Here is a 115,343-nt window from a genome sequence, read left to right on the forward strand (position 1 = left end):
CTACTGGCATATTCGATAAATTCACTGCTCAAGCTGTTCAAGTATTTAATACACGTTATAATACTGGTTTACCAAATGAAGAACCGCCTATAAGCTATACTGAAGCAACTCAGCATGAGTTAGAATTATTAGGTGTCTAATACAGATAGCCAATTTTTCAAATAAAACGAGTCTATCCACCGAACTGTTCTTTAATAATACGATCTTCTAAAGTATGATTCTTATTAAAGAGCAATTTGATAGATTTATCGTTAGTCGATTTAATAGTAACTGATTTTATATTACTAAATTCTTGAAAATCAGCAGTGGCGTTTACTGGTCTTTTATTTGTATTAAGTATTTCAAATTTAATGGAAGCTGAAGACGGCAATAATGCCCCATACCATCTACGCGGTCTAAATGAACATATAGGGGTTAGGCATAGCATATTCGACTCTAGAGGGAGAATATGACCACCAGCAGATAAATTATAGGCACTACTACCTGCCGGTGTTGCAACTAAAGCTCCATCTGCTACTAGCTCACTCATTCGCTCTACGCCGTTTACTTCAATTTTAAATTTAGCTGCTTGATTAGTTTTACGAAATATTGATACTTCATTAATCGCAAGAGCTTTATGTATTTGACCATCTACTTCTTCAGCCTGCATTAAAAGAGGATTAAGAGTAGAAGCAGTACTTTCTTGAATATTTTTTAGTATATTTTTAATATCCAAAGGATTCATCAGAAAGCCGAGACTGCCTAAATTAACACCATAAAAAGGTATGTTTAAATGCATATAACGATGTATATTATGCAATAACTCCCCGTCCCCTCCAGCTACCATGATTACGTCCGCATCTTCTACGTCACAATAAGTATAAAGTTTTTTTATTTCCTCTATATTATCTGAAGATTTAGAATTTTGGTTATAAACTAATGCTATTTTATTCATATTCATTGTGAATTTCTTTTTTAAAGATAGACGCTTAAGCAATAATAAGTTATAAGGATAAATATATAAGTATAATAATTATAGAAATTAATATGTCGTCATTCAATATCAAAAATCATAAAAATGATTTACTATTTATACCTCTTGGTGGTTCTAACGAAATAGGTATGAATTTTAATCTGTATCATTATAAAGGTAAATGGCTAATTATTGATTGTGGTAGCGGTTTTGCTGATGATTATTTACCAGGCGTTGATATGATGATTGCAGATAGCAGTTTCATTGAAAAACATAAAAAAGATATAGTCGGAATGATCATAACTCATGCTCATGAAGATCATTTGGGCGGAGTACAATATCTATGGAATAGCCTCAAATGTCCTATTTATACTACTACTTTCACAGCAAATTTTTTAAAAATTCGTTTAAGCGAATATGATTTTGCTAAAAATATTAAAATTCATGAAGTAAAAGCAGGAGGTAAAATAGATTTATCTCCTTTTTCGCTGGAAATGGTACCATTAACTCACTCAGCACCTGAGATGCAAGCAATTATGATCCGCACGGAAGCCGGTAATATTTTACATACAGGAGATTGGAAATTTGATAACGATCCGGTGCTAGGCAAAAAAGCCGATGAAGAGCTTTTAAAATCTTACGGGGACGAGGGAGTACTTGCGTTAGTTTGTGATTCTACCAACGTCTTTAATAAAGGAAGCTCCGGTTCTGAGGGGGATGTTAGAAAAAGTTTAATAGATATTATAGCTGGCTGCCCGCAAATGGTAGTAGTTTCAACTTTTGCTTCTAATCTAGCCCGCCTTGATACCATAATTCATGCTGCTCAACTTGCAGGTAGAAAAGTAGCCCTAACTGGTAGAAGCTTGCACCGCATTAAGCTTGTAGCCGAAGAAAGCGGTTATTTTAAAGATATTGCACCTTTAATTAGTGAACGTGATGTTAGTAGATTCAGAAGAGAAGAGCTATTAATAATTGCTACTGGTTGTCAAGGTGAGCCGCTAGCTGCTACTGCAAAACTAGCCTCTAACTCTCACCAGTCAATAAAGCTTGCTCCTAAAGATACTATGATTTTTTCTTCAAAAATTATTCCTGGTAATGAAAAGAAAATATTTAGGCTATTTAATATATTTGTTAAAAGTGGTGTGGAAGTTATTACCGAACGTGATCATTTCGTGCATGTATCAGGTCACCCTTCTGTTGATGAGCTACAAAAAATGTATTCTTTAATTAGACCAAATATTTGTATACCTGTACATGGTGAGCCAGTACATATTCATGAGCATGTTAAACTTGCTAAGAAAAACGGCATACCTAATGCAGTGGAAGTTGAGAATGGTAGCGTGGTGCTACTTGAACCTAATAATGCTAAAGTGATTGCAAAAGTTGAAAGCGGTTATTTAGCTGTTGATGGTAACTATTTGCTCCCTGTAGAATCACCTATTTTTAAAGCTAGAAGACGTATGCGTGAGTCTGGTATAGTAATAGCCTCGATTGTAATTGATCAAAAAGGCTTGCTTGCCGCAAAACCCATATTATCTATGCCAGGTTTACTTGACGCAAATGAAGATATGCAATTGATTAATATAATTAAAAATGACATCGCAGAGCTTATTAAAACTCAGCAGAGCCAAGCTAAAAAAGCTTTATCTAAGGAACAGATAGAAGAAAAAATAAAATCTACGATACGAAAAACTCTTAAACAAGAAATTAATAAATCCCCTGCAATAATAGTTAATATCGAAAAAGCTATAGAGTAGTTCTTTCTTATTCCATGTGAGCCAAAAAACGTTATTGCGAGGAACGAAACGATGTGGCAATCTCATCAAACATCCTGAGATTGCACACGTACAAAACTTACAGTTTATCCTCGCAATGACAATTCTTAATCCACGCCACCATGGAGTGGCAACTAACCCACTATCTTATTGCTACCCATAACATTATAGCCGCAATCTACATAATGAATTTCGCCTGTAACACCGGATGCAAGTTGGCTAAATAAATATACCGCCGCTCCTGCCACGTCTCGCTGAAGAGTATTGCGTCTTAGCGGAGCAGTTGCCGCATGAGATTTAAGCATAGTATTAAAGTCACCAATAACGCTACCTGAAAGAGTTTTAATAGGACCTGCTGAAATAGCATTTACACGGATATTATTTTCACCCATATCATTTGCTAAATATCTAACACTCGCCTCTAATGCCGCTTTAGCTACGCCCATAACGTTATAATTTGGTATAACTTTCTCAGCACCGTAATAGCTTAATGTTACTATACTACCGCCATCATTCATCAACTTTTCAGCTTCTCTTGCAAGCTCAACTAAAGAGTAGCATGATATATGCAAACTATTATTGAAATTGCCAAGGCTAGTATCTATATAACGTCCTTTAAGTTCATTTCTATCGGAAAAAGCCATGCCGTGCAGTAAGAAGTCAAAACTTCCCCATTTTTCTTTTACTTCAGCGAATAAATCAGTAATTGACTTTGGATTTGTAACATCAAGCTCGCTAACAAAATTGCAACCAACTTCTTCAGCAAGAGGTTTAACTCTTTTTTCTAAGATTTCTGATTGATAAGTAAAGCAAAGTTCAGCACCATGTTTGCGTGCGAGCTGTGCTATCGCCCATGATATAGACATATTATTTGCAATACCGGTAATTATACCCCTTTTCCCCTGTAATAATCCTGTAGTCATTAAACACGCTCCTAAATAAATATAAAATGAGATGGCATTGCTTGCGTAGATTGAAAATCCCACACCGTCATTCCGTGGCTTGAGAACTAGATCCAGAAAAACAATAAAAAATACTAATATTATTAGTATTTTTTAGCTGGACCCCGTGGTCAAGCCACGGGGTGACAGGGGGAAATGATCCATACCAGCAATGCTAAATATAACTTGCCTGGATGATAGCATGATGTATTATTTTGTAAATAAAATAATTTTGATAAAAAAATGTATAAACCGAAGATTAGCTGTTTATTATTAGGTCTATTAAGCGGCTTGGTTTTTGCTCCGACTTTTCTATTACCTGCATTATTAACCTTATCTTATCTGTGTTATTTAGTACAAAAATCTAAAGACTGGCAAGAGGCAGCAAAGCTTGGATATATATTCGGTTTTGGGCATTTTTTAAGTGGCATATATTGGATTAGCATCGGTGTTAGCGTTTATATATCAGATTTCTGGTGGGCTATTCCTTTCGCATTATTTGGCTTACCTATAATTTTAGCTTTTTTCGTATCTGCAAGTTGTGTGTTTAGTTTTTTTGTTAGAAATAACAAATATTATCATTTTATATTTTGCTTATATTGGGTGTTATTTGAGTGGGTAAGATCGTGGATATTTACCGGTCTTCCTTGGAATTTAATAGGTTATGCTTTTTCATTCTCAGATATTTTAATCCAACCTTTAAATATAATTGGAATATATGGGCTTAGTTTTATAGTAATCTATATTTCCACTTCTTGTTATCCGTTTTTTACTAAACAATTTGATCAGCTAAAAGTTTTATTACTGACTTCAAGCATAACCCTAGCCGTGATAATTACTTATGGCAGTGTAAGGCTATATAATTATCCTACAAATTTTACTGATATAAAAGTCCGTTTAGTGCAACCATCAATCCCTCAAACCGATAAATGGAATGAGGAAGAATTTTGGCATAATTTAATATTGCATATTAATTTATCGAAAAATTCAGAATCTATAGTCAATTCAGTTGGGCTTGGATACAAGGAGCAAGGAGCGAAGCCTATAGGTAATAGGAGAGCGACGAGTGACATCGTCAGCGAGCCTAAATCAATTGACTTAGTTATTTGGTCGGAGGCAGCTTTAGTAGTACCTTATGATATACCTGTGGTTAAATCAGAGTTGTTAGGGCTACTAAATTCGGTAGATGCTACTTTAATTACAGGTGGGATATCAGATAATAAAAAACGGGGAGAGGATTTTGAACTTTATACTGCTATGTATGCTCTTGAAAAGAACGGCAATAAATTATTTGAATATCATAAATCTCATCTAGTGCCTTTTGGTGAATATATGCCATTTAAAAAAATACTACCTTTTAAAAAGCTAACTCATGGTTTTATTGATTATACTGAAGGAAATGGCGGGCTTGTCTATCTTGATAAATATGACCTAAAAATAAAACCTTTGATTTGCTACGAATCTATTTTCCCTGATTTTGTCCGAACAAATAATGAAACAGCTGGTGTAATAATTAACGTTACAAATGATGCATGGTATGGAAAATCTAGCGGACCATATCAACATTTTCATATTAGCAAAAGTAGAGCTGTAGAAAATGGTTTACCGATGGTTAGAGTAGCAAATAATGGTATTTCTGCAATAATAGATCCTCTTGGTAGGGTAATAAAAAAATTAGATTTAAATGAAACAAATTATATTGATGGTTTAATTCCTAAAAAACTAGATTCTCCCACAATTTTTTCGAAATTCGGAAATATTACTATTCTGCTAATCGTATTTTTTATATTTTTAGTTAACTATTTATTAGATAAAAAGCTTATTAACTCAAGGGATTAGTTTAATTGTATTAAATTTTAATAAAGTTGCTTGATTAAATACGTGCTATGTGTATAATGTATATTTAAAGTTGAATATACTTTGCAATAACCAATTTTTAATATTAAGCCTATTATTAATTATGAATACAATAAAACACATAGATAAAATCGCAAGTGAACGCTTAAAGCAACGTCGTATTGCAATAGGTCTTAGTCAAAAAGAACTCGGCGAAACTTTAGACATTAGTGCTATTCAAATAAAAAAATATGAAGAGGGAATAAGTACTATACCAGTAAGTAGATTATATGTTTTAGCAAAAATTTTAAATACGCCGTTAAAGCATTTTTTCAACGCTTCTATTTCTGAAGAAGAAAGGTTAAATACTGACGATAATATTTTTGATAATGAAATTGAATATTTATCTAACGAAATAGATGAGCATCTTTTAAATAATGTGGCTGAAGAAGACGAAGATTATGAATATAACATTCCTTTTAGTAGAGAAGACTTAACTAGAACTTTAGAGAGAGAAATTTTATCATTAACTAGAGCGTTTACTAAAATACAGAATCCAGATGTTAGAAAAATAATAATTGAGCTTGTTAGATCACTCGCTATTTGCGTATAAGTATTTTCCTGTTACTCTGCATTGCTTATTGCGAGGAAGCGTTGTGGCATGAATCGATTCTATCCAGTGATGGCGTTGTTGCGTGAATGCCAAGCTGTCATTGCGAATGAGCGAAGCGAATGTGGCAATCCAGGAAAAATAATAAAAAATGCTATAAGTTAGCATTTTTTAGCTGGATTGTGTACGTACAATTACTTTGTAATTTCCTTAGCTCAGACGGAAAAAATGATCCACTAGGGCAATGCCGTCATGGCATGACAAGGGTTGAACTGGACCATACAACAACATTAATTTTTCCTTGTAATAAGGGAAAAACAAGCCACGCAGGCAATAAATCTTTATCTGTAATCTATATTATGCTAAAATGCTGTCTTTAATACTTTAAATAAAAAGGCAGTTATTAGTGTCAAAATTTTCCTTTAATATCAATCATCAACATAAAAAAGCAAGAAGCGGGATTATTACTACTGCTCACGGCAATATTCGTACTCCTGCTTTTATGCCGGTCGGAACAAGAGGAACTGTTAAAGCAATGCTGCCTGAATCGGTAGGCGAAACAGGGGCTGATATTCTGCTCGGTAACACCTACCACTTAATGCTACAACCAAGTGCTGAGCGTATCGCACGCCTTGGTGGTTTGCATAAATTCATAAATTGGGATAAGCCAATACTAACCGATTCCGGTGGTTATCAAGTAATGTCTCTATCGAAGTTGCGTAAGATAACGGAAGAGGGAGTAAGTTTTAACTCGCATATTAATGGTGATAAATATTTGCTGACACCTGAACGTTCTACCGAAATACAGCATTTACTCGGCAGTACTATTACTATGGCTTTTGATGAATGTACTCCTTACCCTGCAACGTTTGAAGAAGCAAAAACCTCTATGCAGCTCACAACTAGATGGGCATATAGATCAAGAGAAGCATTTGTTAAACGAGATGGTTATGCACAGTTTGGTATTATTCAAGGTAGCACTTACGAAGAGTTACGCAAGCAATCGGCTAAAGATTTAATAGAGCTTAATTTTGAAGGGTATGCTATAGGCGGTCTTGCAGTTGGAGAGGGACAAGAGCTTATGTTTAAAGTTCTGGATTATGCCCCTGATTTCCTACCGCAAAATAAACCTAGATATTTGATGGGGGTAGGAAAGCCTGCTGATATTATTGGAGCAGTCAGCAGAGGGGTAGATATGTTTGACTGCGTAATCCCGACTAGGTCAGGTCGTAATGGTCAGGCTTTCACAAAATATGGCACGGTAAATATCCGCAATAGTAAATATGCTGAAGATAACGAGCCTTTGGAAACTGATTGCCTTTGCCCTGCTTGTCAAAATTATAGCAAAGCCTACTTGCATCATTTGGTTAGAATAGGCGAAATACTCGGAGCGATGCTAATGACTTGGCATAATCTTACATATTTTCAGAACCTAATGAGCCGTATTAGAGAGTATATTGCCTTAGGTAAAGATTTTGATTTTATTGCGTAGTTTTATACTGTGAAGATTGTAAAAAATCTTGATGTCATCCCGTGGCTTGTCCACGGGATGACAAGAGTGAAGCCAAGATGAAAAAAATTTTAGGAATTGAATCAAGTTGTGATGATACTAGTGTTTCTATAATAACTGAAGATAGGGAAATCTTATCGAATATAGTCATATCACAAAATACAGAACATGCGGACTATAAAGGAGTAGTGCCGGAAATAGCCGCACGTTCTCATTTAGCTAATCTCGAAAAAGCTATGAAGCAGGCTTTACTTGAGAACAATACTAGCTTAGATGAAATTACGGCAATAGCAGCAACTTCAGGACCTGGTTTAATTGGCGGCGTTATAGTCGGCTCAATGTTTGCAAAGTCTCTTTCTAGCGTTTTAAATAAGCCCTTTATTGCAGTAAATCATTTAGAAGGACACGCATTAACTGCAAGATTAACCGATAATATCCCATATCCATATTTGCTTTTATTAGCTTCCGGTGGGCATTGTCAATTTGTCGCAGTACTTGGGCTTGGAAAATACAAAATTCTTGGTAGTACTATAGACGATGCAGTAGGTGAGGCTTTTGATAAAGTGGCTAAGATGCTTGACTTGCCTTTCCCAGGTGGTCCTAAAATCGAAAAAAGGGCAAAGCTGGGCGATCCTTATAAATATAAACTCCCAAAACCGATTATTAATAGCGGTAATTGTAATATGTCTTTCTCAGGGCTTAAAACGGCAGTGCGTACTCTAATAATGAGCTTACAAGAGATTAACGATATTATAATTAACGATATAGCAGCAAGCTTTCAGTTTACAATAGGGGAAATTTTAAGCAGCAAAATACTAGAAGCTATTAAAGTTTATGAACGAATAACAAATGATTTTAATAGAAATATAGTAATAGCCGGCGGAGTAGCCGCTAATAAATATTTGCAAGAAATATTAAGTAATCGTACCAAAATACATGGCTATAAGCTTATTTATCCGCCCACAACGCTATGTACGGATAATGCTGCGATGATTGCTTATGCTGGGCTTGAGCGTTATAATAATGGGTTATTTACGCCTTTAAATTTCTGTCCTAAAGCTAGATGGAGCTTAGAAGAAATATAATTATACCTTTGATACTTCAATATTTGGTAAACCATAGAAATTGGTAATAGCTATGGGATGACAAGAACCGAAAACGCTTTCGGTGTCAGCCAGTGATGGTATTGCCCGTGTGGATCAGTTTTGCCGTCATTGCGAGGAAATTACGAAGTAATTGACGAAGCAATCCAGTAAAAAAATGCTAATTTATAGCATTTTTTATTATTTTTTCTGGATTGCCACGCTCATTTCATTCGCTCGCAATGACGACTTAGTATCCACGCGGGCAATGCCGCCACGGGGTGACGGTTTTTTACTTCATATTTCTCAAATGGTCTTCTAATTTTCTGAGCTTTCTTCCTGAATTCTCTACCGGTTTCTGGTATTTCGGCATTTTAGCATTTTCTCTATATTTATTAATTCGATCAATTTGAGCATTTACTTCATCAGTAATAGCCTGTTTTCTTTCTTCTATATTATTAAGCACCGATGCACTATATTCATAATTTTTAGCGTTGATATTAAAGTTACTAACTGCTTCTTCAATCCTTTTATCTAGAGAAGGCTCTGTCTTACTATCAAAAGATTCTATTGGTTTCTCTCTTTCATATTGTGCTATTAAAGCTGGCATTTCCTCAAGCTTAATATCCTCTCTTTTGAAATGATCTTTAATCTCTTTATAAGTTCTGTCGATATTTTCTTGAGCTTTTTCATGCATAATATCGTAATGCTCTTGACGACGAGTATATCGATCTTGATCTATAAATTCTGCATGTTTTTGATGAGCATTATCTATCATAGTCCGCATTTGATCATCGGTAGCTTTTTCTTGCATAAATCTATCACCCATTATCACTGGATCACTTCCTTCAGATAATCTATCACGCACTTCATGAATAAGCCTTCTTTGACCTAATTCCTGATAATATTCTACATCACTTGGTCTTTTTAATCTTGCTAAATATTCAGGCGATAATATATCTTCTTGAACAGCAAGCGTTTCTTTATTAATCTGCATTTGAAGCTCTTTGACTTCTCGTGCTCTTTCTTTATCTTTTAGACTTTCGCTATAAGTTCTAAGCTGTGGATCGTTATAGTCAAAGTCATGCCACTCGGCACTAGTTAGATTACCCTCATATTTATCACGTAAATCTTTACCAACTATTGCAGTAAGAGCTTCTCTTTTTAATCCTGTATAGCCGGCATATATTTTCTCACCTATAGCTACACGTTTTTGTTCTTTTAATTCACGTTTAGTTTTTACGCGATTTTCCATTTCTTGCCAGTTTCTAAGCACTCCTATATTTTTACCAAATAGCCCAACTCCTCTTCCTGACATTTCTTTATGAGCATATTTATAAGCACTTTGATAATCTCTAGTAAAGTTTGCATCACTTGCAAGCTCACGTAAGCTTTTTGCTGATTTACCTTTCTCACCTAAATCGGATTTCATGAATTTATCAAGCTCTAGTTTTTGTTCACTAGTTAAAGAGCTATAATTTTTTGCACCATATTTATTTTTGGCAAATTCATCTCGAAGCCGTGCAAAATTCATAGTTGCTAGTTTTTTCACATCCAAATCACCACCTTTCGGTAAAAACGCTTTATTATCTAGCAATTTAGAAATGCCGTTTTTATAATCTGCTCCAGCTTGCATATTAACGTCTTTATAGTCTATACCATAATTTCTTTTAACTTCATTTTGCACCGCTTTGTTAGCTGAAGAACTGAGGGCTTTATTTTCAAGCCTACCCATCATAAGCCCTTGATATTTTTCAGCAAAAAACATATTCGTTTGCTCTTGCATTCGGTTTATCGGCTTACTAATAACTCCTGTTGCATAATTTATCGGTCTATTGACCTGCTTCATGATAGAATCGTAAGATTGCTGGTTAACAGCCTGTATCGATGTTAAATTACCCGAAGTACCCGCAATAAAACTAGCCGTCGATATAGCAGTATCATTAAATTTACTAAGCAAATAAATAGAAACAAATATCAATAACAAGCCATCAAGCTGGACGAATTTACCATTTATAAAATTACTAATTCTATTTGCATCTTTAACTAAGTCTAAAAACGGTAATTGAATATAACGTTTATCTATACATTGATATGCCAAACACTTAGTACCATCATTTTTGGTATAATCTTCAGGAACTAATATATCTGCTTGAGTGAAATTCTCAATTCCTCCTTTCATTGGTACCGGAAACCACCAATAAAATATCGAATTACCAATACTTGAATCTAAATCTTCTGTAAAACTACCAAAAATTTGATTTATAGGTCCTAAATCGGGAAAATCTTTCTTACAGACAGCAAAACCTAATGTCGATTGTATTTCCGCTTTAATAATCATTCCGATAAAAGCAATACCGACAAATAAAATTATAGGTTGTATAGCATATGATATTAATTGCCTTAACCAATTTTCAAATAATGATCTAGTTATATTAAATAACATGAAACAAATAAATATCGGTGCCATTGTTATAATCATACCAATAGTTATTAGTGCCGTAAGATAAATAATTGTAGCTTTGAATATAAGTAAGAAAATAAAATACAGAGCTATTAAATATAATATGATATAAATAAACCCAAGTGGGTCTACAAATAATAAAGAAAATAGCTTAGATAAAGTTTGCGGGGAAATAAGAAGATTTAGTAAACTTTGACCTGTTGAAGCATCTTGTACTATCTGTAATATCTGTGCTAGCCCTTCAACAAAAAATACAAATAAATAATCATGGAAAAATGTCCAAGCTTTACTTGTACTTAATAATATTGAAACTACACTGACTTTTAGTATTCTAACTACCAGCTCAACATGAGTCATGTTTATGTTTCCTATTAAAAAGGAAAATCCAGTAAACATTATATAAAGAGTTAAAAGAGCCGAAACACTTAATCTATAGCCAGGTGTTTCAATTATTTGCTGATAAGTTTGTCTTACAATTCCAGGATCTTTATCGCTAGTACCAAATAACTCATTCTTTATTAAATTTGTTAAAAATTGTAGGGGATCAGGTCTTGTATCGCTGACTCCGGATTTTATTACTACCCTATATTGTCCACTATTATCATCATAAAATTTGTCTAAAATTTTAAAATATAGAGGAGATTGAGCATAATTTGAAGCTTGATCGCAAGGTAAGCTAGTACAACCACCATATTGGTAATTTATACCACCGGCTTGTAAAAACTTTCCAGTACTGCTAATACTATAAAATTCATAACCTTGGCTTGTAACTGGTTCACCTAAATGCTGCGTTATGCCTTTCGGGCTACGCTGTGAATCTGGCGACATATTAGGATTAGAACCTTTATCAGCAATTAAAAAATAAAGCCCTACCCCGTTTGTAAGTATACAAGGAGCATTATTAATAGGTGCATCTCTTGGCGTAGGAGTTGGACACATCTTACCGTCAGTAAATTGACATGGTCGCAGTCTAACACAAAACTCAGCTAAGGTAGTAAAATTATTCTGCTGCCCATACCATGGACACCATGCTGATAACATCCCTGAAGTATTCTTGTCCCCAGACATATAATCCCAAGGTCTTACCATAATTGTTAAAGGATAACCATTTACTTTATAAGCACTATCCCGCCATGGTGCTACCTGATCCCCCTCTTGTCTTGAAGTAACTTCAGATGGATCATATCTAGAAGAAATATTAAATTTTATAAAACCGAAATCATCCGGATCGATACAAGTATCCCCAGTACACCCCGACAGTGCTAATAACGATATTAATAATGTAATAAAAATATTTCTGTTCATTTTAAATCGATTTGTCATTCCGTGGCTTGTCCACGGAATCCATAAAAATTTTATTATTTTAAATTTCAACATCATTGCGAGGAGAAACTACAAGTTTTGACGAAGCAATCTTAGGATTCTTAAATATTTCATAAGATTGCCACGTCGCCTACGGCTCCTTGCAATGACACTAATCGTTCCTTTCCGTCTGCTCAGGTTTCGCATCATTACGATTTTGAAAAAACTTACCTGTATGCTCCCCACCACCTTGCGGCTTTCTAGCTTCATAATTCTGATCAATTACCTTATCTTTAAAAACCCGTGCTGGAGCAAGGGCAGCTTTCTTAATTGGGGCTGCTACTGAACCTATATCTTTCATAATAGATTCTGTAGGATTAGAAGGAGCTTGATAATTACCTTCTATTCGTGCAGGAGTAACCTGCGTTAACATACCAACAACTATAGTTACAAAACTTACTAAACCATATGACATTAGACAATATGAATAAAATAATAAAGCTGTAGTGAACAATACTAAAAATGTATTAGTGTCATTTGTTAAAATATTAGAACTAGTAATATCTGGAACTTGTGGAACAAAAAAAGGTATTCCTAGTAAAAACGGTAAAGTAAAAGAAAAATTTAACGGAATACCAAGGTTTGACAAATCAAGCCCTATTTTAATCGGTATGAGCGTATCCCAGCAAGCTCTAACAATTACTTTTAATAGCTGTTCTGATAAAATTTGATCTATTAATAAAAAGAAAACCAATAATATCGTTGGCTGCACTACATAGCTAAATAGAATTGATATCCAACTATCAAACATAGTTTTTGTTTTTTCAAACAACATTAATATTATAAAAAATGGTGCTAATGAAATCATAACTGTCAAGCCTATAAAGGCTATAACATAACCTATAATTACTTCAAGTACTGCTCTAAAATAAGTAATAAGTGAGTAAATGGTTATAATAGCAATAAATGCTAAACCATTATGTATTTGCAATAGCTGAATAAACAGTAATCCCCAAATCCTACCATTAGTATATTTATCAAATATAGGATCAATAAAACCAAAAATATTAGATTTAGAGCTTGTAGCACCTACAACATTCGTTGCAAAGAAATCTATACCATTAATAAATGCACTAAAGAAATTGTTATTAAAGAAACTCCAGCTTTCAGGTCTAAGTAAAATAGCTACTATAGTTATTTTAAATATACGAGTTACTACTTCTACAGCAGTTAATTTCAAAGCCCCCAAAACAAACATTAAACCAAATATAGTAACGTAAAGCGTTAATGCGGTTTTAGCTATATTTTGTATTGCAGAATTTGCAACTAACTTAAAATAAAAATCCTCGCTATAAGTTCTAAATTGATCTGTAATAGGTTTAATTGCCCCATTATAAACTATATTTGAAAACCAAGTTGTACCAGTATAATTAGCATAATCTACACTAATTGTTCCCTGTATATTACTATTAGGATTTTTTACTCTTAACCATAAATATCCATCTTGTGGTGCATCACCTGAAAAATCATAACCGACTGTAGTGCCGGGAGTAGATGAACTAGGTAATGTACCATCAGCTGTTATTAAATACTCTAAAGTTATATTTTGTTGATCACCTGGGCTGATGGTGTTTGTACCGTTACCTATCTCAACAATCATTGCATAACGACCAAAATATAAAAAATTAGTTGCCCAATTACCATTAGTTATATAAGTTGCAAAATCAGTATAATTAGAAAAATTTCTACTCCAATCACTCATTGAAAAAGAATTATTAAACATACCGGTAGGCTGCCAATCGCTACTAAAATCTATAGCACCACCGCTAGTTGCTTGATAATACATAAAACCATTCTGTGTATTATCATTATTAACAAAACTTTGATCACGATTTTTAATAACTTGTCCACCTATTTTAATAACCATTCCTCTACCTTGATCATAATAACAAGAAGGGTTAGCATTTAAATTAGAATTAGCAGGGCAAGAGTTAATCATGCTCATAAAATTTTGTAGTGTAGTTACAGCCATTGGCTTACCAACTAATGCACCATTACTAACATTAGTATATTTTGTAGCCGAACCTGTACCAGTACATAAAGTTGCTCTTTGGGCATCTATAATATTACAAACTTGCTCTGCACTTGAGTAAACTATCCTATTTTCAAAATTACCAAGATTGCTTTCAGTGTAAAGAGCAGAAGCGGCAAATACAGAACTATCGAGTTCTTTAGCTAGTATATTATTTAAGGTGCTTGGAGTTTTTGATGTACTTGGATTAAAAAAATCATCTTTATCAGCTAGACTAATATTTACTATATCACCAACATTAACCTGAATTTTTGGATTACCATTAGCATAATTAAAGTAGTTAACATAATTATTCATCTTAGTAAATGATAATGCATCAAGGTTTTTATCAGGAGGTATAACACCATCATTTGCTGTACTAAAACCTGGGAATCCTGCAACTTCAAACTGTGAGTTTTTGTAATTATAAGTTTTTATAAAGACTTGCGGAACACTAAACCTTGGGTCAATTCTATATAATACTAGATATTTTCGAGGCTCTGGGGTAAGACCTGCAGTAGACCATTTAATCTTAAGCAGCTTACCTTTGTCAACTACACTACCAGTTGATTGCCAATCTCCAGCAGTCGATAAACTAATACCTATTTTACCCTCTTGGAAACTTGTAAATGTAGGTACTTCTAAACAACCAAAAATGCTTTTAAGACTGCTAAGCCCACTTGACATCCAAGTAAAGTCATCACCTTTGACAGGCGACGCCATAAATAAAACTAATAAAATTAAACTTTTAATAATTTTCATAATTTTTTATTTTGGTATTTCCGCTTTAGGCGGCTCTTCTTTTGGTGCATTTTTTCTAGTTTTCTCAGCTTGCTTTAAAGTTTCATTACGTTGCTTTAATCGTTCTTTTGCTCTACCAGTAATACCTTTTCTTGTTTTTTCATCCATACCTACTTGGCTCAATGCTCCCTGCTCTGCAGCACCTGACATTGCTCCACCCATACTAGTAGCTGAAGGACCAGCCGCACTTGTCAGTCTTGCCACCATATTACCGGAAAACTCAACATAACCATACATACCATAAGCTATAATAACTAATGCAACTATATTTTGCATATTCACACCCATCATACCCGACATATAATCCATGCCCCAAGGTGCAAACCAGTTTATACAAAAGATTGGTACATTAAGTAATGCAACCGGTAAAATAGTACCGATAAATGGAATTTTTATAGGTAGTGCACATTTCCAACAAACGCTATAACCTAAAACAAAATCTAAATATATCGTAAATAATTGAGTCAGCACGATAATACCAGCCATTAAAACAACCGGCTCAATCATATATCTAATTGTGAATCTAACCCAATTATCAAATAAATACCTAGTAAAATCAAATAATAAGAAGCTAATAAATATAGGTGCTATACCAATTAGTATACAAGTTGCCATAAATGCCATAATATAAACGGCAGCTGCTCTAAATGCCGTTATAATTACAATCATTACTGCAATAACAGCAATTATAAAATATATAATACCGCTAAGACCTAAAGATAATAATGCAAGTAATTGTGCCATAAATGTTTGGCTAAACAATATTCTACTCATTACGGCATCTAAAAACATGAAAGGATTTGAAACCGCATTAGTGGAAGTAAATAAGCTATATCCGCTCATATTAGAAATAATTTCATCGGAAAAGTTAGCAATAGTGTCAAATAGATAATTATTAAAAAACTCAAACGTATTGCCATTCATAAGTCCACTAACAATACCTATTTTTACTATTCTAACTACTAAATCTTTTTGGTTTATTTTTGCAAAGCCCAGTAAAAACATTGCCCCGTAAACCATAACATAAAGAATTAGAAGTGCTTTAATATAATTAAAAAAGTTAGTACAAGAAGACGTATCCCCTCCATAACATACTATATTTCGGAAAATAGACTCAGCAGCCCCTTTAACTTTACCTTTAAATAACTGAAGTAGAGGATTCATTACTTTAATAGTAAAGCTTCCTACTGACTGAGAAGTTGAAAAATGTACTTTATAACTACCCTCACTATCTTTATAATCATTCTGATCGTTTAGAACTCTCATCCATATATACCCTTCACCAGCTGCATTAAAATTAGCTTTACCCTTACTATCTACTATAGCAGCTTCAGGCGAATAATTCTTACCGCTAGTATTTGGATTTTCTGCACTTGGTACTACTAAATATTGTACCTGACCACGATTATTAAAAACATCAGTTAAACTATTGCCATTTTCTCTATAGCATTTAGTTTGTTTGATGTTCATAACATAACCACCAGTATTTTTACTTGCATCCTGAGAAGTAGGACACCAGAGCCTATACTGTAAATAGCCTTTATCAGTATTACTATTAAATGGTATATTATATATTACTTTATATTCATTACCATATTCGGTAGGCTGATCTGAAGCTGTTACAAATTGAGCAAATTGTAAGGTGGAAGGTAGGGTTGAATCTACGTTACTTGTATTACTTATTTGCCATATTAAGCCTGTTGGACCCTTACCACCATTACCATCTGACGTATACCAAAATCTTCGTTGTGATTGAAATTCCCCTCCATTACATACACCTGAAGTACACCAAGCTCCGCCTATATAATCTTTATCTTTAGGACTACGATCATCTACACTATCAGGACATTTGCCGTTTGGCGGAATATTAACATTATTAGAACATTGAAGATTAGCATAATCAATAAATATACCCCCAGAATTACTTGCCCAACTAAAAGTAAAAGTGCCATCATCCTTATAAGGTTCCGGCATTGTTCCATAATTATTTATCCAAGCCGGTAAGGAATCGCATACATAATAATAAGTACACCAAGCTGAGGGGGCCGTGTAACACCAATCTATCGTTCCCCAAACGCAACCATTTGGACATTTTTGCTTTTTATTACCTTGCCAATAATTTTGCTTTAATTCACAAGCATTTACATATGGTCCTGAGTAAATAGAGTATCTTCCACAAATTGGGCTATAGGTAGTTTTATTTTCTGAGCAATCAGCCGTAACATTAGTGCCTTTAAAAGCATCCGTAACCCCTACTGTCCCACCTGCCCCAGGAGAATAATTAGGCGTCACCGAAACTAATATTCTATCATTAGCATACATTTCAGTAATATTACGCCACTCATTATTTTTTGCATCCATTATCAAGGAAAGCGGCGGTTTATTAACATCTGTAACACGAGGAATAGGAATCATCTTGCCATTATCGTCTAAATTAGACTTACCTGGTCTTGTACTTTCAGTAAATTGCAAATTATCTTTCGGCACATAAGCAAGACATAAACTAATCTGACCAACTACTTGTAATGATACTGCTTGCTTATCTTTTACTTCTACTTGGGTATTTAACCACTCACCATAATGAGCAGGATCAGGAGTAAGCTGCATAGTACCATCTGGTAACATTGTAGAGGTATTAACATAATTAGCATTAGCGTTAAGAGTAATTGTACTAGTTATAGAATCTGACCCTCCTTTACCACCTGGAGCATACCTCATATAACAACCATTACCAACGCTTACTGCTCCTATCATTCCAAGGGCTGCAAAAACGAAGCAAACAAGGGTTGCTACTATAGCAAGCACACCTAAAATTTTTATTAAGCTACTTTGCATATTACCTTATTTACCTCCACTCGATGATAGTGAATCTCCGCTGCTATTTCCTCCGCTTGAGATAAATGAATCATCACCTTTTTGTCCTTCTGACCGTTTACTTCCTCCATCGCCTGGCATATCACCACCACCCGGAGGTTTACCTTGCGTTGCTTGTGCGGCATCCTTAATAAAAGCTGCTCCTTGTTTTACTAAATCAACAATTTTAGTTGGGCTTGCTGTTACCGCATCCATTTTTGGACCATTAGTTAAATCAGCAGCAAATTGACTTATCGATTTAGAGAAATAATAGAAAATTACCGAAAATACCAAAACGCACAACAGCTCAGCAAGAATGGACACAACATCTTTAGCAATTGATTTTATAGGGAAAAGTATGACTAAATGTTCTTCCCAACCTTTACCAGCATAATAATTTAGCATTTTATATCCAAAGCTTTCTTGACACACCTCTGCACTACTAGCTGGCAACCTTAGTTCAAAAGTACTAAATTTTACATTATTTTTTTCGTAATCATACCTTAAGAACTCACAATTTTTAAATATCGCTGAATCATACATGGTAATTAATAAAGCTATAAAGCCTGCTACTACAGCTGGTTGTAATGCACATGACAATGATACTTTCAACCATCCATCGAAATAACCCTTTGTACGATTAAATAACATCATAGGAATAAATATTGGCGAAACATATGTCATCACATAAATAGTAATCATACAAACTAAATAATGTGTGATAAAATATAAAAGTATAGAAAGGAATATTACCGCAAATACTAAACCACTTATAAGAATAATGACGTTTCCTGCCATAAAGAAACCAAACATAACAGTAAAAAACCTTAAAGACCCTACTGAAGTTAAAGCATTTGGACTGTTTTTATCAGGAGTTCCGAGATTTGGTATAGGTATACTGCCGCTACTATTACCACCATCACCTCTTGCAAAACTGCTCAATATGCCATTTTTATCTATATTATAAAGCAAATCTAAACCAAGATAATAACCTATACGGCAATCTATAGAATCCCATAAAGCATAAAATTGATACCCACTTTGGTATTTTGAAGTATCAAATACGCATAATCCTTTTGAACCCGCAGCATTAAAAATAATTTGTGCAAATTCCGGTGCTATTCCTGTTAAGAGAGGTAACCCGTATTTTAACATACCATTCTCTTGAGTTGGCTGACTGCTATTAAAATTCAGAGGACCAAGCCCTATAGAAAAATAAGTAACAAATAAAAGTTTTATTATAAAAAGGGCTATTTTATCTGGGTTGCCATATTCTTTATTAAGCACCATATTAAATGCAAAAAACATTACGTACAGAATCAGAGCAGCACCAATAGCATTTTTTAAATATCCTTGAAAGGTAGGGAAAGCAGTAAGATTAGTTATTTCAGAACTTTGACTTTGTGAACCGCAACTATTTCCTACAAAAAATATTTTATCAAGAGTTTCTTTTAAACACTGGACAGCAAGACCGGAAAAGTTAATTAATGATTGACTATAATTTGCTCCAGTATAGCAACTTTGCCCTATATTATTACAGCCAGGATCAATAGTGGGAGGAGCAGGAGTATTACTTAATGCTTTACATGCCACCGGCATTGGTCCTCTTGACGTTGGCATAAGCAAACATATATCATTTTGCCATGTTTGCACTGTTAAGACTATATTTTTTAATATAGGATTTGCACCAAGATCAGGATTATTATCCTTGCTTAAATCGCTAATTTTTTTAGAATCACCTTGATTTAAAGTATACATAGTACAAGGGTCACTACTACCATCTTTATTCTTAAAGCAAAAAGTTATACCCGGCTTGTTTGCATCACAATTCCCTCCGGGTGCTTTCATATCAATACTACGAATTATGTAACCATATGCCGTATCAGATTCTAAATACCCATCTGTAGTAGTTGGCAACGAGGCACAAGAATCTCCAAAGCCGGCAAAACTAGTTAAAGCAAAACCTTCCAAACAAACGACAATAATAATTTTTATAATATTATGGATTTTCATCGGAACCGCTATCTATTTTCTTGCTTCTATTTTCAATCGTTCCATCATTTCGCTCGGTTGCTTTATCTTTTGCTCTACCACCCCCACTACGATATAATTCTTCCGTTTCTTTCTCAAATGCTGCTCTTCTATCACGAATTTGAGCATTTCTCATCTCTTGCTTTACGTATCCTGCCTCACCTATCTTTAATTCGTGACTTTCTTGTTCGGTAAATTTTCTGTCCTTATCAAACCCTCTGATAGTACGTGTAACTCCAAGGTTTTCATCTAAATTAAGTTCCGGTTCCACCTCAGTAGTATGTTTTACTCTTGGCTCTTTTTGTTCTTCTTTCTGAGATTCAGGCACAGCTTCTTTAATTTCTTTTGTAACATTAAGCTTACTTGATAAATCTTCAAGCTTATCTTCTGCAGTACTTCTTACAACTTCTGCTGCACTTACTTTCGGTGGCTCAGTTTTAATAGCAGTATCAATTTGCGTTGAAACTGTCGTTGGTTGAGACACAGGTGCTTCTATAGGTTTTCTATTGCTAAAGCTAGTATCAAGCATTTCTTCAGAAGCACTACTTGGTGTTGCTGTGCCGCCTACACTTTTACCAACAGAACTTAGTGCAGAAGATGGAGTTGCAGCCGTACTAGACGGTTCTCTAAGACCACCTGATGTGAAAGAATCACCTCCTTCACTACCACCACCACCGCCGCTACCTTTTACTAAATCACCGGCTCTTCCACCTTTAGTGCTGAGTAAATCACCACCGCCACCACCTTTGGTAGCGAATTGGTCAAGACCTTTGGTTGCAGCACCTGCAGCAGCAAGCCCTGCCATTGCGGCTTTAAATATCGCTTGCGGTTTTATGGCAACGCTGCTAAGAGCTACCCCTTCCGTCATATCTGCTGCAAAATTAGCTAGCTGGCTGCTAAAATTATACATTAAATATAAGGTAAAACAGGCTGTAACTAGAGCAAGTAAAATATCTTTAATCTTCTCAAAAAGTAATTTAGGAGAAACAAAGAACATTCCCGGACCTAAAATTACTCCTGATAAAAACTGGAATTTAGAGAGGAAACTACTTGTACTACTATCTCCAGGTTTTGGATTACATTTAGTATCTGCATCGGCTGCCTTTGGATCGCAAGTCTGGTTTGGTTTACTACTAACTATTTGTTCTACACTGTCTTTGGCAAAGTTAAAAGCTGTTGAAATCGGATTATTTAACATATAGCCTAAGCTATTTTGACAACTTTCTGCATCTTCTTTACTATATTTTGTCCAATCATTATCAACAAAAAATACTAAAACATCCCTTTTAAAAGTTTGTCTCTGTAAGGCACCCTCTACACTATTATGAATCAATTTACTTTCATATTGGCATTTTCCGTAAAAACCAAAATCATAAACCGCAAACATAGTAATCATAAAAGTAACTACTACCATAGGCTGAAGTAAAAACGAAATCATTAGCTTAACCCAGCTATCAAAATAATTTCGTGTATAATCAAATAAAAACATCGGTACGAAAAGAGGTGCTAAAATACCAAGTATTACTATAGATACCATGCACATAACAGTGGCATTAACCATAAAGGCAGCCACTGAGATCACAAGCAACGGATAGGCAAGAGCTAGAGATACTAGCATCATATTACCAGATATTATAGCGGGTATTAGTAGGTAGATATATGGAGGAGCACTAAAGCTAAAAAAGTCAAAATTTGCAAAATTATGGCTTCTATAAGTATTCTCAACTAATAGTGTAGATAACATATCTAGCCCCAAATAATGGGCTACCCGACAATCTAAAGCATCCCATAAGGCAATATATGCAACACTATTGTCATATGAAATATCCGGACCATTAAATTTGCATAACCCAGATGGTGCAGCATTCATAACCCAACTTGCTAATCCGTTTATACCATTAAGCAAGAAAGGAAATGCCCATTGAATCATCCCATCCATACGGTCATAAGGGGAAGTACTACCTGGCGTTATGTTCAATCCTATTGAAAAATAAGTTACAAATATTATTTTTAATATAAAGTTTATATACTCATTTTTTGGAGGAACTTGACCTGCAAGAAGTATTTTAGCACCAAAAAGCATAACATATAAAGTTAAGAAAGCCGTAACTATTCTATACATTCCTACTTGAAACTGGAATAAAGCACTAGTCTGCCTTGAAGCTGAATTAACTACTGAGTTTACATCATCAAAGCTACATACATCTTGACTGATTAATAGCCTTGCAATCATTTGTCTTATGCATTCTATGAGCGGAGAAGTCATAACTACTGCAGTTCTTGAAGCGTTATAAGCTTTTTGATAGCACCCCCCACCTGCTGCACTACAAGAAACCAATGCTAAAGGATCAACAGCTTTATTATTAGGATCGTCAATAAAATCTGTATCGTTTACATCCATAAAGCTATTATACATAGATTTTGGAAATGGCTCTTTTATATATTTACATCCCACCGGTACTATACCTGTAAAACCATATGTTCCGACACATATACGATCATTATCTTGAACAACTTTCCAAAAAATCGGCACCCCCATATCCCACATTGTACCGCTATCTTCAGGCTTTTGGGTATATATATTATAATAATCTTCTTTCTTATTTTTCCAAGCTTCCTTTATATCATCCCATGGATCAGTACCGGTTAATACAGCTTTAGCAATAGCAAGTGCTGATTCTACAACTGCTTTTGCTCTAACTACTGTAAGTTTTGCATTACTACATAAACCAAAAGTTAATTCAAGTTTTTTAGGGTCAGGGTCAGCTCTGTTTTCACGCGTACATTGCCCTCCCGGAAATTTTGTACCAAATAATTCATTGTCATTTATTCTAAGCTTTAAGAATGTATTCATGTATAAAACAGGAGATACAAGATTCATTATAGCAAAAGTAAAAAAGGGAGCGACAATGCAAGTTTGAGAAAATTCGGTACGTAATAAGTCACCGACTCCTTGTGTTTCACAAGTTAAATTCTGTAGTGTATTAACAATAGTATCAAGGGTATCATCGGCATATGACTTGCTTGTAACCCCAAAATTGAGGATAAAACTGACTACTAAAATTTTAAGTAAAGTACGAGGAAATAATTTCATGACTAGCTACTTGCCTCGTGTGTGATAAACGTCATTGCGAGGAAAAATTGAAAATTTTGACGAAGCAATGCAGTAAAAAATGCTAACTTATAGCATTTTTTATTATTTTTTTGGATTACCACGCTCCTTGCAGTCGCGTAGCTCAGACGATTTTTTAGGCTTACAACAACCAGTAACCATAATCCATTAAATCTACAATGTCTTAACTGCTTCATAGAATATAGGCAACCATTTTTCCGGATCATTCCCGTATTTTTCCCTAATTTGATCGAGTAGTATAACAGTTTCCACTCTACCCGATAAAACACTAATTATATTATTCATACCGTCTAAATTCACTTTAGCAACTACTGCGTCTACTCCTTGTTTTACCAAAAAGTAACGCGTCGTAGGGTCGGTAGTTTTAATCAAAATATATTCTCTCTGACTTAACATAAAAGCACTACGATAAATATCGGTAGCTTTAAGGTTAGGTAGGAAAATTTGCGTAGCCGTCTGCTGAATTAACGTATTACTAATTCTACTTTTTGCTGCATCTTCTACGCTTTGAGTAGCAAATATAACAAAAGCATTTAGTTTTCTCAACACTTTTAACCAATCTTTGATTTTAGGAGCAAATACTGGATTATCGATTAAAGCCCAAGCCTCATCAAGTACTATCATAGTTTTTTGCCCATCCAAAGAAATATTTATGCGATGGAAAATATACAACAATACCGGAGCAAGGCTTATTGGGTCTTTAAGTAATTCAGTCATATCAAAGCCAAACACTCTAGCTTTTTGCAAATCAATATCATCTACTTCATTATCAAATACTTTAGCGTGAGAACCATTTCCAACCCACATCGCAATTCTACTTGCTAGACTATCTGGTGTATCGATTCCAAGAAACGCTACTACATTACTAAGCCGCCTATCTTTTTTTTCTAGTCTAAAATTACCACTCACTGCTTGCGATAATATTTTATTATCTTGTGCTGTTATACTCTCACCATTAGAAGTTACAAGCACCCTTAACCACTCTAGAATAAACGTTCTATTTTCACTAGTATCTTCAAGCTGCAATGGGTTAAAGTTACATTTTAAACCTGGATCTATAACTGTATAAACACCGTTTAAAGCTCTGATAAATATTTCAGCACCACGATCTTTATCAAAAAAGAACATACGTGGTTTGAATTTTTGTGCTTCAGCACATAAGAAATTCATAAGAACAGTTTTACCGGCACCAGTCGGACCTATGATTAAAGTATGCCCAACATCTCTTACATGGAAATTAAAATAGAACGGAGTACCTGAAGTTGTATCTAGCACTGTGACATATTCGCCCCAATGGTTATCTCTCACCTTTCCAATAGGGTAGTTATGTTGAGAGGCAAAACTAGCCATATTAAGGGTATTTATGGTGGATGTACGAACTATATACTCCATATTTCCCGGCAACTGTCCCCAATAGCTAGGCTCCATATTAATTTTTTCTCTAACAGGCTGAATTCCTGAGTTAGAAAGCTCAACAGATGCCATTGATAATATATCTTCTAAAGCTTTAATACTATTTGCAGAACATAAAAGTGATAGATGATGTTCTCCAAAGCCAATATCACCACTAGTTGCCATATCAAGTGCTGTTGATATTTCAGCAATTTGTGAAGTAGCTTTATCACCTGCTTGTATCATTCTATTTTGCTGTAATTGCATTTTACCAATTGCTACAGTTCTGTTAGCAAATATAAAACTCTGAGTCATTACGAACTCAAAAGGCATTTGCAAAAATCCATCAAAAATCCCTGCCGAAGTATTAGGTCCATATTCAAGAATACTTATTATTCCAGCATATTTAGTTCCAATCGAACTTCTTGCCTCAATAGTACGTGAATCAAAAAACAAGCGATGTGTTGGTAAATATTCATCTATAGTACTACGTGGCAATGCTACTGAACCTGGCGAGTCGCCACAATTAACTAAAGATGAAAGAAATTCTAACATTTCACAATAATTACCTGTAGGAGTTTTACGAACTCCAAGAATCCTAGCTCCATAACTTCTAAATGTATTAACTATTCTGTTTGACATTTCTTGGAGATTTTCTTTCATCTCTTTCATGTCATTTTCCCAAACATTTTTATTAGATTTTTGTCTAAGCTTCTTTAAAAAATACTCAACTATAGCTGCACCACCAGTATCAGGTTTGTATAAAATACTGACATATAATTCATTAAAAAACGATCTAGCACCTGCGTGTTTTTTACGCCATTCTGCTCCAAGATACGTAATAAAATCGTTTGGTACTTTTACAGTAGGATCATAAGTAAATTCAGTATCGTCAAATATTACTGCTTTACGTCTTCTGATAGTATGGAAATATACAACAATATTTCCTGAAGCCATGTTTTTAAGTAAGGCATTCCTTATATTCTTTTTAATATCTAAATCTTCATCATCGGCTGTTTCAAAAGAAAAGCCATTTATTTTAATAACTTGTAGAAGCGAATTATCTTTAGTTAAAATGGTATTACTATCCCAATGACATTTATAAGGGATAAAATGCGAAGTAGGTCTATCTTGTTTAGCTCTTAATTCATTAGCTGCTCTAGTTCTAAATAACTTCATTGTGTAACTCAACTTAACTATTTTGATTTTTGGTTCTTATAATGTCATTCCCGCTTAAGGCTTTGCCCGCCTGGATCGAAAAGCACCCTAAGGTAGTCATGCCGTGGCTTGTCCACGGTATCCAGAAAATAATAAAAAATACTAATTTTATTAGTATTTTTAACTGGATCCCGTGAATAAATCACGGGATGACAGGGGAAAAATCGATCCACGCGGGCAAAGCCTTAAGCGGGAATGACATATAATCCACACAATAGGCTAATCCCTAATAGGAATGATATCAAATTCAAATTCCGTATGAATTTGCCCCATAATAAAATTTATTAGGACATTGGCTAGTCCTTGACATTTTATTCATATACAACTCTATAAATCGTGGCTCTTTAAAGCATATAATATAGGCTATTAAATGTAGACCTGCTGCGATGAATAAAATCATAATGCCGTTATTCCAAATAAATACTATCATAGTCATGATCATATTTAATGCTGCAAATTTAATACTCACACCAAATATCATGGGTGGTCTAGTTAGCCCTACGAATAAAAGATCGGTTGCTAATGTTCCTGCCATATACTTTTCCTCTTTTATATTTTTTATTCAATAATAAACATAAACTTAAAAATTATTAATATAAATTTATATTTTTATTTGCAAACATAGTTAATAATATTGAGTTTGGTATCTTACTATTAACAAAATGCACATTATTACCTATACTTTCAATCACCTTAATTGCTATTTTGATTAATTCTTCTTCTAAATAATGATTACTATCATTTAGCATTGATTTTAACAAATTAGCATTTTGTATTTTCATATTATACTGAAATCCTCTAAATATCTGGGACATTTCATATGGAAATATTAGATGCTCTGCTCCTAAAGTAACAGCAATTGTCGCAGCAGTTAAATTAACATTTAGTAAATGGGTCTTTTCTTGGTCATCATTAGCAAAAGGAGTGATTACAGGTATAATATTACTATCTTCAAAATTTAATAGAATTTCTGGGTTAACTATAATAGGCTCGCTTACAAAGCCAATATCTATAACGTCACGATTTGCAACTCTTCTATGTGATAATTTTGATTTTCTTGCTTGTAGTAAATTCGCATCTTTTCCTGAAATACCAACCGCATAACAACCTTTATTGCTAAGTTTTGTCACAATAAGTTTGTTGACATAACTCGATAGAATTTCCATAATAATAGGATTATCTATGGAACTATTTTCCCTTACTTTATTAAATTTTTTACTGAAACTTTTATCTAATTGTGATATTAAAGATAGATTACCTAAATCTATATGGTCATGTACTATATAGATTTTAGCACCGCACATCTCAAGCAGTTTGATAGATTCTATAAAAGAAGCAAACAACTTCTCATTAATAATAATATTGATTGGTAACTTTAGAACTATCGCTTGATTTCTAAGCTCGTTACTACATGTGATTATATCCCTAATTATAGTAATGTCGCCTAATTCAGAAATATTATCTATTTCTTTACTTTTCAAGTTTGATGCATTTTGCCAAACTAGTTTTAAGTTCTCTTGCACCTTCTTTACTCCTACTACTTACATAAATAAGATTATATGAGTAGTTTAAAGTTGCAAGAAAATTCTGTGCTTCTAGGTTAAGGTTTTTACGATCCGTAACTTTATCGGATTTTGTAAAAATAATTTGGAAATCTCGCTTATTTGCAAGTAATAACTCCGCTACTTTTTTATCGTTCTCTTTAATTCCCCTTCTTGAATCTATCAATAAGTTAACTAATTTTAGATTATCACTCTTGCGTAAGTAATGATTAATTAATATTTCCCACTGATCTTTAACTTGATTTGGAACTTCTGCAAAACCATAACCTGGTAGGTCAACTATTATAAGTTTATCTACAAGATTAAAGAAATTAATCTGCCTAGTACGCCCTGGGGTATTAGAAACTTTAGCAAGTTTTTTGTTATTACATATAGTATTTATTAGACTTGATTTGCCGACATTTGATTTACCAACAAAAGCAATTTGCGGTAATGCAAAATTAGGAAGTTGCTTTATATCCATAGCACCAGCTACAAATTTAGCTTGATGACGAAAAAGCTTATTATCACCTACTAATTTTTTATTAATTACTTTTTCATCAGTCATAATTTTGTAACCTGTATATTATACGTCCTGTGTCATCCTGTAGCAAAATTACCCTCGTGGATCAGTTTTTTCGTCATTGCGAGAAGAAACTGTAAGTTTCGACGAAGCAATCTTAAGAATGTTGTATTACTTCATGAGATGCCGCCCTCTACTTAAGTTCGCTCGCAATGACGACTCTCGATCCACACGAGAACTTCATTTACAAGGCAACAATAAAAAAATTAAAATAAAATATATGGTAGCGGGGGCTGGATTTGAACCAACGACCTTCAGGTTATGAGCCTGACGAGCTACCGAGCTGCTCCACCCCGCAATAAAGAAATTTGATGACTTTGTTTATTAATATTATAAACAAAGATTAGCGACATAAATGATTAGAGTAAGTTTTTACCCCATAGTAATGTGTGTTACGTGGATCATTCTCCCCCTGTCATCCCGTGATTTATTCACGGGATCCAATTAAAAATACTAATAAAATTAGTATTTTTTATTATTTTCTGGATTGCCACGCTCATTTCATTCACTCGCAATGACGACTCTCGATCCACACAAAAAAGCCGCCAACGTGATGACACACTGGAAACGTTCTTGATCTATGCGGAAATGCCTACACCCGATTATAGAAATTAACTAGCTTCCTTTTTTTGACTACCGAAAGAAAGACCGGAAAATCTTTTATTAAAATCACTAACGCTTTTGTTAGACTGATTTACTACATTTCCAATATCTTTATTCCATGCTGGGTGTTTTCTAAAATCAACATCCATTAAAATCTCACCTGCAGGATGAGTTGACATTGTTTCAAAAACATCACTTCCAACTTTAATTAAAAACTTTTTATAGTCTGGATGTATCCCATTTTTCATAATGATTTTGCCACCTTAGTCTGAATTATTTTTTTCTTAATAGCTTTAGCTGTAGTGGATAAAGCATCATTATTAGCTTTTAACATATACGCATCAAAACCGCCAGCTTTTTCAACTGAACTTATACATCTAGCACTAACTGATAATCTATATTCTGCGGTTGTTATATCACTTATAAACTTAACCGATCTTAAATTAGGCTCAAAACGCCTTCTAGTTTTACGCTGTGAATGCGATACATTATTGCCATATAAAACACCCACTCCAGTGAGTTCACATTTACGAGACATAAGCTTAACCTATCAAACTTTAACTTATATAATAGATAAAAAATATAAAGTAATACTTGTATACTGTCAAGAAGTAATTACTAATATTACTTACTTAAATTCAAATAGATAAAGAGAATAAAGCCTTATCTCTTTATCTATTTTGTTCTACAAATTAACTTTTAACTTCACTAACCCTTGATGGCTTTTATATTTTTTATGGGTGTAATGATTATACTCAAATATTACATTTATATTCTTCTTCGTCAAAAGAACATTACCTCCAATATTATAAGCAAATTTAGGCTGTTTTGATATAATAATCTTCTCTTCTATTATTTGATTATTTAAAATTGCCTTAGCATTAACTTTTGTATCTTTATTATAAAAATGATTTTCTATACTCCCATACAAGCTCGGCACCAGCGTTATATCATTTAAAACCTTTATCGATTTAAATTCTATCTTACCGCCTAAACTAGTTGTTAATAGTCGATTTGACTTCTTTTGAATCATTAATTTTTGTACAAAATTATTTCCTTTATAACCACTACTTCTTGAATAATCGTATTTTAATCCAATATTTGGTATTAAGTATAAATTATAATTTGTACGATATTTATAATTTAATAATGCTTCAAAATTAAAGTTATTATTTTGATATTTACCAATAATATTATTAGCAGTTGTAGCTTTATTTTTAATATAATTATGACCAACAGATGCTATAGCTTGCAATGAAAAATTTTTCGGTAATTCTTTTAAACCATAAATACTAAGTAAATGCCCATTAAGTGCGGTCTTAGCAAACTTCTTATTATATTTAAAATGCGACTCAATTCTTGAATAAGCTATACCTATTACGTCAGAGCTATTACTAAGCTCTGTGTCCATACCGATAGTTACACCGCTAGTGTGTCCTTGATATTTCGGTATGCTTCTCCATGCTTTTTGATTGCTTACTCCATATAAACCACTGATCCATACTCCTCTATTTATTGCGTCCTCTTCATCACCGCCAGTAATCGCAGCAGTAGGCAACAACAATCTACCATGAATACCCATATGAATAGGTTTATTAGTAATAGAAGCTACTTGATTATGCAAAGTAACTTCTTCAGATATTTGCTTTTTTACAATTAAAGATTCTAGGTCTTGAGATTTTGAATCTAATAAACTTAACTCTATTATTATATTCTCATAATCTTCTGGTGAACATTTCTCTAAAAATGCTAGAGTATCAGGATCATTAAATATAGTTGGAAACAAATCGGGATGTGCTCTTATTATACTAACAAAATCTGGGACCTCTTTTAAAATTTTAAGTATATCTATCAAATTTTGATCAAAAGATATTGATGCATTTTCACCATTATTATTTAAAGCAAATAATCCAGTAATTTTTTTACTTTTTAATTCATCTAATTGTCTTTTTGCATCTTCAAGCTCATTAATTATATCTAGGTTATTAGTATTATTTTCTAAAAATTCAATTCGAGCTAATAATTTTTTTATTCTTTCATTTTCAGATAAATTACTTGCAGCCCTCATTACTTGAGAAAGTGGTATATTTGCCGGTGTAAAATCCCAATTATTTTCAGCCATTATTAAATTAAATTCTGCATTATCTACATATTCTTTAGAACCATCTTCCTTTACTATTTTTAGTCTTTTTCCGTTTATTTTATTATTATCTTCTATTAAAAATTTTGCGATTACGGCTCGTTTTTTTGCTTCATTTGTCACTAGTTTTTCGTACTCTTCATAGCTTATTTTACTGCTACTACCAGGTTTAGAAACTTGATAAGTGGTCCAACTACTTTCTCCAATTTTTTCAAGTATTTCTTCACACTTTTTAATATATTCTTCTTCACTTAAGATCGATCTATCTAGTTTATCTACCTCAATTTTATATACTTCTTTTTTTTCTTCATAGGCACGTTTATGACCTAAAGCGTTAGTTATTACGTCTTTTTCATATTTTGTAAAATATTTTTCATAACTATTATTACTTATATTATTATCATAATAGTCAATATAATCTATATTATTACCATAAGCTGATTTTATTAGTGATTCAGCTTCTGATTTTATTAAACTATAAACTCTTTCTTGTTCTAATTGCTTAAGTTTTGTTGCATCAAACTTCCTATAAGAATTTCCTTTAGAATCTTTTTCAAAACCTTTAGCAATATCGATAATTTCAGAGGTGAGATCTTTTTCTAAAATCTCTGTTGGCGTACTATACAAAATTATATATCTATAATTTGGATTAAAATTAGAAATATAAGATGTAGAACCTATTATATTATTATTTAAGTTTGTATTATCAATTATAATGTTACCTTTATCATCTTTCTCATATATTCCATTATTAGCCGCAATTTGGTTTGCCAAATTAAATTTTTCTGTAGGAGACAATTTATTATTCCTTACAATATCTTTAAAAAACCTTGTACGTAATTCATCATTATCAGTGTGTTGAGTAAGAACAATAGAAAATAGCTTAGACATCTGTGTTATTACATTCAAATTTAAAAAGGCTTCTAAATCAGAATTATCTTTTTTATTTTTTATTTTTTTCCTATTTTTTTTAAGTGTATCATAAGGATCAAATGTTGCACCTAATTCAGCATTAATATCTTTTGCTGCTGATTTAGGATCAACAGGTGGTGTTTTTGGTGGCGGCGGCGGTGGTGGAGGTGGCGGCGGCGGCGGTGCAGCTTCTGCTTTATTATTTAAAGTAAGCAATAATATTCCTGAATTAATTGCCAATAAATTTATTGATATGGCAACAACGAAAGAGTATTTTAACAATGTAGATTTTAGCTTATATCTCAAACTCATTAGATTTATCTCATTAATATTAACTTAAACGAGTGGCAATATATAATTTTTGTTAATTAGAGTCAATAGAAATTATTAATTTCTATTAACTATTGGATTTTTTAATTATACTATGGCTAAAAAGCCTCATAATATGAGGAAATCTAACTTTTTGTAAATAAACCAAACCTTATGCAAATATACTTATTTAACACCCTCACCCAAAACAAAGAACTATTTGAACCTGAAGATCAGACTAATGTAAAAATGTATGTATGCGGTCCGACTGTTTATGATAACCCACATATTGGCAATAGTAGATCGGTAGTGGTATATGACTTACTTTATCGCATACTTGTAGATATATTTGAGGCTAAATCTGTAAAATATGTACGGAATATTACCGATGTAGATGATAAGATAATTGAGAGAGCAGCAAACTTAGGTATTAGCATTAACGAGTTAACAGACAAAGTTACAAAAGAATTTCATACGAATATGAAATATCTATTTTGTTTACCACCTACTATAGAACCAAAGGCTACGCAGCATATTGATGTAATGATCGAAATAATAGAAAAGCTAATTAAATCTGGGCATGCATATATTGCAGATGATCATGTTTATTTTGATGTTTTATTAGCTCCTAATTATACAGAACTATCTAACCAAAAATTAGAAGATATGTTTGAGAGTGTACGGGTAGAAAATAGCAAAACTAAAAAGCATCCACAGGATTTTGTTTTATGGAAACCAGCAAAACCAGATGAAGATGTACGTATGAACTTCAAAAGCCCATGGGGACTAGGACGTCCCGGCTGGCATATTGAATGTTCAGCAATGAGCTATAAATATTTAGGCAAAAATTTTGATATTCATGGCGGCGGTGCTGATTTAATATTTCCACATCATACTAACGAGATTGCACAAAGTAAATGTGCTTTTTCGAACTCCACTTATGCAAAATACTGGGTTCACAATGGCTTTTTAACAGTTAACGGCGAAAAAATGAGTAAATCTCTTGGTAATTTTATTACTGTCAGGGATTTAATGGATAAACAAATTAAAGGCGAAATAGTAAGATTATTTTTATTAACCGCCCATTATAGACGTCCTCTTGATTATAACGACAAGGCTATAGAGGATGCTAAAAAAACTCTAGATTATTGGTATAGAGCTATTCAAAATATAAATATACAAAAAATAGATACTCTGCCTAACGACTTTATGCAAAGCTTGCTTGACGATATGAATAGTCCGCTTGCTATTAAAATAATTAACGACTATGCCAAAGCCATTTTTACAGCTAATACCGAAGAAGAAAAGCAATTTAATGCCTCTAATCTTATTGCTTGTGCTAATTTTATTGGATTAATGAACGAAACACCACATGAATGGTTTAATAAAAATGTAGACGAAAATTATATAAATAATCTTATTAATGAACGCTTAGAAGCAAAAAAGCAAAAAAATTGGGGATTAGCTGATCAAATTCGTAACAAATTATTAAATGAAAAAATAATTTTAGAAGATAAGCCAAACGGCACTACTATATGGAGGAAAGAATAAGGACTTGTAAATTACGGAATATAAGTATATAATTTGTAGGCTTATATTTTTAAGCAAATTCACACGTAAGATAAATGTTAGTTCATGCATGTCATCCCGCGTGCTTGTAGCGGGATCTTAGGACATAGCCTGTGATACAAGATCCCGCTACAAGCACGCGGGATGACAAAATAATTTTACGGAGGTATAAACTAACAATAATCAGGAGAAATAAATGTCAAAAATACCACCAGTTAATGTTAAAGATTTATTAGATGCCGGCGTGCATTTTGGTCATAAGACTTCACGTTGGAATCCTAAAATGGCACCTTATATATATGGTGAGCGTGATGAGGTACATATAATTGATTTAAGACAAACAGCAGCTTTAATGAATGTTGCTTTAAATGCAATATATGAAACTGTAAAAAATGATGGCAAAGTATTATTTGTAAGTACAAAAATACAAGCAAGCGATATTATAGCAGAATATGCTGAAAAATGCGGACAATACTATGTAAATCATAGATGGCTTGGCGGAATGCTAACTAACTGGAAAACTATTTCAGGTTCTATAGAGAAATTAAATAAATTAGAACAAACTTTAGAAAATGAAGAAGCTTGCATCGGTTATACTAAGAAAGAAATACTTGATATGAACCGCAAGAAAGATAAATTACTTCTATCACTTGCTGGAATTAGAGAACTACATTCTAAGCCAGATTTAATAGTAATTATCGACACTAATAAAGAACATATTGCGATTAGCGAAGCTGTAAGACTTGATATACCTATCGTGGCTGTTGTAGATACTAATTCTAACCCTGATCATATAGATTATCCAATTCCAGGTAATGATGACGCAATAAGATCAATTAGGTTTTATTGTAGTTTATTTGCTGATGCTGCACTACAAGGTTTAGAAGAATCAATGAAAGCATCAGGAGTCGATTTAGGCAGCATCCAAGAACATGGCGATAAAAATTTAGCTCCTAAAAATGTTTCTAAATTGAAACAAGCTAAAAAGTTCTCTAAAACAAAAAATATCAATGAAGAAGCAAATACAGAATTTGAGCAAGCATTAAGTGATGCTGATGAAGACAAAAATTAGACATCTTTTTAAAATGCATAATTAAATGGAGATAGATAAAGTATGAGTGAAGTAAATATAAGTGCTAGTGACGTTAGAGAGCTCAGAGAAAAAACTGGTGCTGGAATGATGGATTGTAAAAAAGCCTTAATCGAGACTAAAGGCAATCTTGAAGAAGCTGTTGACTTTTTGCGTAAAAAAGGTCTTGCTACTGCTGCAAAGAAAGCCGGACGCGTTGCTGCTGAAGGTTTAACAGCTGCTAAAGTTGATGGATTAACTGGAGTTGTCGTTGAAATAAATTCTGAAACCGATTTTGTCGCAAGAAATGAGCAGTTCCAAGATCTAGTTATAAATATTGCTAACCTTGCAATAAATGTTAAAGATGTAGAAGAACTAAAAGCAGCTAAAATGCCAAACGGCAAATCAGTAGAAGAAGACGTTGTAGAAAATATTGCTACAATAGGTGAAAACTTAACACTACGCCGCATGGAAGTACTAAAAGTATCTGAAGGAGCGATTGGCTCTTATGTACATAATGAAGTTGCACCAAACTTAGGTAAAATTTCTGTATTGGTAGGTCTACAATCAAGTGCAAAAGATACGGCAAAACTAGAAGCTTTAGCTAAGCAAATCGCTGTTCACGTGGCAGGAAATAATACACAAAGTATAGATGATTCTGGTTTAGATCAAGCCCTTGTAGAACGTGAGAGAAAAGTATTCTTTGAGAAGTCAAAAGAAGAAGGTAAGCCTGACAATATTATCGAAAAAATGGTAGAAGGCAGAATTCGTAAATTCTTTGCTGAAGTTGTGCTATTACAGCAAAATTTCTTATTTGATAATAAACTAACTGTTGCTGAAGTAATCAAAAATGCTTCTAAAGAACTTGGTGCAGAAATTCAAATTACTAAATTTATCAGATATGAACTTGGTGAGGGTATAGAGCAGGAAGAAAAAAACTTCGCCGATGAAGTAGCCGCTGTAATGAAAGGCTAGTATACTTACCTTTGTCATGCAGCACCTGTTTTTGTTGTACGAATCGAAAAATACTTACAATGACATTCCCGCAGAAGTACGATAGTGTCCGGATAAAATTGTAATATTATTAAAATCATCATTGCGAGAAAATATTGCCAGCATAGATCATTTTCCCCTGTCATCCCGTGATTTATGAACTAGAGCCAGAAGCCTTAAAATGTCATCCCACGACTTGATCGCGGGATCTTAAGTCACAGTCCGTAATATAAGATACCTTGGTCAAGCCAATAGTACCGGACAGTTTTTATTCTATGTCATTCCCGCGTGGCATTGTTGCGTGGATTGAGAGTCGTCATTGCGAGGAAATTACGAAGTAATTGACGAAGCAATCCAGTAAAAAATGCTAAAATTAGTTATTTTTTACTATTTTTCTGGATTGCCACGCGGTCTACGACCGCTCGCAATGACGGTTTTAATAATACTCCAATTTTTCCGAACACTACTGCACCGTTGCTAAGAATGACATATAAGGTCACCTACATCTGAATAAATTGTAAGAAATAAATAAAATTTGATACCGTATAAATGATCATACTGCAATACTTCAAAAGCTAGAAGTCAAATAAGCGGTAAGCCTGCACAGTGTACAGAAGTACGTGGCTACTACGGATCTCGAAATTTGATGTATCAAATCTTAAAGTATCAAAGGTATATATTACATAAACGTTTATTATCATCTAATAGTTCTAGATTTACTTCAATTAAAGGCATAGGTAGGAGGTGTTTAATAATTTTAGACCATTCTATTAAGGTTAAATTACCGCTTAATGCCTCTTCAAGCCCTAATTCATAAATTTCTTCAGGTGATTTTAGGCGATAAAGATCATAATGATAGATAGTAAAATGAGGTGCTTTATATGTTTGTAATAAGTTAAAGGTTGGGCTTATAATTGAGGTGTTTTCACTACAGAAATGTTTAATAATTTCACGACAAAAAAATGTTTTACCTACTCCAAGATCACCATTTAATAACACAATATTATTAGGCTTTAAGGTTGCAGCAAAAGCTCTAGCAAAATTTTTTGTTTCTTCTTCACTATTTAATATGACTTGATTATTTAACATTTGCAAGAATAGATAATGATTGTTTGAAATAGCTACTCTTTGAAAAGCTTTTCTTACACAAATCGAGATCAGATTGTTTTTTCGTCATTGCGAGGAAAAATTAATGTTATTATATGGCTACTATGTCATTCGAAACAACTATCCGGTACTATCGTTTATAAAACGAGGAATGAAACCGTTACTTAAGGCATGAGTACCGCAGTACTTATAAAACGACGACGCCAATTTTATCGAATATACCGCAGATACTTCAAAAGTTGGTAGTCAAATAAGTGGTGAGTCAAGCTAGGCGTATATTAATACGTGAGCAAAGACGAATCCCGAAATTTGACTTACCAAATCTTGAAGTATCAAAGGTATACTATGCCACCAATTTTTCGCGTAATACTTCCACTAACTTGTTAATAGCTTCAGATGAATCTATGTTCTCAAGAATAGCAAGTTCACCTGCAAGTCTATTTAGAGCTGCTTCATAAAGAGTTCTTTCACTATAAGAACGGTCATTATCGACATTTTTATGTAAGTCACGTAATACCTCAGCAACTGCCACAATATTACCTGAATTAATCTTTCCTTCATATTCTTGAGCTCTTCTACTCCACATTCTATTACCCTGTTTTGGCTTGCCTTGAAGGGTAGAATATATTAAATCTAGATCTTTTTTGCTCGCAACTGCTCTAAGTCCTACAACTGTAGCTCTACTAACTGGTACTTTTAGAGTCATTTTATCTTGAGGGAAAGAGATTACATATACCTTTATCTCAGTACCTGCGATAGTATGGTTCTCTATATTTGTAATTTCACCTACTCCATGTGCAGGATAAACAATTCTTTGTCCTATTTTAAACTCAGATTTTTGTTGTTCTGTTTTGTCTTCGGATTGTGCTATATTTACCATTATTAATTCCTCCGTAGTAATTCTTAGTGCTTAAGAATCCAATGTTAGACTATTATCCTGTCTAGCATAACACATTTTGCTTAAATGATAAAGCAGATAATTTTATATAGCAAATTTATTTACTATTGAAATAAAGTAAATAAAACCTTATTGTATTGTTAAATCAATATTATAAAGGGTTAAATTATGCGAAATAGTTTTATTACGTTAATATTTCTATTGCTTTTGAGTGGTTGCTCAGAAGAGAAAGTAGTAGAGCAAGAATCATCTGAATCCATAACTCCAGCTCATGCTTCAACTTCAGATGAAAACAACAATCAAACAACCGAAACAATAACTCCGGCTGTGCAAGAACAAATAGAGCAAAAGCCTGAAGTAAAAACTTTTAAGGTTACTTTTAAGATAGATGAAAATGATATGGTTCTTGGGAATAAAGACTCTAAAATAGTTGTAGTTGAATATTTCTCTCCTACTTGCCCACATTGTGCTTATTATCACTCTACAATTTTTCCTGAACTTAAGCAAAAATATATAGATACTAATAAAATAGCATATGTTACTAGAGAATTTATTGCTACTAAACAAGATTTAGATGCTTCTATTTTAGCACGTTGCAAAGGTGATATAAATAGCTTTATGCTGTTTCATGATATTATGTTAAAGCAGCAAGATAAATGGTCAGTTAGCAATAAATATAGAGAGTTATTAACTGATATAGGTCAGCTTGGCGGCGTTACTCCAGAAGAATATAAAAAATGTTTGAGCGATGATAAAATTACTGAAACCTTAATTGCTAATACTAATTTTATAACAAAAGCACCAAAATTTATAGGAACTCCTTCTTTCTTTGTTAACGGAGTACAAACTGAGAATTATAGCATAAACAGTATTTCAGCAGCAATAGATAAAGCCATAGAAGAATCAAAAAATAAAATAGATTTATAGTGGATAATGATAAATTAAAAGATATTAAGACAAGAATTAATCAGTTAAAAATTGATAAAACTCCTAATTCTAACTTGCAACAGGAAATAAGTCCGTTTACTATAGCTATAGACTTAGTTTCGGGAACAATGGTAGGGTTTGTTATTGGTTTATTAACTGATAAATTCTTTCATTCTAAACCTTTATTTATTATTATATTTACTATAATCGGAATTATAGCAGGATTTAATATAGTCAGGCAAAGGCTAATCAGTAAGAAATAACAAAATGCTTCATAATCCTTTAGTACAATTTGATATAAAAAAGCTGATAGAAATTAAAGTTATGGATTTCGATATTAGCTTTACTAATTCAGCTGCCTATATGCTACTTGCTAGTGTTTTAGCTTTAACTTATTTTTACTTGGCTTTTTCAAATCCTAGGTTAGTACCATCAAGGTTACAAATAAGTGGCGAAATAATCTATAACCTTGTAACTGATATGCTAAATCAGAATGTAGGCAGTAAAGGACGCAAGTTTGTTCCTGTAATTTTCACTCTATTTGTTTTTATTTTATTTTGTAATTTATTTGGCATGATACCTTACGGGTTTACTATTACCAGCCATATCATTATTACTTTCGCTTTAGCAATTCTAGTATTTTTAATGGTGACTATAGTTGGCTTTGTAAAGCACGGTATGCGTTTCTTATCACTTTTCTTGCCCCACGGTACGCCTCTATGGCTTGCCCCACTAATGATCATAATTGAATTATTTACATATCTAGCAAGACCGGCTAGTTTATCCTTAAGGCTTGCGGCAAATATGATGGCAGGTCATATTTTATTAAAAGTAATTGCTAGCTTTGTTGTAACATTGATGATTTACTTGAAATTTCTACCAATACCTCTTATGGTTATATTAATTGGGTTTGAAATCTTTGTTGCAATTCTTCAGGCTTATATTTTTACTATTTTATCTTGTGTATATCTTAATGATGCAGTTAATTTACACTAGAGTTTTTTAATTAATTAAAGTTGAGTTTTTTTATGGATATGGTTTCTTTAAAGTTCATCGGTGTTGGTTGTATGGCTATTGGAATGCTTGGTGCAGCTTTAGGCGTCAGTAATATATTTAGTTCACTACTTAATTCAATAGCTAGAAATCCTTCAGCTACCGAACAGCTTCAGAGAATGGCACTTATTGGTGCAGGTCTTGCTGAAGCAATGGGGCTGTTTTCTTTTGTAATCGCAATGCTACTTATCTTTTCCTAAAATTTGCTTTTAAATAATATGCCTCAATTTGATATTAATACATATTATTCACAAATTTTTTGGCTAATAGTTACTTTTAGCTTATTATATATTTTTGTCTACAAATTTATAGTTCCTAAAATTGAAAGAGTTTTAAATAATAGACAATCCAATATTCAAGATAATATTGCAAAAGCCGATGAATTAGCTTTAGAAATCGAAAAGTTAAATAAATACTATAATGAAGAAATAACAAGAATAAGTACTGAAATAGATAGGTTAAAAAAAGAAAAAATAGATTCTTTAGAGGCAGAATTTTTGATTAAAAAAACTAATTTAGAACAAAACCTACGAAAGCTGATAAATCAAAATATTAAAGATATAAAATTAGTTGCAGAAAAATTTAGAACTAGTAAAGTAGATGCGACTATAATACTTGCTGCTAGTATTATCAAAAAAATCACTGGCACTAAAGCAGATATAAATTTACTAAAAAATATAAAAATACAATAATAATGCATTTTCTAGATGAAAGCTTTTGGCTTGCTATTAGTTTTATAATTTTTGTGTATTTAATTTATAGACCAGCAAAAAAAGCAATTTTAAAATCTTTGGATACGAAAGTTTTAGAAGTACAAGAGAGAGTTCTAAAAGCTGAAAAATTAAAAGATGATGCAAAATTATTATTTGAACAAACTGAAGAGCAAATAAAAAATTTAGAAGCTTTGCAACTTCAAATGACAAAAGAAAATAACGAAATCACAGAAAAAATAGTTCAAGAAAAAACTAAAGAAATTGAAGAATTTTTAGAGCATAAGAAAGTTGAAACTATTAAATTAATTGAAAGCCAAAAATTATTAGCAAGTAAAGAATTACAAGATGAATTTTCTGATGAAGTCGTTAAACTTGTTTCAGAATATTTTCACTCAACCAAAAATAATAATCTCTCAGAAACTGACATAGCTAAGAATTTAATGGATAAAGTATAGCATTCCATAAAGGTCGATACAAGCGAATTTGGAAGTAATTACCCGGTATCATTGGTATATTATTCTATGTCATTCCCGCTTAAGGCTTGCCCTCATAGATCGGTTTCCCAATTGTCATCCCGTGATTTATGAACTAGAGCCAGTTAAAAATACTAATAAAATTAGTATTTTTTATTATTTTCTGGATCTAGTTCCTAAGCCACAGTAGGCTTTGTTGCATGGATTGAGAGTCGTCATTGCGAGGAAATTACGAAGTAATTGTACGTACGCAATCCAGTGAAAAATGCTAACTTTATAACATTTTTTATTATTTTTTTCTGGATTGCCACGCTCCTTGCAGTCGCGTAGCTCAGACGATTTGGTATCCACGCAACAATGCCGCCACGGGATGACTACCTTAGGACACTTTTCGATCCATACGGGCAATGCTTTCCCGCAGAAGCGGGAATGACATAGAATAAAAACTGTCCGGTACTATTATATCACTGCCTAATTAGTCTTTTAGAACTCGGTAGAGTATAGTTTGAATCAGTAGAACGATATGGGCAAATATCAATTCCACCTCGTCTTGTGTATATTATATATATAGAAAGAAATTCAGGATTTATAGCATTTTTGATATCAGTAAAAATACGCTCTGCACATTGTTCGGCAAATTCATTACAATTTCTAAAAGATATTAAATATTTTAGAAGTGCATCGTGTTTTAACTTTTTTCCTTTATATTTTATAATTATTGTTCCCCAATCCGGTTGCCCTGTTACTAAACAGTTTGATTTTAGTAAATTAGAATTAAGTTCTTCCTCTACTAAAACATCTTCATGTTTAATCAAGCTATTATTAGGTGGACCATAATCACTAAATTCTATATCTAAATCATCAATATTAATGCCGCTTGGTTCACCAAATTCTATTTTTGTATTTATAGGAAATATTTCTCCTGTTACTTCAGCATGTGTATTATTACTTAAATCCTGCAAAATAATTTTTTTTAACTCATCGATGGAATCAACAGCAAAATTATTAAAAGAATTAAGATATAACTTTACTGATTTAGATTCTACAATATGAGAAGAAGTTGTTGGCACAAAAAAAGTAAAGATCGCAACACAAGGCTTACCTTTTTTATCAAGCCAAGATAGCTCATAAGCATTCCAAATATCTATGCCAAAAAATGGAAGCTTATCATTAATTAGACCTAATTCTTTACGATTATCTATGCGTGGGATTTTAAATAATAAGGTTGGATCATAAGTATCTTTATAAGTACTTTTTTTACCAAGAGCGGAATTAGATAATGTCATAATATATTAAGTAAATGAAAAGTTTTTTTGTCATTGCGAGGAGATGCGTAGCATTTATGCCGCAATCTCAGGAGTTTTATACTACTTCATGAGATTGCCACGCAGCCTACAGCTGCTCGCAATGACGACTTAGTATTCATACAACAACACCTATTTCTAAATGAAAAGACACTATGCTCCTTGGGCTAAAGCTTCCTTATGTCCATTCTCATCATACTCTTTTAGCATATAACCACGTCCCCAAACGGTATCTATATAGTCTTTACCACCAGCAGCATCGCTTAATTTCTTACGCAATTTACAGATAAATACATCGATGATCTTCATTTCAGGCTCATCAAGACTACTATATAAATGATTTAAGAACATCTCTTTAGTTAAAATTGTTCCTCTACGCAATATTAATAGTTCTAAAATAGCATATTCTTTATTGGTTAAATGTACTTTTTTACCATCAATTTCAACACTTCTAGTATCTAAATTTACACTGACTTTATCAAATCTAAATACTGATGCAGCATGCCCTTTAGAACGTCTAACTATAGCTTTAATTCTAGCGATTAGCTCTTCTCTAACAAATGGTTTAGTTAAGTAGTCATCAGCTCCTGAAGAAAAGCCAGTAATCTTTTGATCTGTATCAGTTAAGCTAGATAAGATTAAGATAGGAGTTTTTATTTTTGCTGCACGCAATCTTAGTAATATTTCGAAACCATTAATATCAGGTAACATTAAATCTAAAATCATTAGATCATACCTACCAAGTTTACCTAATCTTAAACCTTCTAAACCAACCGAAACTTTATCGCAAACTATTCCTTCTGAAGCTAAAGTCAGCTCAATTAGATTAGCCATTTCTGGTTCATCTTCAATTAATAAAACTCTCATTTTATTTTCTCCTAAAATTCAATTTTTATGTTCGTGCTATAATTTAATTACAGTTAATTATTGTTAACTAAATTATAATTTTTTATTAGTGCTTTATACATTTATTAGCAACGTAAGTAAAGAATTTTTAATTATATTGATAAAATTTTTACTATTAAAGTATATCTTTGATTTAAAAACCATGCCAATTAATTAAGTAAAAGGTAAGATTCCCTAATAACTAAAAGGTTCTTAGTTCTGATGCTCAGACATTTTCTTATGGTACAAAGCTCCAAAATCTATCGGATCAATCATTAAAGGTTGAAATCCCGCATCTTGAGTACAACTTGCTATAATTTTTCTAGCGAATGGAAATATCATTGCCGGACAATGGACTGATAGCAAAATTTGATGTTGCTCAGGAGCAATATTAATTAAGTTAAATACACCTGCATATTTTAGCTCTACTTGAAATAATTTATATTTCTCATTTCTTGCTACTGCTTCAATATTTAATTCGACTTCATAAAAATTTTCTTCTGATAGATTAGTGATATTTATATCAAGAGACAAATCAATTTGAGGTCTATGTTCTAAAGCTGCCAAAGAAGATGGAGCATCAGGATTTTCAAGAGATAAATCTTTTATATATTGTGCATTAACAGAAATATGAGGCATTGCCTCGTTTGCATCGGTATTTATTGTACTCATAAAATCCTTTATTAAGAAAAATGGTTATTAAATATATTATAAAAAATTATACTTTATGTTATCTTAAAGTAAAAATTAACATGCTTTTATATAAAATAATTTACATGTATCTTGCAACAAAAAAAGTAACAATTATGTTAAGGGCAAAGTTACACCTAATTGTTTCATATATTTTCCTTGACGATCTGCATAAGATAAGTCGCAAATTTGATCACCTTTTAAAAATAAAAATTGACAAGCCCCCTCATTTGCATAAATCTTAGCCGGCAGCGGTGTAGTATTTGAAAACTCTAGCGTTACATGCCCTTCCCATTCTGGTTCTAGAGGCGTAACATTTACTATTATACCGCACCTTGCATAAGTAGATTTACCAACACAAATAACTAATACGTCACGTGGTATTTTAAAATATTCCACAGTTCTTCCAAGTGCAAAGCTATTGGGTGGGATAATGCATACATCTACTTCTCTATCAACTAAATTATATTTATCAAAATTTTTAGGATCAACCATAGTAGAGTTTATATTTGTAAATATTTTAAACTCATTTGATACTCTAGCATCATAACCATAAGAAGATAAACCATATGAAATAATTTTTTCTGAATCTTTAACCCTTACTTGCTTTTCTGCAAAAGGCTCAATCATTTTATGATTTATAACAGCTTCCCTTATCCATTTATCCGACATTATAGACATAATAAATTTATTATTTAGTTAAACTATAAAATATAACTGATAATTATTTTTAATACAAAGTAATTATGTTTATTTAAAATTGTAATTGCTTTAAATTTGAACCACTTATAATAACATAAGTTGTAATAATACAACATTATATATCTATAAATAAATAATTACAAATTAAAATATGTTTATTTATTGTAAGTTTTAAAAATTATATTATACTCAGCATAAATTAATTTAGCCGCTATAACATAATAACCTTAATTATAGCATATTAGTTTCACAAATATATGAGGTTTTAAAGTGAAAAAGTTATTATTAGCAAGTATTATTGGTCTTGCATCTACTACCAGTTTTGCCTCAGGAAGTACTACTCCTGTCATTTCTAGTTCTGATTCTGAAATAAAATTAGAAGGTTTTTATCTATTTGAAAGTGGTTTCTCGAATCAAAATCGTTTAGGTGAATTTGAAAATTTAAGTGATAATAGGAAAAAAACAGCGTTTTATACAGAGGCAGCATTTGCGGCTACTATAACTAAAACTATAAATGATGTAATAGGTGGGGTTAAAATAGTATTACAACCTACTACAAGATCAAAAACATCTACATCTTATAATGGTTCTCACATCTTTATTGAAACTAGTTACGGTAAAGTAGAACTCGGTTCTCCTTATGATGCAGGTAATAAACTTCGTATTACTGGTGGTCAAGTAGCTGCTGGAACAGGTGGATATTGGAGATATATTAACGTTGGTAGTCAATACATGCAATATGAAAAATTAAAACCCGATTTTGATACCAGTCCTAGCTTTTATATAGAGTCATTTTCTAACAATTTTGATGAATTTAATGTTAAAGCTGAGGCAGCTAGAAAGATTAGCTTCTACACCCCTAAAATGAAAGGTTTTCAAGCCGGTATATCTTATACTCCTGATTCTGCTAACACAGGTGGTAATAAAAATATAAATAATGTGGCATTTGACAATTCAGTTACCGGTCTTACTACAGTTAACACTGGCATAAAGCGTTACAATGTAGAAAACAGTGAAGTTATTACTATTAATCAAAATGTTACAGATTCAGTATCTGGTGGTTTAACTTATGAGCATGCACTTGGTGAAGATGCAGATTTAAAATTATCCGTTACCGGTGAATATGGTAAACCTGCTCGCCTTGCTGTTCGTTCCAAAGGAACAGGTAAAGAATATACTGTATTAAAACCTTATAAACTATCTAACTTAAAAGCTTATAATCTTGGTGCAGTTTTTACATATGGTAATTTCTCATGCGGTGCTTCTTATGGCAATCTAGGAAAAAGTTTAACAACTCCTGAATACCATAAAAATGGTCGTAATACTTATTATTACAACGGAGCTATCGCTTATGGTCAAGGTCCTATTAAAATAAGCCTTAGCTATTTTAAATCTTCAAGATATAAGAACACTGTGGATACTATAACTGTAGCTACAGAATATAAAATTATGCCAGGTTTATTACCATATGCAGAAATTTCACATTTCCAAGCTAAAGGTAAACCAGTATATTATCCTGAAGCTCCTAACAAGAAAACTAAAGGTACTGTTGGTCTGATTGGTACAAAACTTAAGTTCTAATAAAAGTCATTGCGAGGAGAAACTGCAAGTTTCGACGCGGCAATCTTATGAGGTAGTATAAAATTCCTAAGATTGCAACGTCGCTTCGCTCCTCGCAATGACGATTCTTGATCTATACAACAACCCACTGGATAACATTACACCGCAAAAGAATTGCCGCAGCCACATTTTGCTTTAGCTTGCGGATTACTAACATTAAAATATGAACTGCCTAGCTCTTCTATAAAATCAAGAGTGCAATCTAACATAAATTTTTGAGAAATAGGATCGATAATAACAGTAGCATTATGTTTAGTAAAAACATAATCGTCTTTTTCTATAGTATCTTTGGAAACTAGTTCGTAATTATACATTAGCCCAGAGCAACCACCGCTATCAACGGATACTCGCAGCACTAAATCCTTATCTTTTTCTAACTCTATTAATTCCTTTACCCGCTCAAAAGCTCTATCGGTAATTGTGATTGTCACTAAAATAACCTTGTAAAAATCTTATAAATTATATAATATACCTAATATTTCATATTTTTTCAAGGTAGCGTTGTTGTGTGGGTTAAGCTTCAACGTCATTGCGAGGAACTGGTCTTGCCCGCATGGCTCAAGAAATATGTTTGATGTCATCCCGTGGCGGCATTGCCAACGTGGATCGAGAGTTGTCATTGCGAGCGAATGAAATGAGCGTGGCAATCCAGAGAAAATAATAAAAAATGCTATAAGTTAGCATTTTTCACTGGATTGCGTACGTACAATTACTTCGTAATTTCCTCGCAATGACGGAAAAACTGATCCACGCAGGAAACACTAGTACCACAATAAAATAACATAGAGATAAGGACAACAATGCTAGCTTCATATGCTTCTGATCCGCTTAAAAGTCGGGGAAGATTATACAGAGAGATACCGACATCTTACCGCAACGAGTTTGAGCGTGATCGTGATCGTATTATCCATACTAACGCATTCAGGCGTTTGCAGTATAAAACTCAGGTTTTTATCAACCATGAGGGCGATCATTATAGAAATAGGCTAACTCATTCTTTAGAAGTCTCAACAGTCGCTCGCTCGATTGCCAACACTTTAAATCTTTCAAGTGATTTAACCGAAACCATAGCACTTGCTCATGATCTTGGTCATACACCTTTTGGTCATGCGGGAGAGCGAGCTTTGAATGAGTGTATGAAAGAGCATAACGGCTTTTCTCATAATGCTCAATCTCTGAAAATATTAACTTTACTTGAGAAAAGATATGCTGCTTATAGAGGAGTAAACCTTACTTGGGAAGTTTTAGAAGGGATAGTAAAGCATAATGGTCCTATAAGCGGCGAGGTAAATGAGTATATAGAAGAGTATAATAGCCAAAATGATTTAGAGCTTAATACTTACGCTTCTGCTGAAGCTCAAATAGCAGCACTCGCCGATGATATTAGCTATATTTCGCATGATTTGGAAGATAGTATCGGTGCTAAAATTATCGATTTTAATAACCTTGCTGAGCTTAAATATATCGACCAACATGTTTTTGAACTTAAATCAAAATATAAAAATATAAGCTCCTCTTGCTTAATCTATGAAGTAGTACGCAAGCTAATGCATGAACTCATTACCGATTTATTATGGCAAACTAAGACTAATATAAATAAAGAAAAAATTACTCATATAGATGAAATACGTAACCTAAATTATCAAATAGTCGATTTTACAGAAAAAACTAACGAGCGTATTAAAGAGATTAAAAAGTTTTTACATGAGCGGGTTTATAAAAGTAATAGGATTACTGCAATCAGCCTTAAATGTACTAAGATCGTGCAAGGCTTATTTAAGGTTTATATGGAAGATGTTAATTTACTGCCTGTTAATTGGAAGATACAAATAGATTCTAACAATCTGAATAGTAAAGCTAGAATTATTGCCGATTATATAGCCGGTATGACTGATCGCTTTGCTATTCAAGAGTATAACCAACTTTGTTCACTGAACTTTAATAATATTTAAAACTTAATCATGAATATATTTAACAAACTAAAACACGATATAATTACTGCAAGTACGCAGTTATATAATAATTCTGAAATAGCAAATCACGCTAGTATTGAAACTCCGAAAGATAGCTTTAACGGCGATTTATCAAGTAATATCGCAATGATTATTGCTGCCAAAGAAAACGTTCCTCCTCGTGAAGTTGCATTAAAATTCAAAGAAATTCTTAATGAGCTACCATATATCGCAAGTATAGAAATAGCCGGACCCGGGTTTATTAATTTTACTATTAAAGCTGATAGCTGGCACACTGCAATTAAAGATATTTTACAAAACGAATCTAAATTTTTTGAAATTGACATAGATAAAAACAAAAATATCAATATCGAATATGTTTCAGCTAATCCAACCGGACCAATGCATATAGGGCATGCAAGAGGTGCAGTATATGGAGATGTGCTTGCAAATATCTTAAAAAAAGTAGGATATCCTGTTACGAAAGAATATTATGTTAACGATGCCGGTTCACAAATAAATGATTTAGTAAGCACAGTAATATTACGTTATAGGGAAGCTTTAGGCGAAAAAATTACTATTACTGAAGGGTTATATCCAGGGGAATATCTAATTCCTGTCGGGCAAGCCCTAGCTAAAGAATACGGTGATAAATTATTAAATATGGATGAGCCAAAAAGGTTTAAAATAGTTAAAAATTTTGCCATTCAAAAAATGCTAGATTTAAATAAAGAAGATTTAAAAGAGCTAGGCGTTAAACACGATGTATTTTTTTCCGAGCAGACATTACACGATAATAGTAAAATAGAAAAAACTGTTAAATTACTAACCGATATGGGGTTAATTTATGAGGGTAGTGTACCTGCTCCCAAAGGTAAAGTCCACGCAGAATGGGAAAACAGAACCCAAGAATTATTTAAGTCTACCAAATACGGTGACGATCAAGATCGCCCTATAAGGAAAGCCGATGGAAGTTGGACATATTTCGCTTCCGATCTTGCATATGCAAAAGATAAAATAGATAGAGGAGCAAATCACTTAATTTATGTGCTTGGTGCTGATCATAGCGGGTATGTCAAAAGAATTGAAGCGATTGTTAAAGCTCTAGGCAAAGAGCAGGTTAAAGTTGATGTTAAAATCTGCCAATTAGTAAATTTTGTTGAAAATGGTGTGCCGGTTAAAATGTCGAAACGTCTTGGAACTTTCGCTAGCGTGCAAGACGTAAATCATGAAGTAGGCAAAGACATTATAAGGTTTATGATGTTAACAAGAGAAAATAATAAGACGCTAGATTTTGACCTAGTAAAAGTAAAAGAACAATCTAAAGAAAATCCTATATTTTATATCCAATATGCACATGTTAGAACGCTATCGATATTATCGAAAGCTATGGAAACGATTCCGCAATCTTATAATAGCTTTGAAGCTGGCACATATGATTTATCGTTATTATCATCGGAAGAAGAGATTGAGATAATAAAGCTCTTAGCTAGCTGGACAAAAACTTTGGAAACAGCAGCAAAATATTTTGAACCACATAGAGTGGCATTTTATTTGATAAATCTAGCTTCAAAATTTCATGCTTTATGGAACTTTGGTAAGGAAAATAACGATTATAGATTCATAATAGAAAATAATGTAGAGTTAACAACAGCACGCCTTGCTCTTGCTAAAGCCATACAGAAAATTATAGCTAGCGGTCTTGAGGTTATAGGCGTAGAACCGATGGAAAGGATGTAATACCATCGTCATTGCGAGGGGAGCATAGAGACGAAGCAATCTCAGGAGGTTTTATGAGATTGCCACGCTCCTTGCAGTCGCTCGCAATGACGTCTACCTGTACCTACTTTATCATTTACTAATTAATTATGATTAATAATATTTTTACTAAAATATGTTTGGTGTTTTTGATATGTATTGCTGCTATTTATTTTGCTTATCAATATTATCAAGATAGCAAGCCGGTAATTACTATTTATGCAGACGAACTACCTACAAAAATAAAACCCTCTAAAGTAGAAGATATTATGCCGTCTGTGGTGCATAGCACTATATACGAAAACCTTATTTCTAAAAATACCAACCCTAAAAATGCAAAACTTCTTCCTGAACCTGAAAAGCCTGTTAATATAAATTCACGCAATCAAAATGATGACCCTTTTGATATAGATTCTTCGGATGACATATCAAATCTACTTTCTTTAATAGAACCAAATAATACTTCACAAAAAGAGGATACAGGTTTAAATATAATAAAACGTGATAAAGAAAGTACAGATAGCAATAAAAATATAAAAAGTTCTAATAATTCAAATAGCTATAAAGTGCAGCTTGGCTCAGTAAAATCGGAAGCAGATGCAATAAATGAAGGTGAGAGAATAAAAAAGAAATTTCCAAAAATCCTAAAAAACGCTGTTATCACTACTCAAAAAGTTAAATGTGACGATGGAAAATTTTTCTATTTAATATTAGCTGGTAACTATGATAACCTTAGTCAAGCAAAAGCAGTTTGTAAGAAACTGGCACAGAATAAACAAAGCTGTGTGTTGAAGTAGTATACTCGTCTACCCAACTCTTTATTTAATATTTAGTAAGAATAATTTATGACAACAGAGGAAGAAGATTTTGATGAAATTACACTTGAAGAAGATATGTATTTTTCAAAACTCGCAGATAAAAGATTGGAAGAAACTAAACATTGGATAAAGCACGAAGATTTTTGGGGAACTCCTCCTGTCATTGCGAGGAGCATAGCGACTAAGCAATTTCAGAAACCCTTATGAGATTGCCACGCTCCTTATAGTCGCTCGCAATGAAATTTTAAGAGTCATGCAACAAAAAAATTAAATAAATTATGAAAGAAGCTAAAATAGAAAATATTGACTTTGTTAGTGCTTTATCCGAGCGTTATCTTGCTTATGCACTGTCAACGATCATGTCCCGCTCGCTTCCTGACGTACGTGACGGGTTAAAGCCTGTACATCGTCGGTTATTATACGCAATGTTGCAGCTAAGACTTGAACCGAATTCGGGCTATAAGAAATGTGCAAGGGTAGTCGGTGACGTAATCGGTAAATATCACCCACACGGTGATGTTGCAGTATATGATACTTTAGTGCGTCTTGCTCAACATTTTTCCCTCCGCTATCCATTAATTGACGGACAAGGTAATTTCGGCTCTATTGATGGCGATAATGCGGCTGCGATGCGTTACACCGAATCACGTATGACGGAAATATGTACGCTTCTTATGGAAGATATTGACAAGGATACGGTAGATTTCCGTCCAACATACGACGATTCCGATTTAGAGCCAGTTATAATGCCGGCAAGCTTTCCGAACTTGCTTGCTAATGGCTCAGAGGGCATAGCGGTCGGTATGGCAACTAATATTCCACCGCATAATTTGCATGAGCTTTGTGATGCTTTAGTGCATTTAATCGATCATCCGAAAGCCGAAATTAGCGACATGATGAATTTCATTAAAGGACCTGATTTTCCAACCGGCGGTATAATTATCGATAAAAGCGATGTTATCACTAGTGCCTATATGACGGGACGCGGTAGCTTTAGGGTAAGAGCTAGGTGGGAAAAAGAAGAGCTAAATTATGGCGTATATCAGATAGTTGTAACCGAAATACCTTATCAAGTTCAGAAGTCAAAGCTTATAGAGCAAATTGCGATATTGCTAAAAGATAAAAAAATACCGCTTGTTAGCAATATCAGGGATGAGTCAACCGATATTATCAGGCTTGTTATCGAGCCAAGAGATCGCAGCTGTGACCCGCAAATCGTTATGGAGTCCTTATTTAAGCTGTCAAATCTTGAAAGCCGTATCCAGCTAAATATGAATGTCATCGGTAGTAATAACGTGCCGAAAGTGATGAATATTTTAGAGGTTCTGCAAGAGTTTTTAAGCCACAGACAAAATATTATTACTCGTAGATCAACTTATCTATTAAACAAAATAAAGCATCGTTTGGAAATCCTAGAGGGTTTACGAATAGCTTATCTGAACCTTGATGAGATCATTAAAATTATCCGTGAAGAGGATGAGCCGAAAGCGATAATGATGCAGCGTTTTAAACTAACCGAAATTCAAGTAGAGGCAATATTAAATACTCGCCTACGTTCACTTCGTAAACTTGAAGAGCAAGAAATTATAACTGAACATAGTAATTTGCAAAAGCAACAAGCAATACTTGAAGAAATCTTAAATAATCCAAAAGAGCTATGGAAAGTCGTTAAAAAAGAAATAAAAGCTGTGCAGGCTAAATTCGGCTTAAATACTACGATAGGAGCGAGGCGAACTAGTTTTGAAGAAGTGACGCTGACGAATCAAGTAGTTGACATAACGGCTTTTATCACTAAAGAACCGATCACTATTATCTGCTCGAAAATGGGCTGGGTGCGTTCGCTAAAAGGTCATAATAACGATTTATCTAGTATTAAATATAAAGAGGGCGATGCAGAAAAGTTTATTTTAGAGGCTTACACAACCGATAAAATATTGATAATCAGCTCAGAAGGAAGATTTTTCACCCTCCTTGCCGATAATATTTCTAAAGGCAAAGGCACGGGTGAGTCTATAAAATTGCTTGTAGATATAGGCAATAATGATATTACTGAGATTTTAGTCTATAAACCAGATCAGCTTTTATTGCTTGCAAGCAGCATAGGTAAAGGCTTTGTGGTTAATTCAAACGAGGTAATGGCTCAAACAAAAAGTGGTAAACAAATTATGAATGTGCCAGATGGTCATACATGTATAGCCTGTTTACCGGTTAATGGCGATAGCGTTGCTTGCATTGGTGAAAGCCGCAAGTTGTTGGTGTTTAATATCGATGAAATACCGGAAATGAAGAAAGGACAAGGCGTAACGCTACAAAAGTTTAAAAACGCAAAGCTTTTATATATTAAAATATTTAATAGGGCAGATGGCTTAAGCTGGAATAGTAATGGGAAAGTGAAACTTGAGAAGAATATTATTGCCTTTTTAGGTAAACGAGGTAGCACCGGTAAACTACCCCCTATGGGCTTCCCAAAGAATAATAGGTTTAGTTAAAATACACTTGAATAATACGGCAATTTGCCGTATACTGTAAAAGTATAAATTGTTTCTTAGGTCATTTATGAAAGCTAAAATAAAAGAAGAATTTAGTGATAGTAACACCAACCATTCAGCACGATTAGAAGCTAGAATTAGCCCTGAGTTAAAAAATTTATTTTCAAAAGCAGCAAAAATGCAAGGTACTAGTTTAACTAATTTTATCATTGCTAGTGCTAAAAAAGAAGCAGACGCAACTTTTAAGCAGCAAAAGAATTCTTAAAATTACCTAATCTACAATGATACTGCTTTCAGAACTTAAAATATTTTCTTTTAATAAAAATTTTGATTGTGGGGAAAATATACTAAATGATTATTTAAGAAAATATGCTTCTCAAGATTTAAAAAGATATTTAACTTCGGTATATATTTGTAGCACAGAAGATCAAAAAGAAGTAATAGGTTATTATACTCTATCTTCTAACAGAATTGATGTATAAGAAATATCAAAAGATTATAAAAAAAAGTTACCTTGTTACCCATATTTGCCTGCTATATTAATAGGTAGACTTGCTATTGATTTAAAATATCAAAAGAACAAAATTGGTAAGTTACTTTTAATGAATGCTCTTTATAAGTCTTACAAATCAGGTATTGCAGCTTTTGCTGTTATTGTTGAAGCAAAAAATATAGAGGCACGGAACTTTTATAAAAAATATGGATTTAATGAATTTTTAGATAATCCTGATAAACTGTTTTTATCTATGTCCCAAATTGCTAAATTATTTTAGCAGCTAATCTATAATACTCACAATATTTTTTGATAGGGCAGATTTCACAGTCGGGCTTTCTTGCCTTGCAAATATATCTGCCGTGCAGAATTAGCCAGTGATGAGCATGGCTTAGCCATTTTGCATCGATAATTTGCAGTAGCTCCTTTTCAACTGCTTCAGGAGTGTTACCTTTAGCAAGCCCTATTCTTTTTGCTACTCTAAATACATGCGTATCAACTGCCATTGTCGGTAAGCCAAATAAACAATTAAGTACAACATTTGCAGTTTTTCTTCCAACACCAGGCAGTTTAACTAACTCTTCAAAATTATTTGGCACTTTGCTATCATAATTGCTTATCAATATTTGACATAAAGCGATGATATTTTTTGCTTTACTATTAAATAGCCCAATAGATTTTATATATTTTTTTAAGCCCTCTTCACCAAGCCCTAAAATTTTTTCTGGTGTATCATAAGTTTCAAACAGCGATTTAGTCGCTAAATTCACTGACACATCAGTAGCTTGAGCTGATAATATTACCGCTACTAATAGGGTAAAATCGTTTTTATAAACTAACTCAGTTTTTGGGTTTTTATTATTCTTGCTAAAAACTTCAAAGATTTTATTAACTATTTCTGCTTGCATAGTGTATAATGTTACAAATAAAATTAAACATATCAGGTTTTTAATGTTAGAAAATAAAAGTTTTAAATTTATAGAAAATGAGATAAAAAATAATAAAGTAGTATTATTTATGAAAGGCACTAAGGAAGCTCCTATGTGTGGGTTTTCCGGTAAAGTAGTTGCTATTTTGACTAAGCTAGGAACAGAATTTCGTGATATTGATGTTCTATCAGACCCTGAATTGCGTGAGTCTTTAAAAATTTTTAGCGATTGGCCAACATTCCCACAATTATATGTTAATGGCGAATTAGTTGGTGGCTGCGACATCGTAACAGAACTATATAATAGCGGTGAACTCGAGAAGATGCTGAAATAATATTGTCATACCGCGATCAAGTCGCGGTATGACGGGTTTGAATCATGAACAAAAATTTTGAATATCCTGAAATAGCAAGTTTAGAACAACCAGCAAAAAAGCTAGTAGTATTGCTACATGGTGTCGGTTCGGACGGTCACGATTTAATAGGATTAGTACCATATATTAAAGACGATTTACCAGATTGTCATTTTATTTCGCCGCATGGCATCGAGCCTTATGATATGGATCCATATGGCAGACAATGGTTTAGTTTACAGGATCGTAACTCTGATATTATATCTAAGCTTCTGGTAAAAAATATTTCTAAGCTTGAAGATATCATAAAGCAAAAACAAGAAGAGCTAAATTTAACCAATAAAGATACGATAATTATTGGATTTTCTCAAGGTACTATGATCGGGTTATATTTAACTCTCATTCAAAAAGACCCGTTTTATTGTACTGTAGGTTTTTCGGGTGCATTAATTCCGCCTGCTGAGATTAATAATAAGACCACACCTATATGTTTGATTCATGGAGAGCTAGATGAGGTAGTAAGCGTTAATGAAATGTATAACGCCTCGCACTATTTATCCAAATATCATATACCTCATAGCGGGCATAAATTAACAAGACTTAGCCATTCAATAGATGGTAAAGGGATTGAGATTGCCATTAATTTTGTAAATGGATGTCATTGCGAGCAGCCGTAGGCTGCGTGGCAATCTCAGGACTTTGGCATGAGATTGCTTCGTCAAAATTTTCAATTTTTCCTCGCAATGACGACTATATATCTCAACAATAGAACCAAAAAATACATGAGGCATAATGAACATTTTTAATAACAAGTTACAAGAAATAGATAAAGAAATTTTCGAAATAATTAAGCACGAGAAAGCTCGTCAGAATAGTGTGATTGAGCTTATTGCCTCTGAGAATTTCGTAAGCCCTGCGGTGCTTGAAGCTCAAGGCTCAGTGCTGACTAATAAATATGCTGAAGGATATTCAGGTAAGCGTTTTTATAATGGCTGTGAAGAAGTAGATAAAGCCGAAAATTTGGCGATAGAGCGAGCAAAAAAGCTATTTAACTGTAAATATGCCAACGTGCAACCTCATTCCGGTTCGCAAGCAAATCAAGCTGTATATCTTGCTTTAATGCAGCCTGGTGATACTGTGCTTGGTATGTCTTTAGATAGCGGAGGACATTTAACACACGGCTCAACTGCTAATATATCAGGTAAGTGGTTTAATGCAGTTTCTTATAGCGTCGATAAAGAGACTTACTTAATTGATTATGATGAAGTTCAGCGATTAGCAGAGCTACACAAGCCAAAATTGCTTATAGCTGGTTTTTCAGCTTACCCACGCAATCTTGATTTTGCTAAATTCAGAGAAATAGCTGATAAAGTAGGAGCATATCTTATGGCTGATATCGCTCATATTGCGGGGTTAGTTGCGGCAGGTGAGCATGAAAGCCCTATTCCGCACGCTCATATTGTTACCTCAACTACCCACAAAACACTTAGAGGACCAAGGGGTGGCTTAATTTTGTCTAACGATGAAGAGATCGGCAAAAAAATAAATTCTGCTTTATTCCCGGGTTTGCAAGGTGGTCCATTAATGCATATAATAGCAGCAAAAGCCGTAGCATTTTTAGAAAGCTTGCAGCCGGAATATAAACACTATATAAAACAAGTTATAAGTAATGCTAAGGCTTTAGCTGGTAGTTTGCAAGAACGAGGATATGATATATTAACAGGTGGCACTGATAATCATATTGTGCTGGTGGATCTACGAAAAGACGGCATTACCGGTAAAATTGCTGCTAATTCTTTAGATAGAGCAGGTATTACTTGCAATAAAAATGCTATTCCTTTTGATGAAACTTCGCCTTTTATTACTTCAGGTATTAGACTTGGCACACCAGCTTGCACTACTAGAGGATTTAAGGAAAAAGATTTTGTGCTAGTTGGTCATTTAATAGCTGATATTTTAGATGGCTTAAAGAATAGCGAAGATAATAGCAAAGCCGAGCAGAAAGTATTAAGCGAAGTAACAAAATTAATTAAATTATTTCCATTTTATGACTAATTTAGATAGACATCTTTCCAAATTCGCTTATAGAGAGGAATTTGCAGGAAACACGGAACGCAGCACCGCAGCGTACAAAGAAGTACGTGAGGATGCGAGTACCGGATTGACGCCCAAATTACCTCTAGAAGTAGAATTTGGAAAGATGTCTAAAAGACCTGATTGGATTAAGGTTAAAGCTCCTAACTCTTCAGAATATTATAATACAAAAGATTTAATAAAAAATCTCAAGTTAAATACTGTATGTGAGGAAGCTGCTTGCCCTAATATTGGTGAATGCTGGTCAAAGAAACATGCAACTGTGATGATTCTCGGCTCGGTTTGTACTAGAGCTTGCAGATTTTGTAACGTTAAAACTGGCAGACCGGATTTACTTGATCCGCATGAACCGCAAAGACTAGCGGAGGCAGTACAAAAGCTGGGTCTTAAACATGTAGTAATTACTTCGGTTGATCGTGACGATCTAGAGGACGGCGGAGCTACGCATTTTGCTGAGTATATTAGTGCAATTCGTAAGTCTTCACCAAATACTACTATCGAGATTTTAACCCCTGATTTTTTAAGAAAAGATGGAGCAGCTGAAATAATAGCGAACGCAAAACCTGATGTTTTTAACCATAATGTTGAGACTGTCCCATCTTTATATAAGACAATTAGACCAGGAGCTAGATATTATAATTCTCTAAGTTTACTCCATAATATCAAGAAATTATCACCGGAAGTTTTTACAAAATCCGGTATGATGGTAGGGCTTGGGGAAGAAATCAGCGAAGTAGTGCAAGTTATGGATGATTTAAGGGAAGCAAAGGTTGATTTCCTGACTATTGGGCAGTATTTGCAACCTACGAAGAATCACGCAGAAGTGGCAAAATATGTTACTCCTGAAGAGTTTAAATATTTAGAGCGAGTAGCACGCACAAAAGGATTTTTGATGGTTTCAGCAAGCCCTCTAACCCGCTCTTCATACCATGCTGACGAGGATTTTGAGAAGTTAAAGGAAAATTATAGGCATCGTCATTGCGAGGAAAGGCGAAGCCTTGACGTGGCAATCTCATAAAACAGTATAAGTTCCTGAGATTGCTTCGTCAAATTACTTTGTAATTTTCCTCGCAATGACGACAAAAATTATATAATAATGATAAACGTAGAGATTATAAAAAACTACAGCAAATGGCGTGAGCATAAGCAAATAAATAAGGCTTTGATTAAAAAAATTACTCAAAAAACCTTATCGCAATTCGAAAATTTTAGTGAAATAAAACAATTCGAACTATCGATTTTGCTGACAAATAACGAAGAAATATTGACCTTAAACAAGCAATTTCGTAATATAGAAAAAGCAACTAACGTTCTTTCTTTTCCTGCTAATGAATTAAATTGGCAAGATTTACATTTTAGCGGTAACAAGGTAGTATCTAGTAATCAGCCTATTATCCTTGAAAATTTAGGGGATTCTGATTATATGCATTTAGGGGATATAGCATTTTGCTATGATGTAATATATAATGAATCATACGAGCAACAAAAAACTTTTGAGAATCACTTTATTCATCTTTTAATACATAGTATTTTACACTTAATCGGGTTCGATCATCAAAATGACACAGAAACAAAGATCATGGAAAATCTAGAAATCGAGATATTAGCACATTTCGGTATATCCTCGCCCTATTTATTAACTAAATAAAAAAATTTATGTTAAAATCTTCAAAAAAAGAAGATGACAATAAAAAGAATCACGATAATAAGTCAATTTTTCACTTACGAAAATTATTCTCACCGATAAAATCTTTATTTTCAAATAAAGTACCGGATGATTTCTTTAGCGTTATAAAACGTTTAAAAACTAATAGTCAGAAAATGACTTTAGATGAACGTAATATTTTAGCTAATTTGCTAAAATTAAAAGGCAAAACCATTGAAGACATAATGGTACCACGCTCTGATATTGCAGCAATAAAACTTACTACAAATATAGAAGAATTAAACGAATCTATTAAAGTAAAAATTCCACATACCAGAACTCTAATATATGATGGTACTTTGGATAATATAGTTGGTTTTATTCACATCAAAGATCTATTTAAAGCATTAGTTACGAAACAAAATTTTCGCTTAAAAAAGCTAATACGTAAGCATATAATCGCTGCTCCCTCTATGAAGCTATTAGATTTGCTTGCAAAAATGCGTCGTGAGAAAACCCATATTGCTATAGTTATTGACGAGTATGGCGGTACTGATGGCTTAGTTACGATTGAAGATGTTATGGAAGCATTAGTTGGGCGAATCGATGATGAGCATGATCAGAAATCAGAGTATGATAACTATAAGGTCATCAATAACTCAACAATTATTTCAAATGCACGTGTTGAAGTAGAGGTGCTTGAAGAGATAATCGGCGAAAAGCTAAAAGATGATGATGATGAGTTTGATACTATAGGTGGTTTAGTGCTGACAAAAATGGGGAATGTTCCAGCGGTGGGTACTAAAATAAATGTTTCAGAAAATATTGAAATTGAAGTAACGGATGCAAATCCTCGCTCATTAAAGCAAGTCAAGATTACGCTTAAGAACAGTTTAAAACGTGCTAAATCATCTTAAATCTTTATTACAAAACTATAACAGCATCCACCCCGAAGAAATTCTTTCCAAAGAAAAAATGCTAGAGTTTTTGGATAAGCACTTAAATTTGGTTACAAGTGACTTAAAAATGCAGCTAAATTCAAAAAGCTTCAGACAAGATGAATTTGAAGATGAGCCTGCGGAGCGTACAAAGGTACGTGAGCAAAGGCGAATATCAAAAAATTCGCTTGTATCAAGCTTTTTGAATGACGTTGCAGGGCATTTTACTGCCTCTGCGTTCCTACTCAATCATGATCAAACTAAGTTTCTATTGATGCATCATAAAAAGCTTAATAAATGGCTTCAACTTGGTGGGCATTGTGAGAGTGATGATATACTAGCTGAAGCAATTAGAGAAACACAAGAAGAATCAGGCATTAATGAGATTGAGGCAGTAAGTAATAATATTTTTGATATAGACGTTCATTATATCCCCCAAACGCCTAAAGATCCCTCTCATTATCATTATGATATACGTTTTTTATTAAAAACAATAGATAATGATAATTTTATAAAAAACAATGAATCACATGAACTAAAGTGGTTTAGTTTTTCTGATTATCCACAACTAGGTGTAGAATTAGAACGCTCCGTTACTCGCATGATAGAGAAGTTTAAGAATGTATAGCCGAAGCGGAATAAAAAGGATATGTATGTCATCCCGTGACTTGATCACGGGATCCAGAAAAGCCTTTAAAAGCACTGGATTCCGTGGTCGTAGCCACGGAATGACAGATTAACGGTATAACCATTTTATCTAGGTTTAGCTATATAATTTATATTCAAGGTATAAATTATACATCACTTATTTAACACAATTTAAATATTTTTTTATAATTGCCAACTCTATTTAATATTTCTACCTAGAATTTAAAAAATATTTTGTTAATATCATAACACAAACTAACAAAGGAGAAATATTATGTCTGAATCAGAAAATAATTCGAAAGAATCATTATTAGAAGGGGCAAAAAATCTAATAAATACAACGCAAAAAATATTAGATACAGCGAAAGAGGCACTAGACCATCCTGAATCATTATTAGGCAAGGCAAAGGACTTAATGAAGAGTTCAAAGGAACAAGAGCAAGAAAAAAAAGCAGATTCAACTGAATCAAAAGAATAATGTTAAAGCTTTTGATTAAAATAACAAAATGGATAAATATACTTTTGATAAAGCTTATTGTTAATTTTATTATAATGGTTTAAACACCATTAAGAAGAAAATAACAATCAAACTAATAAATGCTGACCATCCTAAGTAAAACCATAATTTAAATAATTTATAATATTTCTCTGGTAAAGAAGCTTGCTGTTTTAATGCCTCAACTGCCATATTTCGTAGTTGAATTTGGATCCATAAAACTGGAAGCCAACAAATCCCGGCGATTAAATATCCTATATAAGTTAAGAAAAGCCATAATTCCGAATAATTATGACCAAGCATATTTACTAATATTATGCCACTAACTGGTTGAATTATCACAGTTGGAGTAGTAAAAAGAAAATCAGCAATAACTGTAGTCCGAGCTGCATATGCTTTTGCGTACAAATCACCAGTTTTATTTGCCCACCACATAAAAAAAGCAGTGCCAATGCCAGTACCAAATAAAATAGTAGAGCTAATAATATGAATAGTTTTTATAAAAAGATATGCCATTATTTATCTCTTTCTATAGCCATTATTACTAAAGTAAGTAATATTATCGGAATATTTTTTAGTATTGGACCTAGAGGATCCAACCATAATATTGGCTTAAGATACGTTAATAGTGAAGTATAAGATAATATTAGTAAAATTTGTAAACTACATATACTGCTTATTTTATTCTTGATAATTAGTAAAATTCCCAGAATAATATCCATAAAGCAGCTTCCATATAATATGTAAGGTGCTATTTGCTTATTAAAACCCAGTGATATTATAATTTGCTTGCTAGCATCATAAGCAAAAATACTTGAAATAATTCCTGTCATTATCCAAAATAACCCTAAGGCAATTTTTATTATAGGTTTTAGAAAATAAAGCCTAGCATGCCATATAGATTGTACGGTTAAAGGTTCTGTTGTAAGACCTTGCTGCAAGTTTCTAGGAATTATAGAAGTAAAATCAATAAAATCTTTTTTATTAGCAATATTAGGTTGAAGCAACATATTATACGCTGTAGAATTAATAGGTCCTATTTTGAAAAAACCCCCTAATTTAGAGGCTATTTTAATGAATATTAAAGGAATTTTTATTAGTCTTGCAGGTTCTACTCCAAGCCATCTTCTAAATCCAATTAAGATGTCTTTCATAGTAACTATATCAGGTCCAACTATTTTTAATAATCTACAAATTTTTCCTTTTCTTTCTACGCAATGAATGATTACTTTCGCTAGATCTTCAATATGGATAGGTTGAAATTGTTGTAAACCGTCACCTATCAGAGGAATAAAATACGGTAATGCTGCTAAAACCCTAAATAATGATGTACCGCCATAGCAACCGCTCGCATAAATGAGAGAAGGTTGTAAAATTACCCAATCTATATTTTCTAATTTTTGTAAATACCTTTCTATTGCTTTTTTAGTTAAAGCATAAGCAGTGTTTTCTTCATCATCTATTCCAAGAGCTGAAATATGAATAATTCTTTTTACGTTAGTAAGAGTACACGCCTTAAATAGAGCTTTTAGACCGTTGATATGAACATTTTCAATATTATTAGCACGACTAGACGTTAACACACCTGAGACATTAATTACTATATCTATTTTCTCTAATTTATTTATCCAATCTTGGGAGCTAATATCTGTATTAAAATCACAATGTATAATTTCTGCAGTAGGGAATTTTTTTCTAGTAGATTCAATATCTCTAACGGCACATACTACTTTATAATTACTTTTTAACAATGCAGCAGTAATATATGATCCAATAAAACCGTTAGCTCCAGTTACTAATATTCTCATGTTCAATGTCAATTATCTCTATCAATTTGTAATTCTTATAAGGTGTGGGATCGTTCACATATTCCATTAGTTTGAGGATTATAGGCTTTAAATAAGCTTTATTCTAGTAATTCAAAATTAGTAGATCCTTATCAATTCTAAAACCTTTAAAGCGTTCAAGTACTGACATACCAAGAAGAGAAACATCAAGATCACCAAGTCCGATATGTCCACTAACATCCTTAAATTCTTTTCCTAATTATTACACTATCTAATTTTATAGGAGCGGCTTTATTCTCACCATTAGCAGTTAGATAGGTTCTAGTATATTTTAACTGAGTTAGATCAAACCCTAATTTTTGAGCATCTTCTTTGGTTAAAGCTACATCACTTGCCCCTGTATCAATCATGAAGCTTATCTTAACATTATTCACAACAGCATCAATATAAAAATGTCCATCTCCGCTACGAGCTATGATTATTTCGCCAGCTTCCGTAGACCAATTATATGATGGAATCAACACCGATGCTACCCTTTGGTAAGCATAATTTAGTTCAAATCTAAAAGCATAGCCGATGATTATAACTAAAAAAATTGCTGCCCAAGCTGCTAATTGCAAGCAAAATTTACGTATTTCATTTTGACTTATAGTGCTATAAATTATGCTAAATAATATTAGTAATGAGGCACAAAAACTTCCGATATTTTGCGGCTCTTTGAAAAACTTTGGATAGTGCTGATTGATATATTTATATACTAAGCCGGTTACAAATATAGTACTGCAAATTATAAATATAAGTTTTATGTATTTTCTGTCCATATTGAAAGTATAACAATTAATATCAAAAGTGGAAGCCGCCTTTTATTTTTGATACTTTTTAATTTGTTCTTTTCTATAAGGAGGTGCAGAAATGCACTTCTTTATAGAAAATCTCCGATATTCTCTAAAAACAACCTAGCCCTATGAGAAGCTGGTTTGCTAAAAAACTCTTGTGCCGGCTGATTTGCTAAAATCTGTCCTTGATCCATAAAAATAATACGATCAGCTATCAGTTTTGCAAATTTTAAGTGATGGGTTACTACCACCATACTCATTTGCTCTTTTAGTAAATTAATATTCTCGATCACATCCTTAATATTTTCAGGATCTAATGCCGATGTTGGCTCATCGAACAATAAAATTTCTGGCTTCATCATTAAAGCCCTTGCTATTGCAATACGCTGCTTCTGCCCGCCGGACAAATTTGCCGGATATGAGTCAAATTTCTGACTTAGTCTAAATTTCTCAAGTAGTTCTTTTGCTTTTAATATAGCTTCATCTTTTGGAATTTTTAAAACATTTACCGGTGTATAAATCAGATTATCACCTACGCTTAAATGCGGAAAGAGGTTAAAATTCTGAAAAACCATCCCGACCTTTAGCCGCAATTTTCTTCTATCTTTTGACAGCAGTTTTTTGCCGTCTACAAGCAAAGTTCCACTAGTCGGTTCTTCTAAATTATTTAAAACACGTAGTAAAGTAGTCTTACCACCTCCTGACGGACCAATTATTACAGTGGTTTCTTTAGCAGTAAAACTTAAATCTATATTTTTAATGCCGTAATTTTTGCCGTAACGCTTACAAACTTTTTCTAAAATAATCATATATTAAACTTATAACCGTCATAAAGCGGTTTAACATTATCTGGAAGTATTTTTATAATTTCGTGATAATCTATAGTATGACGCATATTTGTCAATAATATTTGCTCTGGTTTATATTTCTCTCGCCACTCTAACACTTTATCAAGCCCTGCATGGTTTTTATTTGAAGTATAATCCATACAATCTAAAATCCATATTTTTATATTCTGCAAAAATTTCTCTGACTCAGGCGGAAAATTAATAACATCAGGCGAATAAACAAAATCACCTATCCGTAAACCTAAACTATCGATAGGACCATGATTTTGCCTAAAAAATTGTATTTCAATTGTGTTAATCTTAATTTTATCAAAAAAACCAATATTTTTAGTTTCAAGAACTGGACCTTGCATAAATGAATTATAACCAAATAAATAGTCGAAACTTTTATGTAAATTTGCTGCTGTATTCTCGTCTGTATAGATTTCTAATGCCTTTTTTTCTATAAAAGAAAATATTCGTAAATCATCAATTCCGTTAACATGATCGGAATGATAATGCGTTAATACTGCACAATCAAGTTTATTTATCTTTTCTCTTACTAACTGATTTTTGATATCAAAGCCAAAATCAACTAATATTTGACTATTTTCATCGTTGATATATATTGCTGATCTAGTTCTTTTATTGTACTTTGAATCTGATAAACATACAGAGCAACTGCATCCGATAACCGGTACGCCTATAGATGCTCCGCAGCCCAGTATTGTCACCTGTAACATAAACTAATAAAATAATGTTTGAAATTTTTTATAATTTTTGCGGTTTAAACCAAGAAATATTTTTATTCTTAAATAAAATTACTAATATCGGGCTGTTTGCCTATTTTTTAAGAATATTTTCTTTTTGTTTTAATATCGCTAATTTTGCTATTATATATATTTTATACTGTATATATCTTTATATTCAACTAAAGAAAATCAAAAACGATAATGAGCGACAAAATAAATTTTGGCATAATTATAATAAATTAGTTGAAATCGGGATAGTATATGGCGTATTTGGTTTGGTCTTTACTGCTCTTAAATTTACTGTTAATTTACCACGCCCTTATTGTAGCCTACCTGAGGGAAGTTTTATCACTATATTAAATACTGCAAGTGAAAGATGCTTATCGAGTTTTCCAAGTAGTCACGTAGCACTTAGCGTTTTATTAACGTATTTTATTTGGAATTATGTAAAATTACCAGTTAAAATATTAATGATTTGTGTTATTATATTAGTGTCTCTATCTCGCATTAGTCTTGCTATGCACTATCCAAGCGATATAATTTATGGTATTATCACCGGGCTTATAACAATATTAATTGGTAAGCTAATTTACCGAATTTTTAAAAATAATGTAATAAAGTGGGTGGGCAGGTTTATTCTTCGTCATTGCGAGGAAAAACTGTAAGTTTTGACGAAGCAATCTCAGGAGTTTTTCTTTATGAGATTGCCACGTCGCTACGCTTCTCGCAAGGTATTGTTGCGTGGATACCAAATCGTCTGAGCTACGCGACTGCAAGGAGCGTGACAATCCAGAAAAAAATAATAAAAAATGTTATAAAGTTAGCATTTTTTACTGGATTGCTTCGTCAATTACTTCGTAATTTCCTCGCAATGACGAAAAAACCTAATAATAACAACGTTTATTTTTTTCCGGACACTACTATGCCTATGCGGGAATGACATAAAAACCAGGGGATAACACCACAACCAATTTTCAAATAAAATAAGTATATATGTTACTATATCGAAAATATTTTATAAAAAATATCCTACCTCTGCTTATAGTCATTACTTTTTCAATGACTAGCTTGGTATGGATTACTCAAGTATTAAAGCTTTTATATTTATTTGACAAAGGTATAAAAGTTATGGATTTCTTGAGTTTAATAATTTTAGTACTGCCTACCTTACTATTTATTCTGTTACCCATCATAACAGTTATTACAATAATTTATATTTATAATAACCTAAAAATTGAGAGGCAATTAATTATATTACAAACTTCGGGAGTAGGTAACCTACAATTAGCCTTACCTGCTTTATATGTTGCATTGATAGTCGCATTACTTGCTTACTACATATCTTCTACAGTCATGCCTTTATCTCATATAAATTTAAAATCACGTTTAAGCTTTATAAAGAATAACTACATATCAAGTATGATTGAGGAAAAAACTTTTAACAAAATAACGAAAGATATTACTGTTTATATAGATAAAAAATCTGCAGGGAATGTTATGAAAGGCGTAATCATATTTGATAACCGCAATGCTGATAACCCATCTGTAGTATTTGCAAATTCCGGAATACTTGATATGTATGAGAATGATCCTATTTTTGAGCTTAGTAAGGGTAGTAGGCAAGAATATGACATAAATGGGAATATAACGCAGCTAACTTTTGATTCATTGATGATAAAGCTGCAAAATGATAATCCGTTAATATCACAAAGAACAACACATAATAAGGAAGCAAACGAATATTATATTGAAGAATTGCTTGAACCTCCTGTTGATTTAAATCCCATGAAAAAAATTAAATTAATTGCCGAAGCCCACCAACGAATCATCTGGTCTTTATATAATTTTGTATTACCATTTTTAGCATTGGCAGTTTTCTTAAAATATCCCTACAGCAAAAAAACAACTTTCATGCCGATATTATTTGCTGCTTTATCAGTATTAATAGCTACTTCTGCTCACTTTACATTACAAAACTTTGCTTCAAAAAATTTAGCTTTTATTACTGCTTGCTACTTGAATATATTCTTTATTTTATCAATAGGGTTATATTTATTTATACGTAAAAGAATATAGCTAAAATATATTATTAGTATTTTTTAGCTGGACCTAGTTCCCAAGCCACGGGGGACATTGCCCGCGTGGATCGAAAAGCACTTTCAATGTCATCTAGTTGCTTGACCACGGCATCCAAAAAATAATAAAAAATACTAATTTTATTAGTATTTTTAACTGGATTCCGCTACAAGTGAGCTAGATGACAACTGGAAAACTGATCCACGCAACAAGGTTCCCACGGCATGACACAAAGGGTGTTTTTCAAGCTATGTGACTCTGTATTTCGTTATTATCTCCTAAAGCTACAACTTCGTTTGGATTAAGTGGTGGTACATTCTCATTTCCTGGTGGATTTGGTGCTGATGGCTCTGGTGCTTGTGACTGCTGCGGTTGTGGCTCTGGCTGAATCACTGCTTGTGGTTGTGGTGGATCAATTTCATCATACAGATCTTTATATTGCGTTTCTTGAGGTATCTTAGTAGTATTATTAAGCAACTTCTTAGTTCCTACCAAAAATAACTTTCCTAAGGTTTTCTCTTTAAATATACTAAGATCTTCGAACTCACCTTTCTCACGTTTAGCTTTCAGGAAAGAAAGATTTGACCCCTTTCCTCTAATTTCATTAATTTTTACTTCTAGTTCTATTTGCTCTTTACTATCGTTAGTAAGCCCCTGGGCTTCTTGAAATTTATACTCTGCTTTTCTGAATAAACCTAATTTTAATAAATATTCTCCTAAAAATTTGCATAATTGTTTTTGAAAATCATCTTTTATATCTCTTGGTTGTTTATTGAAAATTCCTGTAAGAATTTTATCGCATTCTTCAATATAACGCACATTTACGCTTATCATAAAATATTTTATGGCTTCCAAAATTAAAGGGATGGAGTGCTCGCTTTGATTTGTGCTATCGTAAGATTTACCTAAGTTTAAAAGTAAATTACCTATCTTTGAACAAATAACAGAAAAAGTAGTTTTACACTCCCCAGAACCATACATAAAACTATAATCTTTTTCAGCTTTTGTATTTTCACAATATTCTTTTAGTTCTATTTTTAAAGCTTCGATATATTCTCTAACTGCTAAAAGCGAATATAGCTTTTTCTCGTTTGCAGCAAGCCAATTATTATTTTTATATGATATGCCTAAATATTTATCATCAACCTTAATACTGCCCGCAAGACCAATATTATTTTCATATAACATACCTAAAAAATAATGCGATTTAGCTTTCATTTCATTAGCAGTAAAATTAGCACTATATTGTTCTGTTTTTGAAAATTTGCCTGCACTAAAATCATTAAGCCAACTTAGCACTTCTTCATAATAATCAAATTGCTGTTGATTATTTTCTGTGCTATTAGTAGCTTTATAAGGTTCTAATTTTATATCTATGATAGCCTTACTTAGTAAATCTTCCTCAATTAAAATTTTTCCTGCAATATCAACCACTTTTTTAAGTGGTTCAAATATTGCGGAGTGAGGGAAGAGTTTTTTGCAGAATGATAGAGCTTCCAATTGCTGCTTTATAAAATATACATAATTTCCTAATTTTTCTTGAAAAAGATTTTGTTCTTCATTAGTAGTTCCTTTTACATTATAAAACTTCCTTATAATTTCCAGAAATGCAGAAATCATTTTAAAATGCTTATTAATGTTGTTAGTATAAACATCTTTCAATTCTTTTATTTCTTGTAATGCTGAAAAAGTTTTTTTATTAACTACTTCTATAGGGCTTATTGCTTCTGGTAATATTGTTTTTGGTAGATAGCTTTTTAACAAATCATAATGCTTGGAAAACATTTCTGAAGCTAATTCTTGCTGTAGATTAAGCCTGAAAAACGAATAAATAGGATTCTCTATAAATTCTTTATTAGCTTTAAAAAACTTTATGATAATTTTACCTACTACCCCAATATTGTAGTTGATCATTTCAGCTAAAACTTCTGGTAACTCTATTACACTTTTTTTATACGAAATAGGACTTATATATACTTCTTTTAATCCCCACCATTTATCTGTTCCTAATAAATCCTTAAGATTCAGTGATTCGGAAAATGGTTCTTCAGAGGTTGCTTTTTTGAATAAATGAACAGACTTAATTAACTGGGATATTACAAGTTTCTCTGCATCTTTTGAGTACTTAATAAGGTTTTCTAAATATTTTTTTATTTCTATAACTTTCTTATCTTTTTTTTCTATTGTTCCACAATCAGTTGCAAAATTTACTATATAAAATAATGCATCATTGAGATTTTCTTGAACTTCTTTAGTTAATACATTAGTTTCATTTTTAAAAAACTTGATAAATTCGTTTATAGTATCAGTAATTATTGGTTTCGAACTGTTATCTATGATAATTATTCCAAATTTAATTTTTGCTGCCAATTTAATTATTTGCCAATAAGAATATAAGTCTAAAATTTCTTGTACTTGATTTATCACCCCGCCATGTATGCCAGAGCATTCCATAATATTTATTGCCAAATCTTTATTTAAAAAATTATTAACACGCTTATAATCATCTTCTTTATTTGTATTATCTGGGTTAGCTGGGTTATCTAAATTATTTTGACTGCTTTGATTAGCTGGGTTATTTTGATTATTGTCGATGATTTGGCTATGCCTTATCTTTTTATTATGTTCAGAATCTACAGGTTTTAATTTATTTAATTCTGTTACTGTAAATTTTTCTACAGTTTTAGAATCGCTTAATTGACACCCAATTACTGTTTTACCAACTTCTTCTAGTCCAAACAACATCAATACTTTATCTAAATTCCCTCTCCCGATAATTTCATTATAACTTTCCGTAATAAGCCTAAAAAGTATCCCAGCATCCTTACGTACTTGCTCTTCTAACGCAGAACGGGTTGTATTAACTCGTAAATTTTCATTTTCAATAGTATAGTCTAAATTTTTTTCTTGTAATTTTTTTAAATAAGCATTTATGGCTTCTTTATCAAAAATATTTATCGCCTTGCCGCTACTAGTTTTTATTTCAATTTTATCTGCAGCATTTTCCGTATAATGAAACTCCATGAGATTTTCATATTGACCTGGAAGATAAACTAATAATTCTTGTAATACCTTATTATATTCTTTTATATTTAATAAAGTTTTGATTCCAAACGCAGTTATTTTTTCATTATCTGCTAAAGAAAAATGCCTTATCTTATCATTATACCAGAAAATATTTGCAAAATATCTCGCATCTACATCATCAAAATCACAATATTTTTTCAATAGTTATATCATTTCTTAAACAATCTGCTAAAAATTCTCTATCTTCTTTTTTTGAAAAATTATAACTAAACTCAAAAGATTTAGCAGGAATAAACTTTTCAATAGCACCAGCTGGCTTTTCTAATTTTTCATTGAACTTATTACGGAAATTATTAAATAGATAAGCAAAAACTTCTTTGTATGCAGGAGGGTTATGAGATTCTGATTTAGGGGTTAATATTTTTCCAATATTAATATGTTCTATCTTGGACTGAGCTGTAGCATCCTTACTTTTTTCTTTGCTAAATAAATCATTAAAATATTCTGGAAATTCATCTATATTATTTACTGTTTTCTCTATTTCTGTTTTATGTTCTTGCTTAGGACTTCCTACTATACTATTAAGCCACCACATAATATTTTACCTATGATATTTATTTCATTACAAATAAAATCATCTTTGATCTGTAAGTTGAATAAATAAATATTAACACTACTTAAAAATTTTCATAAATAAGTAAATTTACAACAAGAATTAAAAGGATGTCATTGCGAGGAAAGTTTGTTGTCATCCCGTGGCTTGGGAACTAGATCCAGAAAATAATAAAAAATACTAATTTTATTAGTATTTTTAACTGGCTCTAGTTCATAAATCACGGGATGACAGGGGGAGAATGATCCACGCGGGCAATGTCTCCTCACAATGACAATTAATCCTTAATAGTCTGAAGGGCTAGTTTGATTATTTTTGTGATACCAGTATTGGTATAGGTAGAGATAGGGAAAATTTCTTTACCGGTGATTTTTTGCAACTGAGTTGTTTTTTCTTTTATTTCCTCATCAGTTAAAACATCGATTTTATTAAGGCAAATAATTTGGGTTTTATCTTTTAAATAATCTGAATAAGATTCAAGTTCTGTGCGTACTATATTATAATCAGCAACAACGTCTTCGCTACTGCCATCTATTAAATGAATCAGCACGTTACATCTTTCAATATGCTTTAGGAATTTATCGCCCAAGCCATGACCTTGACTAGCTCCCTCTATTAAGCCTGGAATATCGGCTATAACAAACTCTTCATCATCAATATATACTACTCCAAGATTCGGCACTAAAGTAGTGAAAGGATAATCGGCAATTTTAGGTTTAGCTGCCGATACTACTGATAAAAAGGTAGATTTACCGGCATTAGGCAAACCCACAAGCCCAACATCGGAAAGCAGCTTTAGGCTTAGCTGAACCCACATTTCTTCAGCAATTTCGCCCTCTGTTCTATGTCTTGGTGCTTGATTGACTGATGTTTTGAAATGGCTATTACCAAGACCGCCATTTCCGCCTTTAATTATTTCAAAAGTCCGATCATCTTCGGTAAAATCATGCAGCAATATATCGCTATCTTCTGCAAAAATTTGTGTACCGATCGGCACATCAAGAGTTAAAGATTTACCCGATTTACCGCTTTTATTTGAGCCTTTACCATTTTCACCACTATCTGCAATAAAATGCTGCTTATATCTATAATTTACTAGCGTATTAAGATGGTGATTGCTTCTAAAAATAATACTACCGCCACGTCCGCCGTCACCACCATCAGGACCACCTCGGTCAATAAATTTTTCACGGTGGAAACTAACGCAACCATTGCCACCATTCCCACCTTTTATATATATCTTAACTTCATCAATAAAATTCATATGCTCTTATTTTTTTGTTTCCAACGTCATTGCGAGGAGAATTACAAAGTAATTCGACGAAGCAATCTCAGGATGTTGGACAAGATTGCCACGCAAGCGATGCTCGCTCGCAATGACTATACGCTGTTTAAAAACGCATTATACCAAAATTTATCTCTCTTTAATAGTCTTATATTCTCTATGAACTTGACCAGTATAAAGCTGCCTTGGTCTGCTGATTTTCTGCTCAGGGTCTTCGTGCATCTCTTTCCATTGTGCCATCCAGCCTACTGTTCTTGCTGTGGCAAAAAGCACTGTGAACATCTGCGGGGATATACCCATCGCTTTATAAATAATACCCGAATAAAAATCAACGTTTGGATATAATTTTCTCTCAATAAAATACTCATCTTTAAGAGCAATAGCTTCAAGCTCTATAGCTATTTGTAGTAATGGGTTGTTATCTAGCTGCCCTAATTCTTTTAACACCTCCTTGCAGGTCTCTTTAAGCACTGCAGCACGCGGATCATAGTTTTTATATACACGATGACCAAAGCCCATTAGCCTAAAATTATCATTTTTATCTTTAGCCTTCGCTATATATTTGGGTATATTCTCTACACTGCCTATTTCTTTCAGCATATTTATCACTGCTTCATTAGCCCCGCCATGAGCAGGTCCCCAAAGCGATGCAATACCAGTACTGACGCAAGCAAAAGGGTTAGCTCCCGATGAGCCGGCAATTCTAACTGTTGAAGTAGAAGCATTTTGCTCATGATCAGCATGTAAAATAAATATCTTGTTTAAGGCATTTTTTATTACTGGATTTACTTTATATTTTTCACAAGGTGTGGCAAACATCATATGCAAGAAATTTTCAGTAAAATCTAAAGAATTATCGGGATAAACAAAAGGCTGACCTATAGAGTATTTATAAGACATTGCAACAATAGTTGGTATTTTAGCTATCATTCTAATAGCTGTAAGTTCATAATCTGCTTCTTTAAAAAAATTCAGCAAATCAGGATAAAATGCCGAAAGAGAACCAACCGCCGCAAGCATAATAGCCATAGGATGCGAAGAGCTACAAAACGTTTGGAATAAATAATGTAATCTTTCATTAACTAACGCATGATGAGCAACCTTTTTAGTAAAATCATTATACTGCTTACTATTTGGTAATTCCCCATAAATCAATAAATATGCCACCTCTAAAAAATCGCTTTTTTCGGCTAAATCTTTTATATCATAACCACGATGCTGCAAAATCCCTTGATCACCATCTATATAAGTTATAGTTGATCTACACGAAGCAGTAGACATAAAACCCGGATCGTAAGTAAAGCAATCCGCTTCAGAATATACTTTACTAATATCAATTACATCCTGCCCAATACTTGCTTTCAGTATGGGTAATTTGAATATTTTATCTCTAATCTTTAATTCAGCAAATTCGGAATTAGTGTTTTCACTGGTCATATATCCATACCTCAATATATTTTTGTATACTAGAAGTATAAACCTACTTTAAGAAAATGAGAAATTATTTTTATCTTTATGGGATTCAAGCATTACTTTGTTGTGTGTATTAAGGATCGTCATTGCGAGGAGCATAGCGACGAAGCAATCTCAGAAGTCTTATAATACTTCCTAAGATTACCGTATCTATACTTTTCTTAGAAGTGTCATAAAGCAAGCAGTTAGGCACTTAATATATTCGTTTAAAGCTTTTTTAACTATTCCGTTTAAACTATCACCATGTTGCATAGCATATAAACTTACTTCTTTATGTAACTCAGGATCAATTCTAACATTAAAACTGCCTTTGAAAGGTTTATCCGGAGCTTTACCTAATATATTACAATCTTCTAGATAACTATCCACGGCTTCATAAAATGATTTTATTAAAGTTTTAGCATCTGAGGCTTCGTAACTTACTAAATCTCTTATAAATTCTATTTTACCAAAAAATATTTCTTCCGAAGCATTAAAATGCACTGACCCAAAATAACCTTTATAACTTATAAAATCGTTTTTTGTCATATTAACACTATTATTGTTATTATTGTCACCCCGTGGTGGCATTGCCTGCGTGGATCATTTTCTCGTCATTGCGAGGAAAAACTGTAAGTTTTGACGAAGCAATCTCATCATTATTTCCTGAGATTGCCATGTCGCTTCGCTCCTCGCAATGACGACTTGGCATCCACGCGGGCAATGCCTCCCGTGGTCAAGCAACTAGATGACACATCTATAATCAAAAGTTGAATATACACACCAATTAGTATAAAGCAACTAAAATTAACCAGTTACCAAATTCTTACTTTCAAGATAATCTTTGATCTTTAGCAAATCATACCAAGAGGTGCGTTTTTGGCTAGGTTGGCGGAGTAAATAGGCGGGGTGGAAAATTGCCGTAGTCTGGATAGGAGCGGTTAGATATTTATTGGTGTAAAAATAATATTCTTGTCTAATTTTAGTAATACCGGCATTTTTCCCAAGTAGACTAGTTGCAGCAGTGCTACCAACTAAAATAATGAGTTTTGGGTTAACTAAAGCAATATGTTTCTCAACAAAAGGTCTACAAATATCTACTTCCTCTAAAGTCGGCTGTCTATTAGCAGGAGGACGCCAAAACACTGTATTGGTAATATAAGCATTATCTTTTCGTGAAATCCCGATTGCACGCAGCATGTTATCAAGTAAATTACCGCTCTCACCACAAAATGGTATACCTTTTAAATCCTCATTACTGCCAGGAGCTTCACCTATTAACATGATCTTAGCTGCCGGATTACCATCACCAAATACAGTATTAGTCGCTAACTTCTTCAGCTCACAGCCATTAAAATTTAGTAGAGATTCTTTTAGTTCTGCTATATTATTTGCTTTATCGGCAAGTGATCTTGCAAGGCTTATATTATCATGTGTTTTATCGTTCATATTAAACCCGATTTCTTTTTGAGGCGTAGGTTTTGCTTGTGGCTTTTCGACCGGTTTGATATTATCACTTACTTTTAATTTTGGCGGATGCTCTGAGCAATAATATTCAACCCCAATTGCATTTAGCCATTTAAATGTATTATTCATTAAATAAATTAAATATGTTAGAATATTCTGTACCTACTGAACTAAGCGGCTTAAGGCTTGATAAAGCTTTATCTCAGCTTCTTGAAAATGTCTCACGCAACCAGATTCAAAAAGCAATTAAAAGTTCTTGTGTACAAATTAACAATGTGATTATTCTCGATTCTGATATTTTGGTCAAGGAGAATGATATTATATTATTCTCTTTCAAAGAACCAGAAGAGTTAACAATAGAAGCAGCTGACATAAAACTTGATATAGTTTATGAAGATGAAGATTTAATAGTTATCAACAAAGCTGCCGGTATGACTGTCCACCCAGGGGCAGGACATCATGATGATACGCTTGTTAATGCCCTACTCCACCATACAAAAAACCTATCCGATATCGGTTCATCAGAAAGACCTGGAATAGTGCATCGTTTAGATAAGGACACGACGGGCTTGATGGTAGTTGCTAAAAATAATAAAGCACATATGTTGCTTGCCAATCAGATTGAACAAAGGCAGGTCGTACGGAAATATAAGGCTTTAGTTTGGGGAGTAATTAATCCGTTAGAGGGAACGATTAAAAATAATATAGGTCGCAGTCGAAGCAATCGGCAAAAAATGACGATATTGAAGTATGGTGGGAAAGAAGCCGTAACTTACTACAAAACTCTAGAGCTATTTTATGGAGGTAGCATTAGTATGGTAGAATGTAAGCTTGCTACCGGCAGAACTCATCAGATTAGAGTGCAGCTAAGCCATTTAAAGCATTCAGTGGTTGGTGATCAAACATACGGCAATAACGACCGAAAAATTAACCATGCTCCACCTGAACTAAAGGCAAAGTTACTAGACTTCAAACGCCAAGCTTTGCACTCTTGGTATTTAAGCTTTACTCATCCAACCAGTAATGAAGTTATGGAATTCTCTTGCGATTTGCCCGAGGATATGAAAGTGGTTATATCTACTGATGCATTACACAAATTTATTGAACTTAAAAAACGAGCTCCTTTGGGTAATGAAGAAGATATTTTAGAAATGAAAAATCTAGGTAGAAAATAATTTCCATGCAATATTCTATACAAGAGTTTCTTAACGAAGGAGCTTATAAATTACAACAAATTGGGGTTAGTAATCCAAAATTAGAAGCACGAATTTTATTGCAGCATACTATCAATAAATCATATGAATATCTGCTTGCTAATCCTGAAAAACAACTAAACCAGCTAGAAATGGAAACTTTCGAAAAAGCATTAGAAAGAAGACTAAAGCACGAGCCGATAGCCTATATTTTAGGGAACAAAGAATTCTACTCACGTGAGTTTATCGTTAATAAGCACGTATTAATTCCAAGAAACGATACGGAAATTTTGGTGGATGCTGTTATAGGTTTATTCAAACCGTCATTGCGAGCGAATGAAATGAGCGTGGCAATCTCAGGCAAAATTCCTGAGATTGCTTCGTCGACGCCTATAGCGTCTTCTCGCAATGACAATTTTCATATACTCGAACTCGGTACGGGTAGCGGTTGCATCTCTATCAGCTTATTACTCGAACTACCGAATAGTCAAATAACCGCAACTGATATAAGTGCTGATGCGATAGAGGTTACAAAAAGTAATGCCATAAAGCATGATGTAACGGACCGTTTGCAAATTATTCATAGCGATTGGTTTGAGAATATTGGAAAACAAAAATTTGATCTTATAGTTAGCAACCCGCCATATATATCTATAAACGAAAAGCCTGAAATGGCAATTGAGACAATAAATTATGAGCCATCTATTGCTTTATTTGCCGAAGAAGAGGGCTTGCTGAGCTATAAAATCATAGCAGAGAATGCTAAAAAATTTCTAAAGCAAAATGGTAAAATTATATTAGAAATAGGATATAAACAAGCAGATCAAGTTAGCCAAATCTTTTTAGATCATGGTTATGTTATTGATAATATCCATCAAGATTTGCAATCTCATAATAGAGTAATAGAAATATCTTTAATTCAGCTAAATCGCTCATATGCAAGACGCATCGGGAAGAGCCTGTCAGGAATACAACAAAATTTATTAGATAACGAACTGCCAAAATATTTATTTTCAAAAGAAAAGCTTATTAGTGAAAAACGTCAAATTTTTCTCGAGATTGGCTTTGGCATGGGCGAGCATTTCATCAATCAAGCTAAGATGAATCCAGATAAGCTTTTTATCGGCGTGGAGGTATATCTAAACGGTGTTGCGAATGTTTTAAAACTTGCAGAAGAGCAGAATATTACAAACTTCTTATTATTTCCCAATAATTTAGATTTTATATTACATGATTTACCAAATAATAGCTTAAACGGAATTTATATTTTATTTCCTGATCCTTGGATAAAAAATAGGCAGAAAAAGAAACGTATTTTAAATAAAGAACGCTTAACGATTCTACAGACTAAGCTGAAAAATAAAGGTAGCTTGATCTTTACTTCTGATATTGAAAATTATTTTGAGGAAGTAGTAGAATTAATTAAACAAAATAGTAATTTCCAAATTACTAATGAGGATAATTATTCAAAACCACACGATAATTATATAATAACCAAATACCACCAAAAAGCTATTAATGAAAGCAGAACACCCCAATTTTTAAAGGCTATATTTTCAAATATTATTTCTATAAATAGTAAAAAATACTAATAAAATTAGTATTTTTTATTATTTTCTGGATGCCGTGGTCAAGCCACGGCATGACATCGAGGGCGTTTTCCGATCTACGCAACAATGCCGCCACGGGGTGACAAGGGAAAAACTGATCTATGCAAGAACGCATAGACAAATTTTTATGAACGGCTTTGTAGGCTTTGCACTAAAGCATCAAAACCTTGGTCTTTTAAAGTCGAAGTAAAATCTTGTTGTTGAGCACCAATAAGACTTACACCTTCTGTAATAACGTCGGAAACTTTGAATTTTCCATTTTCCATTTTACGCACTAAATATTCTACTTTAATATCCTGTCCTTTATTATTAATATTCATGCTAACCATAGAATCTTTTGGGCTTAAAACACGCACTCCTGTTACTTGAGGCTTTTCACCTTTGTAATCTTTTATTAGATCAGTATAAGCTTTAGTAACATATTTAGAATAAACTTCTGTAAACTTTGCGATTTGTTCCTTAGATAAAGTTTGTACCCCGTTACGTCCTAATGTATACCTAGCCATCCAATCAAAATCTAGATTATTGTGCATTAGTTCACGTGCTTTGGTAACTTTTGCATCTTGGGATAGGTTAGGATTATTTAAGGTAGTAGAAGCTTCATTTACTAAGTTAGTAACATAATCATTTAAACCTGCGGGGGCATTATCGTCTGCATAAGAAGAAAATGTAAAAATCAATAAAAATAAGCTAGTAATAATTTTTTGCATAAGAACCTCTTTTAATTAGAATTTACGTTTTTAGGTTTAGGGCATTTAAAGTTTTTAGGATATTGAACAGATGCTTCACGAGCTTGGTGTAATGCCGATCTGATAGTAGCATAAGGGTCTAACGAATTCTTCATAACATAATCACTAAATGATAATACATTATATCTATCATTTATTTTACTCACTGCTAAAACACTTAATTCAAAATCTTTATGGGTATAATACATTAAAGGATTAAGTGCATAATTAGTAAATATTGGATCAGTCATATCCCTTGCATTAGTACTACCTATTATCGGTAACACCAAATAAGGACCTGGACCTACTCCATAATGTGCAAGAGTATTACCAAAAGTTTGACGATCTGATGGTAGCCCTACTTTACTAGCCACATCAAATAACCCACCAACGCCAAGCGTAGTGTTAATAATAAACCGCCATACGCTTTTCATAGTCTTATCATAATTTAGCTGAAGCCCATAATTTACAGCAGTAAGTGGCATATCAATATTACCAACAAAACTATTAACCCTTGCTTTCATATAATCATTTGTAAGGTTTTTATACCCAACAGCTAAAGGACGCAAGATATAATCTAATACTGAGTTAAACGCAAAAATTTTACGGTTAAATTTTTCGTATGGATCGTAAACTTCTCGGCAACCATTAATATTACTGCTACCATTATAGTTATATATGTCATCATCTACATATTCAAGATCAGCTTTTGCAAATAATGAACATAGGATAATCGAAAGTATAATTAGTATTCTCATGATTTATTTTCAGTTTTCTTACAAATAATAATACCGTATTTATTATTTTCCGCTAGTATTATTTCTTCAGAAGTTAATATAACGAAATTATTTTTTTGTAAAATATTATTTATTTCATTTAAATTAAAAATAAATTCTTTACGTTTTATTGAAAAATGCGTATCCGAATTAGTAGGTAAACAAAAAGAAAAATACCCATCTTTGTTAAGCGATGAATATATTGCATTGAAATATGTAGAAAGATCTCTAGTAAAAGTTAATCCACAAAAGCTTAAAATAATATCAAATTTATTTGAATTTTGTTTCAGAAACTCACTTATGGAAACATTATATATCTGATCATAAATTTTAAGGTTAGCATAATATTCTTCTTGAATATCATTCATTAAATTAGAAATTTCTACAGCTGTTAAAGTAAAGCTTTCTGGAAAACGCTTTTCTAATTCGTATCCGACAAGTCCTATATTACTACCAAGCTCTAAGATAGAATAATCATCTGGCAGGTCAGTTATTTGCTTCAAGCTCTCATTCACAAATCTATAAGGCAAATGAATATTTTTATCATTGTTAAAAATACTTGGATAATTTTTTGCAGTTAAGTCCCTGTATTTTCCCCAAATTTCCACAGGTATTTCGGTAGCATTTTTATAATTTTTCAAAAAATTTACAAAAATTGTTTTATATTTTTCATTTGATTTTTCTAAATATTTTATGGCTTTTGGATAGTCATTTTTTAAAAAATAAGTCCAACCTAATTGGTAATATACTCTAGAATTATTAGGACTAAAAAAGTTATCGACTAATTTAAATCTAAGTAATGCATCGTTTAAATTACCTCTATATAAATGTTCAAGTCCAAGCTCATAATTGGTTTCACTTAAATGATTCATTTTATATTTACAATCATTTAAATATTTTTTAAATTCTAGAATTTTGTTTTTAATAAAATTTGGTATATTTATTATCGTTAAGCAAAAATGTTTGATTTTATCCTTTATTTTACTAAGCATAGCTATTTTTAAATTAAATATTATCTAATATAATAAAGCATATCTTTATAAATTTTAAAATAAAATAATACTCTTATGCTTAGTTTTACTTGTAAATCAGTGAAATTTGTAGTAATGTGTACATGAAACATGTACAATATAGGTATTTTATGAAATCAATTAGTAGTTCTTCATTTAGAAAGAATCTAAGCACTGTCTTTGATACGGTGGAACGTGACCATATCCCTTATCTCGTAAAAAGAAGAAACCATACAAATCTTATTATTATAACAGAAGAAGAGTATGAATCTACAAAAGAAACATTATATTTATTATCTAATCCAGCTAATGCTGAATGGCTGCAAGAATCCATTGAACAAGCAAAAAGAAAGGAGTTCGTTGAAGTTAATTTAGATGACTAAAATTATATGGACATTAAATGCAACAAAGGACTTAGAATATTGGAAAAAATATGACATTAAAAAATATAAACGGATTAAACTCTTAGTAAAAAATATTCAGGAAACACCATTTAGTGGTATAGGTAAGCCAGAGCCTTTAAAATACTCAATGACTAATTTATGGTCTCGAAGAATTACTCATGAACATAGATTAGTATACTCTATTGATGATATAGAAATTATAATATACTCTTGTAGATTTCATTATAAAAAGTAAAAATTTTTCAAGTATCAGCTTGTGAATATGCTGCTAATAAATCAAGAGTTGGGTAGACGAAGTTTTATTGGGAAAAGAGGAATCGATCTTGAAGCTGATAACCGCAGCGTATTTTTAACATACGTGAGGATTATCAGCAAAAGATAACGCCGCCAATTTTTCAAATAAAACGAGTATACAATTTAAAACTTACTATATTATCATTTTCATCAATACGGACTAATATTATGTCAATTATTTCTACGCGATTAAATGCTATAAAACCGTCCCCTACTCTTGCAGTTGTTAGGAAAACGCTTGAGCTTAAAAGAGCGGGCATTGATATTATTGCACTTGGGGCAGGTGAGCCTGATTTTGATACGCCTGATAATATCAAAGAAGCGGCGATCAAAGCTATTAAAGATGGGTTTACTAAATATACAAACGTTGAGGGGATACCAGCTTTAAAAGAAGCAATACAAGCTAAATTTAAACGAGAAAATAATATAGATTATGATCTTGATGAAATAATAGTTAGCACCGGCGGCAAGCAAGTTATATATAATTTATTTATGGCATCTTTAAATAAAGACGATGAGGTTATTATTCCTGCTCCTTATTGGGTGTCCTATCCAGATATGGTTTTACTTGCTGAAGGTACTCCGGTTTTTGCAAATTGTGGTATTGAAAGTAACTTTAAACTAAGCGGTGAGGCTTTAGAGCAGTTAATTACACCTAAAACTAAATGGCTTATTATTAATTCGCCTAGTAATCCAACAGGTGCAAGCTATAGCCATTCAGAGTTAGAAAATATTGCTGAAATTCTAAGAAAGCATCCGCATGTAAACGTCATGTCTGATGATATTTATGAGCATATTACTTTTGATGGTTTTAAATTTTATACTTTAGCAGAAATAGCACCTGATTTAAAAGATCGGATATTTACTGTTAATGGCGTATCAAAAGCATATTCTATGACAGGTTGGCGTATAGGTTATGGTGCAGGTTCGAAAGCTTTAATCAAAGCTATGACTATTATTCAGTCACAAAGTACTTCAAACCCGTGTTCAATAAGCCAAGCAGCAGCCGTTGAGGCATTAAATGGCGTGCAAGGCTATATTGCACAAAATGCTTTAAATTTTGAGAAAAAACGTGATCTTGCTTTATCGATTTTACAAAGAGTGAAATATTTTGAATGCTATAAACCTGAGGGGGCTTTTTACTTATTTATTAAATGTGATAAGATTTTTGGAGCTAAAACTAAATCAGGAAAAGTAATTAATAATAGTAATGATTTCGGTGAATATTTACTTGAAGAAGCAAAAGTCGCTGTAGTCCCTGGTATTGCTTTTGGCTTAGAGGGATATTTCAGGATTTCCTATGCTACTTCTATGGAAGAGCTGGAAGAGGCTTGTTTGCGGATTGAGCAGGCTTGTAATTCTATAGCGTCATTGCGAGGAGATGTGTAACATCGACGCGGCAATCTTATCGAACTTCCTGAGATTGCTTCGTCAAATTACTTTGTAATTTTCCTCGCAATGACGTTACAACTACTAAACTAATAAAAAAACTAATGCGTAAAGCTTTTAAAAAATTTTTAAAACGTAATAAATTTGTCCTTAGTTTAATTACTATTTTACTATATTGGTATTTGCGGTTTGTTTATTTTACTTCAAAGCAAAAATTTATATTTTATGATAATGGCAATAAGGAAAAGTTTTTAAATGAGCAAGGCGTAATTTTTGCATTTTGGCATAATATGCTTGCATTAAGTCCTGCTATGTTTAAAGGAATGCCAGATATCTACGCATTAATATCTCCCCATTTAGACGGTAAGATTTTAAATGATTTAGTCGATAAATTTGGCTGCAAAGTTATAGTCGGTTCTAGCAATAAAAATCCACTTGGAGCATTACGGAGTATTATCGAAAAGCTTTCTCAAGGTGCAAATGTAATAATTACGCCTGATGGTCCTAAAGGTCCTGTATATAAAGTAAATAGCGGAATTACTGAAATTGCTTATAAATACAATAAAAAATTAATTCCGGTAGTTAGTACTACTTCTAGATGTTTTAGATTAAAAAGCTGGGATAAGTTGATAATCCCTTTGCCATTTGGTACGATTAAAGTAATAATAGGGTCACCTTTAGAGCTGACCGACAATAAAGTACAAAATCATATGAATCTTGAAAAATATTTAGTTAATTTAACTGAGAACTTAATAAAATGATGCGTTTATATTACTTTTTAAGTTTTTTGTTATTACCTATTTATTTTGTTATAATTTTCATTCGCTTATTAATAGGCAAAGAAGACATAAAGCGTGTTAAGGAGCGTTTTGCGATTGGTAAACACAGGCAAGATAATGGATTTTTAATTTGGATTCATGCGGCTAGCGTCGGCGAATCTATGATTGCTTTAAATTTAGTTGATAATATAAGCAAACATTTTCCTGAAGTCCGTTTTTTAGTCACTTCTTGGACACAATCTTCTGCTAAAATATTAAGCACTAAATTACCTAAAATAGCTACTCACCAATTGCTTCCGATAGATAATATTATTTTTACCAAAATTTTTCTAAATAATTGGAAGCCTGATTTAGGTATTTTCATAGAATCGGAATTATGGCCAGGTACTATTAATGAAGCAGCAAAGCAGTGTAAATTATTGCTTGTGAATGCCCGCATGTCTGATAAATCCTTTAAATCTTGGAAGAAAAGAAAAGGCTTTTTTCAGCTCATTGTTAAAAATTTTAGCGAAGTTATTGTGCAAAGTGAGCGTGATTTACAGAAATTTAATGAGCTTAGAATATCAAACACAACTAATTTAGGAAATATCAAATTTGCTAATGAAAAGCTTCCAGTTAATCAAGAAGAGCTTGTAAAGCTAAGTGAACATCTAAAAAATAAGCAAATTATCGTATTTGCTAGCACCCATCCGGAAGATGAGGAGATCATTTTACCTATTATAAAAAACTTAAAAAAACAAGTTACAGATTGTTATATTATCTTAATCCCAAGACATCCCGAGCGAGTTAAATCAATTCTTGATAACTGTATAGCACAAGATTTATCAGCTAATGCCAAATCACAAAATGACTTACCGATTTTAACCGATGATCTTTATATAGTTGATAGATTCGGTGAAATGGGTTTATTTTTCTCTATAGCATCAATTTCATTTATTGGCGGCTCTTTCAAACAAGGCGGACATAATATTTTAGAAGCGGCACATTTCTCTAATTGTATTATCTTTGGTCCTGATATGAGTAAAAACACTGATATTGCTAAAGGCGTGTTGCAAAGTAAAGCAGCTATTCAAATTAAAAGCGGTGAAGAGTTATTAAATATGCTGGAATATTTGCTTGATCCTAATAATTCTAGAGAATTAAAAAACTATCAAGAAAATTCACTAAAATTTGTTGAAGAAAACCAGAAAATACTTGATAAATATCTTCAAATAATTACAAAATTTTTCCCATAAAATATAACAAAAGTAGAATTTCTAAAAATAATATTTGACTTTTGATTGTAAAATGATTAAATAGCTTTACTTGAATTACAAGTAATTTATTATTTTAAAGGAGAGCATTTTATGAATAGTGATGAAATGTGGGAACAAGGAAAAATTATTCATGCTGAAGCATACAGACAACAAGAATATGAAAAACAAAGAAGAAATGGCGGCAATTCTTCTAGTAATGATGGAGAACTACTTGGGACATTAATAGTAATTGGATGTTATGCAGCATATCAAGGAGGAAAGATAGCAGGTAAAACGGTAATAAATGCTCGTAAATTACATAAAGGAGAAGTAGAAATTGTAAATACCGATAACCAAGGTAATATTATAGAAAAAGCTCCTGAATATGGTCCTATACTTACTGAGTCTCAAGAAAGCCCTACATTTTCCAAAAGAGAAAAAGTAAAAGAATGGATTGGAAAAGGAATTAAAAAGAGTCGATCAGCTAGCGAGCTATTGACAAGTGCTTATAAATTAACTACTAGCACAACAGAAGAAGTTGTGACAGATGCAGGAGATAAAACCAAAGTTATTATTAAACCTAATACTAGTAATACTGTTAATACTGAAGACCATAAGATTAGACCTCTTATTAATAAACAAAATAAATATTATGGCGAAATACAAGAAGATACTATAAATACTATGCTGAAATATAGATTTAATGGTAAAAAAATTGTTGAGGTAACAAAATATAAATCATTTACTATTCCGAGTACCATACTACCAGGGGAAAAATTTGAGCTAAATTGTCCTAATGGTGAAAAAATACGTGCAGATGATACTGCTTATCTTCAAGTTAACTAGCTTATCTTCAAGTTAACTATGATATAAGCGGTAAATTAGTAAAATTAGCTATACCTAACCAACCTGTAGTTTGTCATAATCCTAGTTATCCTGCACTAATTGCTTATCATAATGAATTATATGTTCTACCGGTAAATAGTGGGCATTATAATTATTTAACGCGTGAAGTTTACGAAAATGGCGGAGTATTAGAAATAGGTAATGCCGATCCTAGCTATCATATAGAAGCTATCTCATAATAATATTAGCTATTTATTTAAAATCTGAATATAAAAGCTTTTCGTCTTTTATATTCAATATTTCTAACCGAATAGCGGATTATTTAATAATATAACTAACTTAGTATGAAAATAATAGCCGGCAGTAATAATAAGCTACTTGCAACTCGTTTAGCTATAACATTAAATATCAAATATATTGAACCTAAAATCACTTATTTTAGTGACTCAGAAATAAAATTAGAAATTCAAGAACCGCTACATAATGAAGATATCATCATAGTACAATCCACTTCAAAACCTGTTAATGATCGTTTAATTGAGCTATTTTTACTTATAGATACTGCAAAAAAAGCAGGAGCAAATAAAATAATTTTAGTAATGCCTTATTTTGGTTATGCAAGGCAGGATAAAGCATCAAATCAAGCTGCTATGCCAGCACAATTAATAGCTAATTTTCTAGAAAAATTAGGAGTAACTCACTTAATTACCATCGATTTGCATTCTGATAAAATAGAAAAACTTTTCAACATCCCTATTTCTAACGTCAAACCTATCAACTTATATTTACCATTTTTACAAAATTATAAAAATTGTATTATAGTTGCCCCTGATAAAGGAAGCACAAATAAGGTAGAAACCATTGGAAACTTGTTAAACATAGATTTAGCCTATATAACCAAAGAAAGAGATATTAATAATAGCTGCAATATGGTAGAAATAACAGGGAATGTTGAGGGCAAAAATTGTATATTAATTGATGATATTATAGATAGCGGTGAAACTATTTATAAAGCTGCTAATTTTTTAAAGCAGCATGGAGCTTTATCGGTAAATGCTTTTATTACGCATGCTGTACTTTCAAAAAATTATGATATCGCATTATTGGATCGTATTTTTGTTACTGATACTATAGAAACAGATGACTTATCTTCTAAATTTCATATAATACCTATATTGCCTATCTTAGTAAAAGAGTTAAAAAATATAATATGAGTTTATGCACTCTTGAAATAAATTTGTCAGCTATAAAAGCTAATTATCATTTATTAAAAAATATTTGTGAAAATGCTCTGGTCGGGGCGGCAGTTAAAGCCAACTCTTATGGACTCGGTGCAATAGAAATTTCTAAAACCTTACTAGAAGAAAATTGCCGATATTTTTTTGTTGCCTCAAGTAATGAGGGAATTAGTTTGCGTAAAGCTATAGGCAATGAAGTAAATATTCTTATTCTTAATGGCGTATTTGAACATGATGCTTTAGAACTTATAGAATATAATTTAATGCCTGTTTTAAATAACTTAAACCAAATCAAGATTTGGCAAAAATTTAGTAGTCTAAAAAATCAATTACTATCTTGCTACCTGCATTTTAATACTGGTATTAATCGCCTTGGGCTAAACCATAATGAGATAGAACAGCTAATTAATAATCGTGATTTATTAAAGGGTTTGAATGTGGAACATATCATAAGCCACTTATCAGCTTCTGAGGATAGCGATAACCCTTATAATTTAGAACAACTAAACAAATTTAAAGCTTATTTGGAATATTTCCCAAATGCTAAAGCAAGTCTTGCTAACTCCGGCGGTATATTTTTAGGGAAAGATTATCATTTTAATTTAGTAAGACCTGGTGCTGCTTTATATGGTTTAAATCCTTTAGGCAGTAACAAACCGAATCCGATGCAAAACCCTGTAACCTTAAAAGCACCTATAATTCACTTACAAAATTTGACATATGGGAGTCGTATCGGCTATAATATGACTTTTACAACCAAGCGTGATAGCTTAATTGCAACTCTGCCTTTTGGCTATGCTGATGGGTTTAGTCGTAATTTTAGTAATCAAGGTACCGTATTTATTAATAGTCGTAACGTCCCAATAATAGGACGAATATCAATGGATTTAGTCAATATTGATGTTACCGATCTACCACCTTCAGATATTTTTCTAGGACAAGAAGTAGAAATTATTGGAAATAATTGCACTCCTGATAAAATAGCAGATATTATAGGTACTATAGGATATGAGATATTAACTAGCCTTGGTAATAGATATAAAAGAATTTATACTTGATAATGTTATAACCTTATTGTCATCTAGTTGCTTGTCCATGGCATGACTACCTTAGGGTGCTTTTCGATCTATGCGGACAATGCCACAGGATGACAGCAAAATAACCTTAATAATTTAAAATATAAAAAGAATAATACAGATGTTATTAAATATAGCTAATTCTATTGGTAAACGTACCATAAGACTAGCACAAAGTATCGGCAAATTTTCTATATTTAGCTTAGCTGCCATTACTAGCATTATAAGACCACCTTTATATTTTAGTTTAATTATCAAACAATTATTATTTATCGGCTTTTATTCTTTACCTGTTGTCGCCATGACTACCTTTTTCTCAGGGGCAGTATTGGCATTACAGAGTTATACAGGATTTTCTCGCTTTTCTGCTGAAAGTTCTATCACAACTGTAGTGGTGCTATCCTTAACTAGGGAACTCGGACCAGTGCTTGCGGGGTTAATGGTAGCAGGAAGAGTAGGAGCATCAATTGCAGCGGAAATAGGTACTATGAGAGTTACAGAACAAGTAGATGCTTTATATACCTTATCTACTGATTCTATTAAATATCTCGTTTTTCCAAGAGTAATTGCAGCTATTATTACTATGCCTTGTCTAGTTCTAATCGGCGATGTAATCGGGGTTATGGGAGGTTACTTAGTTGGCGTATATAAGCTTGACTTTAACAGTAGCACTTATTTGACTAGCACTTTTCAATATTTAGAGCCAATAGATGTAATATCTGGTCTTGTTAAAGCTGGCGTTTTCGGCTTTATTATTTCTATAATAAGCTGCTATAGTGGTTATTATTCAGGTAAAGGAGCTAAAGGTGTTGGACGAGCTACTACTTCTGCGGTAGTAAATTCTTCCATTTTAATCCTAATTAGTAACTACTTAATAACCGAATTATTTTTTAAAGTATAAAAAAGATATGAGTGTAGAAGAAATAAAAATTAAAATTCGGTCATTATATAAATCTTTCAATAGTCATAAAGTATTAGATGGAATAGATTTAGATGTAAAAAAAGGTAGTTCTTTAGTCATTTTAGGCGGTTCAGGTAGCGGTAAGTCAGTCCTAATTAAAAATATAGTAGGGTTAATTAAACCTGATCAAGGTCAAATCTTTATTGATGGTGCAGAAATTCAAAATATCTCAAGCAAAAAAAGATTTGAGATTATGAAAGATATCGGATTTTTATTCCAAGGCGGAGCTCTTTTTGATTCTTTAAATGTACGTGATAATATTACTTTTGATACTAACAAATTATCTAAAAAAGAGAAGAACGATCTTGCAGGAGCAAAACTTGACTCAGTAGGTTTATCCCCTAGAATTCTTGACCTATATCCATCAGAATTATCAGGAGGTATGCAAAAAAGAGTAGCACTTGCACGAGCAATTTGTAGCACTCCATCGATTTTATTTCTTGATGAGCCAACAACTGGGCTTGATCCTATAATGGCTAATGTTATTAATGAGCTGATTATAAAAATCCAAGAGGAGTTAGGGGCAACTACAATCACTATAACTCATGATATGATTAGTGCCGAAAAAATAGCTAAAGAAATAGCTATGATTTATCAAGGAAAAATTAAGTGGTATGGTAGTAAAGATGAAATGCGTAATAGTAATAATCCTTACTTAAAGCAGTTCATAAATGGCTTAACTACCGGTCCTATTGAGGTATAATATGTTTAAAAATTTATTATTTATACTAACGATTTTAAGTATAAGTTTTAATGTTTATGCCATAAATAATAGAGCTTATACGACATCAGATATAGTAAAAATAGCGATCGTTCTTGGAATTGTTGCTTTAATTTTTAGCCCTGCAAAATTTCGTATTATAGTTATTGGTACGGCTCTAGGTCTAACTCTTGCATATTATACCTATAAATATATAGTACCTATCTTTATTTCTTCATTAAACGGTCCTTGAAAAATAAGACGAATTTAATCTATTTTATACCCAACTAACGCTTGTTTAAAAACTTCTATATCTATCTGCCAATCGTTGGTATCTAGGCTAGAGGGTAGAATCATTTGAGGTTTAATAGGAAAATAAGCTAACCTAAATCCCCATTTAATTCCCCCAATAATTTTTACAGTTTTATTTTGATTATCTATTTTCACTGCATAAGTATGGGCAGTCCAATAAGTTAAAGGCTTAGAAAAAATTGTATAAGACCATAAAGGAGCATCGTAGAAATCTTGCTCCAAAGTATAAAAAGGATGTAATTCTACATTAGTATCTATAAATTTTTGTAATTTTTTATCTGAAGAATCAGTGCGAACAATCTGAAGCCAAGCATTATGCTCTTGCTTAAGCTTAATATGAATAATAGGGAAAGATGAGTTTAAACAATTTCTTGGAGCATTCGGGATATAGGAAATGTTAAAATCTCTTTCTATAGAATTAAGCTCAAGATTTTTATAATTACTTTTGTATAAACAGTTTCCTATGTTTTCCGCTATTTCATTATTTATCCTGGGACTTTGCCACTGTAAAGCAAAAATAAATAAGAATATACTAATGAAACCGATTAATTTAAGAATATTTTTAGGTTTCAACACAATTTTTGACCGTTAGGTACTTTAGGCTCAATTGTAACTAAACATATATCATTATTAGAATCAGGAAATCCTACTAATAAAAACTGAGACAAGAAGCCGGCTATATTCTTTTCTCCTAAATTTACACAGCCGACTATGGATTTGCCTATTAATTCTTGAGAGGTATAATGTTTTGTTATTTGTGCGGATGTTTGCAAAGTTCCAATTTCTGCACCAAAATCTGCCCAAACTTTAAATGCCGGCTTTTTGGCTCTTGGAAACTCTTCTACTTTGGTAATTGTCCCTGAACGTAACTCAACATTCTCAAATTCTTTGTAGGTTATCATTACTGTTTTTCTTTAGTAATTTCATCATATTTTTTGAGCTTTGTAAGGACACGCTCTAAATTATCTAACCTAATCATGCATGGACCATCACTTGGAGCATTATCCGGATCCTGATGTACTTCCATATAAAGACCAGCAACACCTACTGCAACTGCAGCTTTTGCAAGTAATTCTACATATTTACGCTCTCCTCCAGTGCTTCCTCCAAGCCCACCAGGTTGCTGCACGGAGTGAGTAGCATCAAAAATTACAGGAGTATTTAGCTCAGCCATTATTGCAAAACCACGCATATCTGATACTAAATTATTATAACCAAAACATGTACCACGTTCAGTTAACAATATATCTTTTGCTCCAAATGATTCTAACTTCTTGTGTACATTTTTCATATCCCAAGGAGCTAGAAACTGCCCTTTCTTAACATTTACTATTTTTCCGGTTGCAGCTGCAGCCTGAAGTAAATCTGTTTGTCTGCACAAAAACGCTGGGATTTGTAACATGTCAACTATTTTAGCTACCTCAGCACATTGATTTTCACTATGAACATCAGTAACTATAGGGCAGTTAAATGCTCTTTTTACTTCTGCTAAAACTTCCAATCCTTTATCAATTCCAAGACCTCTAGCACCGTTTATAGAAGTTCTATTAGCTTTATCAAAAGAAGACTTATATATAAATGGAATATTAAGTTTAGTAGTTAATTTAACAAGCTCTTCTGCCATAAACAAAGCGTGATCTAGCCCCTCAATTTGACAAGGTCCTGCAATCAGAGTAAAAGGTAGATCATTGCCTATTTTTAAATCTTTTAACTTTATTATTTTTTGCATAATTTTTTATTACAATTTATTTAGCTATAGGCAGACTATTATCTACTTGATTTTCTTCAATTTCATTGATTTTAGATACTAAATCTGGTTTCTTCTGAGAAGAAAGATTAGCAAGTATTATTGCATTTATTAAAAATAATGACGCAAGTATTACAGTGCTTTTAGTAAGAAAATTATTTGCTGTCTTAGCACTTATTACTCCCATATTTCCCCCACCGCTTATACTGCTAATTCCATCTGAACCACTACGTTGCATTAGAATAACTATAATTAATAATATTGCGATAGTAATATGTACAAAAAGAAGTATGTCTAACATAATATAAAATAACCATTAGTATTGTTTTAAGGAATTATATAATAATTTTATCTTATTTGCAATGTAGCTTTAAGTAATAGATCAAATGAACAAAAAATGTACTATTCATTGATATTATTTAAATCATTATTTATAACTGATTTGATTAATTTATTATACTTTTCTTTTATTGCAACTAAATTATAGTCACCATTATAGTCACCATCATAGTACCCCTCTATGCTAATAATTTTTTGTATATAGAAATTTAATTGTTCCACTTCTGATGAAGCAACATTACTAAAATAAGATTTAATTTTTTTTATTTGATTGATAAGCATAGGAATATCATCAGGTTTTATTACAAACAATCCTATAAATAACACTATTAATGTTTGTGTTAGTGACATATTTAAATTAATTTTTTATGCTTATATTTTGGATTTAAAGTATTTTCTCCATTTATTTTTAACATATACTCGTGATAATCCTGATAATTTCCTTCAAACCAAGTGGCATTGCCTTTTATATCATATGCAATAATGTGAGTAGCTATCCTATCTAAAAACCATCTGTCATGACTAATTACTAATACACAACCTGCAAAATCTAAAATTGCATCTTCAAGAGCTCTTAACGTATCAATATCTAAGTCATTAGATGGTTCATCTAATAATATAACATTTGCTCCTTCTTTTAATAACTTCGCTAAATGCACCCTATTACGCTCTCCTCCAGAAAGTTGCCCAACTTTTTTTTGCTGATCACCTCCCCTAAAGTTAAAAGCTGCACAATACGCTCTACTTTTAACTATTCTGCTACCAAGCTGTAATTCATCTAATCCTTCTGCAATTTCTTCCCAAACAGTTTTATTACCATCTAAATGATCACGCGATTGGTCAACATATCCTAATTTTACTGTTGAACCAATTTTAATAGAGCCTTTATCAGGTTTTACTTTACCTGTAATAATATTAAATAATGTAGTTTTCCCTGCACCATTTGGTCCAATTATCCCTACAATCGCTCCACGTGGAACTTTAAAACTAAAATCCGATAAGAGCGTTTTATCATTGTATTTTTTGGCTATATGTTCTGCTTCAATAACTAAATCACCAAGACGTGGACCATTAGGTACAATTATTTGAGTAGGATCACTTTTTTGTTCCTGCTGTTTGTTTAACAACTCTTGATATGCTGTAATACGAGCTTTGCTTTTTGATTGTCTAGCCTTTGGAGCTTGACGAATCCATTCTAATTCACGATTTAATTGTTTTTTTCGCTCATCTTCTTCTTTACTTTCTAGAGCCAATTTTTCTTGTTTTTGTTCCAACCACGAACTATAATTAGACTTCCACGGTACACAATGACCTCTATCTATTTCTAATATCCATTCTGTAACATTATCTAAAAAATAGCGATCATGTGTAATAACTATTACAGTACCTTTATATTTTTTAAGATAGTTCTCAAGCCAAGAAACTGATTCTGTATCTAAATGATTTGTCGGCTCATCAAGTAATAACATATCAGGTTTTTCTAAAAGAAGTTTACACAAAGCAACTCTTCTTTTTTCTCCACCAGAAATTTCATTAATATTTGCCTCTTTTGATGGGCAACGCAATGCTAGCATTGCAATTTCTATTTCTCGCTCTAAATCCCACGCATCACAATTATCTATTTTTTCTTGTAATTCTGCCTGCTTATCAAAAAGTTGATTCATTTCTTCATCAGTGATTTCAGTAGCCAGCTTATTACTTATTTCATTAAATTCATCGATAAGCTTTTTTTTCTCATGCAGGCCTTCCATAATATTATCAAATACATTTTTATTTGGATTAAGATATGGTTCTTGAGGTAAATAGCCTACTTTTATATTTAGTGCTGCCATTGCTTTACCATCAAATTCCTTATCTATACCTGCCATAATTTTTAATAAAGTAGATTTACCTACTCCATTTGGTCCTATTATTCCAATTTTAGCACTTGGTAAAAAAGATAAATTTGTTTCTTTTAAAATTTTCTTACCGTTTATAGTTTTACTTAAACCATTTATTTCATAAATATATTGAGATGACATAAATTATTTATTTCCTTGTATTAACTTAACTCTAACAAAATTTTATCTAATTCTTTTAAATCCTTATAATGGAATATTAACTTTCCTCCTAAAGAATAATTTTCTATTGTCACTTTTATATTAAATTTTTCTGACAAAATTTTTACTAATGCTTGTAAATCATTATCTTCTGTTTTTTCTTTAAAAAGCTGTTTTCCTATTCTATTATTATCAGGATACTTCGTATATTCATTTTGAGACCATTGCCTTACTAACTCTTCTGTTTGACGCACATTCAAATCATTGTCTATAACATAATTTGCTATTACTTCTGCATGCTCATGATTTATTAAGCATCTAGCATGTCCCATACTAAGTATATTTTCATCTAATTTATTTTGAATAGATTGTGGTAAATTATTGAGCCTTAGTAAATTAGCTATATGACTACGGCTTTTACCAAGTCTTTCTGCTAATTTTTCTGCTGTATAATTAAAATTTTCTACTAAATATTTAAAGCCACGAGCTTCTTCCATGACTGTTAAATCCGATCTTTGTATATTCTCAATTAATGCTATTTCCATACTCTCTTTAGCATCTAAATTTTTTATAATTACCGGTATCTCAGAAATCTTTGCTAATTTACATGCACGCCAGCGTCTTTCACCTGCTATAATTTGAAAACTATTATCAATAATAATAGGCTGAAGTAAACCATTATTTAATATAGAATCTGATAATTCTTTTATTTTATCATATTCAAAATGTTTTCTAGGCTGATTTTCATTTGGTTTTATTCTATCAATATTTATAATTTGTACTATTTCTAAACTTTCTTTTTCTGTAGATATAACCTCTTCACCTAATAATGAAGACAAGCCTCTACCTAACCCTTTATTTTTCATTATATCTTCCCAAAATTTCTTTTGTAAGTTCCATATACGCCACTGCTCCTGCACATTTATAATCATATATAATAGCAGGTTTTCCATATGAAGGAGCTTCAGATAATTTAATGTTTCTAGGAATTACAGTTTTAAACACTAATTCTCCTAAACAACTTCTTACATCTTCTTCTACTTGCTCAGTTAAACGATTACGCCTATCATACATTGTAAATAATATACCTGCAATCTTTATCTTAGGGTTTAATCTTTTTTCTACAATTTCAACTGCCTTTAGCAAATGACTTAACCCTTCCAAAGAATAAAAATCACATTGCATTGGAATTAATACCTCATCGCCTGCAACTAAAGCATTTATTGTTAATAAATTTAACGAAGGTGGGCAGTCAATAATTATATAATCATATAATACTTTTATTTCTTCTAATAACTTCATTAAAATATATTCTCGTTCTTCTAATTTTACTAAATCTAGTTCAGCAGCAGATAAATTAGTATTTGAGGTTATTATTTCTAAATTTGGAATATTAGTAGAGATTATTGTATCTTTTAATTTGATTATATTTGTTAATGCTTGATATATAGTATTTTTTCGTTGTTGTTGACTAACGCCAAAACCAGTACTACTATTACCTTGAGGGTCAAGATCTATTACTAAAACTTTTTTATCCATAGCTGCAAGAGCAGTAGCTAAATTTACAGTGGTAGTAGTTTTAGCTACCCCTCCTTTTTGATTAACTACGGAAATTACTTTTACAGTCATATTATTTTTGTTAAGCCGCTAATTTCTAAAATTTTACTTTCTTTTGAAGTTATACTTTGGTTTATTAAACACTTAAATAACCATTTTTTTCTAGCTTCTTTTATTTCAGATAAATAGCTTTTTCCTTTTGGAAGCAAAAATTTATTTTGCACAGAGATATTTTTTGTGCAATCAAATATTGTATTTAAATTAGAAAAAGCTCTACAGGTTAATATATTACAACTTATTTCTGTTTTTTCAATTCTTTGATTAATTATTTGTATATTATTATTTGATATTTTTGCTGCTTTCTCTAAAAAGATGCACTTACGTAAATCAGCTTCTATTAAACTTGTCTTTGCTACTCCAGCGATAGACAATATTATACCTGGAAAACCTGCTCCACTTCCTATATCAACTAAATGTATTTCTTTATCGTTAATATACTGCATTAATTGCAAGGAATCTAATATATGACGTTTCCAAAAATTTTGCGTACTATTTTCTGATATAAGGTTAATAGCTTTATTCCACTTTTGTACTAATTCTTGAAAAATTTGTAATTTTTCAATTACTTCATGTGGAACTTCTATCATTATATTTAGTTTTTAAATAAATTATAATAGCAGTAATTGCAGCAGGAGTAACACCGGAAATTTGTCGTGCCGCAGCAATAGTAATAGGGTTATGATAAGAAAGCTTTTCCTGTATTTCTAATGATATACTTGGTATTGTAAAATAGTCAATATTTTTAGGAATTGGATAAGCTTCCTCGCTTTGGAATAAATTAATGTCAGCATGTTGCCTGGCTAAATACGAAGCATATTTAGCTTCAATATAAAGTAGTTGTAAAATATTATTATCTATATCTTTAAGTACAGGAAAAATTTTAATAGCTTGTTCAACATCAAAATTAGGTATTTTAAATAAATCTAACACTGTTTTATGTGTACCATCCTGTGCAACTTGTATCCCCATTTTAGCGAGTTTACTAGTAGTTAAAGATAAAGTATTTAATAATGATTTTGTACTTTCTATATTTTTACATTTTATTGTAAATATTTCTTTACGCTTTTCAGATATAACACCAATACTTATTCCCATCTCTGTCAAACGTAAATCAGCATTATCTGCTCTTATAGATAATCTATATTCTGAACGTGAAGTAAACATCCGATATGGCTCTAACGTTCCAAACGACGTTAAATCATCTATCATTACTCCAATATAACTATTTGCTCTTGTTAGTACAAAAGGCTGTTGATTTTTTACTGCTAAAGCGGCATTAATACCTGCTACTATACCTTGTCCTGCAGCTTCTTCATATCCTGTAGTACCATTAATTTGACCTGCAAAATACAAACCTGTTATTTTTTTTGTTTCCAGTGTACTACTTATTTCACGTGGATCAATGTAATCATACTCTATAGCATAACCTGGACGTAAAATTATTGCATTCTCTAAGCCTGGGATAGTTTTTATTAATCGATGTTGTACTTCTTCAGGTAAAGAAGTAGAAATTCCGTTTGGATAAATTGTATGGTCATCTAATCCTTCAGGCTCTAAAAAAATATGATGCTCTGATTTTGTACTAAATCTAACTATTTTATCTTCTATGGAAGGACAATAACGTGGACCTATTCCCTCTATTTGACCAGAATACATTGCGGATTTATCAAGATTTGCTCGGATAATATTATGCGTTTCTGGAGTAGTTTTTGTTACAAAGCAATTTATTTGGGGTACATTTACATTATCAGTCAATTCTGAGAAAGGTCTAGGCACTTCATCTCCAGGTTGTGATTCTACTTTACTGTAATCAATAGTACGCCCATCAATTCTTGGAGGGGTTCCTGTTTTTAATCGAGAGAGTTTAAAACCTATTCTTCTTAAGGTATTTGATAATCCATAAGATGGTTCTTCATCTACTCTACCAGCAGGGATTTTTTTTGATCCAATATGAATTAGCCCTGATAAAAATGTACCTGTAGTTAATATAATTTTTTGACACGGTATTTTACTACCATTATTTAAGATGACTGCTTTTATTTCTGAAGATTTAATTTCAATATCTTCTACTTTTGCATATAGTATTTCTAAATTTGGGTAGTTTGTTAGTATTTGATACATTGCTTTTTTATAAAGCTTTCTATCAGCTTGTGCCCTAGGCCCCCAAACTGCTGGTCCTCTAGTTTCATTAAGCATTTTATAATGTATACCAGCTTGGTCTATAACATATCCCATTAATCCATCAAGTGCATCAATTTCCTTAACTAATGTACCTTTTGCAATTCCACCAATTGCAGGATTACAGGACATTTCTCCCAAATTTTCGGGTTTTGGCGTAATTAATAGAGTAGAAACTCCAAGACGTGCAGAGGCAGCAGCAGCTTCAACACCAGCATGCCCACCTCCTATCACTATTACGTCATATTTTTGCATTAATTATTCTATAATTTCAGATTTTTTAAAGAAAAACTTAATTTCTCTTTTTGCACTATTTTCACTATCAGAACCGTGAATACTATTAGCTTCAATTGATTCACCTATATCCTTTCTAATAGTTCCAGCTTCAGCTTCTGCTGGATTAGTTGCTCCCATAACTTTACGGTTTAAAGTTATAGCGTCCATACCTTTAAGAACTTGAAGCACTACGGGACCTGAAGTAATATATTCAACTAAACTATCAAAAAATGGCCTTGCTCTATGTTCATCATAAAAACATTCTGCTTCATATTTAGTTAAAGTTGTCATTTTCTGAGCTACTATTTTTAAGCCCGCATTTTCTAAGTAGGTATTAACTTGCCCTATTTTATTCCTTTTTATAGCATCAGGCTTAATCATTGAAAAAGTATATTGTATTGTCATTTTTAACCTATTTATATAATTATTAAATTTATTTCTTTGCTGAAAAATTCCATGTTAAAGCGAATAAGCTACTTCCTAAAAGAGCAGAAATACTAAAAAATATAAACACCCCATCCCATCCATAATTATCACTTATCCATCCAACACCGACTCCTGCAATTGCTGCTCCTAAATAACCAAACAACCCTGATAATCCATTAGCTGTGCCAACAGCTTGACGAGTACTAAAATCAGCCGCGGCAATACCTACAAGTAGTTGTGGACCTGAGACAAAAAAACCAACAAGAGAAAGAATTACTATACTTAGCAACTCGCTTTGGATAGGAAGCTTCCAAAATAAGATTAGCAATAAACTAAGTGCTAGCATACATATTGTACTTACAGGACCACGTCTTCCTTGAAATAATTTATCAGATAAAAAGCCTGCTATTAACGCCCCTGGAATACTTATCATTTCATATAAACCTATTTGTAAACCAGCATTTAAGAGACTTATACCTCGTAAATCTTTTAAAAATGTAGGAGCCCAATAAATTACCCCTAAACGTATTATATATACAAACATGTTTGCTAAACAAACATACCATATTAATTTATTGCAAAATACTATTTTAAGTAATTCGGCAGTTGGCAGTTTATCATAATCGCTTATTAATTCAGGAGGGTAATTTTTATATTCTTCAACTGTAGACAAACCTACTTCTTTGGGAGAATTGCGAAGTCTATTATATAAAAAAATTGATACTACACAAGCAACCACGCCAGGTACAAAAAAAGCAGTTCTCCAACCGAACTTATCAATCAGGTAACCACAGCTTACCATAGCAAGAGCACCACCTATTTGGTTAGAAGTTGCTCCCATTGCCCATTTAGTTCCTAGCTCTTTAGAAGCAAACCAGTGAGTTAACATTTTTGTAGCAGGAGGCCAGCCCATTGACTGAAACCAATTACTTGCTATCCACAAAATACCAATAAGGAATAAAGAATCTGAAAAGCCTATTAGAATAGTGATAATACCAACGAACAAAAGCCCCAGAACCATAAATATCCGAGCATTAGTCTTATCACTGATAAATCCATTACAAAATTTACTAACTCCATACATTATGGAAGAAGCAGTTAATATCCAACCGATTTGAGTTTTTGTAACATCAAAATATTCTCTAATAGCTGGCGTTGCTATATTAAAATTTTGACGACAAAAATAAAAAGTTGCATAACCTATAATGATAGAATACAAAATCCTTATTCGCCAACTGTTATATTTTTTGACATATGGTGTTCTTGGAATTTTAATTTCAGATTTTGTATTTCTCATATCATAAATCCTATAATTACAAAGAAAATAAGCTCTTAAAAACCTATTTTCTTATATTGATACTATTTTTCAGTATTATTTACTAAAACTTGATATTCTTTATTTAATCCCTTAACGGCATATATCCATAATATTACTATCACAAAAAATATAGAAGCAAAATATGGGGTTGCTTCAACAAACCCCAATGCCGGGAATATAATAAAAAATGTAGATTGAATAATAGCACCACCTGATTTACCAAATCTTCCACCGATAACTTCAACAGCAGCTTGACCTTTTACTCGTAAATCTTTATCAAGTGGAATATAAGCCATATTTTTAGTAGCATCAAATAGAGAATATTTTACACCTTTACTTAAAACATTTTGAATTGTACCGATCATAACCGCAAGTGCTAAAGGACCTGATGCTAAAATACCTGTTAGATACATAGCAATTACACTATCAAAAAAGATAAACGCAAAAAACGCAATACCGGTAATTAGCATCATTAAAGGCGTAATCATCGCAGCAGTTAACCAAGATACTTTCCTCAAAATATTACTTCCTATAATCATAAAAGCTATAGCAACCCAACCTTGATAAGCTTGAAACTGCCCCATATACATAGTATAAGCTTCTTTTGTCGGGTGTAATTCTTTTAACTTTGATTTCCAAACACCTTCAACTAGATTTACAGAAATACCATAAGCAATAAGTAATAATGCGATATAACCTACATATTTAGAAGTAAATATCATTTTAAAGCTTTCTATTAACGACATCTTAGCTTTAGCCTTTTTCCCTTTTACAAGTGCTGGATCATAAAGTTTAGGATCAGTTAAAACATTTTTATTCATCCATCTATATGTAAGTATTACAGCCAAACTACTTATTATCATAATAACAAATAATGGAGTAAACTTTAAATGCTCTGCTACTATTTGAGTTTTTTCATGTAAAAAATACCCAATAATTAGCGATGTTACAGGTAATGCTAAATTAGCAAGTAATCCAAACATTGAATAAAAACGCTTAGCTTCATCGGTTTTAGTAATTTGGTTAGCAAATTGCCAAAATAGTAAGCTTAGCATTAATGTTCCCCAAAGCTCAGCCATAGTATAGAAAGATGCAAAACTCCATTTCCCAACTATTCTTATAAACCATTTAAAATTAGGATATGCTAAACTTAAGGATTCTATAGTTTCAGGATTAGGGTGAACTAAATCAGGGTTAGGATAAAGAACAAATGCAAATAATGCAAAATATGCTAGGAAAAAAGAAGTAATTACATAAAATACGTTTTCTTGCTTTAAAATATCACATAGCTTAACGTAAACTATCATAGCAATTACCGCAGAAGGAAGTACTATATAAGTTTTTAAGAAGCTTATTGCTTCAGCTCCTATATCAGTTACTACAAAACCGTCTTTAATTGAACGAAGTGTTGAGTAATTTAGTAAAATACAAAACATCATAAATGCCATTGGCAAAAACTTTTTGTTCTCATACCTCTCAATAGGCCAAATTACTTTTCTTAGTTCCGAGATATAATTATCGCTTTTCGTAGTACTCATAAATTAAATTTTTCTATTTGTTTCAAAGATAAGTATTATACTAAAATATGTTAGAAAAGTCAAATATGATGATTATTTATAATAGGCTGCAATCAATATTACCCAAGAATTTTTATAAATTATTTCTTTAACCTCAAATCCTATTTTTTCATAAGCATCTCTAACATCTTCCAATTGATTATCAAGAAAACCTGACAATACTAAATAACCATTTTTATTCATAAGATTGCTAATCTGGGTAGATAACTCAATTAAAGGTAAAATATTACTTATGACTAAGTCAAACTTACTATTATAATTAGTTACCCTATAAAATATTTTCAGAGGTATTTTGATAGAATTTTATATTAGAATTGTTAAAGCTAGCATTTTCTTTTGCAATTTCTACCGATGCATCATCAATATCACAGGCTAAAATCTCTGCCTCATTCCATAATTTTTCAGCTATAAATGAAAGAATCCCACTGCCAGTACCTATATCTAAAATTTTATTTGCTTTAATATCTTTAAGATATTCTAAAGCCTCTATACATCCTAATGTAGTCTCATGATTACCAGTACCAAAAGCTCTAGAAGCTTCAATTAATATAAGTGTTTTATCTTTGGGACATTTATCTTGATGTAATGTTGTGCAAATAAAGAAACGATTTGTTTGAATTGGTGCTAACTGGTTTTGATAAAGTGCTACCCAATCTTTATCTTCTATCTCTTCACTAATTATGTCACTAGTGATTTCTATATTGTTTAGTTTTGCTAATTCCTGTACTTCTTTTTTTAAAGAAACTAAATTTGTTTGATTATCACAATAAATTTCAAAGCACCAAATATCTTTAGGTTGTGATTCTAAAGTTTTTGACTTTACTTCATAAACAGAAATGGCACTTACTTTTTCTGTAAAAAATTCTTCAAATATATTTATATCCTTATACTGAATATTAAATGAAATTTTAAAAATATCTTTTGATTGACTATCAGATTTAAACATGATCTACTTATGTGATAAAATTTTAATAAGGCTTATATGATAAGAAACATAATTATTACTATTTCTGCAATATTATTGTTAACCTCAAAAGGCTTTGCAGATGATACTATATCTAATGCTTCAAAAAAAGATACCAAAACAGATATTACAACACAAAAAATTCTAGATGAATTTTATGCCTATGCTGGCACTATTAAACCAGAAATACGTGAAGAAATACAAAAATATAGGGTAGAAATAGTTAACATTAATAAAAAGAAACGTGAACTATATTACAAGCTTTCTAAAGAAGCACAAAATTTTTTAGCAAAAGAACAAGAATATAAACAAAGATTATCTTCCTCCAGCATGGCTACCGAAGATAATAAAGATGCTGATAAGAAATAATTAGTTATTTGCAGCACGTTTTAATCTATCGTTGATAGCAACACCTATATTTATTGAAGGTATGGGAGCAACCGCTATATATTCTATATTATGAGCAGCAGCATAATCGTCTAATAATCTCAAATATGCATAAAGATTGGCTGCTGCTTCTGTAAGGTCGCCTTTACTGCTTAAGTTTAATGAATATTCCCCTTTAAGATTGCTATCATCGAAATTTAACCCAATTTCTTTATCATTTAAGTTTGTAGCATTTAATCTAATCGGCACTATTGGGGAATAATGTTTCTCAAGCATTCCTGGAGCTTTAATATTAATATTTTTTGATGCTTTACCAATTTTAATATCAAGTGCTGCTTCTAACACTTCAGCAGTGATAAACCCCTCTCTAAGAATAGTAAGTATATCAGTTGTAGTATCGACGATAGTTGATTCTAATCCATATTTAGATTGATAATGTTTGTCTGTTAGAATAAAAATTTCTTCATTATCATTAAAATGCTTTGTAACATGATCTAGCCTAGTCGGGCTTATATAATTTGAAGGGTTGGCACTTGGAGCAGCTATTGACTTTCCGGATTGTTTAATAAGTTCCAATGCTAATGGGTGGGATGGTATACGAATTGCTATAGTTTTAAGTCCTGCCGTAACTGCCGTTGCAATATTTGCATTTTCTTTTAACGGAACAACTATAGATAACGGACCAGACCAAAATTTTTCTGCTATTTTTCCGGCTATATAATTAAACTCTCCTATTTCTTTTGCTTGCTCTATAGATGAGACATGCACAATAAGCGGGTTGATAGCAGGACGATTTTTAAATTGAAAGATTTTTAAACATGCTTCTTGATTAGTAGCATCCGCTCCTATTCCATATACTGTTTCGGTCGGAAAAACTACGACTTTACCGGAGGTTATAAATTGAACTGCTTGTTTTATCATAAGCGGTTAAATTTAGCGATCTTATGAAATAATTTGCAAACATCTTGTAATATTAACAACCGATTTTTGGCAATTTTTTGGTCACTATCATTAACAAGTACATTATCAAAAAAGCTAGTAATCGGAGTTAATAGAGTCTGCAATAGATTTAATGCCTTATCATAATCCTTATCGACAATTTGTAGTGAAAGCTTTTGAGTTACTTTAAATAACTCCTTTTCAGGTTGAGTACTAAATAGATTAGGCTCAACAGCTCCATCAATATTTTGGCTTCCAAGTATGTTACTTGCTCGTTTATAAGCATTTAATAATTGCTTCCCGTCTTCTTTTTCTAAAAACTCTTTCAACGCATCAAGCTTAAATTTTATATTTGCTAAATTTAAATCAAGAACAGCATTAATTAGCGAAATATCATATTCATTTTTAAAATAAAATTTCGCTCTTTCCTCAAAAAACGATATTATTAAATCCTTATCTTTACCAGATGAATATAATTTCAAAGAAAAATCAATTAAACTATTTAAATTCAGCTCTAATTTATTCTCAATTATTATTCTTATTATGCCTAATACCTGACGTCTTAACGCATATGGATCACCGGAACCTGTCGGGGCTTCACCAGCTATCATTAAACCTACTAAACTATCTAATTTATCCGCAATCGCAAGCAAAGCAACATTACCAACCGGTACGCTATCACTCAAACCTTGCGGCTTATAATGATCTCTGATTGCTACAGCTATTTCTTCATTTAGGTTTTCATGTTTTGCATAATAATAACCCATAATACCTTGCAGCTCGGGGAATTCTCCAACCATTTCAGAAACAAGATCACTTTTACAAAGTTTAGCTGCGGTAATTAAATATTTATTATTCGGATCGATATATTTACAAATATTAGTAATACGCTCTACTTTTTCCTTTAAACTACCAAGCTTTGTGTGAAATGTTACAGCTGCAAGCTTTTCTGAATTTGCTTCTAAAGTTTTAGCTATATCTTGCTTGTAGAAATATAAGGCATCGGACAGCCTTGCCGATAATACTTTCTCGTTACCTTGTACGACTAGCTTGCTATTGGCAAAATTACCGTTACTAACGAAAAGGAAATATGGGGCAAAATTTTCTGATCTGTCAAATAAACAGAAATATTTCTGGTGAGTACGCATTGAAGAAATTAGCACTTCTTTGGGCAACTCTAAAAACTTTTGCGGTATTGCTCCGCATAATACTACCGGAAATTCGCTAAGCCCTGCTACTTCTTCAATTAATCTTAAATCTTCTTTTATGTTTAAATTATGAGTATTTGCTTGCTCTAATAAACCGTTTTTAATTATTTCTTCTCGTTTTAATCTTTCTAAAATTACATAATTTTCTGTGAGTTTAGTTTTATAATCCTCAAAATCAGTTACTTCGAGTTTTTTATTATCAGTAAGGCGATGCCCAAAAGTGATGTTATTAGCGGCTAAATACCCAAATTGCAGAGGTAATATTTCGCCATCAAATATGCATAAAATATTTCGTAGCGGTCTAATCCATTTTATATTGTAATTCCCCCAAAACATAGATTTTGCCCAGCTATATTTATTAATAGCTTCTACAATAATTTCAGGTAAAATTTCTTTTATTTGTCTTTCTGCTACTTTTTTAATGTAGAAATAATATAATTGATTATTAATTAACTTAGTTGAAAGCTCTAATTTGCTAACATTATGAGCTTTACAAAAGCCATTAATTGCAGCTTCCGGTGCTTCTGTACTCGGTCCTTTAATCTCTATTTCTTTTGGTAACATTACTTTCGGCAAATGTGTAGCATACAGCGTTATCCTGCGAGGTCCTGAAAATACTTGTAACCTTGCAAATATTTCGTTCTCTTCAAAAATTTTGGTGAAAATGCTTAAATATCCCTCTTCTGCATCTTTTTGCATAAAAGCCGGTATTTCTTCGCTAAATAGCTCTAATAATAATTCACTCACCGCTCATCTCCAACCATTTCATACAACAAATTTTAGCTAAATGACGCACTCTTAAAACATATGAAGCACGCTCGGTTACGCTAATTATTCCACGTGAATTCAATAAGTTAAAATAATGGCTTGCATTAAGACAATAATCATAAGCAGGTAACGGCAAGTTTGCTTCTACTAGCCGCTCGCATTGTTCTTCACTATCTTTAAAATGACGCAATAACATTTCGCTATCGGCAAACTCTAGATTAAACTTTGAAAATTGCCGCTCAGCTTCAAAATCAACTTCACCATACTTTAAAGCTTTTTCGCCTGTTTGACCATTCCAATCAAGTTCTTTTACCTCATCGATGCCTTGAATATATAAAGCAAGACGCTCTAAACCGTAAGTAATTTCACCGGCAACGGGTTTACATTCAATACCGCCAATTTGCTGCATATAAGTGAACTGCGACACTTCCATACCGTCACACCATACTTCCCATCCAAGCCCTGCCGCTCCTAGCGTCGGTGATTTCCAATCATCTTCGACAAATCTAATATCATGAGCTTTTAAATCTATGCCTAAACATTCTAAGCTTTTAAGGTATAATTCCTGAATATTGTCGGGTGAGGGCTTTAAGATAACTTGAAACTGGTAATAATGCTGCATTCTGTTAGGATGCATGCCATACCTGCTGTCCCCAGGTCTTCTTGACGGCTGTACGTAAGCGACAGACCAAGGCTTTGGACCAAGACAACGAAGCACTGTTGCAGGGTGAAACGTACCAGCTCCAACATGGGCATCGTAAGGTTGCAAAATTGCACATCCATAATCCTGCCAATAATTCTGCAAGGTTAGTATAATTTGCTGAAACGATAGTTTTTTCATAAGGCATTGTTATCGGGAAAGAAAATTTTGATCAATTAAAAGGATCGAATATTTTAATGTTAAACATATTATAATGCTTGGTATTTCTAGTAACTAATATCATATTATGTTGTTTTGCTTGTGCTGCTATTAAAGTATCGATTGGATTAGTACCGTCTATACTTATTAATTCTCCCCATTCTTCACATATTTCTCTGTCAATATCAAGAATTCTTTTATCATAATCTATTATTATTCCTTCTAACCATTTTTCTAATTTTAGACTTGCTACTTTATCTTTTTTTGCTAGTTTTGATATACCTTTTCTTATTTCACCTATAGTTATACAGCTTATATGTAATTGACTAGTGTGAATACTTAAAAACCACTGTACTACCTTACTATCAGGATTCTTTTTATATAATTCCGATATAGCGTTAGTATCTATTAAATATTTCATAACTCGAAATCTCTTGCCTTTCCTTGCACTCTTTGGAGATCTAATTTATTAAAATCAGGAGCACTCAATAAATACTCGCTAAAACTAAGTTTTTGTTTAGTAAGTTGTTTATAGTCTTTTATACTAATAACTACAACTGCTTCTTCTCCCCTTTTTGTAATGCATTGAGGTGTACCTTGCATTGCTGTGTCGATAATATTACTCAGCTTATTTTTTGCCTCGTGTAATTGCCATTTATTCATATTTAAGCTCCAATATGTCTAGATTAGCTAGATTGTTATATAGATATTATAACATAGATTATTTGTTTATGTAAATAGGTTTATAGGGCTTATGTGATATCGTCATTGTGAAAGAGTAGGGCAACCCAAAAATTTTGGGTCACCAAATTGATGCTATGACAGGAAGTGAATAAAAATTATTACATAGCAGTAATGCGTTGCTCTTCTGATTCTAATAATTTTTCTAATTCTTTTCTGTTATATTTTTTCTCTTTGAGATTTACTGCATTATCAAAAATATGTTGTACCGCTTTTTCTTCTAACGCAGGTCCTTTAAGCTGCTCAACAGCTCTAGGGTTATTTTTATAAAAATCAAACAACATATTTTCTTGACCAGGAAAGCTACGTGCTTGCTGCATAATAATTCTGCGAAGATCATCAGGCTCTACTTGTAAATTTTTATCTTTTGCATATTCTGCAAGCATTAACCCAATTCTAACACGACGTAATGCTAATTTATCATAGTATTCTTTTACTTGTTCTGGTGATTTATCTTTGAATACAGAATCATCTTGCTCGCTTTTGTCAGTTTCAGACTTTAAGATATTTTTTTCTTGATCTAATAAAGATTCAGGCACGTCAAAATCTAACAATTTTTCTAGTTGATCAAATAAATTCATTTTCATAATAGTAGAAATAGCTTCTTCCGACTCATTTTCTATTTTTTTGGTAAAGTGAGTGCGTAGCTCTTCAAGGCTATTGCTTTGGAATTTTTTAGCAAACTCATCATCAATGACTGTAGGTTCTGCAGTATGAACAGCTTTAACCTGGACTACAAAACGAGCATCCTTACCAGCTAAATCTTTAGCATGATAATTTTCAGGGAAAGTTACATTAACTTCTACTTCACTACCAGCTTTAGAACCTATTAATTGCTTTTCAAAACCAGGAATAAGTGCATTGCTACCAATAACTACTTTAAAATCTGTAAGTTTGCCACCCTCAAAAGCTTCATCTTTAACATAACCAACTGCATCCATGGTAATTTGATCACCATCTTTAGCTTTTGCTTTACTTTCTTTGGTATAACTTTTCATCATTTCCGCAAGCTTTTTGAGTTGTTCTTCAACATCATCAGGACTTACTTCTAATTTCGGACGATTTATAGATATTTTCTTTAAATCTGGAATATCAATTTTAGGCAATAATTCCATTTTTATTGTAAATTCTAAAGGCTTATTAGGTTCGTTTTGTAAATCATCAATCTTTGGTCTGCCGATAATATTTAAATTATGCTCCTTAATAACATGATTTACTGAATCATTAATTCTTTTTTCTATTATATCATTTCTGACAGAAGCACCATATTTTTTCTCAACAATTGTAATAGGTACTTTACCAGCTCTAAAACCTGCTATTTTGACCTTTTTTGTTAAGTCGACCAGCTCTTTTTGAATATCATTATCTATTTCACTTAAAGGAGTTGAAATTTTAATATGAAAATCTAGCCCTTCATTTTTTAATATGGTAGTTGCCATTTGTAATAATCCGTTATTTATAAATAATTCAGCATATTAGTTTGCTAATCAAAATAAACTATAGAGCCAAAATATGCAATAGTTTTTGTAAACCGAACATAAGTAGGTTAAGAAACTAGAATTACTAAACTATTACATCTCAATAATTTATAAAACTTGAATAAGTTTAAGATTTTACAATTTAAACTTGCATTTTTATCTGATATAATTCTAAAGATTTTTTTAATGATTTAATAAATATGCAAGAAAAAACCAAAGTCTTTAACGTGTTAAAAGCTCTATATAGTTCCCAAGATACTTTACCGAAGCTAATAGAGGATGAGCAGATTAAAGCCCTATCTTTAGATGAGTATTATATAAAATTACAGATATTACTTAGCGAAGATAATGACTCAGCTAAAGCAGCATTACATGATAAAGTTACCGGCGAAAAGAAACCGGTAGAAATAGAAGATATTTTTAAAGCTATAGATGTAGAAAATAGGATAAGAGAGCTACTTGAAAAGAATTATCGAGTTAGAGAAGAAATAATTAATGATATAATTAAGCCACTAATTGAGGAAGAAAATAAGCTGAATCTACTTTATAGAAATATATCTAATAAAAGTGAATCGGAAATAAAAAATATAGCCGAATCAATAAACAGAATACAAGCAGATGTCGGTAAAGTGCTGTTACTAGGTGGGGCAGGGATAGGCAAAACTACGTTAATGCACTACCTATCTTATAAATGGGGCAAAGATAATTTATGGAATGATAAATTTGATTATGTCTTTAGAATTAAGTTAAAGGAATTGTTAAATGAAAATTGGAGTAGAGAATACGAAGCTAAGGAGCTACGTCAAAACAAACTAGCCTGTTTCATTCATTATTGCTTGAATTTAGAAAATATAGAACCGCACGAAATAATCAATATAAGCAACAAAGATAGAGTATTATTATTGCTTGACGGTTACGATGAAGTAGCATTTTTATCCCAAGATAATCGTGATTACCGAGATATTATGGAGGCAGTATTTCAGTATAAAAACGTAATAATGAGCTCTAGACCTAATGCAATCACAGAAAATATTAACAATAAGTTTGAACGCAAGGTAGAAAATACGGGATGGGATAGCGAAGGGATAGAGAAATATGTAAGTAAAAGCTTTAAACATGATCAAGAGCTTAGGACGCAATTGAAAAGTTTTTTAGCCGTTAACAATCAAATAAAAGAAATATGCGAAGTACCGATCAATACGGCATTAATATGTTTAATGTGGAATGATCCAGAAGTAAGGGATAAGTTTCGGGTAGATGGTAATAAAGATTTTAATATAAGTCGTTTATACGGCGGGATAATAGACTGGCTTAATAATAGGTATCTAGCAAAAACCCAGCATAAATATAAGAGTAAAACAGAAGCTAATAATCATTTAAAAAACATAATGAGTTTTTTAGAACAAATAGCTTATGAATCACTTAGCACAACAGGGAAGTTAGTAGAAAATAAACGAGTAGAAAACAACAAAGACACATTAGACATAGACGAAGTTATAGAACAAGGATTATTAAGAAGAGAGGGACAAAATTATCAATTTATTCACTTAACCTTTCAAGAATTTTTAGCCGCCCGTTATCTAAAAAATCAGTTATTAGATAATCATACTAAAAGCAAAATAGCAAGTTTTATAGGTGAGCATAGAAACGAACCAAAATATCTAATGACTTTAAAGTTTTTAGCCGGAATAGCAAATAATGATGATAGTAAAGAATTAATAGAAATATTTTGGGAAGCTGCAACTTGCAACGTTAACGGAATATTAGAGCTAGGGATTGAAAAGAAAATTGCATTACTAATGCATTTATTAGCTCAAAGCAAAATCAAGGACGAATTTAACAATAGAATACCATATTTAAAACAAATCCAAAATTTAATAGATGATATTGTATTAAAGGATATTACAATCTGGGAACAGCATATAATAGATAGCGGTTATTTATCCGAATCGATTGTTCAGGTGGTGAATGAGAAGTTACAAAGCAAAGAAGCTACATTTCAAGAATTAAAAACATCTGCAGAAATAATAGCGGCTCTATCAAATAGAACTGAGTGGGGTAACAAAACTAAAGTTTATGAAAGATTGATAAATTCTTTTGTAATTGAAAATATACAATTACAGGAATTAGTATTGCAGAAATTAGCAGAAATATTAGATGGGACTATAGATGAGACTGTAATACGAAAAAGCTTGAGCAAAATACTACCATTAAATACATGGGCATTAAATGAATATGTAAATATAATATTAGCTGAAATAATAATTATTGTCCCTGATCTAAGTGAGGAAATATTAAAAAACTGAATGATAATTATTTAGTTCTAGAGAGTTTAATTGAAATAATAAAATCAATACCTAAACTAGAACCACAAATAATCAAAATCTTTCAAAAATTGCTTAGAAATTACAATGAGGATTTTGTAACCGGTTTAAACTTAACCCGAATAGTAGAGGCGATACCTAGTTTAGTAGAGGAAGCAATAAGAACTTTCAAATTCTTAATCAATAATTCTAGTTTTAGTAAGTATGACAAATTTGAATATACCCATAGCTTAGAGTCAGGAAATTTATTTAATAGCCCTAATAACGGTATTATATATGATATTACTAAAACCTTAACTAAAATATTAAGTGTAATAGATAAACAACAATCATTTAATATATTAAAAGAATTATTGAATGATTCTAATATTTACATCAAATCCGGAGCAGCTTTGAGTTTAGCTAAGTTAGCAAATACTATGCCTAATTTAGTACACAAAACATTTGATATATTAAAAGAACTAATAAACGATCATAGAAATGAAATAAAATCTGCAGCTGCTTGGAGTTTAGCTGAATTAATAAATACGACACCTGATATAACACCAAAAATATTTGATATGCTAAAAAATTTATTAGAAAATTCTGAAATTCGAGTAAAATCTGCAGCCGCTTGGAGCTTAGTTGAATTAACGAACACAATACCAGATATAACGCCAAAGGTATTTGATACACTAAAAAAACTGTTAAATAATTATAATGATTATATCCAATTTACAGTTGTTGAAAGTTTAGCAAGATTAGTAAATACGACCCCAATTTTAGCACAAAAAGTATTTACAATATTAAGAAAGTTAATTACAAATCCTTACACTAATAAATATGTTAGGTCTAAAGCTGTTAGCAGTTTAGCTTCCATAGTACAAATAAAACCTAATTTGGCACAGAAAATATTTGATATATTATTGGAAGAAGTAGTTCATAAAAACAATGTTACACCTGAAGTTATAACAAGCTTAGGTTGGATAGTACAAGCAAATCCTAATTTAGCACAAGATGGATTAGAACTATTGAAGCTACTAATCCATAAAATTAGCGATTTCAACAATTATATTAATTTTACAATTTTAAGAAGTTTAGGTTGGATGGTGCAAGAAAATCCTAATATAGGACAAGAAGCATCTAAAATATTAATAAAACTAAGTAATAACCCTGATGTTGATGTTAAATCTGAAGCAATTTTAATTCTAATTGAGATTAAAAAAGTAAAACATACAAAAAAATTATTTACAGATTTAAGCGAAGTAATAAGTGATTCCAAAAATGATAGATATGTCAAACATATAGCTGCTCAGGGTTTAGCTAAAATATCAAACGAAATGTCGTTTATTAAAGTAGGCTATAGAAACTTTGCAGAATTACTTAAAATAACGATTTTAACTGAAAACCAAAAACTTTACAAAAATTCATATCCAGTATTTAAAACTACCCTACATAAAATAACTGACCATATCACTCAGGAATACGCAAAAAGAAAAAATCCTAAAGTGATAGAGTGGTTTAATGGATGTTTTAAGGAATTTCCGAATATAGCTGAAACACGAGTATTTTTAAAGGAAATATGTAAAACTATATTAAAGAGTGGGGTTATAAATCAGCTAGAAAGTCAGTTTATTTTAAACTGTGTAAAAAACTACCATTTTACTTTTACAGTAGCAGTTAATAAAGATCACAAAAAAATAGCAGGCAAGATAATCTTTGAAGATAGACGCTATGAAATATTTCAAAATGATAACTTAGAGGAGTTTGCTACCATGTTACTTGCCGCAACTGATGATCCGTTAGCAGAGCAGTATAAAACGCATAAGCCGTTATTTTTAAATAAAGGATTAGGACTTAAGATAGCGGCGAGTGATATTATGGACGTCAATAGTATAACAAACGAAGAAGCAAAACTTTCCACCGAAGCACCACTTTTATCTTATGTAAGAGATATTAAGGATAATGCCATAATATTATTAGAAAAAAGAAACGTTTTTGGAAACCATCTAATATATAAGTTTAATAATAATAATTTTGAGAAAGTAGCAGCTATTTATCCCGCTGAAATTGATGAAGAAACAATAAAACAAATATTTAAAGAAATAGAATCCAAAAAATTTATTCAGTGCTTTGTTAAGAGTGCTGAATATTTTAACTTCAATGAATGGCAGCTAGTAAATGAAGAGGGCAGAGACTTGTTTAAAGATATAATGGAAATAATCCAAAATGAGAAAGTAGAGTTAGAAACCTCTAATTTTAAATTGTTAGGTACTGAAGTAAATATCCGATTAAATGCACATGAGAATATATTAAAAGATGGCGGAATTATAAATAAAGCAGAAATTAATAGGGAAGTTGAAAGATTAAAAGAAGAGAATCCTAAATTATACAATTATTGTAATGCACTTTTTTGGAATACAAAAAATATTTTAAAAGCTTGCGGTATTGCAGAAACTGAGTTTTTTAAAAATAATATTAAAAAAACTATAGGAGAAAGAATAATATTGTTTGGAATAAAATTTTTCAATCCAGTAATTAAAGATTTACCTTTTGTTGGAGCTATAGCAGACTTTATAACTGATACAATAGAAGATATAATTTGTGTTTGGTTAGAAAAAAGACAAGATAGAAAGCTTAAGAATGAAATAATTAGTATAAATGATATTCTTCGCCATAAAATCGGAATGCAGGATGTAGAGGATTATTTTAAGAAAGTAGCTATCACTATAACCCACGCACGTAAAAACGAAATAATAAATCCTAAAGAAATATCTCAACCTAATTCCCTCGTTCAAAAGTTTCAAGCCTGTGTACAAGAAGCAGGAAATATGATTTATGATAAGACAAGAAATATTCTACTCCCTGAAATTATAGAGAGTTGCGATAAAGATAATAAAGCCGTGCAGTTAGCGTTAAAAGATTCTATTGCGTTTATTAACTATTTATATACAAACTATGACGATATATTAAATGACGATTTTGATTTATATGAACAATGTAAAAAGATTGTCAAAAACGGCACGCTAGATGCATTATTTACTCAAACTAACAAAAATTTTAACATTAACTAGCCTTGTTGCATCCAATGGTGTGCTATACTTTTCATAATATTTATTTTTCTAAATCTTCTTTAGACAATTTTGTAATTTTTATAACAGACTCTAAAGAAAACCCTTCTTTCATCATTTCCTTTGCCATCATAACTTTTTCTTCTTGCATTTTCTTTAGCATAATAGCTTTTTCTTCTTCTCTACCTTGTTGCATCCAATGATGAGCTATACTTTTCATAATATTTATTTTTCTAAATCTTCTTTAGACAATTTTGTAATTTTTATAACAGACTCTAAAGAAAACCCTTCTTTCATCATTTCCTTTGCCATCATAACTTTTTCTTCTTGCATTTTCTTTAGCATAATAGCTTTTTCTTCTTCTCTACCTTGTTGCATCCAATGATGAGCTATACTTTTCATAACGTTTTCTCTTTTTTTAGGATTTAATTTTGATTTAAGTAGTTTTTCTACTTCTATTATATCATCTTGTTTAATTCTGGTCAAAGTGTAGCATAAAATTAGTTCTATATGCTCAATACCAATATCTATTTTAGCAAATTTAGGCAAAAGATCAGCTACTTCTTCCCACCTTTTTAATAAATCACGTTCATGAATATGCTTCATAAAAAATTGCAAAATCCCAGACCATGCTTTTTCTTTCAATTTTTCGTCCGGAATATCATGTACATTGATTAATTGATAATCACCGCTCCATGTAGATTTTACAAGTTCACTATTCTCAAATAATTCCCATAGATTTCGTGGAGCATTATATTTTTGTACACCGTTATAAAATATTAATGGATATATGAAAGGAAATTTTTTGCTTTTTGTTGATTTTTTATGATATTCGGCAATTTTAAACATATACCGAAATAACCTCAAAGCCATATTATGATTAGGCGAGCTTTGATGCTCTAAGAGCAGATATAAGTAACCTTTTCTATCTCCAAACTTAGCAGAAAATAAAATATCTACTATAGATTTTTTGAGTCTTTTATCTACAAAACTGTCTTTTTCCATTTTCAGCTTTTCAAAGGAAATCAAATTTTGTATATGGGGAGGTAAATGCATCTCAAAAAACTCTTTAGAAACTAAAGGGTTTTCAAACGCACTTCTTATAATTTCGTCGTGTTTAGGCTTTTTAGACACTTATAATTGCTGACTATTAATATATAGTGAATTAACTTGGACTCGGGATAGTTAATTTAAAAGTGAGACTGCGGAACGTATACTTAATACGTGAGCACAGGCGAAACTTGCAAAATTGACTGTCCCCAGTTCAAGTTAAAAAACTATAAACGCACTATATACATTTTCTACTAACAGTACAACAATAATATTGCCTTTTTAATTAAAAGTTATATTAAATATCTAATAAGCTTTGTAGTTGGTCTTTGACTTTTGGTAGTTTGGCAAGATCACTTCCACCAGCTTGGGCAATGGAAGGCTGCCCGCCGCCACCGCTACCACCTAAGAATAACGAAAGTTCTTTTGCAATGAACCCTGCATTAAATCTATCTGTTATAGCCTTACTTATTGCAACAGTAATAGATAGTTTAGAGCTATTATTTCCAACATATACCACTACTAAATCTTCTGCTTTTTTAGCTAAATTCTCAGCAGCTTGACGTAAAATTTTATTGTCTAAATTTTCTACATGACGATAAATTAACTTAATTTCCTTGATCTTTTCGGCTTGTTTTTCAATCTGCTCGACGCTTAAATCTAAACTAGCTAAATAAGTTTTTTCTAACTCCTTTTCAAGCTCTTTATTAC

110 protein-coding genes, 1 tRNA gene and 2 pseudogenes (2 of these 113 running past the window's edge) are annotated in these 115,343 nt (G+C 32.2%); 51 read left to right on the forward strand and 62 right to left on the reverse strand.

Features of this window, described 5'->3' with window-relative positions; all coding sequences use genetic code 11:
* On the forward strand, positions 1-140 hold the 3' end of the coding sequence (locus AAGD49_RS06625) for an N-acetylmuramoyl-L-alanine amidase (protein ID WP_341788448.1). It extends 613 nt beyond the left edge of the window; only the last 140 of its 753 coding nucleotides appear in the window; the start codon falls outside the window, past its left edge; it ends in the stop codon at positions 138-140.
* A 32-nt stretch (positions 141-172) separates the two neighbouring features.
* Here the strand turns inward: AAGD49_RS06625 and AAGD49_RS06630 are convergent, their stop codons facing one another.
* On the reverse strand, positions 173-940 hold the full coding sequence (locus AAGD49_RS06630) for an NAD kinase (protein WP_341788449.1): 768 nt from the start codon (positions 938-940) through the stop codon (positions 173-175).
* Between the two features lie 86 nt (positions 941-1,026).
* On the opposite strand from AAGD49_RS06630, the gene AAGD49_RS06635 reads away from it, so the two are divergent.
* Entirely contained in the window at positions 1,027-2,709 is a 1,683-nt protein-coding gene (locus AAGD49_RS06635; RefSeq protein WP_341788450.1) for a ribonuclease J, read from the forward strand.
* Positions 2,710-2,861: 152 nt separating this feature from the next.
* Here the strand turns inward: AAGD49_RS06635 and fabI are convergent, their stop codons facing one another.
* Positions 2,862-3,650, reverse strand: a complete 789-nt coding sequence (gene fabI / locus AAGD49_RS06640) for an enoyl-ACP reductase FabI (RefSeq protein ID WP_341788451.1) — start codon at positions 3,648-3,650, stop codon at positions 2,862-2,864.
* 261 nt (positions 3,651-3,911) lie between these two features.
* Between fabI and lnt the strand changes: the two genes are divergently transcribed.
* The 4 genes from lnt to tsaD all read left to right on the forward strand — a co-directional run bounded on the left by lnt (position 3,912) and on the right by tsaD (position 8,709).
* On the forward strand, positions 3,912-5,507 hold the full coding sequence (lnt, locus tag AAGD49_RS06645) for an apolipoprotein N-acyltransferase (RefSeq protein WP_341788452.1): 1,596 nt from the start codon (positions 3,912-3,914) through the stop codon (positions 5,505-5,507).
* 121 nt (positions 5,508-5,628) lie between these two features.
* Positions 5,629-6,117, forward strand: a complete 489-nt coding sequence (locus AAGD49_RS06650; RefSeq protein ID WP_341788453.1) for a helix-turn-helix transcriptional regulator — start codon at positions 5,629-5,631, stop codon at positions 6,115-6,117.
* A 403-nt stretch (positions 6,118-6,520) separates the two neighbouring features.
* The gene (gene tgt / locus AAGD49_RS06655) at positions 6,521-7,606 is read left to right on the forward strand and encodes a tRNA guanosine(34) transglycosylase Tgt (RefSeq protein ID WP_341788454.1); all 1,086 of its coding nucleotides are present in this window, start codon (positions 6,521-6,523) and stop codon (positions 7,604-7,606) included.
* A 77-nt stretch (positions 7,607-7,683) separates the two neighbouring features.
* Positions 7,684-8,709: a tRNA (adenosine(37)-N6)-threonylcarbamoyltransferase complex transferase subunit TsaD gene (gene tsaD / locus AAGD49_RS06660; RefSeq protein ID WP_341788455.1), complete on the forward strand. Its 1,026-nt coding sequence runs from the start codon at positions 7,684-7,686 to the stop codon at positions 8,707-8,709.
* Positions 8,710-8,998: 289 nt separating this feature from the next.
* Here the strand turns inward: tsaD and AAGD49_RS06665 are convergent, their stop codons facing one another.
* From AAGD49_RS06665 to AAGD49_RS06725, 13 genes are all read right to left on the reverse strand, one after another.
* Entirely contained in the window at positions 8,999-12,475 is a 3,477-nt protein-coding gene (locus AAGD49_RS06665) for a type IV secretion system protein (RefSeq protein WP_341788456.1), read from the reverse strand.
* Between the two features lie 169 nt (positions 12,476-12,644).
* A complete protein-coding gene (locus AAGD49_RS06670) occupies positions 12,645-15,305 on the reverse strand; it encodes a type IV secretion system protein (protein WP_341788457.1) in 2,661 nt (886 codons plus the stop codon).
* Positions 15,306-15,311: 6 nt separating this feature from the next.
* The gene (locus AAGD49_RS06675) at positions 15,312-18,179 is read right to left on the reverse strand and encodes a type IV secretion system protein (protein WP_341788458.1); all 2,868 of its coding nucleotides are present in this window, start codon (positions 18,177-18,179) and stop codon (positions 15,312-15,314) included.
* A gap of 6 nt (positions 18,180-18,185) precedes the next feature.
* On the reverse strand, positions 18,186-20,210 hold the full coding sequence (locus tag AAGD49_RS06680; protein WP_341788459.1) for a type IV secretion system protein: 2,025 nt from the start codon (positions 20,208-20,210) through the stop codon (positions 18,186-18,188).
* On the reverse strand, positions 20,197-23,322 hold the full coding sequence (locus tag AAGD49_RS06685) for a type IV secretion system protein (RefSeq protein WP_341788460.1): 3,126 nt from the start codon (positions 23,320-23,322) through the stop codon (positions 20,197-20,199). Before AAGD49_RS06685 ends, AAGD49_RS06680 begins: the two co-directional genes overlap by 14 nt.
* Before the next feature lie 192 nt (positions 23,323-23,514).
* The gene (locus tag AAGD49_RS06690) at positions 23,515-25,932 is read right to left on the reverse strand and encodes a VirB4 family type IV secretion/conjugal transfer ATPase (protein WP_341788461.1); all 2,418 of its coding nucleotides are present in this window, start codon (positions 25,930-25,932) and stop codon (positions 23,515-23,517) included.
* Positions 25,933-26,218: 286 nt separating this feature from the next.
* Positions 26,219-26,506, reverse strand: coding sequence for a type IV secretion system protein VirB3 (locus AAGD49_RS06695; RefSeq protein WP_011477926.1), 288 nt, complete (start codon positions 26,504-26,506; stop codon positions 26,219-26,221).
* Between the two features lie 55 nt (positions 26,507-26,561).
* Positions 26,562-27,494: an acetylglutamate kinase gene (locus AAGD49_RS06700; protein ID WP_045799127.1), complete on the reverse strand. Its 933-nt coding sequence runs from the start codon at positions 27,492-27,494 to the stop codon at positions 26,562-26,564.
* The gene (yihA, locus tag AAGD49_RS06705) at positions 27,442-28,080 is read right to left on the reverse strand and encodes a ribosome biogenesis GTP-binding protein YihA/YsxC (protein ID WP_341788462.1); all 639 of its coding nucleotides are present in this window, start codon (positions 28,078-28,080) and stop codon (positions 27,442-27,444) included. The genes AAGD49_RS06700 and yihA overlap by 53 nt, the downstream gene beginning before the upstream one ends.
* Positions 28,081-28,316: 236 nt before the next feature.
* Positions 28,317-28,393: transfer RNA gene (locus AAGD49_RS06710), tRNA-Met, on the reverse strand.
* Positions 28,394-28,706: 313 nt separating this feature from the next.
* Complete coding sequence (gene rpmE / locus AAGD49_RS06715) at positions 28,707-28,946, reverse strand: 50S ribosomal protein L31 (protein ID WP_016948660.1); 240 nt, start codon at positions 28,944-28,946, stop codon at positions 28,707-28,709.
* Positions 28,943-29,236, reverse strand: a complete 294-nt coding sequence (gene rpmB, locus AAGD49_RS06720) for a 50S ribosomal protein L28 (RefSeq protein WP_341788463.1) — start codon at positions 29,234-29,236, stop codon at positions 28,943-28,945. Before rpmB ends, rpmE begins: the two co-directional genes overlap by 4 nt.
* Before the next feature lie 147 nt (positions 29,237-29,383).
* Positions 29,384-32,062: an autotransporter outer membrane beta-barrel domain-containing protein gene (locus AAGD49_RS06725; protein ID WP_341788464.1), complete on the reverse strand. Its 2,679-nt coding sequence runs from the start codon at positions 32,060-32,062 to the stop codon at positions 29,384-29,386.
* A 171-nt stretch (positions 32,063-32,233) separates the two neighbouring features.
* Here AAGD49_RS06725 and cysS point away from each other — a divergent pair, with 171 nt between their 5' ends.
* The 3 genes from cysS (at position 32,234) to tsf (ending at position 35,672) form a co-directional block, all read left to right on the forward strand.
* Complete coding sequence (gene cysS, locus AAGD49_RS06730) at positions 32,234-33,610, forward strand: cysteine--tRNA ligase (RefSeq protein WP_341788465.1); 1,377 nt, start codon at positions 32,234-32,236, stop codon at positions 33,608-33,610.
* Between the two features lie 214 nt (positions 33,611-33,824).
* Complete coding sequence (gene rpsB / locus AAGD49_RS06735) at positions 33,825-34,700, forward strand: 30S ribosomal protein S2 (RefSeq protein WP_011477933.1); 876 nt, start codon at positions 33,825-33,827, stop codon at positions 34,698-34,700.
* A gap of 42 nt (positions 34,701-34,742) precedes the next feature.
* Positions 34,743-35,672: a translation elongation factor Ts gene (tsf, locus tag AAGD49_RS06740; RefSeq protein ID WP_341788466.1), complete on the forward strand. Its 930-nt coding sequence runs from the start codon at positions 34,743-34,745 to the stop codon at positions 35,670-35,672.
* A gap of 684 nt (positions 35,673-36,356) precedes the next feature.
* On the opposite strand, the gene tsaE is transcribed toward tsf, so the two are convergent.
* Complete coding sequence (gene tsaE / locus AAGD49_RS06745) at positions 36,357-36,779, reverse strand: tRNA (adenosine(37)-N6)-threonylcarbamoyltransferase complex ATPase subunit type 1 TsaE (protein WP_341788467.1); 423 nt, start codon at positions 36,777-36,779, stop codon at positions 36,357-36,359.
* 232 nt (positions 36,780-37,011) lie between these two features.
* Here tsaE and AAGD49_RS06750 point away from each other — a divergent pair.
* Positions 37,012-37,141 (forward strand): annotated as a pseudogene (locus AAGD49_RS06750) (palindromic element RPE5 domain-containing protein); the annotation flags it as partial.
* Here the strand turns inward: AAGD49_RS06750 and AAGD49_RS06755 are convergent.
* Entirely contained in the window at positions 37,141-37,677 is a 537-nt protein-coding gene (locus AAGD49_RS06755) for a CarD family transcriptional regulator (protein ID WP_341788468.1), read from the reverse strand. The pseudogene AAGD49_RS06750 and the gene AAGD49_RS06755 overlap by 1 nt on opposite strands.
* 186 nt (positions 37,678-37,863) lie before the next feature.
* On the opposite strand from AAGD49_RS06755, the gene AAGD49_RS06760 reads away from it, so the two are divergent.
* From AAGD49_RS06760 to AAGD49_RS06785, 6 genes are read left to right on the forward strand one after another with little or no spacing between them, the layout of a single operon-like run.
* Positions 37,864-38,622 (forward strand): DsbA family protein, encoded by a 759-nt coding sequence (locus AAGD49_RS06760; RefSeq protein ID WP_341788469.1) that lies wholly within the window; start codon positions 37,864-37,866, stop codon positions 38,620-38,622.
* Entirely contained in the window at positions 38,622-38,885 is a 264-nt protein-coding gene (locus AAGD49_RS06765; protein WP_341788470.1) for an AtpZ/AtpI family protein, read from the forward strand. Before AAGD49_RS06760 ends, AAGD49_RS06765 begins: the two co-directional genes overlap by 1 nt.
* A 4-nt stretch (positions 38,886-38,889) precedes the next feature.
* Positions 38,890-39,618: a F0F1 ATP synthase subunit A gene (locus AAGD49_RS06770; protein ID WP_341788471.1), complete on the forward strand. Its 729-nt coding sequence runs from the start codon at positions 38,890-38,892 to the stop codon at positions 39,616-39,618.
* Positions 39,619-39,650: 32 nt separating this feature from the next.
* Positions 39,651-39,875: a F0F1 ATP synthase subunit C gene (locus AAGD49_RS06775; RefSeq protein WP_011477942.1), complete on the forward strand. Its 225-nt coding sequence runs from the start codon at positions 39,651-39,653 to the stop codon at positions 39,873-39,875.
* An 18-nt stretch (positions 39,876-39,893) separates the two neighbouring features.
* Complete coding sequence (locus AAGD49_RS06780; RefSeq protein WP_341788472.1) at positions 39,894-40,367, forward strand: ATP F0F1 synthase subunit B'; 474 nt, start codon at positions 39,894-39,896, stop codon at positions 40,365-40,367.
* Between the two features lie 2 nt (positions 40,368-40,369).
* A complete protein-coding gene (locus tag AAGD49_RS06785; RefSeq protein WP_016948594.1) occupies positions 40,370-40,843 on the forward strand; it encodes a F0F1 ATP synthase subunit B in 474 nt (157 codons plus the stop codon).
* Between the two features lie 482 nt (positions 40,844-41,325).
* On the opposite strand, the gene queF is transcribed toward AAGD49_RS06785, so the two are convergent.
* From queF to dcd, 4 genes are all read right to left on the reverse strand, one after another.
* Positions 41,326-42,147, reverse strand: coding sequence for an NADPH-dependent 7-cyano-7-deazaguanine reductase QueF (gene queF, locus AAGD49_RS06790; protein WP_341788473.1), 822 nt, complete (start codon positions 42,145-42,147; stop codon positions 41,326-41,328).
* Between the two features lie 171 nt (positions 42,148-42,318).
* Positions 42,319-43,032, reverse strand: coding sequence for a response regulator transcription factor CtrA (ctrA, locus tag AAGD49_RS06795; protein ID WP_011477946.1), 714 nt, complete (start codon positions 43,030-43,032; stop codon positions 42,319-42,321).
* Between the two features lie 231 nt (positions 43,033-43,263).
* On the reverse strand, positions 43,264-43,722 hold the full coding sequence (gene secB / locus AAGD49_RS06800) for a protein-export chaperone SecB (protein WP_011477947.1): 459 nt from the start codon (positions 43,720-43,722) through the stop codon (positions 43,264-43,266).
* Between the two features lie 132 nt (positions 43,723-43,854).
* On the reverse strand, positions 43,855-44,421 hold the full coding sequence (dcd, locus tag AAGD49_RS06805; RefSeq protein WP_011477948.1) for a dCTP deaminase: 567 nt from the start codon (positions 44,419-44,421) through the stop codon (positions 43,855-43,857).
* A 291-nt stretch (positions 44,422-44,712) separates the two neighbouring features.
* On the opposite strand from dcd, the gene AAGD49_RS06810 reads away from it, so the two are divergent.
* Positions 44,713-46,023: a porin gene (locus AAGD49_RS06810; protein WP_341788474.1), complete on the forward strand. Its 1,311-nt coding sequence runs from the start codon at positions 44,713-44,715 to the stop codon at positions 46,021-46,023.
* 137 nt (positions 46,024-46,160) lie between these two features.
* On the opposite strand, the gene AAGD49_RS06815 is transcribed toward AAGD49_RS06810, so the two are convergent.
* Entirely contained in the window at positions 46,161-46,493 is a 333-nt protein-coding gene (locus tag AAGD49_RS06815; RefSeq protein WP_341788475.1) for an iron-sulfur cluster assembly accessory protein, read from the reverse strand.
* 369 nt (positions 46,494-46,862) lie between these two features.
* Between AAGD49_RS06815 and AAGD49_RS06820 the strand changes: the two genes are divergently transcribed.
* The 8 genes from AAGD49_RS06820 (at position 46,863) to AAGD49_RS06855 (ending at position 53,852) form a co-directional block, all read left to right on the forward strand.
* Positions 46,863-48,014 (forward strand): deoxyguanosinetriphosphate triphosphohydrolase, encoded by a 1,152-nt coding sequence (locus AAGD49_RS06820; RefSeq protein ID WP_341788476.1) that lies wholly within the window; start codon positions 46,863-46,865, stop codon positions 48,012-48,014.
* A 9-nt stretch (positions 48,015-48,023) separates the two neighbouring features.
* Positions 48,024-49,754, forward strand: coding sequence for an arginine--tRNA ligase (gene argS, locus AAGD49_RS06825; RefSeq protein ID WP_341788477.1), 1,731 nt, complete (start codon positions 48,024-48,026; stop codon positions 49,752-49,754).
* A 128-nt stretch (positions 49,755-49,882) separates the two neighbouring features.
* Complete coding sequence (locus AAGD49_RS06830; RefSeq protein WP_341788478.1) at positions 49,883-50,569, forward strand: SPOR domain-containing protein; 687 nt, start codon at positions 49,883-49,885, stop codon at positions 50,567-50,569.
* 48 nt (positions 50,570-50,617) lie between these two features.
* Positions 50,618-50,797, forward strand: a complete 180-nt coding sequence (locus AAGD49_RS06835) for a hypothetical protein (protein ID WP_341788479.1) — start codon at positions 50,618-50,620, stop codon at positions 50,795-50,797.
* A gap of 71 nt (positions 50,798-50,868) precedes the next feature.
* Entirely contained in the window at positions 50,869-53,079 is a 2,211-nt protein-coding gene (parC, locus tag AAGD49_RS06840; RefSeq protein ID WP_341788480.1) for a DNA topoisomerase IV subunit A, read from the forward strand.
* Positions 53,080-53,146: 67 nt separating this feature from the next.
* Positions 53,147-53,344, forward strand: a complete 198-nt coding sequence (locus AAGD49_RS06845) for a DUF1778 domain-containing protein (RefSeq protein WP_341788481.1) — start codon at positions 53,147-53,149, stop codon at positions 53,342-53,344.
* Between the two features lie 16 nt (positions 53,345-53,360).
* Positions 53,361-53,561, forward strand: a complete 201-nt coding sequence (locus AAGD49_RS06850; protein ID WP_341788482.1) for a hypothetical protein — start codon at positions 53,361-53,363, stop codon at positions 53,559-53,561.
* 45 nt (positions 53,562-53,606) lie between these two features.
* Positions 53,607-53,852, forward strand: a complete 246-nt coding sequence (locus AAGD49_RS06855; RefSeq protein WP_341788483.1) for a GNAT family N-acetyltransferase — start codon at positions 53,607-53,609, stop codon at positions 53,850-53,852.
* Here AAGD49_RS06855 and nth read toward each other — a convergent pair.
* A complete protein-coding gene (gene nth, locus AAGD49_RS06860) occupies positions 53,839-54,480 on the reverse strand; it encodes an endonuclease III (protein WP_341788484.1) in 642 nt (213 codons plus the stop codon). The genes AAGD49_RS06855 and nth overlap by 14 nt on opposite strands.
* Before the next feature lie 43 nt (positions 54,481-54,523).
* Here nth and grxD point away from each other — a divergent pair, with 43 nt between their 5' ends.
* The 8 genes from grxD to AAGD49_RS06900 all read left to right on the forward strand — a co-directional run bounded on the left by grxD (position 54,524) and on the right by AAGD49_RS06900 (position 60,656).
* On the forward strand, positions 54,524-54,835 hold the full coding sequence (gene grxD, locus AAGD49_RS06865) for a Grx4 family monothiol glutaredoxin (RefSeq protein ID WP_341788485.1): 312 nt from the start codon (positions 54,524-54,526) through the stop codon (positions 54,833-54,835).
* A gap of 44 nt (positions 54,836-54,879) precedes the next feature.
* On the forward strand, positions 54,880-55,530 hold the full coding sequence (locus AAGD49_RS06870) for a dienelactone hydrolase family protein (RefSeq protein WP_341788486.1): 651 nt from the start codon (positions 54,880-54,882) through the stop codon (positions 55,528-55,530).
* Positions 55,531-55,645: 115 nt separating this feature from the next.
* A complete protein-coding gene (glyA, locus tag AAGD49_RS06875) occupies positions 55,646-56,908 on the forward strand; it encodes a serine hydroxymethyltransferase (RefSeq protein WP_341788487.1) in 1,263 nt (420 codons plus the stop codon).
* 145 nt (positions 56,909-57,053) lie between these two features.
* Positions 57,054-57,965: a lipoyl synthase gene (lipA, locus tag AAGD49_RS06880; protein WP_410525921.1), complete on the forward strand. Its 912-nt coding sequence runs from the start codon at positions 57,054-57,056 to the stop codon at positions 57,963-57,965.
* A gap of 78 nt (positions 57,966-58,043) precedes the next feature.
* Entirely contained in the window at positions 58,044-58,595 is a 552-nt protein-coding gene (gene ybeY / locus AAGD49_RS06885; RefSeq protein WP_341788489.1) for an rRNA maturation RNase YbeY, read from the forward strand.
* A gap of 8 nt (positions 58,596-58,603) precedes the next feature.
* Positions 58,604-59,509: a hemolysin C gene (tlyC, locus tag AAGD49_RS06890; protein ID WP_341788490.1), complete on the forward strand. Its 906-nt coding sequence runs from the start codon at positions 58,604-58,606 to the stop codon at positions 59,507-59,509.
* A complete protein-coding gene (locus tag AAGD49_RS06895; protein ID WP_341788491.1) occupies positions 59,493-60,158 on the forward strand; it encodes a palindromic element RPE3 domain-containing protein in 666 nt (221 codons plus the stop codon). Before tlyC ends, AAGD49_RS06895 begins: the two co-directional genes overlap by 17 nt.
* A gap of 294 nt (positions 60,159-60,452) precedes the next feature.
* Positions 60,453-60,656: a hypothetical protein gene (locus AAGD49_RS06900; protein WP_341788492.1), complete on the forward strand. Its 204-nt coding sequence runs from the start codon at positions 60,453-60,455 to the stop codon at positions 60,654-60,656.
* A gap of 69 nt (positions 60,657-60,725) precedes the next feature.
* On the opposite strand, the gene AAGD49_RS06905 is transcribed toward AAGD49_RS06900, so the two are convergent.
* The 5 genes and pseudogenes from AAGD49_RS06905 to AAGD49_RS06925 all read right to left on the reverse strand — a co-directional run bounded on the left by AAGD49_RS06905 (position 60,726) and on the right by AAGD49_RS06925 (position 64,867).
* A complete protein-coding gene (locus AAGD49_RS06905) occupies positions 60,726-61,190 on the reverse strand; it encodes a DUF2269 domain-containing protein (RefSeq protein WP_341788493.1) in 465 nt (154 codons plus the stop codon).
* On the reverse strand, positions 61,190-62,482 hold the full coding sequence (locus AAGD49_RS06910; RefSeq protein ID WP_341788494.1) for an NAD(P)H-binding protein: 1,293 nt from the start codon (positions 62,480-62,482) through the stop codon (positions 61,190-61,192). The genes AAGD49_RS06905 and AAGD49_RS06910 overlap by 1 nt, the downstream gene beginning before the upstream one ends.
* A gap of 103 nt (positions 62,483-62,585) precedes the next feature.
* Positions 62,586-63,282 (reverse strand): annotated as a pseudogene (locus AAGD49_RS06915) (TIGR02281 family clan AA aspartic protease).
* Between the two features lie 101 nt (positions 63,283-63,383).
* Positions 63,384-64,106 carry an amino acid ABC transporter ATP-binding protein gene (locus AAGD49_RS06920; protein WP_341788495.1) on the reverse strand — a complete coding sequence of 241 codons (723 nt, stop codon included), beginning with the start codon at positions 64,104-64,106 and terminating at the stop codon, positions 63,384-63,386.
* Positions 64,103-64,867, reverse strand: coding sequence for an MBL fold metallo-hydrolase (locus tag AAGD49_RS06925; protein WP_341788496.1), 765 nt, complete (start codon positions 64,865-64,867; stop codon positions 64,103-64,105). Before AAGD49_RS06925 ends, AAGD49_RS06920 begins: the two co-directional genes overlap by 4 nt.
* Before the next feature lie 14 nt (positions 64,868-64,881).
* Here AAGD49_RS06925 and AAGD49_RS06930 point away from each other — a divergent pair, with 14 nt between their 5' ends.
* Together AAGD49_RS06930 and AAGD49_RS06935 are read left to right on the forward strand one after the other, a co-directional pair.
* On the forward strand, positions 64,882-65,541 hold the full coding sequence (locus AAGD49_RS06930) for a phosphatase PAP2 family protein (protein WP_341788497.1): 660 nt from the start codon (positions 64,882-64,884) through the stop codon (positions 65,539-65,541).
* Between the two features lie 328 nt (positions 65,542-65,869).
* Positions 65,870-66,952: an LptF/LptG family permease gene (locus AAGD49_RS06935; protein WP_341788498.1), complete on the forward strand. Its 1,083-nt coding sequence runs from the start codon at positions 65,870-65,872 to the stop codon at positions 66,950-66,952.
* Positions 66,953-67,195: 243 nt separating this feature from the next.
* On the opposite strand, the gene AAGD49_RS06940 is transcribed toward AAGD49_RS06935, so the two are convergent.
* From AAGD49_RS06940 to AAGD49_RS06970, 7 genes are all read right to left on the reverse strand, one after another.
* A complete protein-coding gene (locus AAGD49_RS06940; protein ID WP_341788499.1) occupies positions 67,196-70,180 on the reverse strand; it encodes a hypothetical protein in 2,985 nt (994 codons plus the stop codon).
* Positions 70,164-70,574 (reverse strand): hypothetical protein, encoded by a 411-nt coding sequence (locus AAGD49_RS06945; RefSeq protein ID WP_341788500.1) that lies wholly within the window; start codon positions 70,572-70,574, stop codon positions 70,164-70,166. Before AAGD49_RS06945 ends, AAGD49_RS06940 begins: the two co-directional genes overlap by 17 nt.
* A 295-nt stretch (positions 70,575-70,869) precedes the next feature.
* On the reverse strand, positions 70,870-71,856 hold the full coding sequence (gene obgE / locus AAGD49_RS06950) for a GTPase ObgE (protein ID WP_341788501.1): 987 nt from the start codon (positions 71,854-71,856) through the stop codon (positions 70,870-70,872).
* Positions 71,857-72,006: 150 nt separating this feature from the next.
* Positions 72,007-73,314, reverse strand: coding sequence for a citrate synthase (locus tag AAGD49_RS06955; RefSeq protein ID WP_341788502.1), 1,308 nt, complete (start codon positions 73,312-73,314; stop codon positions 72,007-72,009).
* 186 nt (positions 73,315-73,500) lie between these two features.
* A complete protein-coding gene (locus tag AAGD49_RS06960) occupies positions 73,501-73,878 on the reverse strand; it encodes a type II toxin-antitoxin system HicB family antitoxin (protein ID WP_341788503.1) in 378 nt (125 codons plus the stop codon).
* Positions 73,879-73,903: 25 nt separating this feature from the next.
* On the reverse strand, positions 73,904-74,041 hold the full coding sequence (locus AAGD49_RS06965; protein WP_341788504.1) for a hypothetical protein: 138 nt from the start codon (positions 74,039-74,041) through the stop codon (positions 73,904-73,906).
* A gap of 95 nt (positions 74,042-74,136) precedes the next feature.
* Positions 74,137-74,925 (reverse strand): uracil-DNA glycosylase family protein, encoded by a 789-nt coding sequence (locus tag AAGD49_RS06970; RefSeq protein WP_341788505.1) that lies wholly within the window; start codon positions 74,923-74,925, stop codon positions 74,137-74,139.
* Between the two features lie 14 nt (positions 74,926-74,939).
* Between AAGD49_RS06970 and AAGD49_RS06975 the strand changes: the two genes are divergently transcribed.
* Both AAGD49_RS06975 and trmB read left to right on the forward strand, forming a co-directional pair.
* A complete protein-coding gene (locus AAGD49_RS06975; RefSeq protein ID WP_341788506.1) occupies positions 74,940-75,971 on the forward strand; it encodes an RluA family pseudouridine synthase in 1,032 nt (343 codons plus the stop codon).
* Positions 75,972-75,976: 5 nt separating this feature from the next.
* Positions 75,977-77,581, forward strand: a complete 1,605-nt coding sequence (gene trmB / locus AAGD49_RS06980; protein WP_341788507.1) for a bifunctional peptide chain release factor N(5)-glutamine methyltransferase PrmC/tRNA (guanosine(46)-N7)-methyltransferase TrmB — start codon at positions 75,977-75,979, stop codon at positions 77,579-77,581.
* A 143-nt stretch (positions 77,582-77,724) separates the two neighbouring features.
* Here the strand turns inward: trmB and AAGD49_RS06985 are convergent, their stop codons facing one another.
* The 3 genes from AAGD49_RS06985 to AAGD49_RS06995 are packed head-to-tail and all read right to left on the reverse strand — an operon-like array spanning position 77,725 to position 80,095.
* Positions 77,725-78,309, reverse strand: a complete 585-nt coding sequence (locus AAGD49_RS06985) for a phospholipid-binding protein MlaC (RefSeq protein WP_341788508.1) — start codon at positions 78,307-78,309, stop codon at positions 77,725-77,727.
* 11 nt (positions 78,310-78,320) lie between these two features.
* Positions 78,321-79,085 carry a VacJ family lipoprotein gene (locus tag AAGD49_RS06990; protein WP_341788509.1) on the reverse strand — a complete coding sequence of 255 codons (765 nt, stop codon included), beginning with the start codon at positions 79,083-79,085 and terminating at the stop codon, positions 78,321-78,323.
* Complete coding sequence (locus AAGD49_RS06995) at positions 79,082-80,095, reverse strand: methyltransferase domain-containing protein (RefSeq protein ID WP_341788510.1); 1,014 nt, start codon at positions 80,093-80,095, stop codon at positions 79,082-79,084. The genes AAGD49_RS06990 and AAGD49_RS06995 overlap by 4 nt, the downstream gene beginning before the upstream one ends.
* Positions 80,096-80,217: 122 nt before the next feature.
* On the opposite strand from AAGD49_RS06995, the gene AAGD49_RS07000 reads away from it, so the two are divergent.
* The 11 genes from AAGD49_RS07000 (at position 80,218) to AAGD49_RS07050 (ending at position 89,288) form a co-directional block, all read left to right on the forward strand.
* Positions 80,218-80,496, forward strand: coding sequence for a type II toxin-antitoxin system Phd/YefM family antitoxin (locus AAGD49_RS07000; RefSeq protein ID WP_341788511.1), 279 nt, complete (start codon positions 80,218-80,220; stop codon positions 80,494-80,496).
* Positions 80,489-80,752, forward strand: coding sequence for a Txe/YoeB family addiction module toxin (locus AAGD49_RS07005; protein ID WP_341788512.1), 264 nt, complete (start codon positions 80,489-80,491; stop codon positions 80,750-80,752). Before AAGD49_RS07000 ends, AAGD49_RS07005 begins: the two co-directional genes overlap by 8 nt.
* Positions 80,753-80,979: 227 nt before the next feature.
* On the forward strand, positions 80,980-82,200 hold the full coding sequence (locus AAGD49_RS07010) for a pyridoxal phosphate-dependent aminotransferase (RefSeq protein WP_341788513.1): 1,221 nt from the start codon (positions 80,980-80,982) through the stop codon (positions 82,198-82,200).
* A 104-nt stretch (positions 82,201-82,304) separates the two neighbouring features.
* Positions 82,305-82,961 carry a lysophospholipid acyltransferase family protein gene (locus tag AAGD49_RS07015; protein ID WP_341788514.1) on the forward strand — a complete coding sequence of 219 codons (657 nt, stop codon included), beginning with the start codon at positions 82,305-82,307 and terminating at the stop codon, positions 82,959-82,961.
* Positions 82,958-84,214 carry a lipid IV(A) 3-deoxy-D-manno-octulosonic acid transferase gene (gene waaA, locus AAGD49_RS07020; RefSeq protein WP_341788515.1) on the forward strand — a complete coding sequence of 419 codons (1,257 nt, stop codon included), beginning with the start codon at positions 82,958-82,960 and terminating at the stop codon, positions 84,212-84,214. The genes AAGD49_RS07015 and waaA overlap by 4 nt, the downstream gene beginning before the upstream one ends.
* Before the next feature lie 111 nt (positions 84,215-84,325).
* The gene (locus tag AAGD49_RS07025; protein ID WP_341788516.1) at positions 84,326-85,060 is read left to right on the forward strand and encodes a hypothetical protein; all 735 of its coding nucleotides are present in this window, start codon (positions 84,326-84,328) and stop codon (positions 85,058-85,060) included.
* Between the two features lie 344 nt (positions 85,061-85,404).
* A complete protein-coding gene (locus AAGD49_RS07030) occupies positions 85,405-86,274 on the forward strand; it encodes a ribose-phosphate pyrophosphokinase (protein ID WP_341788517.1) in 870 nt (289 codons plus the stop codon).
* A complete protein-coding gene (locus tag AAGD49_RS07035; RefSeq protein ID WP_341788518.1) occupies positions 86,271-87,356 on the forward strand; it encodes an alanine racemase in 1,086 nt (361 codons plus the stop codon). The genes AAGD49_RS07030 and AAGD49_RS07035 overlap by 4 nt, the downstream gene beginning before the upstream one ends.
* A 139-nt stretch (positions 87,357-87,495) precedes the next feature.
* Positions 87,496-88,275: an ABC transporter permease gene (locus AAGD49_RS07040; protein ID WP_341788519.1), complete on the forward strand. Its 780-nt coding sequence runs from the start codon at positions 87,496-87,498 to the stop codon at positions 88,273-88,275.
* 7 nt (positions 88,276-88,282) lie between these two features.
* Complete coding sequence (locus AAGD49_RS07045) at positions 88,283-89,038, forward strand: ABC transporter ATP-binding protein (protein ID WP_341788520.1); 756 nt, start codon at positions 88,283-88,285, stop codon at positions 89,036-89,038.
* 1 nt (position 89,039) lies between these two features.
* Positions 89,040-89,288, forward strand: coding sequence for a DUF5510 family protein (locus tag AAGD49_RS07050; RefSeq protein WP_011477992.1), 249 nt, complete (start codon positions 89,040-89,042; stop codon positions 89,286-89,288).
* A gap of 14 nt (positions 89,289-89,302) precedes the next feature.
* Here the strand turns inward: AAGD49_RS07050 and AAGD49_RS07055 are convergent, their stop codons facing one another.
* The 15 genes from AAGD49_RS07055 to AAGD49_RS07125 form a co-directional block, all read right to left on the reverse strand.
* Entirely contained in the window at positions 89,303-89,923 is a 621-nt protein-coding gene (locus tag AAGD49_RS07055; protein WP_341788521.1) for a hypothetical protein, read from the reverse strand.
* Positions 89,917-90,249 (reverse strand): tRNA-binding protein, encoded by a 333-nt coding sequence (locus tag AAGD49_RS07060; RefSeq protein ID WP_341788522.1) that lies wholly within the window; start codon positions 90,247-90,249, stop codon positions 89,917-89,919. The genes AAGD49_RS07055 and AAGD49_RS07060 overlap by 7 nt, the downstream gene beginning before the upstream one ends.
* Positions 90,249-91,076: a 3-deoxy-8-phosphooctulonate synthase gene (gene kdsA / locus AAGD49_RS07065; RefSeq protein WP_341788523.1), complete on the reverse strand. Its 828-nt coding sequence runs from the start codon at positions 91,074-91,076 to the stop codon at positions 90,249-90,251. Before kdsA ends, AAGD49_RS07060 begins: the two co-directional genes overlap by 1 nt.
* Before the next feature lie 16 nt (positions 91,077-91,092).
* On the reverse strand, positions 91,093-91,395 hold the full coding sequence (gene secG, locus AAGD49_RS07070; protein WP_011477996.1) for a preprotein translocase subunit SecG: 303 nt from the start codon (positions 91,393-91,395) through the stop codon (positions 91,093-91,095).
* Positions 91,396-91,496: 101 nt separating this feature from the next.
* Positions 91,497-91,784 carry a DUF2672 domain-containing protein gene (locus AAGD49_RS07075; protein WP_341788524.1) on the reverse strand — a complete coding sequence of 96 codons (288 nt, stop codon included), beginning with the start codon at positions 91,782-91,784 and terminating at the stop codon, positions 91,497-91,499.
* Positions 91,785-91,786: 2 nt separating this feature from the next.
* Entirely contained in the window at positions 91,787-93,454 is a 1,668-nt protein-coding gene (gene ettA / locus AAGD49_RS07080; protein WP_341788525.1) for an energy-dependent translational throttle protein EttA, read from the reverse strand.
* A 20-nt stretch (positions 93,455-93,474) separates the two neighbouring features.
* Positions 93,475-94,341 carry a ParB/RepB/Spo0J family partition protein gene (locus AAGD49_RS07085; protein ID WP_341789244.1) on the reverse strand — a complete coding sequence of 289 codons (867 nt, stop codon included), beginning with the start codon at positions 94,339-94,341 and terminating at the stop codon, positions 93,475-93,477.
* A complete protein-coding gene (locus AAGD49_RS07090) occupies positions 94,328-95,101 on the reverse strand; it encodes a ParA family protein (RefSeq protein WP_341788526.1) in 774 nt (257 codons plus the stop codon). Before AAGD49_RS07090 ends, AAGD49_RS07085 begins: the two co-directional genes overlap by 14 nt.
* Positions 95,098-95,676: a 16S rRNA (guanine(527)-N(7))-methyltransferase RsmG gene (gene rsmG / locus AAGD49_RS07095; protein WP_341788527.1), complete on the reverse strand. Its 579-nt coding sequence runs from the start codon at positions 95,674-95,676 to the stop codon at positions 95,098-95,100. Before rsmG ends, AAGD49_RS07090 begins: the two co-directional genes overlap by 4 nt.
* Positions 95,657-97,522, reverse strand: coding sequence for a tRNA uridine-5-carboxymethylaminomethyl(34) synthesis enzyme MnmG (gene mnmG / locus AAGD49_RS07100; protein WP_341788528.1), 1,866 nt, complete (start codon positions 97,520-97,522; stop codon positions 95,657-95,659). Before mnmG ends, rsmG begins: the two co-directional genes overlap by 20 nt.
* A gap of 3 nt (positions 97,523-97,525) precedes the next feature.
* Complete coding sequence (ndk, locus tag AAGD49_RS07105) at positions 97,526-97,948, reverse strand: nucleoside-diphosphate kinase (protein WP_341788529.1); 423 nt, start codon at positions 97,946-97,948, stop codon at positions 97,526-97,528.
* A gap of 28 nt (positions 97,949-97,976) precedes the next feature.
* The gene (locus AAGD49_RS07110; RefSeq protein WP_341788530.1) at positions 97,977-99,266 is read right to left on the reverse strand and encodes an MFS transporter; all 1,290 of its coding nucleotides are present in this window, start codon (positions 99,264-99,266) and stop codon (positions 97,977-97,979) included.
* A gap of 62 nt (positions 99,267-99,328) precedes the next feature.
* The gene (gene tlc1 / locus AAGD49_RS07115; protein WP_341788531.1) at positions 99,329-100,825 is read right to left on the reverse strand and encodes an ATP/ADP exchange transporter Tlc1; all 1,497 of its coding nucleotides are present in this window, start codon (positions 100,823-100,825) and stop codon (positions 99,329-99,331) included.
* A gap of 72 nt (positions 100,826-100,897) precedes the next feature.
* Positions 100,898-101,161 carry a 50S ribosomal protein L11 methyltransferase gene (locus tag AAGD49_RS07120; RefSeq protein ID WP_341789245.1) on the reverse strand — a complete coding sequence of 88 codons (264 nt, stop codon included), beginning with the start codon at positions 101,159-101,161 and terminating at the stop codon, positions 100,898-100,900.
* Positions 101,133-101,810 (reverse strand): 50S ribosomal protein L11 methyltransferase, encoded by a 678-nt coding sequence (locus tag AAGD49_RS07125; protein WP_341788532.1) that lies wholly within the window; start codon positions 101,808-101,810, stop codon positions 101,133-101,135. Before AAGD49_RS07125 ends, AAGD49_RS07120 begins: the two co-directional genes overlap by 29 nt.
* Positions 101,811-101,846: 36 nt before the next feature.
* On the opposite strand from AAGD49_RS07125, the gene AAGD49_RS07130 reads away from it, so the two are divergent.
* Positions 101,847-102,197 (forward strand): hypothetical protein, encoded by a 351-nt coding sequence (locus AAGD49_RS07130; protein ID WP_341788533.1) that lies wholly within the window; start codon positions 101,847-101,849, stop codon positions 102,195-102,197.
* On the opposite strand, the gene AAGD49_RS07135 is transcribed toward AAGD49_RS07130, so the two are convergent.
* From AAGD49_RS07135 to tig, 6 genes are all read right to left on the reverse strand, one after another.
* The gene (locus AAGD49_RS07135) at positions 102,198-103,136 is read right to left on the reverse strand and encodes an L-threonylcarbamoyladenylate synthase (RefSeq protein WP_341788534.1); all 939 of its coding nucleotides are present in this window, start codon (positions 103,134-103,136) and stop codon (positions 102,198-102,200) included.
* Positions 103,133-105,109, reverse strand: a complete 1,977-nt coding sequence (gene glyS, locus AAGD49_RS07140; RefSeq protein WP_341788535.1) for a glycine--tRNA ligase subunit beta — start codon at positions 105,107-105,109, stop codon at positions 103,133-103,135. The genes AAGD49_RS07135 and glyS overlap by 4 nt, the downstream gene beginning before the upstream one ends.
* Positions 105,102-105,971 (reverse strand): glycine--tRNA ligase subunit alpha, encoded by an 870-nt coding sequence (locus AAGD49_RS07145; RefSeq protein WP_341788536.1) that lies wholly within the window; start codon positions 105,969-105,971, stop codon positions 105,102-105,104. Before AAGD49_RS07145 ends, glyS begins: the two co-directional genes overlap by 8 nt.
* A gap of 31 nt (positions 105,972-106,002) precedes the next feature.
* Positions 106,003-106,410 carry a type II toxin-antitoxin system VapC family toxin gene (locus tag AAGD49_RS07150; protein ID WP_341788537.1) on the reverse strand — a complete coding sequence of 136 codons (408 nt, stop codon included), beginning with the start codon at positions 106,408-106,410 and terminating at the stop codon, positions 106,003-106,005.
* Positions 106,407-106,652 carry a type II toxin-antitoxin system Phd/YefM family antitoxin gene (locus AAGD49_RS07155; RefSeq protein ID WP_341788538.1) on the reverse strand — a complete coding sequence of 82 codons (246 nt, stop codon included), beginning with the start codon at positions 106,650-106,652 and terminating at the stop codon, positions 106,407-106,409. Before AAGD49_RS07155 ends, AAGD49_RS07150 begins: the two co-directional genes overlap by 4 nt.
* Before the next feature lie 179 nt (positions 106,653-106,831).
* Positions 106,832-108,169, reverse strand: a complete 1,338-nt coding sequence (gene tig / locus AAGD49_RS07160; protein WP_341788539.1) for a trigger factor — start codon at positions 108,167-108,169, stop codon at positions 106,832-106,834.
* A gap of 239 nt (positions 108,170-108,408) precedes the next feature.
* On the opposite strand from tig, the gene AAGD49_RS07165 reads away from it, so the two are divergent.
* Complete coding sequence (locus AAGD49_RS07165) at positions 108,409-110,514, forward strand: NACHT domain-containing protein (protein ID WP_341788540.1); 2,106 nt, start codon at positions 108,409-108,411, stop codon at positions 110,512-110,514.
* Positions 110,515-110,603: 89 nt separating this feature from the next.
* A complete protein-coding gene (locus AAGD49_RS07170; protein WP_341788541.1) occupies positions 110,604-113,585 on the forward strand; it encodes a HEAT repeat domain-containing protein in 2,982 nt (993 codons plus the stop codon).
* Positions 113,586-113,625: 40 nt separating this feature from the next.
* Here AAGD49_RS07170 and AAGD49_RS07175 read toward each other — a convergent pair whose 3' ends face one another.
* The 3 genes from AAGD49_RS07175 to alaS form a co-directional block, all read right to left on the reverse strand.
* Positions 113,626-113,802, reverse strand: a complete 177-nt coding sequence (locus AAGD49_RS07175; protein WP_341788542.1) for a transposase — start codon at positions 113,800-113,802, stop codon at positions 113,626-113,628.
* 5 nt (positions 113,803-113,807) lie between these two features.
* Positions 113,808-114,716 carry an Rpn family recombination-promoting nuclease/putative transposase gene (locus AAGD49_RS07180; protein WP_341788543.1) on the reverse strand — a complete coding sequence of 303 codons (909 nt, stop codon included), beginning with the start codon at positions 114,714-114,716 and terminating at the stop codon, positions 113,808-113,810.
* A 214-nt stretch (positions 114,717-114,930) separates the two neighbouring features.
* Positions 114,931-115,343, reverse strand: partial view of an alanine--tRNA ligase gene (gene alaS / locus AAGD49_RS07185; RefSeq protein ID WP_341788544.1) — the final stretch only. The gene runs 2,221 nt beyond the window's last position; only the last 413 of its 2,634 coding nucleotides appear in the window; its start codon lies off the right edge, out of view — the gene reads right to left on this strand; it ends in the stop codon at positions 114,931-114,933.

Source organism: Rickettsia endosymbiont of Lasioglossum villosulum (genome assembly GCF_964026455.1).
Classification (GTDB): domain Bacteria; phylum Pseudomonadota; class Alphaproteobacteria; order Rickettsiales; family Rickettsiaceae; genus Rickettsia.

What these genes read in the sequence shown, in the direction of transcription:
- AAGD49_RS06630 (WP_341788449.1), bottom strand. Translation starts at nt 940, where the DNA reads ATGAATATGAATAAAATAGCATTAGTTTATAACCAAAATTCTAAATCT.
- AAGD49_RS06635 (WP_341788450.1), top strand. Translation starts at nt 1,027, where the DNA reads ATGTCGTCATTCAATATCAAAAATCATAAAAATGATTTACTATTTATA.
- fabI (WP_341788451.1), bottom strand. Translation starts at nt 3,650, where the DNA reads ATGACTACAGGATTATTACAGGGGAAAAGGGGTATAATTACCGGTATT.
- lnt (WP_341788452.1), top strand. Translation starts at nt 3,912, where the DNA reads ATGTATAAACCGAAGATTAGCTGTTTATTATTAGGTCTATTAAGCGGC.
- AAGD49_RS06650 (WP_341788453.1), top strand. Translation starts at nt 5,629, where the DNA reads ATGAATACAATAAAACACATAGATAAAATCGCAAGTGAACGCTTAAAG.
- tsaD (WP_341788455.1), top strand. Translation starts at nt 7,684, where the DNA reads ATGAAAAAAATTTTAGGAATTGAATCAAGTTGTGATGATACTAGTGTT.
- AAGD49_RS06665 (WP_341788456.1), bottom strand. Translation starts at nt 12,475, where the DNA reads ATGAACAGAAATATTTTTATTACATTATTAATATCGTTATTAGCACTG.
- AAGD49_RS06670 (WP_341788457.1), bottom strand. Translation starts at nt 15,305, where the DNA reads ATGAAAATTATTAAAAGTTTAATTTTATTAGTTTTATTTATGGCGTCG.
- AAGD49_RS06675 (WP_341788458.1), bottom strand. Translation starts at nt 18,179, where the DNA reads ATGCAAAGTAGCTTAATAAAAATTTTAGGTGTGCTTGCTATAGTAGCA.
- AAGD49_RS06680 (WP_341788459.1), bottom strand. Translation starts at nt 20,210, where the DNA reads ATGAAAATCCATAATATTATAAAAATTATTATTGTCGTTTGTTTGGAA.
- AAGD49_RS06685 (WP_341788460.1), bottom strand. Translation starts at nt 23,322, where the DNA reads ATGAAATTATTTCCTCGTACTTTACTTAAAATTTTAGTAGTCAGTTTT.
- AAGD49_RS06690 (WP_341788461.1), bottom strand. Translation starts at nt 25,932, where the DNA reads ATGAAGTTATTTAGAACTAGAGCAGCTAATGAATTAAGAGCTAAACAA.
- AAGD49_RS06695 (WP_011477926.1), bottom strand. Translation starts at nt 26,506, where the DNA reads ATGGCAGGAACATTAGCAACCGATCTTTTATTCGTAGGGCTAACTAGA.
- yihA (WP_341788462.1), bottom strand. Translation starts at nt 28,080, where the DNA reads ATGACTGATGAAAAAGTAATTAATAAAAAATTAGTAGGTGATAATAAG.
- rpmE (WP_016948660.1), bottom strand. Translation starts at nt 28,946, where the DNA reads ATGAAAAATGGGATACATCCAGACTATAAAAAGTTTTTAATTAAAGTT.
- rpmB (WP_341788463.1), bottom strand. Translation starts at nt 29,236, where the DNA reads ATGTCTCGTAAATGTGAACTCACTGGAGTGGGTGTTTTATATGGCAAT.
- AAGD49_RS06725 (WP_341788464.1), bottom strand. Translation starts at nt 32,062, where the DNA reads ATGAGTTTGAGATATAAGCTAAAATCTACATTGTTAAAATACTCTTTC.
- cysS (WP_341788465.1), top strand. Translation starts at nt 32,234, where the DNA reads ATGCAAATATACTTATTTAACACCCTCACCCAAAACAAAGAACTATTT.
- rpsB (WP_011477933.1), top strand. Translation starts at nt 33,825, where the DNA reads ATGTCAAAAATACCACCAGTTAATGTTAAAGATTTATTAGATGCCGGC.
- tsf (WP_341788466.1), top strand. Translation starts at nt 34,743, where the DNA reads ATGAGTGAAGTAAATATAAGTGCTAGTGACGTTAGAGAGCTCAGAGAA.
- tsaE (WP_341788467.1), bottom strand. Translation starts at nt 36,779, where the DNA reads ATGTTAAATAATCAAGTCATATTAAATAGTGAAGAAGAAACAAAAAAT.
- AAGD49_RS06755 (WP_341788468.1), bottom strand. Translation starts at nt 37,677, where the DNA reads ATGGTAAATATAGCACAATCCGAAGACAAAACAGAACAACAAAAATCT.
- AAGD49_RS06760 (WP_341788469.1), top strand. Translation starts at nt 37,864, where the DNA reads ATGCGAAATAGTTTTATTACGTTAATATTTCTATTGCTTTTGAGTGGT.
- AAGD49_RS06770 (WP_341788471.1), top strand. Translation starts at nt 38,890, where the DNA reads ATGCTTCATAATCCTTTAGTACAATTTGATATAAAAAAGCTGATAGAA.
- AAGD49_RS06775 (WP_011477942.1), top strand. Translation starts at nt 39,651, where the DNA reads ATGGATATGGTTTCTTTAAAGTTCATCGGTGTTGGTTGTATGGCTATT.
- AAGD49_RS06780 (WP_341788472.1), top strand. Translation starts at nt 39,894, where the DNA reads ATGCCTCAATTTGATATTAATACATATTATTCACAAATTTTTTGGCTA.
- AAGD49_RS06785 (WP_016948594.1), top strand. Translation starts at nt 40,370, where the DNA reads ATGCATTTTCTAGATGAAAGCTTTTGGCTTGCTATTAGTTTTATAATT.
- queF (WP_341788473.1), bottom strand. Translation starts at nt 42,147, where the DNA reads ATGACATTATCTAATTCCGCTCTTGGTAAAAAAAGTACTTATAAAGAT.
- ctrA (WP_011477946.1), bottom strand. Translation starts at nt 43,032, where the DNA reads ATGAGAGTTTTATTAATTGAAGATGAACCAGAAATGGCTAATCTAATT.
- secB (WP_011477947.1), bottom strand. Translation starts at nt 43,722, where the DNA reads ATGAGTACAATAAATACCGATGCAAACGAGGCAATGCCTCATATTTCT.
- dcd (WP_011477948.1), bottom strand. Translation starts at nt 44,421, where the DNA reads ATGTCTATAATGTCGGATAAATGGATAAGGGAAGCTGTTATAAATCAT.
- AAGD49_RS06820 (WP_341788476.1), top strand. Translation starts at nt 46,863, where the DNA reads ATGCTAGCTTCATATGCTTCTGATCCGCTTAAAAGTCGGGGAAGATTA.
- argS (WP_341788477.1), top strand. Translation starts at nt 48,024, where the DNA reads ATGAATATATTTAACAAACTAAAACACGATATAATTACTGCAAGTACG.
- AAGD49_RS06830 (WP_341788478.1), top strand. Translation starts at nt 49,883, where the DNA reads ATGATTAATAATATTTTTACTAAAATATGTTTGGTGTTTTTGATATGT.
- AAGD49_RS06835 (WP_341788479.1), top strand. Translation starts at nt 50,618, where the DNA reads ATGACAACAGAGGAAGAAGATTTTGATGAAATTACACTTGAAGAAGAT.
- parC (WP_341788480.1), top strand. Translation starts at nt 50,869, where the DNA reads ATGAAAGAAGCTAAAATAGAAAATATTGACTTTGTTAGTGCTTTATCC.
- AAGD49_RS06845 (WP_341788481.1), top strand. Translation starts at nt 53,147, where the DNA reads ATGAAAGCTAAAATAAAAGAAGAATTTAGTGATAGTAACACCAACCAT.
- AAGD49_RS06850 (WP_341788482.1), top strand. Translation starts at nt 53,361, where the DNA reads ATGATACTGCTTTCAGAACTTAAAATATTTTCTTTTAATAAAAATTTT.
- nth (WP_341788484.1), bottom strand. Translation starts at nt 54,480, where the DNA reads ATGCAAGCAGAAATAGTTAATAAAATCTTTGAAGTTTTTAGCAAGAAT.
- grxD (WP_341788485.1), top strand. Translation starts at nt 54,524, where the DNA reads ATGTTAGAAAATAAAAGTTTTAAATTTATAGAAAATGAGATAAAAAAT.
- AAGD49_RS06870 (WP_341788486.1), top strand. Translation starts at nt 54,880, where the DNA reads ATGAACAAAAATTTTGAATATCCTGAAATAGCAAGTTTAGAACAACCA.
- glyA (WP_341788487.1), top strand. Translation starts at nt 55,646, where the DNA reads ATGAACATTTTTAATAACAAGTTACAAGAAATAGATAAAGAAATTTTC.
- lipA (WP_410525921.1), top strand. Translation starts at nt 57,054, where the DNA reads ATGTCTAAAAGACCTGATTGGATTAAGGTTAAAGCTCCTAACTCTTCA.
- ybeY (WP_341788489.1), top strand. Translation starts at nt 58,044, where the DNA reads ATGATAAACGTAGAGATTATAAAAAACTACAGCAAATGGCGTGAGCAT.
- tlyC (WP_341788490.1), top strand. Translation starts at nt 58,604, where the DNA reads ATGTTAAAATCTTCAAAAAAAGAAGATGACAATAAAAAGAATCACGAT.
- AAGD49_RS06900 (WP_341788492.1), top strand. Translation starts at nt 60,453, where the DNA reads ATGTCTGAATCAGAAAATAATTCGAAAGAATCATTATTAGAAGGGGCA.
- AAGD49_RS06905 (WP_341788493.1), bottom strand. Translation starts at nt 61,190, where the DNA reads ATGGCATATCTTTTTATAAAAACTATTCATATTATTAGCTCTACTATT.
- AAGD49_RS06910 (WP_341788494.1), bottom strand. Translation starts at nt 62,482, where the DNA reads ATGAGAATATTAGTAACTGGAGCTAACGGTTTTATTGGATCATATATT.
- AAGD49_RS06920 (WP_341788495.1), bottom strand. Translation starts at nt 64,106, where the DNA reads ATGATTATTTTAGAAAAAGTTTGTAAGCGTTACGGCAAAAATTACGGC.
- AAGD49_RS06925 (WP_341788496.1), bottom strand. Translation starts at nt 64,867, where the DNA reads ATGTTACAGGTGACAATACTGGGCTGCGGAGCATCTATAGGCGTACCG.
- AAGD49_RS06930 (WP_341788497.1), top strand. Translation starts at nt 64,882, where the DNA reads ATGTTTGAAATTTTTTATAATTTTTGCGGTTTAAACCAAGAAATATTT.
- AAGD49_RS06935 (WP_341788498.1), top strand. Translation starts at nt 65,870, where the DNA reads ATGTTACTATATCGAAAATATTTTATAAAAAATATCCTACCTCTGCTT.
- AAGD49_RS06945 (WP_341788500.1), bottom strand. Translation starts at nt 70,574, where the DNA reads ATGTGGTGGCTTAATAGTATAGTAGGAAGTCCTAAGCAAGAACATAAA.
- obgE (WP_341788501.1), bottom strand. Translation starts at nt 71,856, where the DNA reads ATGAATTTTATTGATGAAGTTAAGATATATATAAAAGGTGGGAATGGT.
- AAGD49_RS06955 (WP_341788502.1), bottom strand. Translation starts at nt 73,314, where the DNA reads ATGACCAGTGAAAACACTAATTCCGAATTTGCTGAATTAAAGATTAGA.
- AAGD49_RS06960 (WP_341788503.1), bottom strand. Translation starts at nt 73,878, where the DNA reads ATGACAAAAAACGATTTTATAAGTTATAAAGGTTATTTTGGGTCAGTG.
- AAGD49_RS06965 (WP_341788504.1), bottom strand. Translation starts at nt 74,041, where the DNA reads ATGCCAAGTCGTCATTGCGAGGAGCGAAGCGACATGGCAATCTCAGGA.
- AAGD49_RS06970 (WP_341788505.1), bottom strand. Translation starts at nt 74,925, where the DNA reads ATGAATAATACATTTAAATGGCTAAATGCAATTGGGGTTGAATATTAT.
- AAGD49_RS06975 (WP_341788506.1), top strand. Translation starts at nt 74,940, where the DNA reads ATGTTAGAATATTCTGTACCTACTGAACTAAGCGGCTTAAGGCTTGAT.
- trmB (WP_341788507.1), top strand. Translation starts at nt 75,977, where the DNA reads ATGCAATATTCTATACAAGAGTTTCTTAACGAAGGAGCTTATAAATTA.
- AAGD49_RS06985 (WP_341788508.1), bottom strand. Translation starts at nt 78,309, where the DNA reads ATGCAAAAAATTATTACTAGCTTATTTTTATTGATTTTTACATTTTCT.
- AAGD49_RS06990 (WP_341788509.1), bottom strand. Translation starts at nt 79,085, where the DNA reads ATGAGAATACTAATTATACTTTCGATTATCCTATGTTCATTATTTGCA.
- AAGD49_RS06995 (WP_341788510.1), bottom strand. Translation starts at nt 80,095, where the DNA reads ATGCTTAGTAAAATAAAGGATAAAATCAAACATTTTTGCTTAACGATA.
- AAGD49_RS07000 (WP_341788511.1), top strand. Translation starts at nt 80,218, where the DNA reads ATGAAACATGTACAATATAGGTATTTTATGAAATCAATTAGTAGTTCT.
- AAGD49_RS07005 (WP_341788512.1), top strand. Translation starts at nt 80,489, where the DNA reads ATGACTAAAATTATATGGACATTAAATGCAACAAAGGACTTAGAATAT.
- AAGD49_RS07010 (WP_341788513.1), top strand. Translation starts at nt 80,980, where the DNA reads ATGTCAATTATTTCTACGCGATTAAATGCTATAAAACCGTCCCCTACT.
- AAGD49_RS07015 (WP_341788514.1), top strand. Translation starts at nt 82,305, where the DNA reads ATGCGTAAAGCTTTTAAAAAATTTTTAAAACGTAATAAATTTGTCCTT.
- waaA (WP_341788515.1), top strand. Translation starts at nt 82,958, where the DNA reads ATGATGCGTTTATATTACTTTTTAAGTTTTTTGTTATTACCTATTTAT.
- AAGD49_RS07025 (WP_341788516.1), top strand. Translation starts at nt 84,326, where the DNA reads ATGAATAGTGATGAAATGTGGGAACAAGGAAAAATTATTCATGCTGAA.
- AAGD49_RS07030 (WP_341788517.1), top strand. Translation starts at nt 85,405, where the DNA reads ATGAAAATAATAGCCGGCAGTAATAATAAGCTACTTGCAACTCGTTTA.
- AAGD49_RS07035 (WP_341788518.1), top strand. Translation starts at nt 86,271, where the DNA reads ATGAGTTTATGCACTCTTGAAATAAATTTGTCAGCTATAAAAGCTAAT.
- AAGD49_RS07040 (WP_341788519.1), top strand. Translation starts at nt 87,496, where the DNA reads ATGTTATTAAATATAGCTAATTCTATTGGTAAACGTACCATAAGACTA.
- AAGD49_RS07045 (WP_341788520.1), top strand. Translation starts at nt 88,283, where the DNA reads ATGAGTGTAGAAGAAATAAAAATTAAAATTCGGTCATTATATAAATCT.
- AAGD49_RS07050 (WP_011477992.1), top strand. Translation starts at nt 89,040, where the DNA reads ATGTTTAAAAATTTATTATTTATACTAACGATTTTAAGTATAAGTTTT.
- AAGD49_RS07060 (WP_341788522.1), bottom strand. Translation starts at nt 90,249, where the DNA reads ATGATAACCTACAAAGAATTTGAGAATGTTGAGTTACGTTCAGGGACA.
- kdsA (WP_341788523.1), bottom strand. Translation starts at nt 91,076, where the DNA reads ATGCAAAAAATAATAAAGTTAAAAGATTTAAAAATAGGCAATGATCTA.
- secG (WP_011477996.1), bottom strand. Translation starts at nt 91,395, where the DNA reads ATGTTAGACATACTTCTTTTTGTACATATTACTATCGCAATATTATTA.
- AAGD49_RS07075 (WP_341788524.1), bottom strand. Translation starts at nt 91,784, where the DNA reads ATGTCACTAACACAAACATTAATAGTGTTATTTATAGGATTGTTTGTA.
- ettA (WP_341788525.1), bottom strand. Translation starts at nt 93,454, where the DNA reads ATGTCATCTCAATATATTTATGAAATAAATGGTTTAAGTAAAACTATA.
- AAGD49_RS07090 (WP_341788526.1), bottom strand. Translation starts at nt 95,101, where the DNA reads ATGACTGTAAAAGTAATTTCCGTAGTTAATCAAAAAGGAGGGGTAGCT.
- rsmG (WP_341788527.1), bottom strand. Translation starts at nt 95,676, where the DNA reads ATGATAGAAGTTCCACATGAAGTAATTGAAAAATTACAAATTTTTCAA.
- mnmG (WP_341788528.1), bottom strand. Translation starts at nt 97,522, where the DNA reads ATGCAAAAATATGACGTAATAGTGATAGGAGGTGGGCATGCTGGTGTT.
- ndk (WP_341788529.1), bottom strand. Translation starts at nt 97,948, where the DNA reads ATGACAATACAATATACTTTTTCAATGATTAAGCCTGATGCTATAAAA.
- AAGD49_RS07110 (WP_341788530.1), bottom strand. Translation starts at nt 99,266, where the DNA reads ATGAGAAATACAAAATCTGAAATTAAAATTCCAAGAACACCATATGTC.
- tlc1 (WP_341788531.1), bottom strand. Translation starts at nt 100,825, where the DNA reads ATGAGTACTACGAAAAGCGATAATTATATCTCGGAACTAAGAAAAGTA.
- AAGD49_RS07125 (WP_341788532.1), bottom strand. Translation starts at nt 101,810, where the DNA reads ATGTTTAAATCTGATAGTCAATCAAAAGATATTTTTAAAATTTCATTT.
- AAGD49_RS07130 (WP_341788533.1), top strand. Translation starts at nt 101,847, where the DNA reads ATGATAAGAAACATAATTATTACTATTTCTGCAATATTATTGTTAACC.
- AAGD49_RS07135 (WP_341788534.1), bottom strand. Translation starts at nt 103,136, where the DNA reads ATGATAAAACAAGCAGTTCAATTTATAACCTCCGGTAAAGTCGTAGTT.
- AAGD49_RS07145 (WP_341788536.1), bottom strand. Translation starts at nt 105,971, where the DNA reads ATGAAAAAACTATCGTTTCAGCAAATTATACTAACCTTGCAGAATTAT.
- AAGD49_RS07150 (WP_341788537.1), bottom strand. Translation starts at nt 106,410, where the DNA reads ATGAAATATTTAATAGATACTAACGCTATATCGGAATTATATAAAAAG.
- AAGD49_RS07155 (WP_341788538.1), bottom strand. Translation starts at nt 106,652, where the DNA reads ATGAATAAATGGCAATTACACGAGGCAAAAAATAAGCTGAGTAATATT.
- tig (WP_341788539.1), bottom strand. Translation starts at nt 108,169, where the DNA reads ATGGCAACTACCATATTAAAAAATGAAGGGCTAGATTTTCATATTAAA.
- AAGD49_RS07165 (WP_341788540.1), top strand. Translation starts at nt 108,409, where the DNA reads ATGCAAGAAAAAACCAAAGTCTTTAACGTGTTAAAAGCTCTATATAGT.
- AAGD49_RS07175 (WP_341788542.1), bottom strand. Translation starts at nt 113,802, where the DNA reads ATGAAAAGTATAGCTCATCATTGGATGCAACAAGGTAGAGAAGAAGAA.